The organism is Poseidonocella sedimentorum, from assembly GCF_900116005.1.
GTDB lineage: Bacteria > Pseudomonadota > Alphaproteobacteria > Rhodobacterales > Rhodobacteraceae > Poseidonocella > Poseidonocella sedimentorum.
This window is the reverse complement of record NZ_FOYI01000001.1, coordinates 53,549-166,312: the sequence shown is the minus strand read 5'-3', so window position 1 is coordinate 166,312 and position 112,764 is coordinate 53,549. Positions and strand designations below refer to the sequence as shown.

Annotated in this window: 110 protein-coding genes (2 of these 110 only partly in view); 32 read left to right on the top strand and 78 right to left on the bottom strand. The window is 66.3% G+C overall.

The features are described 5' to 3' along the window. On the top strand, positions 1 to 459 hold the 3' portion of the coding sequence (locus BM353_RS00840) for an RNA pyrophosphohydrolase (RefSeq protein ID WP_092075665.1). It extends 45 nt beyond the left edge of the window; the window shows 459 of its 504 coding nt (coding positions 46-504); the start codon falls outside the window, past its left edge; it ends in the stop codon at positions 457 to 459. Positions 460 to 536: 77 nt separating this feature from the next. On the opposite strand, the gene BM353_RS00835 is transcribed toward BM353_RS00840, so the two are convergent. Beyond that, positions 537 to 2,825 (bottom strand): FepA family TonB-dependent siderophore receptor, encoded by a 2,289-nt coding sequence (locus BM353_RS00835; protein WP_177220411.1) that lies wholly within the window; start codon positions 2,823 to 2,825, stop codon positions 537 to 539. A gap of 258 nt (positions 2,826 to 3,083) precedes the next feature. On the opposite strand from BM353_RS00835, the gene BM353_RS00830 reads away from it, so the two are divergent. After that, positions 3,084 to 4,268, top strand: a complete 1,185-nt coding sequence (locus tag BM353_RS00830; RefSeq protein WP_092075661.1) for a TIGR03862 family flavoprotein — start codon at positions 3,084 to 3,086, stop codon at positions 4,266 to 4,268. Positions 4,269 to 4,320: 52 nt separating this feature from the next. On the opposite strand, the gene BM353_RS00825 is transcribed toward BM353_RS00830, so the two are convergent. Beyond that, positions 4,321 to 5,946, bottom strand: coding sequence for a SulP family inorganic anion transporter (locus BM353_RS00825; protein ID WP_092075659.1), 1,626 nt, complete (start codon positions 5,944 to 5,946; stop codon positions 4,321 to 4,323). Between the two features lie 253 nt (positions 5,947 to 6,199). Here BM353_RS00825 and BM353_RS00820 point away from each other — a divergent pair, with 253 nt between their 5' ends. Beyond that, complete coding sequence (locus BM353_RS00820; RefSeq protein ID WP_092075657.1) at positions 6,200 to 7,078, top strand: S-methyl-5'-thioadenosine phosphorylase; 879 nt, start codon at positions 6,200 to 6,202, stop codon at positions 7,076 to 7,078. Positions 7,079 to 7,100: 22 nt separating this feature from the next. Here BM353_RS00820 and BM353_RS00815 read toward each other — a convergent pair whose 3' ends face one another. After that, entirely contained in the window at positions 7,101 to 7,856 is a 756-nt protein-coding gene (locus tag BM353_RS00815; protein ID WP_092075655.1) for a hypothetical protein, read from the bottom strand. A 292-nt stretch (positions 7,857 to 8,148) separates the two neighbouring features. Here BM353_RS00815 and BM353_RS00810 point away from each other — a divergent pair, with 292 nt between their 5' ends. Beyond that, positions 8,149 to 8,787, top strand: coding sequence for a LysE family translocator (locus BM353_RS00810; RefSeq protein ID WP_092075653.1), 639 nt, complete (start codon positions 8,149 to 8,151; stop codon positions 8,785 to 8,787). 32 nt (positions 8,788 to 8,819) lie between these two features. Continuing rightward, the gene (locus tag BM353_RS00805) at positions 8,820 to 9,359 is read left to right on the top strand and encodes an adenine phosphoribosyltransferase (RefSeq protein ID WP_092075651.1); all 540 of its coding nucleotides are present in this window, start codon (positions 8,820 to 8,822) and stop codon (positions 9,357 to 9,359) included. Between the two features lie 125 nt (positions 9,360 to 9,484). On the opposite strand, the gene BM353_RS00800 is transcribed toward BM353_RS00805, so the two are convergent. The 11 genes from BM353_RS00800 to coxB all read right to left on the bottom strand — a co-directional run bounded on the left by BM353_RS00800 (position 9,485) and on the right by coxB (position 19,418). After that, positions 9,485 to 10,903 (bottom strand): FAD-binding oxidoreductase, encoded by a 1,419-nt coding sequence (locus tag BM353_RS00800; RefSeq protein ID WP_092075650.1) that lies wholly within the window; start codon positions 10,901 to 10,903, stop codon positions 9,485 to 9,487. Between the two features lie 77 nt (positions 10,904 to 10,980). Then, complete coding sequence (locus BM353_RS00795; protein ID WP_092075648.1) at positions 10,981 to 11,802, bottom strand: MBL fold metallo-hydrolase; 822 nt, start codon at positions 11,800 to 11,802, stop codon at positions 10,981 to 10,983. A 116-nt stretch (positions 11,803 to 11,918) separates the two neighbouring features. Beyond that, positions 11,919 to 12,509: a GNAT family N-acetyltransferase gene (locus tag BM353_RS00790; RefSeq protein WP_092075646.1), complete on the bottom strand. Its 591-nt coding sequence runs from the start codon at positions 12,507 to 12,509 to the stop codon at positions 11,919 to 11,921. Continuing rightward, positions 12,509 to 13,771 carry a M16 family metallopeptidase gene (locus BM353_RS00785; RefSeq protein WP_092075644.1) on the bottom strand — a complete coding sequence of 421 codons (1,263 nt, stop codon included), beginning with the start codon at positions 13,769 to 13,771 and terminating at the stop codon, positions 12,509 to 12,511. Before BM353_RS00785 ends, BM353_RS00790 begins: the two co-directional genes overlap by 1 nt. Continuing rightward, entirely contained in the window at positions 13,768 to 15,159 is a 1,392-nt protein-coding gene (gene thrC / locus BM353_RS00780) for a threonine synthase (RefSeq protein ID WP_092075642.1), read from the bottom strand. The genes BM353_RS00785 and thrC overlap by 4 nt, the downstream gene beginning before the upstream one ends. A gap of 4 nt (positions 15,160 to 15,163) precedes the next feature. After that, positions 15,164 to 15,838: an SURF1 family protein gene (locus BM353_RS00775; RefSeq protein WP_092075640.1), complete on the bottom strand. Its 675-nt coding sequence runs from the start codon at positions 15,836 to 15,838 to the stop codon at positions 15,164 to 15,166. Between the two features lie 98 nt (positions 15,839 to 15,936). Continuing rightward, the gene (locus BM353_RS00770; protein ID WP_092075638.1) at positions 15,937 to 16,737 is read right to left on the bottom strand and encodes a cytochrome c oxidase subunit 3; all 801 of its coding nucleotides are present in this window, start codon (positions 16,735 to 16,737) and stop codon (positions 15,937 to 15,939) included. 21 nt (positions 16,738 to 16,758) lie between these two features. Further along, on the bottom strand, positions 16,759 to 17,340 hold the full coding sequence (locus BM353_RS00765; protein ID WP_092075636.1) for a cytochrome c oxidase assembly protein: 582 nt from the start codon (positions 17,338 to 17,340) through the stop codon (positions 16,759 to 16,761). After that, positions 17,337 to 17,528 (bottom strand): hypothetical protein, encoded by a 192-nt coding sequence (locus BM353_RS00760; RefSeq protein ID WP_092075634.1) that lies wholly within the window; start codon positions 17,526 to 17,528, stop codon positions 17,337 to 17,339. Before BM353_RS00760 ends, BM353_RS00765 begins: the two co-directional genes overlap by 4 nt. After that, the gene (gene cyoE / locus BM353_RS00755; RefSeq protein WP_092075632.1) at positions 17,528 to 18,466 is read right to left on the bottom strand and encodes a heme o synthase; all 939 of its coding nucleotides are present in this window, start codon (positions 18,464 to 18,466) and stop codon (positions 17,528 to 17,530) included. Before cyoE ends, BM353_RS00760 begins: the two co-directional genes overlap by 1 nt. A 61-nt stretch (positions 18,467 to 18,527) precedes the next feature. Beyond that, positions 18,528 to 19,418, bottom strand: a complete 891-nt coding sequence (coxB, locus tag BM353_RS00750; RefSeq protein ID WP_092075630.1) for a cytochrome c oxidase subunit II — start codon at positions 19,416 to 19,418, stop codon at positions 18,528 to 18,530. 210 nt (positions 19,419 to 19,628) lie between these two features. On the opposite strand from coxB, the gene tldD reads away from it, so the two are divergent. The 4 genes from tldD to BM353_RS00730 all read left to right on the top strand — a co-directional run bounded on the left by tldD (position 19,629) and on the right by BM353_RS00730 (position 26,137). Continuing rightward, complete coding sequence (gene tldD / locus BM353_RS00745) at positions 19,629 to 21,050, top strand: metalloprotease TldD (RefSeq protein WP_092075628.1); 1,422 nt, start codon at positions 19,629 to 19,631, stop codon at positions 21,048 to 21,050. Between the two features lie 98 nt (positions 21,051 to 21,148). Further along, positions 21,149 to 22,369, top strand: coding sequence for a DNA-processing protein DprA (dprA, locus tag BM353_RS00740; protein ID WP_092075626.1), 1,221 nt, complete (start codon positions 21,149 to 21,151; stop codon positions 22,367 to 22,369). Between the two features lie 110 nt (positions 22,370 to 22,479). After that, the gene (gene topA, locus BM353_RS00735) at positions 22,480 to 25,113 is read left to right on the top strand and encodes a type I DNA topoisomerase (protein WP_092075624.1); all 2,634 of its coding nucleotides are present in this window, start codon (positions 22,480 to 22,482) and stop codon (positions 25,111 to 25,113) included. Positions 25,114 to 25,522: 409 nt separating this feature from the next. After that, complete coding sequence (locus BM353_RS00730; protein ID WP_092075622.1) at positions 25,523 to 26,137, top strand: VPLPA-CTERM sorting domain-containing protein; 615 nt, start codon at positions 25,523 to 25,525, stop codon at positions 26,135 to 26,137. A gap of 173 nt (positions 26,138 to 26,310) precedes the next feature. On the opposite strand, the gene BM353_RS00725 is transcribed toward BM353_RS00730, so the two are convergent. Next, positions 26,311 to 27,210 (bottom strand): MBL fold metallo-hydrolase, encoded by a 900-nt coding sequence (locus BM353_RS00725; protein WP_092075620.1) that lies wholly within the window; start codon positions 27,208 to 27,210, stop codon positions 26,311 to 26,313. A gap of 223 nt (positions 27,211 to 27,433) precedes the next feature. On the opposite strand from BM353_RS00725, the gene BM353_RS00720 reads away from it, so the two are divergent. From BM353_RS00720 to BM353_RS00705, 4 genes are all read left to right on the top strand, one after another. After that, entirely contained in the window at positions 27,434 to 28,138 is a 705-nt protein-coding gene (locus tag BM353_RS00720; protein WP_092075618.1) for a CoA transferase subunit A, read from the top strand. Between the two features lie 2 nt (positions 28,139 to 28,140). After that, positions 28,141 to 28,338, top strand: coding sequence for a hypothetical protein (locus tag BM353_RS00715; RefSeq protein WP_092075616.1), 198 nt, complete (start codon positions 28,141 to 28,143; stop codon positions 28,336 to 28,338). After that, complete coding sequence (locus tag BM353_RS00710; RefSeq protein ID WP_092075614.1) at positions 28,339 to 28,965, top strand: 3-oxoacid CoA-transferase subunit B; 627 nt, start codon at positions 28,339 to 28,341, stop codon at positions 28,963 to 28,965. Positions 28,966 to 29,169: 204 nt separating this feature from the next. After that, positions 29,170 to 29,412 carry a hypothetical protein gene (locus BM353_RS00705; protein WP_143104068.1) on the top strand — a complete coding sequence of 81 codons (243 nt, stop codon included), beginning with the start codon at positions 29,170 to 29,172 and terminating at the stop codon, positions 29,410 to 29,412. 96 nt (positions 29,413 to 29,508) lie between these two features. Here BM353_RS00705 and pgi read toward each other — a convergent pair whose 3' ends face one another. From pgi to zwf, 3 genes are read right to left on the bottom strand one after another with little or no spacing between them, the layout of a single operon-like run. Beyond that, positions 29,509 to 31,119: a glucose-6-phosphate isomerase gene (gene pgi / locus BM353_RS00700; RefSeq protein WP_092075610.1), complete on the bottom strand. Its 1,611-nt coding sequence runs from the start codon at positions 31,117 to 31,119 to the stop codon at positions 29,509 to 29,511. 3 nt (positions 31,120 to 31,122) lie between these two features. Continuing rightward, the gene (gene pgl / locus BM353_RS00695; RefSeq protein ID WP_092075607.1) at positions 31,123 to 31,818 is read right to left on the bottom strand and encodes a 6-phosphogluconolactonase; all 696 of its coding nucleotides are present in this window, start codon (positions 31,816 to 31,818) and stop codon (positions 31,123 to 31,125) included. Beyond that, on the bottom strand, positions 31,797 to 33,248 hold the full coding sequence (gene zwf, locus BM353_RS00690) for a glucose-6-phosphate dehydrogenase (protein ID WP_092075605.1): 1,452 nt from the start codon (positions 33,246 to 33,248) through the stop codon (positions 31,797 to 31,799). The genes pgl and zwf overlap by 22 nt, the downstream gene beginning before the upstream one ends. Positions 33,249 to 33,437: 189 nt before the next feature. Here zwf and BM353_RS00685 point away from each other — a divergent pair, with 189 nt between their 5' ends. From BM353_RS00685 to recN, 4 genes are all read left to right on the top strand, one after another. Beyond that, a complete protein-coding gene (locus BM353_RS00685) occupies positions 33,438 to 34,385 on the top strand; it encodes a radical SAM protein (protein ID WP_092075603.1) in 948 nt (315 codons plus the stop codon). Then, positions 34,382 to 35,113, top strand: coding sequence for a DUF1194 domain-containing protein (locus BM353_RS00680; protein ID WP_092075601.1), 732 nt, complete (start codon positions 34,382 to 34,384; stop codon positions 35,111 to 35,113). The genes BM353_RS00685 and BM353_RS00680 overlap by 4 nt, the downstream gene beginning before the upstream one ends. 127 nt (positions 35,114 to 35,240) lie before the next feature. Next, a complete protein-coding gene (locus BM353_RS00675) occupies positions 35,241 to 36,074 on the top strand; it encodes an outer membrane protein assembly factor BamD (RefSeq protein ID WP_092075599.1) in 834 nt (277 codons plus the stop codon). Between the two features lie 56 nt (positions 36,075 to 36,130). Next, entirely contained in the window at positions 36,131 to 37,780 is a 1,650-nt protein-coding gene (gene recN / locus BM353_RS00670; RefSeq protein WP_092075597.1) for a DNA repair protein RecN, read from the top strand. Between the two features lie 114 nt (positions 37,781 to 37,894). On the opposite strand, the gene BM353_RS00665 is transcribed toward recN, so the two are convergent. The 7 genes from BM353_RS00665 to cobS form a co-directional block, all read right to left on the bottom strand. Next, positions 37,895 to 39,583 carry a chloride channel protein gene (locus BM353_RS00665; RefSeq protein ID WP_092075595.1) on the bottom strand — a complete coding sequence of 563 codons (1,689 nt, stop codon included), beginning with the start codon at positions 39,581 to 39,583 and terminating at the stop codon, positions 37,895 to 37,897. A 190-nt stretch (positions 39,584 to 39,773) separates the two neighbouring features. Next, the gene (locus BM353_RS00660) at positions 39,774 to 40,118 is read right to left on the bottom strand and encodes a DUF427 domain-containing protein (RefSeq protein WP_092075593.1); all 345 of its coding nucleotides are present in this window, start codon (positions 40,116 to 40,118) and stop codon (positions 39,774 to 39,776) included. Between the two features lie 56 nt (positions 40,119 to 40,174). Further along, entirely contained in the window at positions 40,175 to 41,968 is a 1,794-nt protein-coding gene (locus BM353_RS00655) for an aminopeptidase P family protein (protein WP_092075591.1), read from the bottom strand. Between the two features lie 18 nt (positions 41,969 to 41,986). Beyond that, positions 41,987 to 43,855 (bottom strand): cobaltochelatase subunit CobT, encoded by a 1,869-nt coding sequence (cobT, locus tag BM353_RS00650; protein WP_092075589.1) that lies wholly within the window; start codon positions 43,853 to 43,855, stop codon positions 41,987 to 41,989. A gap of 77 nt (positions 43,856 to 43,932) precedes the next feature. Beyond that, a complete protein-coding gene (locus BM353_RS17010) occupies positions 43,933 to 44,184 on the bottom strand; it encodes a hypothetical protein (RefSeq protein ID WP_143104067.1) in 252 nt (83 codons plus the stop codon). 269 nt (positions 44,185 to 44,453) lie between these two features. Next, a complete protein-coding gene (locus BM353_RS00640; protein WP_092075585.1) occupies positions 44,454 to 44,906 on the bottom strand; it encodes a hypothetical protein in 453 nt (150 codons plus the stop codon). Further along, positions 44,903 to 45,889 (bottom strand): cobaltochelatase subunit CobS, encoded by a 987-nt coding sequence (gene cobS / locus BM353_RS00635; RefSeq protein WP_092075583.1) that lies wholly within the window; start codon positions 45,887 to 45,889, stop codon positions 44,903 to 44,905. The genes BM353_RS00640 and cobS overlap by 4 nt, the downstream gene beginning before the upstream one ends. Positions 45,890 to 46,068: 179 nt before the next feature. Here cobS and msrB point away from each other — a divergent pair, with 179 nt between their 5' ends. Then, positions 46,069 to 46,554 (top strand): peptide-methionine (R)-S-oxide reductase MsrB, encoded by a 486-nt coding sequence (gene msrB, locus BM353_RS00630; RefSeq protein WP_092075581.1) that lies wholly within the window; start codon positions 46,069 to 46,071, stop codon positions 46,552 to 46,554. A gap of 19 nt (positions 46,555 to 46,573) precedes the next feature. Here the strand turns inward: msrB and BM353_RS00625 are convergent, their stop codons facing one another. From BM353_RS00625 to BM353_RS00615, 3 genes are all read right to left on the bottom strand, one after another. Then, positions 46,574 to 48,238 carry a sensor histidine kinase gene (locus BM353_RS00625; RefSeq protein WP_092075579.1) on the bottom strand — a complete coding sequence of 555 codons (1,665 nt, stop codon included), beginning with the start codon at positions 48,236 to 48,238 and terminating at the stop codon, positions 46,574 to 46,576. A 23-nt stretch (positions 48,239 to 48,261) separates the two neighbouring features. Beyond that, the gene (locus BM353_RS00620; protein WP_092075577.1) at positions 48,262 to 48,660 is read right to left on the bottom strand and encodes a response regulator; all 399 of its coding nucleotides are present in this window, start codon (positions 48,658 to 48,660) and stop codon (positions 48,262 to 48,264) included. 114 nt (positions 48,661 to 48,774) lie between these two features. Next, positions 48,775 to 49,398, bottom strand: coding sequence for a DnaJ domain-containing protein (locus BM353_RS00615; protein ID WP_092075575.1), 624 nt, complete (start codon positions 49,396 to 49,398; stop codon positions 48,775 to 48,777). Between the two features lie 74 nt (positions 49,399 to 49,472). Between BM353_RS00615 and BM353_RS00610 the strand changes: the two genes are divergently transcribed. Further along, positions 49,473 to 49,730, top strand: a complete 258-nt coding sequence (locus BM353_RS00610) for a BolA family protein (protein WP_092075573.1) — start codon at positions 49,473 to 49,475, stop codon at positions 49,728 to 49,730. A gap of 131 nt (positions 49,731 to 49,861) precedes the next feature. Further along, positions 49,862 to 50,386, top strand: a complete 525-nt coding sequence (locus BM353_RS00605) for a VPLPA-CTERM sorting domain-containing protein (protein ID WP_092075571.1) — start codon at positions 49,862 to 49,864, stop codon at positions 50,384 to 50,386. Positions 50,387 to 50,494: 108 nt separating this feature from the next. Here the strand turns inward: BM353_RS00605 and BM353_RS00600 are convergent, their stop codons facing one another. The 12 genes from BM353_RS00600 to tatA form a co-directional block, all read right to left on the bottom strand. Beyond that, a complete protein-coding gene (locus BM353_RS00600) occupies positions 50,495 to 50,893 on the bottom strand; it encodes a DUF4177 domain-containing protein (RefSeq protein ID WP_092075569.1) in 399 nt (132 codons plus the stop codon). Between the two features lie 265 nt (positions 50,894 to 51,158). Further along, entirely contained in the window at positions 51,159 to 52,670 is a 1,512-nt protein-coding gene (gene gatB / locus BM353_RS00595; protein WP_092075567.1) for an Asp-tRNA(Asn)/Glu-tRNA(Gln) amidotransferase subunit GatB, read from the bottom strand. A gap of 158 nt (positions 52,671 to 52,828) precedes the next feature. Next, on the bottom strand, positions 52,829 to 53,749 hold the full coding sequence (gene lpxC, locus BM353_RS00590) for a UDP-3-O-acyl-N-acetylglucosamine deacetylase (protein WP_092075565.1): 921 nt from the start codon (positions 53,747 to 53,749) through the stop codon (positions 52,829 to 52,831). 240 nt (positions 53,750 to 53,989) lie between these two features. Then, positions 53,990 to 55,645 carry a cell division protein FtsZ gene (ftsZ, locus tag BM353_RS00585; RefSeq protein WP_092075563.1) on the bottom strand — a complete coding sequence of 552 codons (1,656 nt, stop codon included), beginning with the start codon at positions 55,643 to 55,645 and terminating at the stop codon, positions 53,990 to 53,992. Positions 55,646 to 56,047: 402 nt separating this feature from the next. Continuing rightward, entirely contained in the window at positions 56,048 to 57,382 is a 1,335-nt protein-coding gene (gene ftsA, locus BM353_RS00580) for a cell division protein FtsA (protein WP_092075561.1), read from the bottom strand. Further along, complete coding sequence (locus BM353_RS00575) at positions 57,383 to 58,288, bottom strand: cell division protein FtsQ/DivIB (RefSeq protein ID WP_092075559.1); 906 nt, start codon at positions 58,286 to 58,288, stop codon at positions 57,383 to 57,385. Further along, complete coding sequence (locus BM353_RS00570) at positions 58,276 to 59,196, bottom strand: D-alanine--D-alanine ligase (protein ID WP_092075557.1); 921 nt, start codon at positions 59,194 to 59,196, stop codon at positions 58,276 to 58,278. The genes BM353_RS00575 and BM353_RS00570 overlap by 13 nt, the downstream gene beginning before the upstream one ends. A gap of 97 nt (positions 59,197 to 59,293) precedes the next feature. Continuing rightward, positions 59,294 to 60,226: a UDP-N-acetylmuramate dehydrogenase gene (murB, locus tag BM353_RS00565; RefSeq protein WP_425439375.1), complete on the bottom strand. Its 933-nt coding sequence runs from the start codon at positions 60,224 to 60,226 to the stop codon at positions 59,294 to 59,296. A gap of 125 nt (positions 60,227 to 60,351) precedes the next feature. Beyond that, positions 60,352 to 61,194 (bottom strand): ATP-binding protein, encoded by an 843-nt coding sequence (locus BM353_RS00560; protein WP_092075555.1) that lies wholly within the window; start codon positions 61,192 to 61,194, stop codon positions 60,352 to 60,354. Continuing rightward, positions 61,187 to 62,068: a twin-arginine translocase subunit TatC gene (gene tatC, locus BM353_RS00555; protein ID WP_092075553.1), complete on the bottom strand. Its 882-nt coding sequence runs from the start codon at positions 62,066 to 62,068 to the stop codon at positions 61,187 to 61,189. The genes BM353_RS00560 and tatC overlap by 8 nt, the downstream gene beginning before the upstream one ends. Continuing rightward, positions 62,065 to 62,541: a Sec-independent protein translocase protein TatB gene (tatB, locus tag BM353_RS00550; protein ID WP_092075551.1), complete on the bottom strand. Its 477-nt coding sequence runs from the start codon at positions 62,539 to 62,541 to the stop codon at positions 62,065 to 62,067. Before tatB ends, tatC begins: the two co-directional genes overlap by 4 nt. A gap of 6 nt (positions 62,542 to 62,547) precedes the next feature. Continuing rightward, on the bottom strand, positions 62,548 to 62,763 hold the full coding sequence (gene tatA, locus BM353_RS00545) for a twin-arginine translocase TatA/TatE family subunit (RefSeq protein WP_092075549.1): 216 nt from the start codon (positions 62,761 to 62,763) through the stop codon (positions 62,548 to 62,550). Positions 62,764 to 62,934: 171 nt separating this feature from the next. Here tatA and BM353_RS00540 point away from each other — a divergent pair, with 171 nt between their 5' ends. Continuing rightward, the gene (locus BM353_RS00540) at positions 62,935 to 63,618 is read left to right on the top strand and encodes a helix-turn-helix transcriptional regulator (protein WP_092075547.1); all 684 of its coding nucleotides are present in this window, start codon (positions 62,935 to 62,937) and stop codon (positions 63,616 to 63,618) included. Here BM353_RS00540 and BM353_RS00535 read toward each other — a convergent pair. The 5 genes from BM353_RS00535 to BM353_RS00515 all read right to left on the bottom strand — a co-directional run bounded on the left by BM353_RS00535 (position 63,601) and on the right by BM353_RS00515 (position 68,233). Continuing rightward, positions 63,601 to 64,641 (bottom strand): hypothetical protein, encoded by a 1,041-nt coding sequence (locus BM353_RS00535; RefSeq protein ID WP_177220409.1) that lies wholly within the window; start codon positions 64,639 to 64,641, stop codon positions 63,601 to 63,603. The two genes, BM353_RS00540 and BM353_RS00535, sit on opposite strands and share 18 nt — an antisense overlap. 64 nt (positions 64,642 to 64,705) lie before the next feature. After that, positions 64,706 to 65,830 (bottom strand): ABC transporter ATP-binding protein, encoded by a 1,125-nt coding sequence (locus BM353_RS00530; protein WP_092075543.1) that lies wholly within the window; start codon positions 65,828 to 65,830, stop codon positions 64,706 to 64,708. A gap of 109 nt (positions 65,831 to 65,939) precedes the next feature. Beyond that, a complete protein-coding gene (locus tag BM353_RS00525; RefSeq protein ID WP_092075541.1) occupies positions 65,940 to 67,085 on the bottom strand; it encodes a DNA alkylation repair protein in 1,146 nt (381 codons plus the stop codon). Positions 67,086 to 67,088: 3 nt separating this feature from the next. Then, the gene (locus BM353_RS00520) at positions 67,089 to 67,868 is read right to left on the bottom strand and encodes an SDR family oxidoreductase (protein ID WP_092075539.1); all 780 of its coding nucleotides are present in this window, start codon (positions 67,866 to 67,868) and stop codon (positions 67,089 to 67,091) included. 101 nt (positions 67,869 to 67,969) lie between these two features. Continuing rightward, positions 67,970 to 68,233, bottom strand: a complete 264-nt coding sequence (locus BM353_RS00515) for a DUF7218 family protein (protein WP_092075537.1) — start codon at positions 68,231 to 68,233, stop codon at positions 67,970 to 67,972. A gap of 132 nt (positions 68,234 to 68,365) precedes the next feature. Here BM353_RS00515 and BM353_RS00510 point away from each other — a divergent pair, with 132 nt between their 5' ends. Both BM353_RS00510 and BM353_RS00505 read left to right on the top strand, forming a co-directional pair. Next, on the top strand, positions 68,366 to 69,973 hold the full coding sequence (locus BM353_RS00510; protein ID WP_092076426.1) for a peptide chain release factor 3: 1,608 nt from the start codon (positions 68,366 to 68,368) through the stop codon (positions 69,971 to 69,973). Positions 69,974 to 70,104: 131 nt separating this feature from the next. Beyond that, entirely contained in the window at positions 70,105 to 71,571 is a 1,467-nt protein-coding gene (locus BM353_RS00505; RefSeq protein ID WP_092075535.1) for a DEAD/DEAH box helicase, read from the top strand. A gap of 76 nt (positions 71,572 to 71,647) precedes the next feature. Here the strand turns inward: BM353_RS00505 and BM353_RS00500 are convergent, their stop codons facing one another. The 25 genes from BM353_RS00500 to BM353_RS00385 form a co-directional block, all read right to left on the bottom strand. Further along, a complete protein-coding gene (locus BM353_RS00500; protein ID WP_092075533.1) occupies positions 71,648 to 73,315 on the bottom strand; it encodes a ribonuclease J in 1,668 nt (555 codons plus the stop codon). After that, positions 73,312 to 74,091 carry a type III pantothenate kinase gene (locus BM353_RS00495; RefSeq protein WP_092075531.1) on the bottom strand — a complete coding sequence of 260 codons (780 nt, stop codon included), beginning with the start codon at positions 74,089 to 74,091 and terminating at the stop codon, positions 73,312 to 73,314. The genes BM353_RS00500 and BM353_RS00495 overlap by 4 nt, the downstream gene beginning before the upstream one ends. A gap of 12 nt (positions 74,092 to 74,103) precedes the next feature. Beyond that, entirely contained in the window at positions 74,104 to 74,838 is a 735-nt protein-coding gene (locus tag BM353_RS00490; protein ID WP_092075529.1) for a biotin--[acetyl-CoA-carboxylase] ligase, read from the bottom strand. 69 nt (positions 74,839 to 74,907) lie between these two features. Then, entirely contained in the window at positions 74,908 to 76,347 is a 1,440-nt protein-coding gene (nuoN, locus tag BM353_RS00485; protein ID WP_092075527.1) for an NADH-quinone oxidoreductase subunit NuoN, read from the bottom strand. A 10-nt stretch (positions 76,348 to 76,357) separates the two neighbouring features. Further along, positions 76,358 to 77,917, bottom strand: coding sequence for an NADH-quinone oxidoreductase subunit M (locus BM353_RS00480; RefSeq protein WP_092075525.1), 1,560 nt, complete (start codon positions 77,915 to 77,917; stop codon positions 76,358 to 76,360). Further along, entirely contained in the window at positions 77,918 to 80,029 is a 2,112-nt protein-coding gene (gene nuoL, locus BM353_RS00475; RefSeq protein ID WP_092075523.1) for an NADH-quinone oxidoreductase subunit L, read from the bottom strand. It lies immediately after the preceding gene. 3 nt (positions 80,030 to 80,032) lie between these two features. Next, entirely contained in the window at positions 80,033 to 80,338 is a 306-nt protein-coding gene (gene nuoK, locus BM353_RS00470) for an NADH-quinone oxidoreductase subunit NuoK (protein WP_092075521.1), read from the bottom strand. An 82-nt stretch (positions 80,339 to 80,420) separates the two neighbouring features. Beyond that, the gene (locus tag BM353_RS00465; protein ID WP_092075519.1) at positions 80,421 to 81,023 is read right to left on the bottom strand and encodes an NADH-quinone oxidoreductase subunit J; all 603 of its coding nucleotides are present in this window, start codon (positions 81,021 to 81,023) and stop codon (positions 80,421 to 80,423) included. After that, positions 81,020 to 81,433, bottom strand: coding sequence for a carboxymuconolactone decarboxylase family protein (locus tag BM353_RS00460; protein WP_092075517.1), 414 nt, complete (start codon positions 81,431 to 81,433; stop codon positions 81,020 to 81,022). The genes BM353_RS00465 and BM353_RS00460 overlap by 4 nt, the downstream gene beginning before the upstream one ends. Beyond that, entirely contained in the window at positions 81,430 to 81,924 is a 495-nt protein-coding gene (gene nuoI, locus BM353_RS00455; protein WP_092075515.1) for an NADH-quinone oxidoreductase subunit NuoI, read from the bottom strand. Before nuoI ends, BM353_RS00460 begins: the two co-directional genes overlap by 4 nt. A 22-nt stretch (positions 81,925 to 81,946) precedes the next feature. Continuing rightward, on the bottom strand, positions 81,947 to 82,357 hold the full coding sequence (locus BM353_RS00450) for a hypothetical protein (protein ID WP_092075513.1): 411 nt from the start codon (positions 82,355 to 82,357) through the stop codon (positions 81,947 to 81,949). 168 nt (positions 82,358 to 82,525) lie between these two features. Then, entirely contained in the window at positions 82,526 to 83,563 is a 1,038-nt protein-coding gene (gene nuoH / locus BM353_RS00445; protein ID WP_092075511.1) for an NADH-quinone oxidoreductase subunit NuoH, read from the bottom strand. Between the two features lie 175 nt (positions 83,564 to 83,738). Next, the gene (gene nuoG / locus BM353_RS00440; RefSeq protein ID WP_092075509.1) at positions 83,739 to 85,748 is read right to left on the bottom strand and encodes an NADH-quinone oxidoreductase subunit NuoG; all 2,010 of its coding nucleotides are present in this window, start codon (positions 85,746 to 85,748) and stop codon (positions 83,739 to 83,741) included. Positions 85,749 to 85,755: 7 nt separating this feature from the next. Beyond that, complete coding sequence (locus BM353_RS00435; RefSeq protein ID WP_245759520.1) at positions 85,756 to 86,184, bottom strand: DUF5333 domain-containing protein; 429 nt, start codon at positions 86,182 to 86,184, stop codon at positions 85,756 to 85,758. A gap of 152 nt (positions 86,185 to 86,336) precedes the next feature. Then, positions 86,337 to 87,104, bottom strand: coding sequence for a class I SAM-dependent methyltransferase (locus BM353_RS00430; RefSeq protein ID WP_092075505.1), 768 nt, complete (start codon positions 87,102 to 87,104; stop codon positions 86,337 to 86,339). A gap of 3 nt (positions 87,105 to 87,107) precedes the next feature. Further along, the gene (gene nuoF, locus BM353_RS00425) at positions 87,108 to 88,409 is read right to left on the bottom strand and encodes an NADH-quinone oxidoreductase subunit NuoF (protein WP_092075503.1); all 1,302 of its coding nucleotides are present in this window, start codon (positions 88,407 to 88,409) and stop codon (positions 87,108 to 87,110) included. 9 nt (positions 88,410 to 88,418) lie between these two features. Then, positions 88,419 to 88,658, bottom strand: a complete 240-nt coding sequence (locus BM353_RS00420; RefSeq protein ID WP_092075501.1) for a DUF5337 domain-containing protein — start codon at positions 88,656 to 88,658, stop codon at positions 88,419 to 88,421. A gap of 26 nt (positions 88,659 to 88,684) precedes the next feature. Next, positions 88,685 to 89,428 (bottom strand): endonuclease, encoded by a 744-nt coding sequence (locus tag BM353_RS17210; RefSeq protein WP_425439374.1) that lies wholly within the window; start codon positions 89,426 to 89,428, stop codon positions 88,685 to 88,687. Positions 89,429 to 89,472: 44 nt separating this feature from the next. Further along, positions 89,473 to 90,627: an NADH-quinone oxidoreductase subunit E gene (locus BM353_RS00410; protein WP_092075499.1), complete on the bottom strand. Its 1,155-nt coding sequence runs from the start codon at positions 90,625 to 90,627 to the stop codon at positions 89,473 to 89,475. 137 nt (positions 90,628 to 90,764) lie between these two features. Further along, on the bottom strand, positions 90,765 to 91,985 hold the full coding sequence (locus tag BM353_RS00405) for an NADH-quinone oxidoreductase subunit D (RefSeq protein WP_092076424.1): 1,221 nt from the start codon (positions 91,983 to 91,985) through the stop codon (positions 90,765 to 90,767). A gap of 40 nt (positions 91,986 to 92,025) precedes the next feature. Then, positions 92,026 to 92,199, bottom strand: a complete 174-nt coding sequence (locus tag BM353_RS16810; protein ID WP_177220408.1) for a hypothetical protein — start codon at positions 92,197 to 92,199, stop codon at positions 92,026 to 92,028. Then, complete coding sequence (locus tag BM353_RS00400) at positions 92,199 to 92,816, bottom strand: NADH-quinone oxidoreductase subunit C (protein WP_092075497.1); 618 nt, start codon at positions 92,814 to 92,816, stop codon at positions 92,199 to 92,201. The genes BM353_RS16810 and BM353_RS00400 overlap by 1 nt, the downstream gene beginning before the upstream one ends. 14 nt (positions 92,817 to 92,830) lie before the next feature. Then, a complete protein-coding gene (locus BM353_RS00395; RefSeq protein WP_425439380.1) occupies positions 92,831 to 93,409 on the bottom strand; it encodes a NuoB/complex I 20 kDa subunit family protein in 579 nt (192 codons plus the stop codon). 29 nt (positions 93,410 to 93,438) lie between these two features. Further along, positions 93,439 to 93,804 carry an NADH-quinone oxidoreductase subunit A gene (locus BM353_RS00390; protein ID WP_092075495.1) on the bottom strand — a complete coding sequence of 122 codons (366 nt, stop codon included), beginning with the start codon at positions 93,802 to 93,804 and terminating at the stop codon, positions 93,439 to 93,441. A 312-nt stretch (positions 93,805 to 94,116) separates the two neighbouring features. Further along, positions 94,117 to 95,268, bottom strand: coding sequence for a pyridoxal phosphate-dependent aminotransferase (locus BM353_RS00385; protein WP_092075493.1), 1,152 nt, complete (start codon positions 95,266 to 95,268; stop codon positions 94,117 to 94,119). A gap of 54 nt (positions 95,269 to 95,322) precedes the next feature. Here BM353_RS00385 and BM353_RS00380 point away from each other — a divergent pair, with 54 nt between their 5' ends. Then, positions 95,323 to 96,654 carry a M48 family metalloprotease gene (locus tag BM353_RS00380; protein WP_092075491.1) on the top strand — a complete coding sequence of 444 codons (1,332 nt, stop codon included), beginning with the start codon at positions 95,323 to 95,325 and terminating at the stop codon, positions 96,652 to 96,654. Positions 96,655 to 96,737: 83 nt separating this feature from the next. Continuing rightward, on the top strand, positions 96,738 to 97,493 hold the full coding sequence (locus BM353_RS00375) for a DsbA family protein (RefSeq protein WP_092076420.1): 756 nt from the start codon (positions 96,738 to 96,740) through the stop codon (positions 97,491 to 97,493). A gap of 94 nt (positions 97,494 to 97,587) precedes the next feature. On the opposite strand, the gene BM353_RS00370 is transcribed toward BM353_RS00375, so the two are convergent. Together BM353_RS00370 and hemA are read right to left on the bottom strand one after the other, a co-directional pair. Continuing rightward, a complete protein-coding gene (locus tag BM353_RS00370; RefSeq protein ID WP_092075489.1) occupies positions 97,588 to 98,844 on the bottom strand; it encodes a helix-turn-helix domain-containing protein in 1,257 nt (418 codons plus the stop codon). A 116-nt stretch (positions 98,845 to 98,960) separates the two neighbouring features. Continuing rightward, complete coding sequence (gene hemA / locus BM353_RS00365) at positions 98,961 to 100,184, bottom strand: 5-aminolevulinate synthase (protein ID WP_092075487.1); 1,224 nt, start codon at positions 100,182 to 100,184, stop codon at positions 98,961 to 98,963. 273 nt (positions 100,185 to 100,457) lie between these two features. On the opposite strand from hemA, the gene BM353_RS00360 reads away from it, so the two are divergent. After that, on the top strand, positions 100,458 to 101,831 hold the full coding sequence (locus tag BM353_RS00360) for a M20/M25/M40 family metallo-hydrolase (RefSeq protein WP_092075485.1): 1,374 nt from the start codon (positions 100,458 to 100,460) through the stop codon (positions 101,829 to 101,831). Positions 101,832 to 101,876: 45 nt separating this feature from the next. On the opposite strand, the gene BM353_RS00355 is transcribed toward BM353_RS00360, so the two are convergent. From BM353_RS00355 to BM353_RS00345, 3 genes are all read right to left on the bottom strand, one after another. Then, entirely contained in the window at positions 101,877 to 102,932 is a 1,056-nt protein-coding gene (locus BM353_RS00355) for a permease (protein ID WP_092075483.1), read from the bottom strand. Next, positions 102,925 to 103,248, bottom strand: a complete 324-nt coding sequence (locus BM353_RS00350) for an ArsR/SmtB family transcription factor (protein WP_092075481.1) — start codon at positions 103,246 to 103,248, stop codon at positions 102,925 to 102,927. The genes BM353_RS00355 and BM353_RS00350 overlap by 8 nt, the downstream gene beginning before the upstream one ends. Positions 103,249 to 103,424: 176 nt before the next feature. Further along, the gene (locus BM353_RS00345; protein WP_092075479.1) at positions 103,425 to 104,963 is read right to left on the bottom strand and encodes a helicase HerA-like domain-containing protein; all 1,539 of its coding nucleotides are present in this window, start codon (positions 104,961 to 104,963) and stop codon (positions 103,425 to 103,427) included. 564 nt (positions 104,964 to 105,527) lie between these two features. Between BM353_RS00345 and BM353_RS00340 the strand changes: the two genes are divergently transcribed. The 6 genes from BM353_RS00340 (at position 105,528) to BM353_RS00315 (ending at position 109,160) form a co-directional block, all read left to right on the top strand. Beyond that, a complete protein-coding gene (locus tag BM353_RS00340) occupies positions 105,528 to 106,157 on the top strand; it encodes an invasion associated locus B family protein (protein ID WP_092075477.1) in 630 nt (209 codons plus the stop codon). A 4-nt stretch (positions 106,158 to 106,161) separates the two neighbouring features. Then, the gene (locus BM353_RS00335; protein ID WP_092075475.1) at positions 106,162 to 107,067 is read left to right on the top strand and encodes a carbon-nitrogen hydrolase family protein; all 906 of its coding nucleotides are present in this window, start codon (positions 106,162 to 106,164) and stop codon (positions 107,065 to 107,067) included. A 109-nt stretch (positions 107,068 to 107,176) separates the two neighbouring features. Continuing rightward, the gene (gene infA, locus BM353_RS00330) at positions 107,177 to 107,395 is read left to right on the top strand and encodes a translation initiation factor IF-1 (RefSeq protein WP_092075473.1); all 219 of its coding nucleotides are present in this window, start codon (positions 107,177 to 107,179) and stop codon (positions 107,393 to 107,395) included. A gap of 6 nt (positions 107,396 to 107,401) precedes the next feature. Continuing rightward, entirely contained in the window at positions 107,402 to 107,980 is a 579-nt protein-coding gene (locus BM353_RS00325; protein ID WP_092075471.1) for a Maf family protein, read from the top strand. Further along, positions 107,977 to 109,002 carry a ribonuclease E/G gene (locus tag BM353_RS00320; protein WP_092075469.1) on the top strand — a complete coding sequence of 342 codons (1,026 nt, stop codon included), beginning with the start codon at positions 107,977 to 107,979 and terminating at the stop codon, positions 109,000 to 109,002. The genes BM353_RS00325 and BM353_RS00320 overlap by 4 nt, the downstream gene beginning before the upstream one ends. After that, entirely contained in the window at positions 108,999 to 109,160 is a 162-nt protein-coding gene (locus BM353_RS00315; protein WP_092075467.1) for a DNA gyrase inhibitor YacG, read from the top strand. Before BM353_RS00320 ends, BM353_RS00315 begins: the two co-directional genes overlap by 4 nt. A gap of 366 nt (positions 109,161 to 109,526) precedes the next feature. On the opposite strand, the gene pnp is transcribed toward BM353_RS00315, so the two are convergent. The 3 genes from pnp to BM353_RS00300 form a co-directional block, all read right to left on the bottom strand. Beyond that, complete coding sequence (gene pnp, locus BM353_RS00310; RefSeq protein WP_092075465.1) at positions 109,527 to 111,674, bottom strand: polyribonucleotide nucleotidyltransferase; 2,148 nt, start codon at positions 111,672 to 111,674, stop codon at positions 109,527 to 109,529. A gap of 259 nt (positions 111,675 to 111,933) precedes the next feature. Further along, positions 111,934 to 112,203, bottom strand: a complete 270-nt coding sequence (rpsO, locus tag BM353_RS00305) for a 30S ribosomal protein S15 (protein WP_092075463.1) — start codon at positions 112,201 to 112,203, stop codon at positions 111,934 to 111,936. Between the two features lie 384 nt (positions 112,204 to 112,587). Continuing rightward, a protein-coding gene (locus BM353_RS00300) for a thermonuclease family protein (RefSeq protein WP_092076418.1) crosses the window boundary here: on the bottom strand, positions 112,588 to 112,764 show its end. Its footprint extends 432 nt past the window's final position; 177 of the gene's 609 nt are visible here — the last part of the coding sequence; the start codon falls outside the window, past its right edge; the stop codon is at positions 112,588 to 112,590.

The following is a 112,764-nucleotide window of genomic DNA, read 5'->3' as shown; positions in this document are numbered from 1 at the left end:
GGGGTGATGCTGATCAATTCCGACAAGAGAATCTTTGTCGGGCAGCGGCTCGATAGCGATCTTCCCGCGTGGCAGATGCCGCAGGGCGGTATTGACCCCGGTGAAACCCCAACTGACGCCGCTTTGCGCGAGCTGCACGAGGAAACCGGCGTCGGGGCCGAGCATGTCCGCATCGAGGCACAAACCGACGAGACGCTAAAATATGACCTGCCTTTGGAGCTGGTGCCTAAAGTCTGGAAGGGCCGCTACCGGGGGCAGGAACAATACTGGGTCTTGCTTCGACTGGAGGCGCCCGAGGACGTGATCGACATCGACACCGAGCACCCTGAATTCTCGGAGTGGCGCTGGTTGGACCCGCAGGAATTGCTCGCCCAGATCGTGCCGTTCAAACGCGATGTGTATCGCCAGGTTCTGGACCATTTCTCGGACCATCTGGATCCGGCGCCAAACGGAAAATGATCAATCATTTTCCGGCCCGTTTTCTGATTGATCAGAAAACGGTGGCGATCGCTTGAAAAGCGATCGCCACCCCTCGTTCAGAACGTCGCGCTCAAGCCCGCGTACCAGGCCCGGCCTGGCTCGTTGAACGTATTGGCCCCCTCACCCGACCGCATGACCTGCGTCGAGAAGAGGTTGGTCACGCCACCGGACAGGCTGACCGTGTCGTTGAGTTCATACCGGGCGGCAAGGTTTCCGACCGTATAGGGGTCGCGCTCGTCGGTATCCTCGAAATCGTAGCCCGATTGCGCGTTGTGAGCTGCGGCCTGGATCCGCCCGTAGTGGGTCAGCGAGGGGATCAGCGTCAGCCGGTCCGTCACGCGCCAATCCAGCGAGGCGTTGATCGTGTAATCCGGCACGAGGCTGAGCGGGATTTTCAGCGTCTTCGCCTTCTGATAGACGCCGTTGCCGTCAACGCCCGCGTCCGTCCGGATCTCCTGTTCGGAGAGCAGCATGTAGGTGAAGTTCGCGGACGCTTCGACCCGGTCGCCGAGCGGGGCTGCGACATTGCCTTCAATCCCGGCCACTCTGGCCTTCGGGACGTTGTCCCAGCGGTAGAGACGGCAGGAGCCGGGGTTGCCGCGCACCGTGCAGCCGACCGTGCCGACCTGCTCCGTGCCCGCTTGGATCTTGTCGCGGTAGTCGTTGTAGAAGACCGTCGCGCTTGCCCGCAGACCGCTGTCCCCGTCATAGGCCAGGCCGACTTCGGTGTTGATGCTGGTTTCGGGATCGAGATCCTCGTTGCCGAGCACATAGCAGGGCCCGTTGCGATAGTAGGGATAGGGGCAGCCGTTGCCGTTCGTTGTGTAGACGTAATCGGGATTGACCTGATAGAGGTTCGGCGCCTTGAAGGCCCGGGCCACGCCGAATTTCGCGGTCCAGTTGGTGTCGATCATGTAGGTCATGTTGAGCGCCGCGCTGAGGTTCAGCCCGAAGCTTTCCGCATGATCGACCCGGATGCTCGGTGCGATTTCCAGCGCCTCGCCCCACAGGATGTTGCTCTCGGCATAAAGTGACGTGAGCGTCTGTTCGGTGACCGATTGGCGATCACCCGCGTCGAGCGCCACCGCCGTGCCGCCGTCGATGGCAAGGGCGCTCTGGTTATTCACCGCGTCCTCCAGTCGCTCATGGCGCAGTTCACCGCCAAAGGTGTGGGTCGCGTCGCGCCCCAGGATCTGCCCCGACAGGATCCATTCGCTCTTGGCCGAGAGCGTCTCATGATGGATCGTGACCCAGTCCAGAGCGTCGGTGATGCGCCCTTCACCCCCACCGGCAAGCCCTTCGGCGTAGCGGCTGTTGTCGGTCTTCTCCCACTGGACGTAGCTGTTCGACCTGCCGAAATCATAGGTCCCGCGGTGCGTCAGCGCGAGGGTCAGCCGCTCCATCCGGTTGGTCTCGGCCCCCTCCTCGGCAAGCGCCTCGGTGGTGTCGGAGGTCGAGTTGAGCTGCCGGTCGCCGGCGTAGATGTTGCTCTGGCGCGACTTGGAGACATCGACATCGAGGCGGTGCATGTCGTCGGGCGTCCAGCTCAGGCGGAGCGAGACATCCTTGTTCTCGACCCCTTCCATGCCCGCGGGAACCGGATCGCCGTCTTCGACCGCCTCGGCGTTGATGTCGGGCGCATCGGCATCGGAGCGGTTCCAGCCGCCGGTAAGCCGGAAGCTGAACTGGTCGCCCAACGGTTTCGCCCAGAGCAGGTTCACGCGGCGATCGCCGCCCTCATCGCTGCTTTGAGGCGCGTTGTAGCGCAGGTTGATGTCAACCGTCTCGACCTCCGGCGCCTTGGTTACGATGTTGACCACGCCGCCCGCAGCGCCCGAGCCATAGCGCGCCGCCGCCGGGCCGCGGATCACTTCGATCCGCTCGATCATCTCGGCGGGGACCCAATTGCTGTCGCCCCGCGTGTCGCGCTCGCCGGACCGGCCCATCCGCACCGAATTGCGTGACATGACGGGCTTGCCGTCGATCAGGATCAGCGTGTTTTCCGGCCCCATGCCGCGAATGTCGATCTGGCGCTGGTTGCCGCGCTGCCCGGTGGCGGATGTGCCGGTGAGGTTCACCCCCGGCATCTTGCGCACCACCTCGGAGATATCGTTGGCCACCGGTGTCTTTTCGAGCTGCTCCTCAGTCACCGTCGAGACGCCGAGCGCCTGGAGGACGGCCTCTTCGTAGCTGTAGATTTCGATGTCATCGAGGGTGATCGCCTCGGCGCCGGTGAAATCCACGTCAAAATCGAAATCGGCCTCCTGCGCGCCGACGGCAAGCGCCGCCGTCCCCGCACATAAAAGCGTCGTGGCCCGCAAGACCGCTTTGGTCCTGAATGTCATGTCTTGTCCTTTCCCCAATCGTAGCAAACTGCTGGCGTGGCGAGAGGAAGACCCTTGGCTAGGCGGCATGTAAGCGGTGGTGCGGAGGCCCCGCACCGGGGCGGTGCTTAGCAGGTCGCTAATAGTTGATCAATTCAATCAGGATTATTTTTTGCCCACCCAAACGATTTTTTGCGCATCGTACGCCGCGGGGTTCTCCTTGTGCCGGGCGCCCGCCCGCGCCAAGACTGCGGCACCTGAAGCGGCAGAGGGCAGGATGTGACGCAGGCACTGGTAATCGGGGGCGGCCCGGCGGGGCTGATGGCCGCGGAGGTGATGGCGCAGGATGGGCTCTCGGTGATCGTGGCGGAGGCGATGCCGACTGTGGGGCGCAAGCTGCTGATGGCCGGGAAATCGGGCCTCAACCTCACCAAAGAAGAGCCCCGCGAGAGCTTTCTTGCAGCGTTCCACCCCCTGCCCGCGCCCCTGCATCGCGCGCTGGAGGATTTCGACAGCGCCGCGGTGCAACGCTGGGCCGAGGGGCTTGGCCAACCTGTCTTCACCGGCAGCACCGGCCGCGTCTTTCCCAAGGCAATGAAAGCATCGCCCCTGCTGCGCGCCTGGCTCGCGCGCCTGCGCGATGGCGGCGTGGAGATCCGCACGCGCTGGCGCTGGACGGGCTGGGAGGCGGGCCGGTTCAGCTTCATCACTCCAGACGGGCCGGCCGTGCTCACGCCTCAGGTCTGTGTGATGGCACTTGGCGGCGCGAGTTGGTCACGGCTCGGCTCGGACGGCGCGTGGCGCGGCCTCTTCGACGCCAACGGCCTCGCCAGCGCCCCCTTTGCGCCGGCCAACGCAGGTCTGCGCGTCGCGTGGACCGAACACATGCGCAAACACTTCGGCACACCGCTCAAAAACATCGCGCTGCGTGCGGGGCCACTCCGCTCCCGCGGCGAAATCGTGCTCTCGGAACGCGGGCTCGAGGGCGGCGGGATCTATGCCGTCTTCCGGGCGGTGCGCGAAGGGCATCCCCTGGTTGTCGACACGCTGCCGGACCTGAGCGCAGACGAGGTCCGCGCGCGGTTGGAGCGCCCGCGCGGCAAATCGAGCCTGGCCAACCACCTTCGCAAGCGCCTCACCCTCACCCCAGCCGCCATCGCACTGGCCCGCGAATTCGGCACACTCCCATCCGCCCCCGACACGCTCGCGCAGCACCTCAAAGCGCTGACCATCAGGCACGACGGCCCGCGCCCGATGGACGAAGCGATTTCCACCGCCGGCGGGCTCGCCTTCGCAGGGGTGGATGACACCCTGATGCTCAAAGGCAGACCGGGCTGTTTCGTCGCCGGGGAGATGCTCGACTGGGAAGCCCCCACGGGGGGCTACCTGCTGACCGCTTGCCTCGCCACGGGCCGCCACGCCGGCAAAAACGCCGCGCGCTTCGCCAAGGGCGGCGGAAAATGATCAATCATTTTCCGGCACGTTTTCTGATTGATCAGAAAACGGCGCCCTGTGGTCAGTGTCCGCCCAGGATGCCGGTGCGGACCGAGTAGTCGACAGCAACGCCATAGTCGGGGTCATCGTCCTGCTCCACGACAAGGTGCCCTGCCTTGGCGAGAAGTCTGTGGCAATCGCGCGAGAGGTGCCGCAGCTGGATCCGTTTGCCCGCCGCCTCGTATTTCGAGGCGACCGCTTCGATGGCCTGCAGGGCGGATTGATCGACGACCCGGCTGTCGGCGAAATCGACGATGACACGCTGCGGATCCTTGCCCGTGTCGAAGAGCTCGGTGAACCCGTCGGTCGAGCCGAAAAACAGCGGCCCCTGCACCTGATAGACCTTGGCGCCCTCCGGCGTGGTGTAGGTTTTGGCGTGGATCCGCGTGGCGTTGTTCCAGGCATAGGCGAGCGCCGAGACGATCACCCCCACGACCACCGCGATTGCGAGGTCGTATTTCACCGTCACGACGGTCACGAGGATGATCACGGCCGCGTCCGTCAGAGGCACGCGCGACAGGATCTTGAAGCTGTTCCAGGCGAAGGTCCCGATGACCACCATGAACATCACCCCGACAAGCGCCGCGAGGGGGATCTGCTCGATCACAGACGAGCCCACGAGGATGAAGGACAGCAGGAACAGCGCCGCGATGATCCCGGCAAGCCGTGTGCGCCCGCCGGATTTCACGTTGATCATCGACTGGCCGATCATCGCGCAGCCGCCCATCCCGCCAAAGAAGCCGGTGACGAGGTTGGCCAGCCCCTGGGCCACGCATTCCCGGCTCGCGCCGCCGCGCTGGCCGGTGATATCGCCCACGAGGTTCAGCGTCAGGAGGCTCTCGATCAACCCGATCGCCGCGAGGATCACCGCGTAGGGCAGGATGATCTCGAAGGTCTCCCAGTTGAGCGGCACCATCGGGATGTGGAAGCTGGGAAAGCCGCCCTCGATCGACGCCATGTCGCCCACGCGCGGCACATCGAGCCCGAAGCCGATGACCACCGCCGCGACAATCCCGATGCCGGCCAGCGGCGCGGGGATGACCTTGGTGATCCGCGGCATGACCCAGATCACCGCCATGGTCAGCGCGACCAGCCCGAGCATCGTCACGAGTGGGCCGCCCGAGAGCCACTCGCCCCCGGTCGTCCCGTGGCCGGAGACTTCGACGCTGCCGGGGACCTTGAACTGCGTGAGCTGGGCAAGGCCGATGACGATGGCGAGCCCGTTGACGAAGCCGAGCATGACCGGGTGCGGCACCAGCCGGATGAACTTGCCCCAACGCATGACCCCGGCGATGACCTGCAGGATGCCCATCAGCACCACGGTGGCGAAGAGGTATTCGACCCCGTGCTGCGCCACGAGGCTGACCATGACCACGGCGAGTGCCCCGGTCGCGCCCGAGATCATCCCCGGCCGGCCGCCGAGCACGGCCGTGACCAGCCCCACGAGGAAGGCCGCATAGAGCCCCACCAGCGGGTGGACCCCGGCGACAAAGGCGAAGGCCACCGCCTCGGGCACCAGCGCGAGCGCGACGGTCAGCCCCGACAGCAGCTCGATGCGCAGGCGGGCGGGCGTGAACTCCGTCCCGGGGGCGGCGAAATCGGACAGGATGAAACGGTTGGCAACGGAGGCCAGAAGGACTCGGGTCAAGGTAATATGTCTCTCTTGCGGATATGTCCGGGGATCGGCCGCGCGCGCGGGCGCCCCGGTTTGTCCGGCTCATAGCGCACCGCGGCGCAAAGCGCCACCTCTGAGCCGCACGGCGGGGGCGCGGGTCAACAGGTTTCGGGCCCGGCCCCGGGGCGATGCCTGCGTTTCCGGCGCCGCGTGGCGCGGAGAGAGTGGTTGAAAGAGCCGGCCGTGCGGGCGACAGTCATAGCGACAACCCAAGCGGAGACGACGGATGACAAAGACCATGATCGGGGTGATCGGCGGCTCGGGGCTCTACGAGATCGACGGGCTGGAAGGGGCGCGCTGGCAGGAGGTCGAGAGCCCCTGGGGGGCGCCATCGGATGCGATCCTCACCGGCCGCCTCGGCGGCGTCGAGATGGCCTTCCTGCCCCGCCACGGGCGCGGCCACGTCCACAGCCCGACCACCGTCCCCTACCGCGCCAACATCGATGCGCTCAAACGTCTCGGCGTGACCGACGTTATCTCCGTCTCCGCCTGCGGCAGTTTTCAGGAGCACATGGCGCCGGGCGATTTCGTCCTTGTCGATCAGTTCATCGACCGGACCATCGCGCGCGAGAAGAGCTTCTTCGGGACCGGATGCGTCGCCCATGTGCCGCTCGCGCACCCCACCTGCCCGCGCCTGACGGACGCCTGCGAGACCGCCGCGCGCGCCACCGGCATCACCGTGCACCGAGGCGGGACCTATCTCGCGATGGAGGGGCCGCAATTCTCCTCCCTCGCCGAATCGCGGCTCTACCGCGAGGTCTGGGGCTGCGACGTGATCGGGATGACCAACATGCCCGAAGCCAAGCTCGCCCGCGAGGCCGAGCTCTGCTACGCCTCCGTCGCCATGATCACCGATTACGACAGCTGGCACCCGGACCACGGCGAGGTCGACATCAACGACATCATCCGCACCCTGACCGGCAACGCCGAAAAGGCGCGCGGCCTTGTGGCGAACCTGCCCGCCCTGCTCGGGGCGGACCGCGCGCCCTGCCCCCACGGCTGCGACCGCGCGCTGGAATTCGCCGTGATGACCGCCCCCGAGAAGCGCGACCCCGCGCTGGTGGCGAAGCTCGACGCCGTGGCGGGCCGCGTCCTCGGCGGCTGAGCCCCGCCACGGGGCGCGCCGGTCAGCCGTCTTCCCAGACCAGCTCGATCTTTTCGGTGAAGGGCCGGCGGTCGATCAGGTTGAAATAGTCCCGCACACGCACATCCGTGGGCAGGCCGTTTTCATTGCAAAGCCGCTGCTGCGCGATCTTGGCCTCGCTGCTGTAGGGAATGCCGCAGCTCTCGAACACCGCCTCCGGCAGGAAGATCGGATGGCGGCGCAGGCTCACCCCGAGGTTCCGCTGCACCGGGCGCAGAGTCGCTGTCCCGTCGCTATAGGTCATGACCTCGCCGGTCTCGATGAGCGAGGCATTGACCGTGCAGACCAGCTCGCCCTTGGAGAACGAACGCGCCATGTCGCATTTGCAACGCTGCGACACCTCAAGCCCGGCCTTTTCCAACGACAGCGCCGAGCGGCTCCCGAAGAAGGCGAGCCCGCCCACATCGGCGGAAAGCTTGGTGAGATCGTCGGGGATGATCCCGACCTTCGAGCCCACTTGCGTGAACCAGCCCATGAAGAGCTTGGCGCGATTGACGTAGACGTCCTGCGCCTCCACATCGTCGAATCCGCCGGCATCGATGAAGGTATCGCAGAGTTTCGACGGCGGTCCGCTGTTGGAAATCACGACGATATCTCCCGCCGTGAGCGGCTCCGCCCCGGTGGGATAGGAGAATTTGTTGACAGCGACGATATCCTTCTCCGTCAATCCGAAGAACAGGAACGCGCAGAGACCGCTCACCGCGAAGACCGCGGCGAGGATCAGAGCTTTTTTCAACATGATGCCCCCTAGCTTCGCGGACAGCAGAGATTTCCGCTGCACGGATAGTGCGTCTCAGGGCATTGGGCGCTGGCGCTGCTGGCAATCGCAACAAGGAAAACGAGCGCAAAGTATTTCATGGCAACCTCGAATCATCTTTGTGAAATAATGGGGATCAGCATACCACAGCGCGGCCATATCTTGGTTAACGTTTACGTAACCCTGCCGCATCCGGGGGTGTTTGCTTGCCTTTCCGCGCGCTTTGGCGGAATACTCAGATCCGATTGCCAAGGCCGACTGACGGGAGTGCGCGATGCCATTCGATCTCTGGGCGGGGTTTGTCGCCGCGTCGGTCGCACTGCTCCTGATCCCGGGGCCGACGGTGCTGCTCGTGCTGTCTTATGCGCTCTCCAAGGGGCGCAGCGTGGCGCTTGCCTCGGCGGCGGGAGTGGCGCTTGGGGATTTCGTGGCAATGAGCGCCTCGCTGGCGGGGCTCGGCGCGCTGGTGCTGGCCTCGGCCACGCTGTTCACCCTGCTCAAATGGGTCGGGGCGGCCTACCTGATCTTCATGGGCTGGCGGCTGTTGCGCTCGGCGGCGCGCACCGGGTCCGGCCCCGAGGAGGCGCAGCTTGCGCCCTTGCCGGGGATCGGCGCCGGGTCCGTCTTCTGGCACGCGGCCGCCGTCACGGCGCTCAATCCCAAATCCATCGTCTTCTTCATCGCCTTCGTGCCGCAGTTCCTCCGACCCGAAGCGCCGCTCCTGCCGCAATTTTCCATCCTCATTGCGAGTTTCGTGGGGCTTGCGGCGCTCAACGCACTGGCCTATGCGCTGCTCGCCGATCGTTTGCGCCGCCGGATCGCGCGGCCCTCCGTGCTCGCCTGGCTCACCCGCGCCGGCGGCGCGGCCCTGATCGCGCTCGGATTTGCCACCGCGGCTCTGCGCCGCGCCTGACCACCACCTTTGCGCCAAGAGGCCAGCTCCCCATGCCAGTGACCAGATCCGTCCAGGATTACATCCGCACCATCGTCGATTTCCCGAAGGAAGGGATCATGTTCCGCGATGTGACCACCCTCTTTGCCGATCCGCGCGGGTTCCGCATGGCCATCGACCAGATGCTCCACCCCTACGCGGGCGAGCGGATCGACAAGGTCGTGGGGCTGGAGGCGCGCGGCTTCATCCTTGGCGGCGCGATCGCGCATCAGCTCTCCGTCGGCTTCGTGCCGGTGCGCAAGAAGGGCAAACTGCCGGGGCCCACGATCAGCGAGCATTACACGCTGGAATACGGCGAGGCGGTGGTCGAGATCCACGACGACGCGATCGCGCCGGGCGAGACGGTGCTTGTCGTCGATGACCTTCTGGCCACAGGCGGCACCGCGGAAGCGGGGATCAAGCTCGTCGAGCGGCTGGGCGGCAAAATCCTCAGCTGCGCCTTCATCATCGACCTGCCGGACCTTGGCGGGCGGGCGCGGCTGGAGGCGCTTGGCATGGATGTGCACGCGCTGTGCGAATTCGAGGGCGATTAACTTCGTCTTAACCTTAACCGGGCAAAGCTAGGCTCGCTTGCACCGATCTGAGGAACGAGATTGGTTTTGGCGCCCCGCCGGGAACGCGGCCGGGGCGCCACCCTCCCCCCAAAAACGCCACTGCCTCAGCCCTCGCGCAGCACCGCGCCGGGATTCATGATGCCATTCGGATCCAGCGCCGACTTGATCGCGCGCATCGCCGCAAGCTTGGCCGGGTTGCCGTAACGCTCCAGATCCTCGACCTTCATCCTCCCGATCCCATGTTCGGCGCTGACCGATCCGCCGAGCTCGTGCACCAGATCATGCAGCGCGGTCTTGATCTCGGCACGTTGGTGGTCATGGTCGGCGCGGGTTTTGCCGGGCATGGGAAAAACGTTGTAGTGCAGGTTGCCATCGCCCACATGGCCAAAGCAGTTGACGCGAAACGCGTCGATTGCGCCCAGCTCCTCGCGCCCCCGCGCTATCATCTCCGGCAGCGCGCCGAGCGGGACGGAAATGTCATGGTTGCTGACTGATCCGATGCGCCGGTTGGCCTCCGGCAGGTTTTCGCGCAGCGCCCAGAGGGCCTCCCGCTGGCCCCCCGATTGGGCGATGACACCGTCGCTCACCAGCCCCGCCTCGGCGGCCTCCACGAAGAGCCCTTCGAGCGCGGCGACGGGATCGAGCCCGCGCGCGAGCCCGAGCTCGATCAGCACGGACCAACCGGGCACGCTGCCAAACGGCTGGCGCAGCTCGGGCATGGTCCCGGCCAGAAACTCCAGCCCCTGCGCGCTCATCAACTCGAAGGCGCTGATCCCCTCGCCGAGCGCCGCGCGCGCCATGGAGAGCAGCCCAAGCGCCGCCTCCGGGCTCTCGACCACCAGAAGCGCCGTCCCCTCGCCCGCCGGTCTGGGGAAGAGCTTGAGCGCCGCGGCGGTGATGACGCCGAGCGTGCCCTCCGATCCGATCAGCAGGTTGCGCAGATCGTAGCCGGTGTTGTCCTTGCGTAGCCGGGTGAGCCCGTGCCAGATCTCGCCGCTGGGCAAGACCGCCTCCAGCCCAAGGCAGAGATCGCGCGCATTGCCATAGCGCAGGACGTTCACCCCGCCCGCGTTGGTCGCGAGATTGCCACCGATCCGCGCCGATCCCTTGGCCGCGAGGCTGAGCGGGAAGAGGCGGCCCACCGCCTCGGCCTCCGAATGGAGCGTTTCGAGGATCACGCCCGCCTCGGCGATGATCACGTTTTCCTCCGCAAACACGGCGCGGATCTGATCCATCCGCTCCAGAGAGAGGATGATCGGCGCCCGGCCCGGCGCCGCGATCTGACCGCCGACGAGCCCGGTCCCGCCGCCGTAGGGGACCACGGCGAGGCGCTCGGCATTGGCAAAGCGCAGGATCGTGGAGACCTCCTCGACCGTGGCGGGCGCGAGCAGCAGCCCGCCCTCGCCCCGATAACGCCCGCGCGGCTCTTCCAGATAGGCCGGGGCCAGCGGGCGAAACACCGCCTCCGGCAGACGCGCGGCCAGCGCCTCGCGATGCGCCTCGGTCACAGATGCCAATGTCATGAATACGCTCCCCGAAAACCCCTGCCCGCTTGGTGCACAGGGCAGCGCCCGAGATCAACCCCCGGCGCGCTCCGGGCTCACTCCGGGTCCCGCAACATGGCCGGGCTCAGCACCCGGACGGTCGGCCGGTCCGGCAGATCGCGCAGCGAGACCATGAGGCTGTTGCCCTCCTCGAACGCCACGTCGAACTCATCGGCCATGCCCGCGAGGAAGACATCGAGCGTGCCGCGCCCGAACCAGTGCATCGGGATGACGACCGAGCTCTTGAGGCGCTTGAGGATGCGGATCATCGTCGGCAGATCCACCGTCGTGCCACCATCCACCGCCGCCATGACCACATCGACCCGGCCGAGCGCGGCGTATTGCGCGCTGTTGGGCTCGTGGTGCAGATGACCAAGATGGCCGATGCAGAGCCCCGCCATCTCGAAGACGAAAATCGAGTTGCCGTTGGGCTCCCGGTCGCCGAACCCGGAGCGGATATCGGTGGGCACATTGCGCACCAGCACATCGCCGATCTCGACGTAGTGATCCGCCCTGGTCCCATGCGGCTCGCCCCAGCCGCGCAGGACATGCGGAATCGCCGGGTCCGGGTAGCGCGTCCAGTGGGTGGAATGGGCGTGGTTCATCGTCACAACATCGGGCAGGAAATCCGCCGTTCCGATAAACCCGTTGTAATCGGTCACGATATTCACCCCGCCCTCGGACTGGATGAGAAACATCGAATGGTCGAGATAGGTGATCCGCGCGGCATACTCCGGGATCGGATCGCGGTAGCTCGCCTGGTGCAGATACGTGATCCCCGGTGTCGCCTCGGCCAGCGCGATACAGTGGCTCGCGCGGCGCTCCTGGGCGGCGAGCGGCGCAGCGAGGCAGAGCAAGATGGCGACAATACGGATCATGGGCGGGTCCTCCTGCGCCAGATCTAGCACAGCTTGACGCCAAGTCAGTCTCGCAATCGCGTGAGCGCAGGGGTTCGCGCAGCGCGGTGTCCATCCGTGCCCAGACAGCAGGCGGATCAGGCCGTCCCGGTCCCGGTCTTGCCGCGCCGGTCGCCGCGCAGGTTGGCGTAGAGCACATGGTTGCGCCAGCGGCCGTTGATCTGCAGGTAGCTTTGCGCCACGCCCTCGTACTTGAAGCCGCATTTCTCCAGCACCCCGCGCGAGGGCTGGTTTTCCGGCAGGCAGGCGCTCTCGATCCGGCTGAGGTCGAGCGTGGTAAAGGCGTGGTGGACCATGGCGAGGATGGCCTCGCGCATGTAGCCCTGCCGCGCGTGCGGCGCGCCGATCCAGTAGCCCATCGTCCCGGCCTGGGCCGGACCCCGGCGGATGTTGTCGAGCGTGATCGCCCCGAGAAGCGTCTCGTCCTGCCGCCGGATGAGGAAGACGGGCACGGCGGTGCCCTGGGTGATCGCGCGGTTGGCCCAGTAGACCCGGTTGGTGAAGGCCTTGCGGCTGAGGTGATCCGGCGCCCAGGCGGGCTCCCACGGCGTGAGAAACTCGCGGCTGTCCTCGCGCAGGCGCGTCCAGGCGCGGAAATCCCCCTGTTGCGGCGGGCGCAGGGTCAGCCGCTCAGTCTCGATCCGGGTTTTGCGCCGGGCCAGAAGCATCAGGCGGCGAGCCTCCGGCGCAGCCCCTCGATCCCCGGCGCGCCCTCGACCGGCCCGTAGAGCGCCATCGCCACGGGCGAGGCGGTCACGAGCTGTTCGGCATAGGCGCGCACGTCGCCGGTGGTGACCGAATCGATCCGCTCGACGATCTCGCTCAGCTCCGGCACGCGGCCCCAGATCTGGATCACCCGCGCCAGCCGTTCCGCCCGGTTGGTCGGGCTCTCCAGCCCCATGAGCATCCCGCCCTTCATCTGCGCCCGGGCGCGGGCGACCTCTTCGGGCGAGATGTCGGTGGCGGCGCGGGCCAGTTCATCGGCGGTCAGCGAGGTGAGCGCGCCGAGCTGATCGGCGGAGGTGCCGGCGTAGATCGTCATCATGCCGCTGTCGGCATAGGCGCCGGCCTGGGCGAAGATGGTGTAGCACAGGCCCCGCTTCTCGCGGATCTCCTGGAACAATCGCGAGGACATGCCGCCGCCGAGCGCGTTGGCGTAGATCTGCGCGGCATAAATGCCCGGATCGCCGTAATCGGGCGCCTCGAAGCCGAGCGCCAGATGGGCCTGCTCCAGCGATTTCACCACCCGGCGCTCGCCTTCGGTAAACGTCGCCGGCTCCAGCGGGCGGGTGCTGCGGCGGGCGAGCCCACCAAAGAGCGCCTCGGCCGCGCGCACGATCGCATCGTGATCGACCGCGCCGGCGGCCGACAGGATCATCTGCTCGGGCCCGTAGTGCTCGGCGAGAAAGCCCTGCAGATCGTCGCGCGTGAAGGCGCTGACCCGTTCGCTGGGGCCGAGGATGGTCCGCCCGAGCGCCTGCCCGGGATAGGCTTCCTCCTGAAGCCAGTCAAAGATCACGTCATCGGGCGTGTCGAGCGCCTGGCCGATCTCCTGCAGGATCACGCCGCGTTCCACCTCGATCTCGCCCGGCTCAAGCACCGGGTTGAGCAGGATGTCGGCGATCACGTCGAGCGCCAGCGGCACGTCGTTTTCAAGCACCCGCGCGTAATAGGCGGTCGTCTCGCGCGAGGTATAGGCGTTGATGTAGCCGCCCACATCCTCGATCGCCTCGGCGATCTGGAGCGCCGAGCGCCGCTTGGTCCCCTTGAAGGCCATGTGTTCGAGGAAATGGGCGATGCCGTTTTGCTCGGGCCGCTCGTTGCGGCCGCCGGCCGTCACCCAGACGCCGAGCGCGGCAGATTGCAGGCCGGGCATGTGCTCGGTCACGATACGGAGCCCGTTGTCGAGCGTGTGGATCTGGACGGTCACTTGGCGAGGCGCTCCTTGATGAGGCTTTCCAGCGCGCCGAGGTCGTTGGCCACGCGGGTCACGCGCTCGTCGCGGGTAAAGAGGTCCGCCATGCGCGGCGGCAGGTCGGGGCGGATCCCGGCGGCGGCCTCGACCGCATCGGGGAATTTGGCCGGGTGGGCGGTGGCAAGCGTGATCATCGGGGTGGCCCCGATCCCCTGCTCTTCGGCGACCTTCACGCCCACGGCGGAATGCGGGCAGAGCAGCTCGCCCATGGTTTCTTGCGCGCGGGCAATGGTGGCGCGGGTTTCGTCCTCGGAGGCGCGCCCCGAGCCGAAAAGCGCGCGGAGGCCTTCGATCGCCCCCTGGCTCACGGTAAAACCGCCTTGGGTTTTCAGCTCGTCCATGAGCTGGGCCACGGCCTTGCCATCACGGCCATAGACGTCAAAGAGCACGCGCTCGAAATTCGAGCTCACCTGAATGTCCATCGACGGGCTGATCGACGGGGTGACCCCATCGGTGCGGTACTCGCCCGTGGTCAGGCAGCGGTGCAGGATGTCGTTCTGGTTGGTGGCCACCACCAGCCGCTCGATCGGCAGGCCCATCTGCCGGGCGATGTAGCCTGCGAAAATGTCGCCGAAATTGCCGGTGGGCACGGTGAAGCTCACCGGGCGGTGCGGCGCGCCGAGGCTCACCGCGGCGGTGAAGTAGTAGACGACCTGCGCCAGAACCCGCGCCCAGTTGATCGAGTTGACGCCCGCAAGGCGCACCCCGTCGCGGAAGTCGAAGTGGTTGAACATGTCCTTCAGGCGCGCCTGGCAATCGTCGAAATCACCGTCGAGCGCGAGGGCGTGGACATTGGCTTCGGGCGGGGTGGTCATCTGGCGGCGCTGGACTTCGGAGACGCGGCCATGGGGGAAGAGGATGAACACATCCACGTTGCCCAGCCCCTTGAAAGCCTCGATCGCCGCCGAGCCGGTATCGCCCGAGGTTGCCCCGACGATGGTCACCCGCTCACCAGAGCGCGACAGCGCCGTCTGGAACAGCTGGCCGATGAGCTGCATGGCGAAATCCTTGAACGCCAGCGTCGGCCCATGGAACAGCTCCAGCAGGAAGTGGTTGGGGCCAAGCTGGGTCAGCGGCGCCCGGGCGTCATGGCCGAAGCCCGCGTAGGCGCGCGCGATGCAGCCGCGGAGTTCCTCTTCGGTGAAGCTTTCGCCGACGAAGGGCCACATCACGCGGAACGCCACCTCTTCGTAGGGCAGCCCGGCCAGCGCAGCGATCTCGCCCGCGCTCAACTGCGGCACGGTCTCGGGCACATAGAGCCCGCCGTCCCGGGCAAGCCCGCTCAGCATCGCGTCCTCGAAACTGAGGGTCGGCGCACTGCCGCGGGTGGATACATATTTCATGGGCTCAGGCCCCTCTTCGCAGTTGTCGCCAGAGGAAATACAGGCTCATCCCCGCCCAGACGAGGGCGAGGCCGAACCATGTCACGGCGTATTCAAGATGATCGTTCGGTATGCCCGAAGTGTCGACCGGCAGGGGCAGGATGCCGGGATCCTCGGGCTCGGTGGCGCGGGCAACGACGAGCAGCGGCTCGGTGTCGAATTGCCGGGCAAGCTGGTCGAGATCGCGGGCGAACCACATGTTGCCCGCAACGTCGTTTTCCGGGGTGGAGGAATTGCGGTCGTCCGGCCAATGCAGATTGCCGATCACCGCGAGCGGGCCGGCGTAGCGCGCGGTATCCCGCGCGCTGACCTGGACGAAGCCGCGATCGAGCAGAACGCGGCGCCCCTCCTCGGTCTCGAAGGGCGAGACGATCCGGAAGCCCGCGCCCATGCCCTTGTGCGAGACCAGCACGCGCACCGCGCGCGGCTCGACCACGCCCGACATCGCGACAGGCAGATAGCGGGTGCTCTCCGGGTCCGGGCTGGTGGGGAGCGCTGACGGGGCGACGGTCATGCTGGCGTCGATCTCGGCCAGAACGCCCTCTTTCCACGCGAGGCGATCGACCTGCCAGAGTCCGAGGCTGACGAGGATCGCCGTGCCCACAAGCCCGAAAAGCAACGGAAGGATGAGACGTCTCAACAGGGTCCTCTCGCAAAGGAAAAGCGCGCCTGAGCGCGCTTTGCTTTAGCTGGAATGGGCGCGGGAGTTCAACCGCAAAGGCCCCGCGCGCGCCGCGCTCAGCCGCCCCAGATATAGACCGCGGCGAAGAGGAAGAGCCAGACCACGTCCACGAAGTGCCAGTACCAGGCGGCGGCCTCGAAGCCGATGTGGTTTTCCGGCGTGAAGTGCCCCTTGTAGACCCGGATCAGGCAGATCGCGAGGAAGATCGTCCCCACCAGAACGTGGAAGCCGTGGAAGCCCGTCGCCATGAAGAAATTGGCGCCGTAGATGTTGCCGGAGAAGCCGAAGGCGGCGTGGCTGTACTCATAGGCCTGGAAGAAGGTGAAGAGGATGCCGAGCCCGACCGCGAGCCAGAGCCCCTGCTTGATCTCGTTGCGGATGTTGCCGTGCACCAGCGCGTGGTGCGCCCAGGTGGCGGCACAGCCGGACAGGAGCAGGATCAGCGTGTTGATCAGCGGCAGGTGGAAGGGATCGAAGGTCTCGATGCCGACCGGCGGCCAGACGCCATCCTTGGCCGGGCTGTCGGGGCCCATCGGGTACAGCGCGTGTTTGAAGAAGCTCCAGAACCACGCGAGGAAGAACATGACCTCGGACATGATGAAGAGGATGAAGCCGTAGCGCAGGCCGATGCGTACCACCGGCGTGTGATCGCCGACCTGGTTCTCGGTCACGGTTTCGGCCCACCAGGCATACATCACGTAAAGCACGCCGACGAAGCCGATGAGCAGCATCCACGGGCCCTTGTCGTGAAAAAAGAGCACCGCGCCGAAAAGCATGACGAACCCGGCAATCGCGCCGAGCAGCGGCCAGATGGAGGGGTTCAGGATGTGGTAGTCGTGGTTTTTTTCATGCGCCATGATCGTCCCTCGATGGTGCTCTTAGTTTATGTCTGTCGGGCTGTCGGAGAGGCGCAGGGCGGCCTGGGCTTCCTCCGGCAGATCGATTTCGTAGAAGGTATAGCCAAGCGTGATGGTATGCACGTATTTCCCTTCGGCATCCTCAAGGATCGCCGGATCGACATAGAAGCTCACCGGCATCAGCACGGTTTCGCCCGGTTGCAGCACCTGTTCGGTGAAGCAGAAACAGTCGACCTTGGTGAAATAGCCGCCCGCCGCATAGGGCGCGACGTTGTAGCTGGCCTGTCCCGCGATGGGGTGATCGGTGGGGTTGTGGGCCTCGTAGAAGGCGAGGCCGGTCTCCCCGATGCGAATTTCCATTTCGCGCTCTACCGGCTTGAACTCCCACGGCATTCCGCGGGAAATCGATGCGTCGAAGCGGATCTTGATGGTCTGGTCGAGGATCTCGTCCGAGCCGGTGCCGCGCGCGGTCACGCCGCCGAAGCCGGTCACCCGGCAGAAGAGATCATAGAGCGGGACCGAGGCCCAGGCCAGCGATCCCATCAGCACCACCACACCGGCAAGTTGCGTCAAGGTGCGGTATTTCCCGGTCATCCGGCTCATTGCGCTGCCTCCGCGGGTTGCATCTCTGGGCGCGTCACGTGGTCGAACCCCTGCATCGGATCGCCATTGGTGACCTTCACCACCGTGAGGCCGAAAACGATGACGACAAAAGCTACCAGCACGAGGCCGACCCCGATGTTGCGGCCCTTCCGGCGCTTGTGCAGTTCATGCCCGACACGGATCGCCATCACCAGCCCCCCAGCCCGACGGGCTTGAGCAGGGTTTCCGCCCAGATCGCGCCGAAATGCAGGAAGAGATAGACCAGCGACAGGAAGAAGAAGCGCTTTTCAGTGGCGTAGCCATCGGCCTGGGCGGAATCCTCATCTCGGCGCAGGATGTCCCAGGCGCCCTTGATGAAGAGCAGGTTCAGCACGACCGCCACGAGCAGATAGAGCGGGCCGCCGATGCTGGTGGCGCCCATGCCCACGGCGAGCGCCGCGACCAGCAGGGTATAGACCCAGATGTGCCGGCGGGTGGATTTGCGGCCGTGGGTCACGGTCAGCATCGGCACGCCGGCGTCCTCGTAGTCGGACTTCATGAAGAGCGCGAGGGCCCAGAAATGCGGCGGTGTCCACATGAAGATGAGCGCGAACATCAGCACGGCTTCGAGGCTCACCGAGCCCGTCGCCGCGACCCAGCCGATCATCGGAGGGAAGGCCCCCGCCGCGCCGCCGATCACGATGTTCTGCGGCGTCGAGCGCTTGAGCCACATGGAATAGACCACGGCATAGAAGAAGATGGTGAAGGCCAGAAGCCCCGCCGCGGCCCAGTTGGCCGCCAGCCCCAGCATCACGACCGAGAGGCCCGAGAGCCCGAGCCCGAGCGCCAGCGCCTCGTCGGGCGCGACCCGCCCCGAGGGGATCGGCCGGCCGGCGGTGCGTTTCATCACCACGTCGATATCGGCATCCCACCACATGTTGAGCGCGCCGGAGGCCCCGGCGCCGGTGGCGATAAAGAGCACGGCGCAGAACGCCTCGAACGGGTGCAGCGCGCCGGGCGCCGCGAAGAGCCCGACCATCGCGGTAAAGACCACGAGCGACATGACGCGCGGCTTGAGCAGCGCGACATAATCGCCGAAGGATCCCTCGCCGCGTTGGCTATGGGGCATGATGGTTGCGTCGGTCATCCGTGTCTCCGAAGGCGCGAAGGTGCGCCTTGTCCGTCAACGTTTACCTGCGTTACCGCGGTCAGTTCGATGCGATCTGATAGCCAAGCGGCGTGCCGGCATATTCCTCGATCGCGCCTTCGAGCCAGGCTTCGTACTCGGCCTCGCTCACCACTTTCACGGTGATGGGCATGTAGGCGTGGGCCTGGCCGCACAGCTCGGAACACTGGCCGAAGTAGATCCCTTCGCGCTCGGGCTTGAACCAGAGCTGGGCGATACGGCCCGGGACGGCGTCCTGCTTCACACCGAAGGCCGGGATGGTCCAGCTGTGAATCACGTCGGCGCCGGTCACGTCCATCACTACGGTCTTTCCGACGGGCACAACAACGGCGGTGTCGGTGGCCAGCAGGAACTCGTCTTCCGAATAGCCGGCTTCGTTCAGCTGGGCGCGCACGTCGTCGCTGATGCGGTTGTCGCCGCCGGTTGCGGGCGCGCCGATCATGTAGCTGTCGAAGGCAAACTCGTGGTCGGTATATTCATAGCCCCAGTACCACTGGTAGCCGGTCACCTTGATATGCACCTCGCCTTCCGGAATCTCCTGCTGTTTGAACAGGACCGGCAGGGAGTTGGCGCCGATGAACATGAGAATCACGATCGGGATGATCGTCCAGGCGATTTCCAGCGGCGAGTTGTGGGTGAAGCTCGCCGGGGTGGGGTTGGACCGGCTGTTGTAGCGCAGAATCACGATCGCCAGAAGCGCGGTCACGAAAAGGCAGATCACGGCGATAATGATCAGCAGCAGGTTGTCGAGCCAGTGCAGATCGTTGGCCAGTTCGGTGACGCCGGGCTGGAACCCCATGCCGCCCTGCTCGGGTTTGCCGATGATTTCCAGATCGCTGCCAACGCCTTGCGCAAGGGCTGGGAGGGCTGACAGTCCGGCCACGAGGCCACTCATGATGGGTGCAATTCGCATGGTCTACCTTGGTCGCTTGGCGTCAACGGTTGTTGTCGTTTGTTATAGCCCGAGTCGTCCAGCCGCAAAGGGTGCCGGAATCCTAGGTTGAGCTTTGGAGGGCTTGAAACCATATTCTGAGCGACAGGACAAGAATATAGAGCCGCGGCAAACGGACGCTTTGCCGCGCCGGGTCTCGGACCCGCCCCCCAACCGGAAGGAAGCCCCCCCGTGACAGACAGCCCGTTTCGCCCATTCGAGACCTTGCTCGACCGCGAGGCCGCCCTCGGGCTGGTCCGCGAGGCCACCGCCGGCGCCGATGACGGTGAGCTCTATCTCGAACGCAGCCGTTCGGAATCGCTTCTGCTCGATGACGGGCGGTTGAAATCCTCCAACTACGATGCCTCCGAAGGGTTCGGCCTGCGGGCGGTGCGCGGCGAGGTGGCGGGCTATGCCCATTCCACCGAGATCTCCGAGGCCGCGCTCCGGCGCGCGGTCGCCACGGCCCGGCGCGCGGTGGGCGATGGCGGCGGCACGCTCGCCGAGGCCCCGCGCGGGACCAACGAAAAGCTTTATACCGATATCGACCCCCTCACCGAGACCGGTTTCGGCCTCAAGGTCGACACGCTCAAGCAGATCGACGCTTACTTGCGCGCGTTGGATCCCCGGGTGGTGCAGGTCAGCGCCTCGATCGCGGCCTCGCTCAAGGAGGTCTTCATCCTGCGCCCCGAGGGCACGCTGGTCTCCGATACCCGGCCGATGTCGCGGATCAACATCTCGGTGATCGTGGAGGAGAACGGGCGGCGCGAACAAGGTTTCGCGGGCGGCGGCGGGCGCCATGGGCTCCTGTCGATGATCGCGCCAGAGGCCTGGCAGGACACGGCGCGCGAGGCGCTGCGCATCGCGGTGGTCAATCTCGGCGCCGAGGCCGCGCCGGCGGGGGTCATGGATGTGGTGCTCGGGCCCGGCTGGCCGGGAATCCTTCTGCACGAGGCGGTGGGCCACGGGCTGGAGGGCGATTTCAACCGCAAGGGCGCCTCGGCCTTTGCCGGGCTCATGGGCAAGCGCATCGCCTCGCCCGGCGTGACCGTGCTCGACGACGGCACCCTGCCCGACCGGCGCGGCTCGATCACCGTCGATGACGAAGGCACCCCCTCGGCGCGCAACGTGCTGATCGAGGACGGGATCCTCGTGGGCTTCATGCAGGACCGCCAGAACGCGCGGCTCATGGGCGTGGACCCGACAGGCAACGGCCGGCGCCAGAGCTATGCCCACGCGCCGATGCCGCGGATGACCAATACCTACATGCTCGGCGGCGAGACCGCGCCGGAGGATATCGTGGCCGATCTCAAGGACGGGATCTACGCGGTGGGATTCGGCGGCGGGCAGGTGGACATCACCAACGGCAAGTTCGTTTTCTCCTGTACCGAGGCCTATCGCGTGAAGGACGGCAAGGTCGGAGCCCCGGTCAAAGGCGCGACGCTCATCGGCGACGGGGCCACCGCGCTCACGAAGATTCGCGCCCTCGGCAACGACATGGCGCTCGATCCGGGCATGGGCAATTGCGGCAAGGACGGGCAGTGGGTCCCCGTCGGCGTGGGCCAGCCCACGGTGATGATCGGCGGGCTCACGGTGGGCGGTTCGGCCGGATGATTGTTTTTTTTCGAAACTAAGGTAAAAAATTCCTTCCCCTTTACGTCCTGTTAACCCTCTGGGGCCTAAATCGAACCTGCAAGCAGGCGGAGCAACGGATGACTGGAGACGATTTTTCTTCCACTCACCCCCCACTCCCACCCACCACGGAAGACGACCGGTTGACGTGGCTCCGCCTTTTGCGCTCCCGACGTGTCGGGCCCACAACCTTCCATAAATTGCTGGCCGAACACGGCTCCATTCAGGACGCATTCGAGGCGCTGCCCAAACTGGCGCGCGATTCGGGTGTGACGGCCTATTCCCCCTGCCCGCTCGAAGAGGCCGAGGCCGAATATGACGCGGCGCTTGCGGCCGGAGCGCGCATGCTCTGCATTGGCGACCGCAACTATCCCGATACTCTGGCTGACCTGTCCGACGCGCCGCCCTTGCTGTGGTGCCGGGGCGATATCGCGCTTCTGCGCCGACCGAACATCGCCCTCGTGGGGGCGCGCAATGCCTCCTCGCTCGGCATCCGCATGGCGCGCAGCCTGGCGCGCGATCTGGGCCGGGTGGGATTCGTCGTGGCCTCCGGCCTTGCCCGCGGGATCGACACCGCCGCGCATGAGGCCGCGCTGGAGCTTGGCACCGTGGCGGTCATGGCGGGCGGGGTCGATGTGATCTACCCGTCCGAAAACCGTCTCCTCGCCGAAGAGATCGTCGAGCGCGGCGTGATGATTTCCGAACAACCCATGGGCCTGCGCCCCACCGCGCGCATGTTCCCCACCCGCAACCGCATCGTCTCCGGCCTCTCGATCGCCACGGTCGTGGTCGAAGCCGCCGCCCGCTCGGGCAGCCTCATCACCGCGCGCAACGCGCTCGATCAGGGCCGCGAGGTGCTCGCCGTGCCCGGTCATCCGCTCGATGCGCGCGCCGGGGGGTGCAACCTGCTGATTCGCGATGGTGCCCGTCTGGTGCGCGATGCCGAAGACGTGATCGAGGCGGTGCGCGAATTCTTCATGCCCCCGCCTGAAGAGACCGAAACGCAGGAGGCGCTCGACCTCGCCGCCGCCGCGGAGGACCCGCCGCAAACGGGCGCCGACACCGCCCCCGAGGCTGACCCGGATCGGCCCGCCCCGCCGGCCCCCACCAGCGCGCTTCAGGACACCGCAGCCCTTCATAGCCGCATCATGGAGCGTCTCGGCCCGAGTCCGATCGCCGAGGATCAGCTCATCCGCGATCTTGCCAGCGCGCCCGAAATCCTCGCCCCCGCCCTGCTCGATCTTGAGCTCGAGGGCCGCGTCCTGCGCCAGCCCGGCGGCCTGTTGTCGCGCGCATGCTGACACCCATGCGCCGCCTCGCCGCCAGCGGGGTTATTGACAATCCGCTCTTGAAGCCAGACCAATGCGGCGCCATATCCCCTCGCCATAACTAGCGCAAAAGGTGCATTTGGATGCCAGTTGTCGTCGTGGAATCTCCGGCCAAGGCCAAAACCATCAACAAGTACCTGGGCGACGACTACACCGTCCTGGCCTCCTACGGCCATGTGCGGGACCTTCCTCCGAAAGATGGCTCGGTCGATCCCGACCATGATTTCGAAATGCTCTGGGAGATCGGCGCCGACAGCCGCAAACACGTCAAGGCCATCGCCGACGCGCTCGCCGATGATCCCGAACTCATCCTCGCGACCGACCCCGACCGCGAGGGCGAGGCGATCAGCTGGCACCTGGAAGAGGCCCTGCGAAAGCGCCGGAGCCTGAAGAAGGACACGCCGGTCAGCCGGGTTGTCTTCAACGCGATCACCAAGAGCGCCGTCACCGAGGCGATGAAGAACCCCCGCCAGGTCGACACCCACCTCGTCGAGGCCTATCTGGCGCGCCGCGCGCTGGATTATCTGGTGGGCTTCAACCTCTCGCCCGTGCTCTGGCGCAAGCTGCCCGGCGCGAAATCGGCCGGCCGGGTGCAATCGGTCTGCCTGCGGCTCATCGTCGAGCGCGAAATGGAGATCGAGGTCTTCCGGCCGCAGGAATACTGGTCGGTCAAGGCCCTGCTCCAGACCCCCCGCGGGCAGGAGTTCGAGGCGCGGCTGACCGTGCTGGCCGGTAAGAAGCTCGAGCGCTACGACATCGCGAACGAAACCCAGGCCGAGCTCGCCGTGCAGGCGATCACCTCGCGCGATCTGACCGTGACCTCGGTCGAGGCCAAGCCCGGCGCGCGCAACCCCTCGGCGCCCTTCATGACCTCGACCCTCCAGCAGGAGGCGAGCCGCAAGTTCGGCATGGGCGCGCGCCAGACCATGAGCGCGGCGCAGCGTCTCTATGAGGCGGGTCACATCACCTACATGCGGACCGACGGCATCGACATGGCGCCCGAAGCGGTGATGGCCGCGCGCGATGCGATCAAGGAGCGCTATGGCGAGAGCTACGTTCCCAAGAGCCCGCGCATGTACAAGAACAAGGCCAAGAACGCGCAGGAGGCCCACGAGTGCATCCGGCCCACCGACATGCGCGCCGATGCGGCCAAGCTCCGGCTCAAGGAAGCCGACCAGCGCAAGCTCTATGACCTGATCTGGAAACGGACCCTCGCCTGCCAGATGGAGGCCGCGCGCCTTGAGCGCACCACGGTCGATATCGGCAGCGCCGACGAGCAGGTCGAGCTTCGCGCCACCGGTCAGGTCGTGCTCTTCGACGGGTTCCTCAAGATCTACGAGGAGGGCCGCGATGATGTCGTGGTCGATGATGACGACAAGCGCCTGCCCCAGATCCACGAGGGCGAGGCCGCGAAGAAACAGTCGATCACACCCGAGCAGCATTTCACCCAGCCGCCGCCGCGCTACACCGAGGCGACGCTGGTCAAGAGGATGGAAGAGCTCGGCATCGGCCGCCCCTCGACCTATGCGTCCATCGTCACCACGATTCAGGATCGCGGCTATGTCCGCAAGGACAAGAACCGCCTGATCCCCGAGGACAAGGGGCGGCTGGTGACGGCCTTCCTCAGCAACTATTTCCGCAAATATGTTGGCTACAACTACACCGCCGAGCTTGAGGACGAGCTTGACGATGTCTCCGCCGGCCAGCGCGATTACAAGGAACTGCTGGCCCGGTTCTGGCGCGATTTCCATGCCTCCGTCGAAGAGACCTCCGAGCTGCGCATCACCGATGTGCTGGAGAAGATCAACGAGGTGCTGGAGCCCCACATCTTCCCGCCCAACGAGGACGGAACGGACCCGCGCCTTTGCACCAATTGCGGCGTCGGGCGGCTCTCGATCCGGACCGCGCGCTCGGGCGGCGCCTTCATCGGCTGCTCCAACTACCCCGAATGCCGCTACACCCGCCCCTTCGGCCCGCCGGGCGCGGAAGGCGACGAGATCGGCCCCGACGGCAAGATGCTGGGCGAGGATGACGGCCAGCCGATCACCCTGCGCAAGGGCCGCTTCGGGCCTTACGTGCAGCGCGGCGAGGCGACCGAAGAAGAGCCCAAACCGCCGCGGGCTTCGATTCCCAAAGGCTGGGAGCTGTCGGACATCGACCTTGAGAAAGCGCTGAAGCTGCTGTCGCTCCCGCGCGAGATCGGGCCGCACCCCGAAGATGGCGAGATGATCGAGGCCGGCATCGGGCGCTATGGCCCCTATGTCAAACACGGCAAGATCTATGCCAACATCAAGGAGGTGGAGGACGTCTTCACAATCGGCATCAACCGCGCGGTGGACGAGATCGCCAAGAAAGCCGCCAGCCGCGGCGGGCGCACCGCTGCCAAGCCCTTGAAGGAGCTCGGCGAGCATCCCACCGAAGGCGGGCCGGTCAATGTCATGGACGGGCGCTACGGGCCGTATGTCAAATGGGGCAAGGTTAATGCGACGATCCCCAAGGGCACCGAGCCCGACGATGTGTCGATGGAGATGGCCGTCACCCTGATCGCGGAGAAATCCGCAAAGTCCGGGACGCGGAAGAAGGCGCCGGCAAAGAAACCGGCGGCGAAGAAACCCGCCGCGAAAAAGGCCCCCGCCAAGAAGTCGACCGCGAAAAAGACCCCGGCGAAAAAGACCCCCGCGAAGACAACGGCCGCCAAGAAAGACGACTCCGACTGACAGCGGCGGCCGCGACATGCCATGCGTTTGCACCAAATGTACCGGTGCGATGCCGTGAGGTGGTCTGAAAAGCGGGTTGAGAGGCAATCAGCTCCCGGTGGAAATGCTCGGGCCGCGCGGAGGCAACCCGCCCGCCGCTGCTCTGTCGATGATGGTCCGGGCCCCATTGCGACCGCACGGGGTTTTTGACGAAGCTCTGCGCTGAAGCGACGGGACGCAGCTGCCGGATCGGACGCCTGTCGCCTTCCACGTCTGCACGACACGACTGTCGAGGACGATCGCATGATCCGTTGCGATTCTCGCTAGATAAGGAAAATTTGACGTAACGTCGCCGAATTGGTCGCTTGCGGCGTTGAGTGATCTGCTATTGAAGCTCGCATTGTAAGTTAAGCGATTGGATACGTTAACGATGACCCGCTATGTTTTCTCTGTTCTCACTCTTGCCATCGCCCTGTTCGCGCAAACGGCCTCGTCCGCGACGCTGAATGAAGCGGATTTCGGCGAGTTCGGCGATACCTACTCGGCGCCGACGAATTTCACCGGCTACAGCGCGATCACCTCCGCGTCCAACGGCACGGGCGACTTCGAATACTTCCGCTTTGACTCGTTCCTCCCGGGCACCACGGCGCTGAGCTTCACGCTGGGCAATGAAGGGTCTGGATCCAACATGCTGATCCGCCTCTCGTCGACGCCCTTCTCCATGGCCGAATGGGACTGGCGCATCCGCGAACTTGACGCCGCCAACATGGCCGGGCGCGAGCTTTACGCAAACCAGTGGGCGCCCGAAGACACCTACACCTTCACCCTGCCCGCCCTGTTCGACGGCCCTCTCTTCGGCTTCGCGCGCTTTTACGGAACGAACAGCGCGTCCACCCTGACGATCACGGCCACAGGCGCCATCGACACCGCCGATCTCAGAACCGCCTCCGACCTCGCGCCCGTACCTCTGCCCGGCGCACTGCCGCTGCTGGTGCTTGGCCTCGGCGCCATGGGCGCCATGCGTGCGCGGCGCAAGGCCGCCTGAGCGGTAGAGCGCGTTTCGCAGTGGTCCGGGCCCGGTCGCAGCTATCGGAACGGAGCCACGGCGCGCAGCAGACCTAGCTAAATCGGTCCCGATTTGACCCCGCAGCACTCGTGGCTGCGGGGTTTTTGCGACCAGGGCCGTGACCGGTCATCGCGCAGGTTAACCGGGGCGGCTCAGTCTTTCGCCTCGAAGCGGTTGAGCGGGACGCTCAGAACCGCGCGGCCCTTCTCGTCGGGCTCCGGCAACCGCCCGCCACGGATGTTGATCTGCAACGCGTAGAGCATCCGGTCCGGCAGCGGCAGGGTCGCATCGCGCGCATCGCGCGTCTCGATGAACCCCTCCTTGGTCGAGCCGTCCTTGACGTGAATATTCTGCGCCTTGTGCTCCTCCACCGTCGCCATGCAGGCCACGTCCCGGCCGTCCTTGCCATAGTCATGGCCGACGAAGACGCGGGTGTCTCCCGGCATGGCAAGAATCGCCTGAAGGCTGTCCCAGAGCTCGGCGGATGAACCGCCGGGGAAATCGGCGCGCGCCGTGCCGCTGTCGGGGACCATGAAGGTGTCATGGGCAAAGACCGCGTCGCCGATCACATAGGTGATCGAGGCCAGAGTATGGCCGGTCGAGAGCATGACGCGGATTCCCAGGCCGCCTACGGCGAACTCATCGCCATCGGCAAAGAGCCGGTCCCAGTATTCGGGGTGGCCGTTCAGGCTCTCGTCGGCGTAAAGGTCCGACCAGATCCGCTGGACGTCGAGCACCTTTGACCCGATCGCCTGTTTCGCGCCGAGCGTGGCGGCAAGATAGGCGGCCGACGAGAAATGGTCCGCGTGGGGGTGGGTGTCGAGCACCCAGTCCACCGCGAGACCCTTGTCGCGCACATAGGCGAGGATGTCATCGGCGGAGGCCGTCCAGGTCGAGGCCGAGGCCGGGTCGAAATCGAGCACCGGATCGATGATCACCGCCGCGCCGCTCGCCGGATCGGAGGCGACATACTGCCATGAGCCCGAGGCCGCATCGTAAAACGCCGCCACATCCGGGCTGCCGGTCTTGCCGGAAGAGGGATAGAATTGCATCGGAGGCTCCTTGGGTTTCCCATATCATATTCGCTATGTTGAATATGATGCCTCCAGCGCAGAATGCAAGCCCCCCGTTCCCGATCGTGCCGCTCGCGCGGGTTTGGGGCTTTGCTTTACCCAAGGTCCTCGCTAAATGTGGCTCCCGATACACGTGGCGCGCCCCCTGCCCCCGGGCCAGAGCCGGCGCGCGGAATGACAGGCATTCGGAGGGGACACATCCATGAATAAAATCTACGGGTCAGCCGCTGAGGCGCTCGACGGGCTGCTCTCGGATGGCATGCTCATTGCGGCCGGGGGCTTCGGGCTCTGCGGCATTCCCGAGCTCCTGATCGCGGCCATCCGCGACGCCGGGACCAAGGATCTCACGGTCGCGTCCAACAACGCGGGCGTCGATGATTTCGGGCTCGGACTGCTCCTGCAGACGCGGCAGGTCAAGAAGATGATCTCCTCCTACGTGGGTGAAAACGCCGAGTTCATGCGCCAGTACCTCTCGGGCGAGCTCGAGCTGGAATTCACCCCGCAAGGCACGCTCGCCGAACGCATGCGCGCCGCGGGCCACGGGATCCCGGGCTTCTACACCAAGACCGGCGTCGGCACGGTGATCGCCGAGGGCAAGGACCACAAGGATTTCAACGGCGAGACCTATGTGATGGAAGAGGGCATCTTCGCCGATCTCTCCATCGTCAAGGCGTGGAAGGCCGATGAGATGGGCAACGCGATCTTCCGCAAGACCGCGCGCAACTTCAACCCGCCGGCGGCGATGTGCGGCAAGGTCTGCGTGATGGAGGTCGAGGAGATCGTCCCCGTGGGCAGCCTCGATCCCGACAACATCCACCTGCCGGGCATCTACGTCCACCGGCTCATCCAGGGCGATCACGAGAAGCGAATCGAACAGCGCACGCTGCGCCAGAAACAGGACGCCTGATCGTGACCACACAACCGGAACACATCGAACAGATCGCCAGCCTCAGCGAGGACGCAAGCGCCTATCTCGACGCGGCGCGCGGCGTGGCGATCTCCCATTTCGGCGACGCGCAGGTCCGGGACATCCCCCTGCTCGTCACCCAGACCGCCCAGCTCATGGCGGATCTTTGTCGGAACAGACTTATCGCGGAGGGCCAGTAAATGCCTTGGGATCGCAATGAAATGGCCGCGCGCGCGGCGCTCGAACTCGAAGACGGCACCTATGTGAACCTCGGGATCGGCATCCCGACGCTGGTTCCCAACTTCATCCCCGAGGGCGTTCAGGTGATGCTCCAATCGGAAAACGGGATGCTTGGCATGGGCCCGTTTCCGACCGAGGACGAGGTCGACCCCGACCTGATCAACGCGGGCAAGCAGACCATCACGGAGGTTCCCGAAACCGTCTATTTCGACAGCGCCACCAGCTTCGGGATGATCCGCGGCGGCAAGATCGCCATGGCGATCCTCGGCGCGATGGAAGTGGCCGAGAATGGTGATCTGGCCAACTGGATGATCCCCGGCAAGCTCGTCAAGGGCATGGGTGGCGCGATGGATCTGGTGGCCGGCGTGGGCCGCGTGGTGGTGGTCATGGACCACACCAACAAGCACGGCGACTCCAAGCTGCTCAAGGAATGCACCCTGCCGCTGACCGGCCAAGGCGTGGTCGATCGGATCATCACCAATCTCGGTGTGCTCGACGTGACCGAAGACGGGCTGAAAATCGTGGAATGTGCCCCCGGTGTGACCGAAGAGGCGCTCCGCGCAGCCACTGAAGCCAAGATCGTCTAGCAAAAACAAGGGCCGGACGCGGATTTCCTGCGCCCGGCCGGCACAAGGCAAACCGCGACCCCGTCTCTCGCAAGACGCGAACAAACCGCGAATTGATCTTGAAGCTGCCCCAATCCTGCCCTGATTGCAGGCGATATTATCCCCTGTAAACGAGTTCCGCCGCGGTGTTTGCGCGGCATCAGTTATCAGGTCGGAGAGCAGCCCGTGACGGTTACCGCATTTACCGAAGACAACATCGACATCGATGCCGAGAAATCCCGCACTGATTGGTGGCTCATCACCGTCGGGGCCGTGGGATTTGCCGTGGCGCTGATGGGGGCCATCTTCGCTGAGCCCGACACCGCCGCGCATGACGCAGGGTACGCTTCCGCCGCAACGGAGTTTGCCGCCGGGGACCATGCGGACGACCATGCCCCCGCCAAGGCGGCCGTCAGCGACCACCACTAGCACCACCAAGACCACCACTCACGCTACGACAAGGGGGATGCGCGTCTCAGGCGAGCGCGCATCGCCCTGTTCTCATTGCCGGGCCGGCCCGCCGCGTCAGCCGCCGCGATGACGCAGGAGGTAGGATACCAGCCCCCGCGTCGAGCCGTCCTTGCCATCGGCGGGCGCCTCGCCCGTCACCACCGGGCCAAGCGCGGTTGCCAGCTCCTTGCCAAGCTCAACGCCCCATTGATCGAAGGAGTTGATCCCGAGAATCACGCCCTCGACAAACACCCGGTGTTCATAAAGCGCGATGATCTGGCCGAGGATCTCCGGCGTGAGCTTGGGATAGATCAGCGTCGTCGAGGGGCGGTTGCCGGGGAAGACCCGATGCCGCGCCTGCCGCTCCAGTTCCGCCCCCTCAAGCCCCTTCGCCGCCATCATCTCGCGCGCGGTGTCCAGATCGCGCCCGCGCATCAGCGCTTCGGATTGCGCGAGGCAATTGGCCACGAGCAGATCATGCTGGTGGCGCAGCTCCGGCTCATGCCCCTGCGCGGCCAGCAGGAATTCGCAAGGCACGACGCCCGTGCCCTGATGGATGAGCTGGTAAAACGCGTGTTGACCATTGGTCCCGGGCTCGCCCCAGACCACCGGCCCGCTGGCATAATCCAGATCCGCTCCATCCATGCTGACCCGCTTACCGTTGCTTTCCATCTCCAGCTGCTGGAGATAGGCGGGCAGCCGCCCGAGGCGGTTGTCATAGGGCAGCACGGCCCGCGTCGGGTAGCCCAGCACCTGATGATGCCACAGCCCCACCAGCGCCAGAAGCACCGGCATGTTCTCTTCCAGCGGCGCCGCGCGGAAATGGCGGTCCATCGCCTGCCCGCCGCGGAGAAAGGCGTCAAACGCCTCCGGCCCGATCGCGATCATGAGCGAGAGGCCAATCGGCCCCCACATGGAATACCGCCCGCCGACCCAATCCTCGAAGCCAAAGACCCGCTCGGGCGCGATGCCGAAGGCGGAAGTCTTGTCGCCCGCCGAGGAAAGAGCGGCGAACTGCGCGGCCGGATCGGACACCACCTCGCTCATCCAGGCCCGCGCGGTGCGCGCGTTCGTCATGGTTTCGATGGTGGTGAAGGTCTTGGAGGCGACGATCACCAGCGTCGTCTTGGGATCGCATTGCGGCAACACCTCGGCGATATCGGCGCCATCGACGTTGGAGACGAAATGCACGCGCGGCCCGTCGTGATAGGGCGCAAGCGCGCGCACGGCCATCGCCGGCCCGAGATCGGAGCCGCCGATGCCGATGTTGATCACATCGGTGATCGCGCCCCCCTCCCCGGCAAACGCGCCTTCGCGCAAGGCCCGGGCAAAGTCGCGCATCCGCGCGAGCGTGTCGCGCACACCGGGCATGACATCGACCCCATCGACCTCGACCGGGCCGCCATCGAGATTGCGCAGCGCCGTATGCAGCACCGCGCGGCCCTCGGTGTCGTTGATCTCCGCGCCGCTGAACATCGCGTCCCGCCGCGCCTCGACCTCGCGCCCGCGCGCAAGCTCGATCAGCGCCGCACGCTGCTCCACATCGAGGTTGGTCTTGGAATAGTCGAACAGCAGATCGCCGAGCGTCGTTGAATACTGCGCCGCGCGCTCCGTGTCGTCGTCAAAGAGCGACAGGATGCTCCGCGCCCTCGTCTTTTCGGCAAGCGTTTTCAGGGATTCGAACATGGTCTACTCCGCCCAGTGAATGACCGCATCGCCCCAGATCGCCGTGACCGGGGCCTCTGCTTTCGACAGCGATTTCGCGCGAGAGAGCGCCTCGAGCTTTTCCGCGCCGGTGATCACGATGTGTTTGGACATGGCCCCGTCAAGCGCGTTGGCGCTCAGCGTGATGCGCGGCTCGGGCGCTCCGGGCGCGCGCATCGGCAACAAGAGCGGCGCATCAGGGGCGAGCGCCTCGTCCAGCAGATCCGCGCCGGGAAAGAGCGAGGCGGTGTGCATGTCCGCGCCCATGCCCAGCAGCAGGACCGAGATCGGCAGCTTCGGCGCGATCGCCTCGGCCAGTTCGGCCAGCGCCGCCTCCGGCAGCGAGACCGGCGCGTGCAGCGGCAGAAGCGTGGCCGCCGCCGCCCGCCCGGTCAGCAACCGCTCGCGCAGGAGCCGCGTGTTCGAGCGCGGGCTGTCCTCGGGGACCCAGCGTTCGTCGCTGAGCATGACACTCACCCGCGACCACTCCAGGTCGATATTCGACAGCGTATCAAAGATCGGTCCCGGCGTCGTCCCGCCGGGCACCACCAGAAGCGCCTCGGGCTGGTGATGCAGAACCGATTCCAGCTCGTCGGCCAGCCGCATCGCAAGGTCGATCATCATCGCCTCGCGGTCAGGATACTTGATCAGCTCGTAGCTCACGCCTTGATCTCCCGCCATTCACGCTTGTCGCGGCGCATCAGAAGATCCGCGTCCCCGGGCCCGGAGGACCCCGGTGGATAGGGTTTGGGCACATCGTGCCGCGCGACCCAGCTTTCGATGATCGGATCGGTCCAGGCCCAGGCGGCCTCCACCTCGTCGCCACGCATGAAAAGCGTCTGGTTGCCGCGGATCACATCCATGATGAGCCGCTCATAGGCCCCCGGCGCCTGCGCGCCCGGGCCGAGCGCCTCGGCAAAGCTCATGTCGAGCGGCACGTCCACGAGGCGCATGCCCCCCGGCCCCGGCTCCTTGATGGTGACGTCGAGCGTCATGCCTTCGTCGGGTTGCAGCCGGATCACCAGCACGTTGCGATGATTGCCCGCGTCGGGGCCGAAGATCGAATGGGGCGTCTCCTTGAAGACCACCACGATCTCGCTCTCGCGCACTGCGAGCTTCTTGCCGGTGCGCAAGTAGATCGGCGTTCCGGCCCACCGCCAGTTGGAAATGTTGAGCCTGAGCGCGACGAAGCTTTCGGTCCGCGAGCGCGGATCGCCCGCATCCTCGCGATAGCTCTGCTCCCCCTCGCCCGCCTCGTACTGGCCGCGCACCACGTGGTGATGCTGCACCGGATCGAGCGCGCGGATGACCTTGAGCTTTTCGTCGCGCACCGCGTCGGGATCGAACTTGGCGGGCGGTTCCATCGCGATGAGGCACAAGAGCTGCATCAGGTGATTCTGGATCATGTCGCGCATCGCGCCGGACTTGTCATAGTACCCGCCGCGCCCGCCGACGCCGACCGTTTCGGCCACGGTGATCTGGATGTGATCGATGAACTGGGAATTCCACAGCGGCTCGAAGAGCATATTGCCAAACCGCACGGCCATCAGGTTCTGGACCGTTTCCTTGCCGAGATAATGGTCGATCCGGTAGATCTGCGTTTCGTCGAAATGCTGGGCCAGCGTCGCGTTGAGCTTCTTGGCGGAGGCCAGATCGTGGCCGAAGGGTTTCTCGACCACGATGCGCGAATTTTCATCCGCGAGGCCGAAACTGCGCAGCCGCTCGGCGATATCGCCAAAGAGGCTCGGGCCCACCGAGAAGTAGAAGGCGCGCACGAATCCCTCGCGCAGATGGCCGCGCAGCGCCTCCCAGCCGTCTTCGCCGACCGCGTCCACCGTCTCGTAGCTCAGCGCATCGAGGAACCGGGCGACCGCTGCGCGATCCTCGGCCAGCGCGCCGCCGAATTCGCTGATCGCCTCGTCGACCAGAGTGCGGAATTCCTCGGAGGTCATGTCCGAGCGGGCGGCGCCGATGATGCGCGCCTCGGGTGGCATCTGCCCGTCGCAGAACCGGTCAAACAGGCCGGGCAGAATTTTGCGCCGGGCCAGATCGCCGGTGGCGCCGAAGATGACGAGGTCGAAAGGATCGACCGGGATGACGCGTGATACCATGCCAGTGTCTTTCAGCTGGGGCGATGCGGCCGGCGCATCGCGTTAGCGCTAACGAACTTTCCGCCGAGGTGTAGCCCGCGTGACGCGCCAAGTCTAGCATCCGAGCGCGGCATCACAACTCCGTCAAGGGGGCTTTGTTCAATCCGCCCGCTGCGGTACGTCAAATATGCACCCAGGAAAGCAGACCCTTTGAAAGATCTCGACCAAGGCACACCCGGCAAGTTTCTCGATCCGGCCCGCACCGCCAAGGGCGAGCCGCGCGCGCGCGTCGCCCTGACCAATCCCGAAACGCTGTGGTTCAATACCGGGACGCTGTGCAACATCGCCTGCGTCAATTGCTACATCGAATCGAGCCCGCAGAATGACCGTCTGGTCTATCTCAGCGCGGCCGATGTGCGCGATTATCTCGCCCAGCTGGAGGAGCGCGCCTGGCCCGCGCGCGAGATCGGCTTCACCGGCGGCGAGCCCTTCATGAACCCCCAGATCATAGAGATGTTGCGCGCCGCGCTCGACACCGGCCGCGAGGTTCTTGTCCTGACCAACGCGATGCGGCCGATGATGCGCAAACGCGTCCGGGAGGGCATCGCCGCGCTGAATGCGGATTTTCCCGGCAAGCTCACCTTTCGGATCTCGGTCGACCATTGGAGCGCGCGCCATCATGACGCCGAGCGCGGCGCGGGCGCCTTCGCCAAAACGCTCGAAGGGATGGACTGGCTGCGCGACGCGGGTGTGACGATGACCGTCGCCGGGCGCACTGTCTGGGGCGAAACCGAGGCCGAGGCGCGCGCGGGCTATGCCCGGCTCTACGCTGAGCGCGGCTATCCGATCGACGCCGCCGATCCCGGCCAGACCGTGCTCTTTCCGGAGATGGACGCGCGCGTCGATGTCCCCGAAATCACCACCGCCTGCTGGGGCATTCTGGGCAAATCCCCCGACAGCGTCATGTGCGCCTCGTCGCGGATGGTGGTGCGCCGCAAGGGCGCCGACGCGCCGGCCGTCCTCGCCTGCACGCTGCTGCCCTATGACGAGGAATTCGAGCTCGGCACGACGCTGCAAGAGGCCGAGCGCGACGTGGCTCTCAACCACCCCCATTGCGCCAAATTCTGCGTCCTTGGCGGCGCCTCTTGTTCCGCATGAAGGGCGCGCGGGGATCAGGGCGGCGCCGCGTGCACCTCGCCTTCCTCTCTGCCCTTCTGCTGGCCGCCGGCCCGCTCGCGGCGCAGGACACCGACCTCGAACTGGTGCTCCTCGCCGATGCTTCCGGCTCCATCGACGCCCGCGAAATCGCCTTCCAACGCGAGGGCTACGCGACCGCGATCACCGACCCCGAGGTGCTCGCCGCCATCGCCGGGACCGCCTATGGCTCGATCGCGGTCACCTATGTCGAATGGGCCGCCAACACCGCCATCGTCGCTGACTGGACCGTGATCGGCGGCGCCGCAGACGCGGCGCGCTTCGCCGAAGAGCTCCGATCCAAACCGCGTCAGGCCTACGGCCGCAACGCCATCGGCGCGGCCCTGCTCGACGGGCTGCGCATGATCGAGCAGAACGAGCATGACGGCTGGCGCAAGGTCATCGATTTCTCCGGCGATTCCGCGAGCAACTACGCCGGCCCGACCATCGCCGAGGCCCGCGCCCGCGTCCTCGCCGCCGGAATCACGATCAACGCCCTGCCGATTCTGCGCCCCGGAGATCCGGGCCGCGCGCAAGGCGGGCTCGAAGCCATCTACGAAGACCGCATCATCGGCGGCCCCGGCGCTTTCGTCATCACCGCCGAGACCCGCGCCAGCTTTGCCGATGCCATCCGGCGCAAGCTCATTTTGGAGATTTCCGGCACGCATGCCCCGAGACTGGCTGGAAACTGAGGCATCGGCGAGGCTCCTCCGCCCGCGACCCGCAATTGCGATAAGGCGTTTTTCCCCGGAATTTTCTATGCTAGACCAAGCCGAACGACGCGGCAGTGCCCGCGAAAAAGGACGACGCGAGTAAGTGATGGCAGGCAGAGCAGCGCGCAGAGGTTTGACGGCTCTTCTTCTGGCCGCGGGGCTTGGGGCCTGCGGCGTGACGGCGCCGCGCGTGCCGCTCGAAAACTACACCGCCTCGGAGATCTTCGAGCGCGCCGAGTTCGAGCTCAACCGCGGCAAGGAAGATCAGGCGGCCTTCTATTTCGGTGAGGTCGAGCGCCTCTACCCCTATTCCGAACTGGCCAAGCGCGCGCTCATCATGCAGGCGTTTTCCTTCCACCGGGACACCGACTACGAGAACAGCCGCGCCGCCGCGCAGCGCTACATCGACTTCTATCCCGCCGACGAGGATGCGGCCTACGCGCAATACCTCCTCGCCCTGAGCTACTACGACCAGATCGACGAGGTCGGCCGCGATCAGGGGCTGACCTTCCAGGCGCTGCAGGCGCTGCGCGTCGTGATCGAGCGCTACCCCGACAGCGAATACGCCCAGTCCGCCATTCTCAAATTCGACCTCGCCTTCGACCATCTCGCCGGCAAGGAGATGGAGGTCGGCCGCTTCTACATGCGCCGCGCGCATTACGCCGCTGCGATCAAGCGGTTCCGCGTCGTGGTCGAGGATTTCCAGACCACCAGCCACACGCCAGAGGCGCTGCACCGGCTGGTCGAGGCCTATCTCTCGCTCGGGCTCGCCGAAGAAGCGCAGGCCGCCGGCGCGATTTTGGGCCACAATTACCAGAGCTCGGAGTGGTATCAGGACAGCTACGCGCTGCTGACCGGTCAGGGGCTGGAGCCGCGCGCGCTCGGAAACAACTGGCTGTCGCAGATCTACCGCCAGGTCCTCCGCGGCGAGTGGCTGTGAGCGCGGCGCATCGCGGCGCGCCGGCCCGCCGCCCCGCGGCCTGACCGGAGCCGCCCATGCTGCGAACGCTCGACATTCGCGACATGCTCATCATCGACCGGCTGACGCTCGAGTTCGAGGCCGGGCTCAATGTGCTGACGGGCGAGACCGGGGCCGGCAAATCCATCCTGCTCGATGCGCTTGGCTTCGTGCTCGGCTGGCGCGGGCGCGCCGATCTGGTGCGCGAGGGCGCGGCGCAAGGCGAGGTCACGGCGGTCTTCGACCTCTCCCCCGATCACCCCGCGCGCGATATTCTGGCCGAGGCCGGCTTGCCGAAAGAGGACGAGCTCGTGCTGCGCCGGATCAACGGTCGCGATGGGCGCAAGACGGCCTATGTCAATGATCGCCGGACGAGCGGCGAGGTCTTGCGCCAGCTCTCTGCCCTCCTGCTGGAGCTCCACGGCCAGCATGACGAGCGCGGCCTGCTCAACCCGCGCGGGCACCGCGAGATCCTGGACCGCTACGGCGCACTCGACGCCCCACGCGGCGCCGTGGCCAAAGCCTGGTCCGCCCGCCAAAAAGCCCGCAAGGCGCGCGCTGCCGCAGAGGCCGAACTGGCCGAGCTGCGCGCCGAAGAGGACTTCCTGCGCCACGCCGTGGCCGAATTCGATACGCTCGCGCCCCGCCCCGGCGAGGAGCCAGAGCTCGACAGCCGCCGCCGCCTCATGCAATCCGCCGAGCGCATCCGCGCAGAACTCGCCCGCGCCATCGACGCGCTCGGACGCGACGGAGCTGAGGGCGCCGCCAGCGATGCGCTGCGCTGGCTCGAAGGTGCGGCCGACCACGCCGAGGGCCGGCTCGACGCGCCGATGGAAGCCGTCACCCGCGCGATGGTCGAGCTGGACGAAGCCGCCCGTGGGATCACCGATTGCCTCGACGCGCTGGCCTTCGATGCCTCGGATCTCGACGCCACCGAAGAGCGTCTCTTCGCGATCCGCGCGCTCGCCCGCAAGCATCAGGTCACGCCCGACGCGCTCGAAGAGCACGGCGAAACTCTCCGCGCCCGCATCGCCCGGATCGACGACAGCGGCCAGGATACCGCCCGGCTCGACAGCGAACTGCGCGACGCCGACGCAGCCTACGAGGCCGCCGCCGCCGCGCTGTCAGACGCCCGCCGCGCCGCCGCCCGGAGCCTCGATACCGCCGTCGCCAAAGAGCTCGCCCCGCTCAAGATGGAACGCGCGCGCTTCCTGACGGACATCTCCCCCGCCGAGCCCGGCCCCGACGGACAGGACGAGGTCTCCTTCACCGTCGCCACCAACCCCGGAGCCCCCGCCGGTCCCCTCGCTCGCATCGCCTCGGGCGGTGAACTCAGCCGTTTTCTCCTCGCGCTCAAGGTCTGCCTCGCCGGCGACAGCGAGGGCAAAACGCTGATCTTCGACGAAATCGACCGCGGCGTCGGCGGCGCCACGGCGGACGCGGTCGGCCGTCGCCTCGCCGCCCTCGGCGCCCGTGGCCAGGTGCTCGTGGTCACCCACGCGCCCCAGGTCGCCGCCCGCGCAAGCCACCATTGGCGCGTCGAGAAACGCGTGGAACAGGACACGACCCTCTCCACCGTGACCCCCCTCGACACCGCCGCCCGCGTGGATGAGCTCGCCCGCATGCTCGCCGGCGACAGCATCACCGACGAAGCCCGCGCCGCCGCCCGCTCCCTGCTCGATGGCTGAGACAGAGGCGCGCGTGGGCGCCAGCCCGCGCGCGCCCCCGCGCGACGCCGAAGGCGGCGCAACCCAAAGACGTGGCGCCGCAAGGCGCCTCCGCATGATCACGAGATCACTCGCTCAGGAATGCTCTTCAGCCGCCGTCGCCGCCAGCGCCCGGTTGTAGATCTTCAGCGCATCGATGTGAAACAAAGCGCCCATCAGCTCCGGCGGCGCCTCTTTGCCTTCGCTCAGCGGAACCACCGGCAGGAACGCAACGCCCGCCGTCTCGAACATCGGCATCGCGGTCTCCAGCGTCGCGTTTCCGTCGATATAGGTGCCGGCCCGGATCAGCCCCCAACAGGCCTCCTCGCTCACCCCGTCGCTCCCCACCGGCCGCATCACGTTGCGCACGATGAACATCCGCAGCAGATACGCCTGCGGCCCCGCCGCAAGATGCACCCGCCGACGGGCGAGCTGGGTGAGGAAAAATGACCGCGTCACAAGGTTCGCCGAAACCGCCGTCGAGATCGACACCGAGACCATGACCGCAAGCCCCGTCTGCCAGTCGCCCGTGAGTTCAAAGACGATCAGCGTCGTCGAGATCGGCGCGCCGAGCACCGACGCCGCCACCGCCCCCATCCCGGCCAGCGCATAGAGCGTGTGGCTGCCCGAAACCTCCGGGAATAGCCCTGTCGCGATCAGCCCGAAGGCAAGCCCGGTGAGCGCGCCGACCATGAGCGACGGCGAAAAGATCCCGCCGCCCATCCGGCCCCCGATGGTGATCGCCACCGCGACAACCTTGATCCCCGCGAAGACAACCGCCTCGTGCAGCAGCAGTTTTCCGGTCAGCGCATCGCTGGTGGTTTCATAGCCCACCCCGATGATATGCGGAAAGGCAATGGCGATCAGGCCGAGCAACACCCCCGCCAGCGCCGGCCGCATCCAGGGCGCCGTGCCCCACCGCGCCTGAAGACGCGTCTCGACCCGCTCGGCCAAGAGCACCGAGCGCATCATCAGCGTGGCCACGATCCCGCAGACCAGCCCGAGCAGCAAGAAGGCCGGAAGCTCGACATAGAACTCAAGCGCCGAGGTGCCCGGCAGAACGAATTCGGTGACGTCGCCATAGGCCAGCCGGTTGATCACCGTCCCGGCCGCGCTGGCCACCACGATGGGCGCGAGCGCATGCAGCGCGAAGTGCCGCAGCACCACCTCAAGCGCGAAAAGCGCGCCCGCGATCGGCGCGTTGAAACTGGCCGAGACAGCCGCCGCCACCGCGCAGCCAAGCAGATCGCGCGCCCGCACCGGATCGGCGCGCACCGCATCGGCCGCCCAGGTCGAGATCAACGCCGCCATATGCACCACCGGCCCCTCCCGGCCCGTGCTGCCCCCGGTCGAGAGCGTGATCCACGAGGCAATCACGGAGGCAATGCCCGCCCGCCGTTCAACCCGCCCCTCGCGCAGCGCCGCGCCCTCGATGACATCGGCGACGGTGCGAACGCGGTTGTCCGGCGTGAGAGTCTGCAACAGGACCCCGACAATCACCCCGCCGACAATGGGGATCGCCAGCACCCAGTACCACTCCAGCGTTTCGGCAAAGGAGTGCAGGCGGCTGACGTCTTCGGTGCCGTAGAGTGTGGCTTGCAGCCAGTCGATCGCGAGCCGGAAGATCAGCGCCGCCGTCCCCGCCGCGATCCCGACGAAAAGCGCGAGGAACCAGAACCCCACCTCGCGCGGGCCCTCCTCACGCAACAGCGCAATCGCGCGTGTCGCGTCGGCCCGCATCTGGCTGAGGGCACGCCTGATCGGCGCGCTGTCGGTCTGTGACATGATCTGCCCCGGCGACGGCCCGGGTCCGCCCGGGCCAGTGCCCCATCTCTAGATCAGAGGGGACCGGCGATGAAGGCAAAGCCCCGCCCGGGGCGGGATTTTGTGGCGCGCCTGTGCCCCGGCGCAACAGTTTGCGGCTCGGGGCGGTGGGCTTGAACCGCCTAGGTCGGACACTGCCCGCGCGCGCGGATCAGATCTGTTCGACCGCCACCTCGTCGCGCGGATAGAAGGCCACGTACCCTTCGATCGCCGCGACCTCGTCCTTCGGCGCCTCATAGGACCAGGCCGCGTCGTCGAGCGTGAAGCTCTTCAGGACGATGGAATAATGCGTGGCCTCACCCTTCTTGGGGCAGGTCGTGCGCGTGGCGGTCTCATCAAGGAAGGCCATCGCAAGATCGCCGCGCGGGAAATAGATCACCGGCACGAGATCGCCTTCGCTCAGCTCCAGCGCCCGGCTGCTCTCACCCAGTACCGCCCCCCCGGCCCGGACAACCCATGTCCCGCCCGCGTTCCGGATCCTGATATCATTCGCCATCCTGCGCTCCTCTTGTCTTACCCATCGCTTTGCACATCTCAGGTGACAGTTTCATGTCAAAGCGGTTGCGTTGCTGTCATTAACCACATCCCCGCCTCCTTGCCCAGACTGGGCAACAGGCGCTCGCGACAGGTGAGGTGGTAGGCGTCGACCCAGTCGCGCTCGGGCGCGCTCAGCCGTTCGGCATCGATCAGGCGCCGATCAAAAGGCGCGAGGGTCAGAGTCTCCAGCCCGTGAAACGCCCGGTGCGGATCGCCGCCGGGCACGGGCGCCGCCTCGGTGACCACCACGAGATTCTCGATGCGGATGCCGAACGCCCCCTCGCGGTAATAGCCCGGCTCGTTCGACAGGATCATCCCCGGCAGCAGCGGCGTCTCGGACAGCCGGCTGAACCGCTGCGGCCCCTCGTGAACCGAAAGATAGACCCCCACGCCGTGGCCCGTCCCGTGATCGTAATCCATCCCCGCCATCCACAGCGGCGCGCGCGCCAGCGCATCGAGATCTCGCCCCGCGAGCCCCTTGGGCCAGCGGATCCGGCTGAGCGCGATCATGCCCTGCAGCACGCGTGTATAGGCCGCGATCATTTCCGCGTCCGGGGTGCCTATCGCCATGGTCCGGGTGATGTCGGTCGTCCCGTCGAGATACTGCCCGCCGCTGTCGACGAGCAGCAAGTCCCCCGGGCCAACCGTCCGGTCCGTCTCTTCGGTGACGCGGTAATGCACGATCGCGCCATGGGGGCCCGCGCCGCTGATTGTATCGAAGGAAATGTCGCGCAGCGCGCCGGTCTCGCGGCGGGCGTCTTCGAGCGCGCGCACCGCGTCGATCTCGGTAAAGCCGCCCGGTGTCTGGGCGTCCAGCCAGTGCAGGAAGCGGCACATCGCCGCCCCGTCGCGCAGATGCGCCTCGCGCGTGGCGGCGATCTCCGCCTCGGTCTTGCAGGCCTTGGGCAGCACGCAGGGATCGGGCCCGAAGGTGATCTCCGCCGCGCCCTCGCCAAGAAGATCGGCCACCGCGCGCGGCGCGGATTTCGGATCGATCCGCACACGGCCAGTCACCCCGCGCAGGCGCTCGGCGAAGGCCTCCGGCGGGTGCAGCCGCACCTCGGGCCCGAGCGAGAGGCCGGCGCATTTTTCCGGCGCGATGAAGAGATCGACGCTCTGATCGGCATGGAGCAGCGCGAAACTCTGCACGATCGGGATCCGGGGAATGTCCGAGCCGCGCATGTTGAGCAGCCAGCAGATGGAATCGGGCAAGGTCAGCACCGCGACAGCCTCGCCCGTTCCGGCCAGCGCCTCGGCGCAAAGCGCCCGCTTTTCCGCGGCGCTCCGGCCCGCGAGCGCATCGGGATAGGCCTCGGCCGCCCCGCCCGGCGGCGCGGGCCGGTCCGGCCAGACGCGATCCACGGGGGTCTCGGTGGCCACCAGCGTCACCCGCTCTCCGAGCGCCTCGGTCAGCCGGGCGATCTCGTCGCAGGTATGAAGCCACGGATCGAACCCGATCTTCGCGCCCGCGCCCGCATGGTCGAGGAGCCAGTCCGCAAGCTTGACCTCGGGCCAGTCGATGGGCGTGAAGACCTCTGTCGCCACTTGCGCCCGGACCTGCACCCGGTAGCGCCCGTCGACAAAGACCCCGGCCTTGTCCGCCAGAACCGCGGCAAACCCCGCCGAGCCGGTGAACCCGGTCAGCCACTCAAGCCGCGCATCGCACGGCGCGACATATTCGCCCTGATGCGCATCGGCCCGGGGCACGACGACACCATCGAGCCCGACGCGCGCCATCTCCGCGCGGAGCGCCGCCAGACGCGGCGGCCCCTGCTCGGGGCGCGCGGTGACCTCAAAGCTCTGGAACATCGCGCTCCCCTTCCCGTCTCATCCCGCCTTGCGGATGCCGAACATGCGCGCCCGCGCCCTCGGGTCGGGATCGAACAGCGTCGCGAGCTGCTCGGTCATCGCGCCGGCGAGCTGATCCACATCCGTGATCGTCACCGCGCGGTCATAATAGCGCGTCACGTCATGGCCGATGCCGATCGCCACGAGCTCGACCATCTTGCGCCGTTCGACCATCGCGATCACGTCGCGCAGGTGTTTTTCCAGAAAGCTCGCCGGGTTGACCGAGAGCGTGCTGTCATCGACCGGCGCGCCGTCGGAGATCACCATCAGGATCTTGCGCGCCTCGGGCCGGTACTGCAGGCGCCGGTGCGCCCATTCCAGCGCCTCGCCGTCGATGTTTTCCTTCAGCAGCCCCTCTTTCATCATCAGGCCGAGATTGTCGCGCGTGCGCCGCCAGGGGGCATCGGCGGATTTGTAGATGATGTGGCGCAGATCGTTGAGCCGGCCGGGCTGTTGCGGGCGTCCATCGGCGAGCCATTTCTCCCGCGCCAGCCCGCCCTTCCAGGCCCGCGTGGTGAAGCCGAGGATCTCGACCTTGACCGAACAGCGCTCCAGCGTCCGAGCGAGCACATCGGCACAGATCGCCGCGATGGAGATCGGCCGGCCCCGCATCGAGCCGGAATTGTCGAGCAGAAGGGTCACCACCGTATCGCGGAACTCGGTGTCCTTCTCGATCTTGAAGCTGAGCGGCGTGGTCGGGTTGGCCACGACGCGCGCGAGCCGGCCCGCATCGAGGATCCCCTCCTCGCGGTCAAACTGCCACGAGCGGTTCTGCTGCGCCTGAAGCCGCCGCTGAAGCTTGTTCGCCAGCCGCGAGACCGCCCCCTTGAGCGGCTCCAACTGCTGGTCGAGATAGGCCCGGAGCCTTTCAAGCTCGGCCGGTTCTGCCAGCTCCTGCGCGGGAATTTCCTCGTCATACTGCGTGTCATAGACCACATAGGTCGGATCGGCTTCGGAGAAGGGCGGCGGCGGCGCGGGCTCATGCGGCGCCTCGCCATCGGGGAAGTCCTCGTCCTCCATCCCCTCCTGATCGGCCATGTCATCGGAGCTGACCTGTGCATCGGCGGCGTCGGCCTGCTGCTCCTGCGATTGTTCGGGCGAGGCTTCGGCCTCATCCTCGTCGCTCTCGCCTGTGCTGTCGGGGGCCTCTTCCTCGTCCTGCTCCTCCTCGGCGCCGTCGTCCTGATCGTCGTCGGGCGCGTCGGGGTCGTCGCCGAGTTGGTCGCCATAGCCCAGATCGTCGATGATCTGGCGGGCAAAACGGGCAAAAGCCGCCTGATCCGAAAGCTTTTCACCAAGCCCCGCGAGCGTGCCTTGCGCCTGTTCCTCGATATGGCCGCGCCAGAGGTTGAGCACGTTTTCGGCGCCCTGCGGCAGAACGCGCCCGGTCGCGAGCGCGCGCACCAGATAGCCCGCCGCGGCGGCGAGCGGCGCGTCGGAGGCCTTGGAAATCTGATCATACCCCTTGCGCATGGCATCGTGGCCGATCTTGGCGTCGATGTTGCCCGCGGTGCCGGGCATGTCGCGCGCGCCCATCGCCTCGCAGCGCGCCGCCTCCATCGCGTCAAACAGCTCACGCGCCATCTGGCCCTGCGGCATGTAGCGCCCGGCCACGGCCGGATCGTGATACCGGTGGCGCAGCGCCAGCGCATCGGCCGTGCCCCGCGCGAGCAGGACCTCGTCTTTCGTCATCCGCCGCGAGACCTGCGGCAGGCGCATCTGATCGCCCGAAAGCCCCGCCGGATCGACCGAATAATTGATCGTCAGATCGGAATCATCGGCCATGACCCGGGTGGCCTCGGCCAGCGCTTTCTTGAAGGGATCTGCGGGATTGTCGGATGTGCTCATGGGGGGCTCGATCGGTTCGGGGTCCGGCGGCCAACTTAGGGCGCTTTGCGGGAAATGACCAACCGAAATGCGCGGCTTCAGGAGAGCAGCATCGCCTCGCACAGCGCCAGATGCCCATCTGCGAGCCGCTTGGCCTGCCGCAGCGGCGCGGGCTCGGTCGAGAACCGCGCGCGTTGCAGGAGCGCGGCATGGGCAAATTTCGCGTTGATCCGCCAGGCGAGGACCTTGCGGCCATCGACCCCCTCGGCCAGCGGTAGCGTCGCGTCGATCAGATCGGCAAAGAGCGCGCGCCGCGCCTCGCTCCGCTCGGAGGCCGGGCCGTCAAACATCCACTGATGCTCCATCAGCGCCGAATACCGCCCCGCGCAGACGGCGAAGGTCTTGAGTCGAGCGACCGTGCCGCCCGCCTCGCCCCCAAGGCTCGCATTTGCGCCATGCCCTCCGCCAAACCCTCCGCCAAAAACTGAGGCGGGGCCGCCCAGGACCAGAAGTGCAGCGCATGTCCATGTTTTCAAAGCGCCCATAAATTGGAGTTTATGGCAATTTGACCGCCCATCAAGTGGGCAGTTTGAAAACTTTCAGGGACCCGGCGTGGGCGCTAGCTGCACCAATCGACCGGCGTGCTGCCCGGAACGGCGACGCGCGCCACCGTCATCAGCTCCGATAGCGCAGTGCCGTTGACGTGCATTCCGACCTGCGCGCGATCACGACCGTCGCGCCCGTACATGCGCGGCACGATCACATCCGCATTGGCCAGAATCGTGGTCAGGGCCGCAGCGGCGGAGCGCGCCAGCCGGCGCTCCTTGCGGCATTGCGCCTCTTCGGCCTCGGGCGCGTCAAACCCCATGAGCTGAACTGTGTCGGACAGCGCGCCGCAGGTCATGGCGATCGTGTCGCCATCGATGATCCGGGTGATGGTGCATTGCGGATCGCTCCGCGAGGGTACGAAGGCCACGGGGCCGCCACCGACCGGGCCGATCCCCGAGGGGATCCCCGCGCCCTCGCAGCCAGACAGAAGCAGCACCAGCGCCCCCGCGCGGCAGTAGCTCATCCCAGCGATACGCTCGCGGCGCTCTCGGGCAGTTCCTCGTCAAAGCAACGCTGGTAGAATTCGGCGACGGTCTGGCGCTCCAGCTCATCGCATTTGTTGAGGAAGGACACGCGGAAGGCGTAGCCGGTGTTGCGGAAAATCTCGGCGTTCTGCGCCCAGGCGATGACCGTCCGCGGCGACATCACGGTGGAGAGTTCGCCGTTCATGAAGGCCGTGCGGGTGAAATCGGCGACGGTGACCATCTGGTGGATGATCTTGCGCCCGCGCTCATTGTTGTAATGCGGGCATTTCGCCAGCACGATCGCCGCCTCGGCATTGATCGAGAGGTAGTTCAGCGTGGCCACGAGTGACCAGCGGTCCATCTGGCCCTGGTTGATCTGCTGCGTGCCGTGATAAAGGCCCGTCGTATCGCCAAGGCCCACGGTGTTGGCGGTGGCGAAAATGCGGAAATACTTGTGCGGGGTGATGACCTCGTTCTGGTCCAGCAGGGTGAGCTTGCCGTCGGTCTCCAGCACACGCTGGATCACGAACATCACATCCGCGCGGCCGGCATCGTATTCATCAAAGACGATCGCGGTCGGGTTGCGCAGCGCCCAGGGCAGGATGCCCTCCTGAAACTGGGTGGTCTGCTTGCCGTCGACGAGCTTGATCGCATCCTTGCCGATCAGGTCGATCCGGGAGATATGGCTGTCGAGGTTGACGCGCACCGCGGGCCAGTTGAGCCGCGCCGCGACCTGCTCGATATGGGTCGATTTGCCGGTCCCGTGATAGCCTTGGATCATCACCCGGCGGTTGTTGCGGAACCCGGCGAGGATGGCCAGCGTGGTGTCCGGATCGAACTTGTAGGTGCTGTCGATATCGGGCACGCGGGCGCTCGCTTCGGGAAAGCCATGGACCATCATGTCCGAGTCGATGCCGAACACTTCGCGCACAGAGATTTCCTCGGTCGGCTTTGCGTTCACATCGATCAAGTCATCGGCCATTTCAGGCACCCTTTCCATGAAGTCCACTCGTCGCCACTCGTGCCCGATATCGGCTGGAAGGGCAAGAGCACTCGGGGCGCTTTGGCGCGCGCCCGTCTGCCCCCCGCTCGCGCGCCGGTCACGCAAACTTGCAACCGCCGAGATTGCGCTCGGGCCGCGTTGACATCATTTTAGAGGCTATGAAACATGTACCCTCCACGCCCCGCCGCCGCTTTCTCGCGGGCGGATTGGCCGCCACCGCGGCGCTCGCCCTTGGCCGGCCCGCCCGCGCAGATGAATTCGAAGTCACCCGCACCAAGGCGGAATGGCAAGCGATGCTGACCCCCGAGCAATACGCTGTCATGCGCGAAGAGGCGACCGAGCGCGCCGGATCCTCGCCGCTCGACAAGCTCTATGACGCCGGGATCTATCACTGCCGGGGCTGCGATCTGGCGCTCTATTCCTCGGAAGCCAAGTACGACAGCCGGACCGGTTGGCCGAGCTTCTGGCAATCGCTGCCCGAGGCGATCGGCACCAAGCGGGATTTCTATCTGGTCTACCCCCGGACGGAATGCCATTGCCGCCGCTGCGGCAGCCACTTGGGCCACATCTTCAACGACGGGCCCCAGCCCACCGGCAAGCGCCACTGTCTCAACGGGGTCAGCCTGGTGTTCAAGGCGGCCTGACGGCTGCGCGCGCCTGCTCTCAGGCGCTGTGGCGGAGCCGGTCGTCGCGGCCGCTCGCCCCAGCCGCATCGCGCAGGATCAGGGTGAAGCGCGCGCCCCCTTCGGGCAGGTTCTCGGCCGTGAGGCTTCCTTCCATCGCCCGCGCGAGATCGCGGCTGATCGCAAGGCCGAGCCCCGAAGCGGCGGCCTTGGGGTTCGCCTCCTGATAGACGAAGGGCAAGAAGATGCTGTCGATGAAATCGGCCGGAATGCCGGGGCCGGTGTCGGTTACGGTGATCACGAGGTTCTCACCCTTCGGCCCGTCGCGCCGCATGTCGACCTGCACCTTGCCCTCCGTCGTCGCCTTCACCGCATTGTCGAGCAGGTTGACGACGATCTGCTCCACCCGCTCGCGATCGACGTAGACCCGGTCGGGCAGATCGTCCGCGACCGTGACCTCGGCCACAACATCATGCCTGGCGTGACTGATCAGCCCTTCCAAAGTATTGGCCCAGCTGCGCGACAGCAGCCCGGTTGGCATGTACATGCGCATCACCTCAAGCCGTCCGCCGCGGATCTTGGTATGTTCAAGCAGGTTGCTCATCAGCCGGTGCAGCCGTTGCGCCGCGCTGAGCCCGGTGCGCGCCTTGCGCCGCACGTTGTCGGTCTTGGCCTGGGAGACGATGAGCTCGAACATGCCCATGATCGCGTTGAGCGGGGTGCGGACCTCATGGCTCACGGTGGAAAGAAGCCTGTCCGCCTCGTCGCGCAACTGCCCCGATTCAGACTCCGACCGCTCCCCGGCAAGGTTTGCCGCCTTGAGCGCAACGCTGAGCGACGCGATCCGGTTGAGCGCGTCGAAAAGCTGCGCCTTGGCGTCCTGCGTATCCCGCCGCTGGGCCCACAGAAGCCCGCACAACGCGGTCAGTACGGATGCGACGACCGCAAACAGCAGGATGAGCGCCGGTGCGACGAGACTGAACACCTCGCGCCCCGGTTGGAGCGTGACCTCAAGCGCATGGCCCAGAAGCGCCGCCTCCCCCACCGCATGAAGCCCCTCCGGCGTCACCGCCGGGCCCGCACTCACGGGCTTGGCATTGAGGGTGGCCGAGATCCTGTAGCGCTCTTCGATGGCGCGCGGCCCCGGGCTTTCGAGATGGGCGTGGAACACATCGTCGAGCGAAATCTGGATCAACATGCTGCCGAGCACCTGTCGATCGCTGATCACCGGGAGGTGCAGGATCCAGCTGTGGCCCTGCGTCTCCCCGCCCGCCGGGGGGGCGATGCGCGGCGCGATGTCGGGCACGCCCCGGCTCTCGATCGCGCTCAGCCTGGCCTCCGAAAGGCCTGAGATCTCGCGGACGTCGGTTTGGGGGTCGAAGGTCTCCTTGGGGATCGACGCGACGATCTTGCCTGCGCTGTCGACCCGCGCGAGCCCTTCGATATCGGAGATCAGGAACCGCATCGCGCTCGCGCGCTCTTGAAAGATGATCAGGTCCAGCGCGGGATCGCGGGTCCAGCCGCGCGCCGCGACGCTCAAAACATCCAGCCGGCGGGTCAGATCATGGGCAAAACTGTCGGCAAGCACAGCCGCATCGCGGCGCATCTGCCGCATCTCTAGCCGCTCGTGCACCGCAAGCCCGCAGATCCAGGCGACAATGCCCCCCAGAAGCGCCACTGCACCGACGCGGATCAGCCGTGTCATGCCGTCCGGCCGGTCCGTCTGGGTCACAAAGCGTGTACGCGGCGTTGGCCTGTGTCTCTGCTCAGGCTCATCTCGGCGTGGTCGACGAAAGCAAGCAGATCGGCAAGGGGCACAGGTTTGCGCAGGATCCAGTCAAGCCCGGGAAAATAGCGCTGCGCCTCACCGTTGGGAAAGACGCCAGATCCGGTAATGAGCATGGTTTTCATGTGCGGGCAGCGGGTGACCGCATAATCCACCACGGCCTCCGTGGTGTCATCGCGCAGGCCGTAATCCAGCAGGAGAAGATCATATTTGAAATCGCGCAGGCCAATCAGGGCTTCCTCGACCGTCTGCGCCACCGCCGCACTGTGTCCCTGATCCACAAGGCAGGCCTCGAAGGTCAGGGCGAGATCGTTGTCATCCTCGACAATCAAACAGTCCATGAGACGTCACCAGTACCGTTAACTTTGAATAAACCTGCGCCCCAAGCCTTAACAACACCTTAACGCGGAGATCGCAAGAGCCGGTTTTCGCCCAATTTATTGCCCTAGCAGCACTCAATCACGGAAGTTGCGGCTCTCCTTGATCTGATCCCAGGCCCAGACCACCTCCTGAAGCTGTTCTTCCTGGCTCCGATCGCCGCCGTTCATGTCCGGGTGCAGCACCTTGATGAGCTTCTTGTAGGCCTTGCGGACCTCGGTCTTCGTCATGTTCTCGTTGGCTTCGAGGATGTCGATCGCGCGCCGCTCGGTGGGCGGAAGCCGTTTGCCGCCGGTGCGCCGGCCGGGGTTTTGCGTGCTGTTGTCGCCGAGCACCTGATGCGGATCCTCGATCCCGAGCCGCGCCCAGGCCCGCGCTTCGGGGTTGCCCCATTCCTTGGTCTGGCGCTCCCAGACCCGGTCCTTGGACATCTGCGCGTTGAGCTCGGCCTCGGTCGTGCCGTCAAAGAAATTCCATTTCAGATTGTACTCGCGCACGTGTTCCTGACAGAACCAGTAGAAATCATCGAGAACGTCGGGCGCCTTGGGCGCGCGATACTTTCCCGGCGCCTCGCAGCCCGGTTTTTCGCAAACGCGCGTTGATGTTTCCTGTGCTCCGGACATGCCCCGGCGGCCGCGGCTGGTTTTCTTCTTGGCCGCCTTGACCGACATATTGAAACCGAAGGGATCGTTCTCGCTCATGGGCCTCACCTTTTCGACTCAGGCGATATACTCTAGACGATGCGCGCAGAGATTGAAGAGGGAACGGTCTAAAAATGTCGTTGACAGAAGAAATCCGCGCAAGGCTGACCGATGCGTTTGCGCCGACCGTGCTCGACGTCGAAGATGACAGCGAAAGCCACCGCGGCCATGCGGGCTTCCGCGAGGGGGGCGAGAGCCACTTCAACGTCACCATCCGCGCACCTGCCTTCGCCGGCCAGTCGCGCATCGCGCGGCACCGCGCGGTCCATGCGGCGCTCGGGCAGGAGATCCTCACGCGGATCCACGCGCTCTCGCTCGATATCGGGGCCTGAGCAAAGCGCCCCCGCACCCGGTTTACTCAACGTCAGGTTAACATCTCTTAACTTTTCCGGAACCTTTGCCCTCCCGATGCACTGGGTCGGTGCGCGCATGTTGCGCGTCAATCAAGACAAGGGAAGTTACCATGCAAATTCGTTCCATCCTCGCTGCAGCCACCGTCGCCACCCTGCCCCTCGCGGCAAACGCGGCCACGATCAACGGCACCGCCGCACCCGGCGGCACCTATGACATTTCCGGCACCGCCTATGATTTCCAGTCCGGCTTCGACAACGGTGACGGCGCCGGAAGCTACGAATTCACCTTTGAAAACGCGTCGGCCCTGGCGTCCTCTGTAATGGCGACCGTGACCGTGAACCAACACGATGTGACGGCCGGTTTTCTCGGCGGGGTCACCGTGAGCTTCGGCTCCGAACAGGTCTTCGTCGCGCAAGGCGAACTGGCGAAGCTGAAGTTTGATCAGTCGCTCTCCGCCGGTGAAAGCACCAAGCTGAGCTTCGTCTTCGGCGACGCCTACGGCACCGACAGCGTTGGTCCGGATCTGGACTTCATCATCGCGCCCGCGCCCGTGCCGCTTCCGGCCGCCCTGCCCTTGCTCGGCGTGGCGCTTGGCGGTCTCGGCATCGCAGCACGGCGCCGCAAAGCGGCCTGAGCCAAGCTCTCCTGAAAACGAAGCGGCCTCCCGAGTTCTCGGGAGGCCGTCTTATTTTGGTCGATGGTCGCTAGCTCGCGGGGGGCGACGCCCGCAACGCCCGAGCGCTTACTCGGCGGCGACGGTCGGCGGGTTGGCAGTCTCGGGCCGGAACAGGCGGCGGACACGGGCCGCGGCCTCATCATCGGCAATCGGGGGCGCGACAGGTGCGGCGCCGTTCGACACGGCGGCGGCAATGTTCGCGGAATGGGAAAGCGCGGGCTCGGCGGCCGCTTCCTCGACAGCCCGTCGGAACACCAAAAGGTTCTGTTCCTCGACATGACGGCGCCCGAGCCAGCCGCGGCGTTGCGCGGGAAGTGTTTCGGTCCGGTGGTATTCCCAGCCCTCGGCGGCGCAGTCGTTCATCTGGGTTTCGAGGGACAGCGCGAAACGCTCGGCGGTTCCGCGTACACCTTTGGACTTCGTTCCGCGCACCGGCGCAACCACAACCTTGTACTCAAATTTCATAACTCACTCCCCTGACAACTGCCAAACTCTACGGTTCTCACAGCTGTAACGTTTACACACTGGTAAGGTTCCAACGCGTTCCTGTTACCGCGCGTCAAGTTTATTGCAAGACGGGAAATCCCGACCCGGCGCCAAGACCTTGATCCGGTTCAAATAATTCGAAGCGCTTTGAGGGGCCTTCGCTGCAGGCAGCCCGCGCGGAAGGAAATCCCCGCGCTCGAAAGGCCTGATCCGCGAATCGCAAGTGGGCCACGCGGCCCGGGCTTCAGAGCCCGAGCTTGGCGCTCACCAACGCGTTGACCGCCTTGGGGTTGGCCTTGCCGCCAGTCGCCTTCATGACTTGCCCCACGAACCAACCCGCGAGCTTGGGGTTGGCCTTGGCCTTCTCCACCTGGTCCGGGTTCGCCGCGATCACCTCGTCCACCGCCGCCTCGATCGCGCCGGTGTCGGTGACCTGCTTCATGCCGCGCGCCTCGACGATCTCCTCGGGGTTGCCGCCCTCGGTGTAGACGATCTCGAACAGGTCCTTGGCGATCTTGCCCGAAATGTCGCCCTTCTGGATGAGGCCGATGATCGCGCCGAGCTGCTCGGGGCTGACCGGGCTCTCGGTGATCTCGTGGCCTTCCTTCTTCAGCCGGCCGAAAAGCTCGTTGATGACCCAGTTTGCGGCCATCTTGCCATCGCGCCCCGCGGCGACCTTCTCGAAGTAATCGGCCGAGACCACATCGGCAGTCAGAACCGAAGCGTCATATTCGCTGAGGCCGAAATCGGCCACGAACCGCGCCTTCTTCTGGTCCGGCAGCTCCGGCAGCGAGGCCGCGATCTCATCGACCCAAGCCTGTTCGATCTCCAGCGGGAGCAGGTCGGGATCGGGGAAGTAACGGTAATCATGCGCCTCTTCCTTGGAGCGCATCGAGCGCGTCTCGCCCTTGTCGGGATCGTAGAGCCGCGTCTCCTGATCGATCGAGCCGCCCGCTTCGAGAATGGCGATCTGGCGCTTGGCCTCGTAGTCAATCGCGGCCTGGATGAACCGCATGGAGTTCATGTTCTTGATCTCGCAGCGCGTCCCGAGATGCGAGAAATCCTGCGTCTCCTGGTATTTCTCATACTGCCCGGGACGGCAGACCGAGACGTTCACGTCCGCCCGCAGGTTGCCGTTTTGCATGTTGCCATCGCAGGTCCCGAGATAGCGCAGGATCTGGCGCAGCTTGGTCACATAGGCCGCTGCCTCTTCCGGGCCGCGAATGTCGGGGCGCGAGACGATCTCCATCAACGCGACGCCGGTGCGGTTGAGATCGACGAAGGACATGGCCGGATCCATGTCATGGATCGATTTGCCCGCGTCCTGTTCGAGGTGGATGCGCTCGATCCGGACTCGCCGCGCGACGCCCGGCTCCATGTCGACGATCACCTCGCCCTCGCCCACGATCGGGTGGTAGAGCTGCGAAATCTGGTAGCCCTGCGGCAGATCGGGATAGAAGTAGTTCTTGCGGTCAAACGCGCTGAAGAGGTTGATCTCGGCCTTGAGCCCGAGCCCGGTGCGCACCGCTTGGGCCACGCAGAACTCGTTGATCACCGGCAGCATCCCCGGCATTGCCGCGTCAACAAAGGAGACGTTGGAGTTGGGCTCAGCGCCAAACCGGGTCGAGGCGCCGGAGAAGAGCTTGGCCTTCGAGGCGACCTGGGCATGGACTTCCATCCCGATCACCAGCTCCCAATCGTGTTTCGCGCCCGCGATCACCTTGGGTTTGGGGGACTCAAAACTCAGGTCAAGCATGTCTCTCTCCTTCGCCGGATCAGGGGCGTGTGATCAGAGGCGTCTTAGGACAGGTGCGCGCGGGCGGCAAGAGCGCGCGCGACTTCGGCGGTTGCGGCCGGATCGGGTTGTGCAGATCAGCGGCGCCCGTTCAGGAGGTGCAGGTCAGGCGGTGTGGGTCAGGCGACCTGCGGGATATCACTCAGGTGCAGCCCGGAGCCGGGCAGGCGCGAGGCGGTCTCGACATCGCAGGTCACGATCTCGAAATTCGCCGGATCCGCAAAGAGCGCGCGCAACAGGTCGTTGGTCAGCGCATGGCCCGCGCGGTAGCCGGTGTAGCGCCCGAGGATGGGCAGGCCGGCAAGCGCCAGATCGCCGAGCGCGTCGAGCATCTTGTGGCGCACCGCCTCGTCGTCATGGCGCAACCCACCGGGGCTCAGGACCTTGTCCCCATCGACCACCACGGCGTTCTCATAGGTCCCGCCAAGGGCGAGCCCCTGCTCCCGCATCGCCTCGACCTCCGCCTGACGGCAGAAGGTCCGGCTGTCGGAGAGGACGCGGGCAAAGGCGCCGTTGGCGAGCGACAGGCTGCGCTCCTGGGTGCCGATGGCGGCGTCGTCGAAGTCGATATGGAAATCGATGTGCATCCGGTCATGCGGCGCGAGCGCGGCCGTGGCCTCCCCGCGGGCAACACTGACCGGGCGGAGCACGCGGATCGCGCGCAGCTCGGCATTGAGCGGCTTGATCCCGGCCTTGAAGATCCCGCGCACGAAAGGCGCGGCGCTGCCGTCGAGGATCGGGATCTCAGGCCCGTCAAGCTCGGCACGCACGTTGTGCACCCCGCAGCCCGCCAGCGCGGCCATCAGGTGTTCGACGGTCGAAACGCTGACGCCATGGGTATTCTGAAGCCGGGTGCAGAGCGGGGACTGGTTCACCGCGTCGAACCGCGCAGGCACAGCGCCGATGCCCAACGCCACATCCCGGCGCAGGAACTGCACCCCGTGGTTGGCAGGCGCCGGGTGCAACGTCAGGATCGCAGGCCGCCCCGAATGGAGCCCCTGTCCCTTGAAAGTCACCGGTGATCTCAGCGTCGTCTGCAAGACTGGCCTCAAACTGTTACTCTTCTACGGCAACGGGCAAGCGATACGCGTTTCTGGCGCCCGTTCATGTTGTCGATAAGCAAGCCCACCAGAAGGCTCAACTCAATCTTTGCTACGGTTTGCAACATCGCGGGGCGGGCGCGCGCCGATCCACAGGTTTTTGCCGGTTTACAGACAACTGGAACGAAAAAGGCCGCCCCGGGGGAGCGGCCTTGCCTGTTTATTGTGCAATTCCCGGCGTCAGTTGGCCTGACGGCGCAGGAAGGCGGGGATTTCGATCTTTTCGTCCCCGGCTTCGAGCGCCGGGTCTTCCTGATAGCCGCGCACGGGCGGTTGCTGTCGCGGCTGGCGCAGGGCCCCATCGGTCTCGCGGGGCTCGTTGTGGCCGGTCATCCGGTTGATGAGCGAGTTGATGCCGAAACGGCTTTTCTCGGCGGCATCTGGGACGGCGCGCGGCGGCTGCTCGGCCTGCGGCTGGGCGTAGGGTTGCGGCTGATGCTGCTGGGGGGCACCGTAGCCATGCCCCTGCGCGGCCGGGGCGTGACCCTGCGCGGGCGCCCCGTCGGGCACGTGTTGCACCGCGGCGCGCAACCGGGCGAGCGTCGCCTCGGAGGGAGTCCCCGGCGCGGCATGTGCCGCCTGTTCGGGCTGCGCGGCAGCCCCGGACGGGAAGCTCGCCACCTGCGGCTGATAGGCCGGCGGGGGGAGGTCGTCTCCGGCGAATGCCGGCGTCTCGATCACTTCGGGCGAAGGATCGAACCCTTCGAAGAGCGAAGGCTCGGTGTCCATGCTGGCGGCAACCGCAGGGCCCGCCGTCGCGGCGACAGCAGCAGCCGGGGCGACCTCTTCGGGGGTCTCTTCGGCCATGACGGTCGGCTTGAGCGGCTCGCGCAGGCTGCGCCGGGCGACCGGCATTTCGCCTGCGTCCTCGCTCGCGTCGATCCCGGTCGCGACGACCGAAACGCGCATGCTGCCTTCCATGTCGGTGTCGAGCGTCGAGCCGACGATGATGTTGGCGTCCGGGTCCACCTCTTCGCGAATGCGGTTGGCCGCTTCATCGAGCTCGAAGAGCGTGAGGTCATGGCTGCCGGTGATGTTGATGAGAACACCCTTCGCGCCGCGGAGGCTGATCTCGTCGAGCAGCGGGTTGGCGATCGCCTTCTCGGCGGCCTGGATCGCGCGATCTTCGCCGGACGCCTCGCCCGTGCCCATCATCGCCTTGCCCATCTCGTCCATCACCGCGCGCACGTCGGCGAAATCGAGGTTGATGAGGCCCGGGCGGACCATCAGATCGGTCACCCCCTTGACGCCCTGGTAGAGCACGTCATCGGCCATGGAGAAGGCTTCGGTAAAGGTGGTTTTCTCGTTCGCCAACCGGAAGAGGTTCTGGTTGGGAATGATGATCAGCGTATCGACGACCTTCTGGAGCGCTTCGACGCCCTCTTCGGCCTGACGCATCCGCTTGATGCCCTCGAACTGGAACGGCTTGGTGACGACCCCGACGGTCAGAACGCCGAGCTCGCGCGCCGCCTGGGCGATGATCGGGGCCGCGCCGGTGCCCGTGCCGCCGCCCATGCCGGCGGTGATGAAGCACATGTGCGCACCCGCGAGGTAGTCAACGATCTGCTCGATGCTCTCCTCGGCGGCGGCGGCGCCAACCGAGGGCCGCGCGCCCGCGCCGAGCCCTTCGGTCACCTTGACCCCGAGCTGCACCTTGGACGGCGAGAACGACTGCTGAAGCGCCTGCGCATCGGTGTTGGCGGTTACGAAATCGACGCCGCCAAGCTCCTTCTGGATCATGTTGTTGACCGCATTGCCCCCGGCGCCACCAACGCCGAAAACGGTGATGCGTGGTTTGAGCTCTTCCTGACCCGGAACCGAGAGATTCAATGTCATGTGTTGTCCGCCTGCTGTTTTTAACCGCCGCTGCCACGACGTTTTGCCGCCTCACTGCGGCAATTAACCTGCTGCCGCTTTTGTGGGCCAAGTATTGCGCAATCTTACCGCCTCGTCACGTGAAAAACACCCGAAAACCACAAAATATGGGAGTCGCTCGCACGATTCCGCGGTATTTCGCTCATAGCGGCCGATCTTGTGTTAACCACCCACACGCACACAAAGAACCCGGTGCGCATACCCCAATGCGCAACGGATCGCCGCGCACCACGGGCGCGCGAAACAGTCTCGAAATTTCAGGCACCTGCTCGCGCCTCTCGCCGGGTTCAAACCCGATCTGTTGTCTTGCTACCCGCTCCGTTTGGGACTGTCACGCAAAAATCTGCGTGCCTGCGCCCCGGTTTACCAGTTTTCGCGCACCCACCGCATGGCCCGCTTGAGGCTCCGGGCGGGATAGCTTTCCATCGGGATCTCGAAATCCCACCATTCGTCCTGTGGATGGGCGGCAAAGAGCGTGAGCCCGACCGCGCCGGCAAAGCCCGGCCCGGTTGCGGCCTGCGGCAGACCCTGGACGCGCAGCGGCCGGCCCATGCGGACCTGCTGGCCGAGGATGCGCGCGGCGAGGCTGTCGATGCCAGGCAGCTGGCTCGCGCCGCCGGTAAGGACGATCTGCTGGCTCGGCAGGTGGTCGAACCCCGCCGCATCAAGCCGCGCCCGCGCCTCCTCCAGGATCTCCTCGACGCGGGGCCGGATGATGCCGATGAGCTCGGCCCGCGACACGGTGCGCCGGTCCAGCTCCCAATCGCCGGTCTCGCCGCCGATCTCGATCATCTCGCGGTCGTCCATGCCGGTGGCAACCACGCCGCCGTAGAAGGTCTTGATCCGCTCGGCGTTGGCCATCGGAATGCCGAGCCCGAGCGAGATATCGGAGGTCACGTGATCGCCCCCGAGCCGCACGGTATCGGCGAAAATCATGTGTTTGCGGATGAAGATCGACACGCCCGTGGTCCCGCCGCCGAGGTCGATGCAGGCCGCGCCGAGCTCCTGCTCATCCTCCACCAGCGCCGAGACGCCGGACATGTAAGAGGCTGAGGCGATCCCGGCGAGCTCCAGATCGCAGCGCTTGATGCAATGGGCGAGGTTGCGCATCGCGGTGGCGTCGACGGTCAGCATGTGCATGTCGGTCGCGAGGTCCTGCCCGATCTGGCCGCGCGGATCCGACAGGCCCGAGCGGTGATCGAGCGCGAAGTTGATCGGCTGGGCGTGGAGCACCTCGCGCCCCTCGCCGAGGTCCGGCACCTCGCAGGCCGCGAGCACCCGGGCGACATCCTGCTCGCGCACTTCGCCGCCGCCGATATCGACCCGGCCCTCAAGCCCGTAGCTGCGCGGCCGAGCCCCAGAGAGGCACGCAATCGCGTGATCGACCCGGATCCCGGCCATTTTCTGGGCGGCTTGGATCGCCGTGCGGATCGCCCGCTCGGCCTCGCCCATCGCCTCGATCTCACCAAAGCGCACCCCGCGCGAGCGCGTCGTCGCGGCGCCGATCACGCGAAACCCCGCCTGCCCCGCGAGCGAGCCCACGCCCTCGCCTTCCGGCACTTCGGGCGCGCCATCGAAGCGCAGCACAAGACAGGCGACCTTGGATGTCCCGATGTCGAGGATCGCCACCACGCCGCGCTGCATCGCCGCCTTGCGCATGGCCCGCATGGCCCGCTGGGATTGATAAAGCTCGATCATCTACTGCCCTGCCCTCGTGTTTAACGTTGTGATCCGGTGGTATTCGGCCAGTGCGTCCTGCGAGAGGCGCAGGGTCGGCCGCTGCGGATTGCGCAGATCGACCGTGGCCACATCGCGCTCCAGCATGTCCTGCGCGGCATTGAGCGCCAGCGCCCGGCGCAGCGCCTCGACAGCCCCCGTTTCGGGCAGCAGGATCCGCTGTTCACGGTCAAGCACCACATCCCAGCGGCGCGCGCCGATCCGCACCAGCCCGAGCACGCGAGCGCCCAGCGGCCGCGCGGCCGCCAGCAGCGCCATGGCCTCGCCCGCATGGTCCGCCGCCCCCTCACCCGCGATGAGCGGCAGGTCGGCCTGCCCGCCGCGCATGGCCAGCGGCGCGACAAACGCCCCGCTCGCATCGATCAGATCGACGCCCGCGGCGTGTTTCCAGATCAGCGCGGGGACACGCTCCACGACCCGCAGCTCCAGCACCCCGCCGGGGCGAATGCGCAAGGCGGCCTCGGCCACCGCATCGAGCCCGCGCACCGTCTGGCGCATGGCTTCGAGATCGAGATCGAAGGAGGAGACCGGGAAATGCAGCGGCAACACATCGCGGATCTCCGCCGCGACGGCCGGGCTCGCCCCGTCGATCGACATGAGGTTGACGGCGAATTCCGGCCGCCCCTCGAAGGCGGAGCGCATCTCGGAAATCTCGGCGATCACCGCCTCACGCCGACCCGTATCGGCAAAGTATCCGCCCAGGGCCCCACCAAGGAGCACGAGCGGCAGGCCGATCCGCACGATCCGCCGCACCGACGGCGTCAGCCAGAGCCGCTCGGCGCGATAGGCCAGCCGCGAGGGGGCGTAGTCGGGGCGGTCTGCGCCGGCGCGACGCTCCCGGCGGCGCAGGGAGATCACCGATCGCATGAGGCATCCTCCACAATCCAGCGGCAGAGCGCGCCAAAGCTCATCCCCACCGCCGCCGCCTGTTCTGGAGCGAGCGATGTCGGGGTCATGCCCGGCTGGGTGTTGACCTCAAGGATGATGAGTCCCTCCGCGCCGCGCGCCTCGTCCCAGCGGAAATCGGTCCGGGTGATGCCCCGGCAGCCGAGCACGTCATGGGCGCGCAGGGCGTAGTCGAGGCAGAGCGCGCGGATTTCATCGGGGATCTGGGCGGGGATCACATGACGCGAGCCGCCGGGGCGGTATTTCGCGTCGTAATCATACCAGCCGTCGGTTTCGATATCGGTGACCTCCAGCGCCCGATCCCCCAGCACCACGGTGGTCAGCTCGCGGCCCGGCGCGAACCGTTCGACCATGACCGTGTCAGGCATCTCGGGCGAGAGCTTCGGCGGGCCGTTGCTCGCTTCATGCACGAGATAGACCCCGACGCTGGAGCCTTCGTTGTTGGGCTTGACCACATATGGCGGCGCGAGGACATGGCCGGCTTCAACCTCGCCGCGCGGGACCAGCCGGCTCTCGACCACCGGGAGGCCCGCTTCGGCGAAGGCGGCCTTGCTGCGCTGTTTGTCCATGGCGAGAGCCGAGGCGAGAATGCCGGAATGCGTGTAGGGCAGCCGCATCCATTCGAGCAGCCCCTGCACAGCGCCATCTTCGCCCCACCGACCATGCAGCGCGTTGAAGACCACATCTGGAGACAGCGCGGAAAGACGGGACGCAAGATCGGGCCCGGCGTCGATCTCCTCGACGCGGAACCCGACTTCCCGCAGCGCGGCGGCGCATTCGCGCCCGCTCGACAGCGACACCTCCCGCTCCACGGAAGGACCACCCATCAAAACCGCAACTGTCGGAGCTGATCTGCTCGATCCGCCCAAACCTGTACCTCAATACCGGGGCTCGTGCCCTCTTGTGATTTTTCCGCCCTTGCGCCCTCTGGTGGGGTCACTGGTCGGCGCGCCTGTAGTCAATGTATCAAGGGGCCGGTTCGCCGACCCTCATGATCTCCCAGTCTAGCTCCAGCCCGAGCGCAAGGTAAACCTTTTTCCGCACCATCTCGCCGAGGTTTTCGAGATCTGCCGCCGTGGCATCCCCAGCGTTGGTCAGAAAGTTCGGGTGCTTTTGGTTCATCACCGCCCCGCCGAGCGTCGCGCCGCGCAGGCCGGCATCGTCGATGACCTTCCACGCCTTGAGCTCGTGGCTGTCGTCGGCCGCACCTGTGGACGAAAAGCCCGCGGGGTTTCGGAAGGTCGATCCGGCGGTGCGGTCCTTGACCGGCTGGCTTGCGTTGCGGCGGGCCAGTTGATCCTCCATCCGCGCGTCCAGCACGGCGGGCTCGCCGGGCGCGCCGCGCAAGGTGGCCTCGATCAGGACAGCGCCCTCGGGCAAGCTGCTCTGGCGGTAGCCGAATTTCAGGTCTTCGGGGCTAAGTTCGATGATGTCCCCCCGCCGGGTAACGGCCCGGGCCGAGACCAGCACATCGGCGATGTAGCTGCCGTAGCAGCCCGCATTCATGCGCACAGCGCCGCCGATGCTGCCGGGGATGGTGCGCAGGAAGGTCAGGTCCACGCCCTCGGCGGCGGCACGCCGGGCGACCATCGCGTCCAGCGCTGCGGCCCCGGCGCGGACGGTCTGGCCTTCGATCTCGACAGAGTTGAAGCCGCGCCCAAGGCGGATGACCACCCCGCGAATGCCGCCATCCCGAACGATCAGGTTGGAGCCCACGCCCATCGGGAAGACGGGGATTTCCGTAGGGAGCGCCCCGAGGAAATCCGCGAGATCGCCTGCGTCTTCGGGCTGGAAGAAGAGCTCCGCCGGGCCCCCGACATGGAGCCAGGTGAGCTCGGAGAGGGAGCGGTTTTCGGTCAGGCGGCCGCGCGGTTTGGGCATGGTGTCAGGCAAGGTCATGGCGCGCTCTTGCCGCGCGAGCGGCCGCAGGTCAAGGCGCGGCTGTGGGGATGGGCGGGGTTGGGGGCTCCGCCCCCGGCCGCTGGCGCGGCCTCCCCCGGAGTATTTTCAAAGAGAAGAAAGGGTCAGCTGAGGCTGATGCCGTGGCGGCCGGCGAGGTCGGTGAAGAATTGCCAGGCGACGCGGCCGGAGCGGGCGCCGCGGGTGGCTTGCCATTCGATGGCCTCGGCGCGCAGGGTCGCGGGGTCGATCTGGAGGCCGTGGGCGGCGCAGTAGCCGTCGATCATGGCGAGGTAGTCGTCCTGGGTGCAGGGGTGGAAGCCGAGCCAGAGGCCGAAGCGGTCGGAGAGCGAGACCTTTTCTTCGGTGGCTTCGCTGGGAGAAATCGCGCTGGCGCGTTCGTTTTCGATCATGTCGCGCGGCATGAGGTGGCGGCGGTTGGAGGTGGCGTAGAACAGGACGTTGTCGGGGCGTCCTTCGATGCCGCCGTCGAGCACGGCTTTGAGCGATTTGTAATGCTGGTCGTCGTGGCTGAAGGAGAGGTCATCACAGAAGAGGACGAAACGGTGCGGCGCGGTGCGGAGCTGGGTCAGCAGGCGGGTCACGCTGGGGAGGTCTTCGCGCTGGAGCTCGACGATCTTGAGCGGAAGGCCTTCGGAGTGAACCGCCGCATGGATGGCTTTCACGAGGGAGCTTTTGCCCATGCCGCGCGCGCCCCAGAGGAGGGCGTTGTTGGCGGGCAGGCCCCTGGCGAACTGGCGCGTGTTGTCGAGCAGCGTGTCGCGGGCGCGATCGATGCCGAGCAGCAGCGACAGGTCGACCCGGGAGACCAGGGGCACGGGCGCGAGGCGGTCGGGCTCTACCTGCCACACGAAGGCGTCGGCGGCGTCGAAGTCGGGCGGGACAGGCGGCGCGGGGGCGAGCCGTTCGATGGCTTGGGCGATGCGCTTCAAGGTGTCGTCAGACATCCGCCTGATCTTTCGATGTGTCCTTTTCGTCTTCGTCATCCTCGAACCAGAGCCCTTCGGCGCGCAGCGCGGCTTCGCGTTTCTTTTCGACGCGGGCGACAAGGAGGATGGAAATCTCGTAGAGCCCATAGACCACCACGAAGAGGATCACCTGCGTGATGACATCCGGTGGGGTCACGAGAGCGGCGAGGACGAGGATCGCGACCACGGCATATTTGCGCACGTTGCCAAGGCCCTCGGCGGAGACGAGCCCGGCCTTGCCCATGAGCGTGAGCAGCACGGGGAGCTGGAAGCACAGGCCGAAGGCCACGATGAACTTTACCGTGAGGTTGAGGTATTCCTGGGCCGAGCCCTGAAACACGACCGAGAGGCCGGGCTGGTTGGCTTCGGGTTGGGACGGGAGCGCCTGCCCCTCGTTGCCGAATTGCTGGAAGCCCAGGAAGAAATCATAGGCGAGCGGGGTCACCACGTAGAAGGCGAAGCCCGCGCCGAGGAAGAACATGAAGGGGGACGCGACGAGGAAGGGCAGGAACGCGCCCTTTTCGGATTTGTAGAGGCCGGGCGCGACGAAGCGCCAGAGCTGGTTCGCGATGTAGGGGAAGGCGAGGATGAACCCGCCCAGCAGCGAGACCTTGATCGCGACGAAGAAGCCCTCTTGCGGCGAGATGAAGATCAGGTCGCAATCCTGCCCGCGCTCGGCCAGCACCTGACAGAGCGGAGCGGTCAGGAAGTTGAAGATCGGCTGGGAGATGGTGAAGCAGAGCACCATGCCGATGATGAAGGCCACCACGCAGTGGATCAGGCGGGTGCGCAGCTCGGCCAGATGTTCGATCAGAGGGGCGGCGCTGTCGTCGATCTCGTCCTGGGTGGTCATGCGTCACCCTCAGGTTTGGGGGCGGGCTCGGCGGCGCTGGCTTCCGCGCGGTCGGCGATCCGGCGGGCCTCCTCGGCCTCCTGCGCCTTGCGCTCGGCGGTCTTGCGGGCGGTGGCGGCCTCGATCTTCTTGGCAACGGCGGCGCGATCCTCGGTCATCTCGGCGGGTTTCGGGCCGGGCTTGGAGTCGGGCTTACCCGGGTCGATATCGGTCATCGAGCGGGCCGCATCGCGCACCCCGTCCATCGCCTTGCCGACCGGATCCGTCGCGGTCTTGAGCGTCTTCTGGATGTCGGAGACGCCGGCGTGATCGGCGGCATCGTTCATCGCCCGGCTGAACTCGCGGGCCATCCCGCGCATCTTGCCCGTAAACTGCCCCAGCGTGCGGAACAGCACGGGCAGATCCTTTGGCCCCACCACGATCAGCGCCACGATTCCGATGACCAGGAGCTCGGTCCAGCCCATGCCGAACATATGCGTTTACGCCTTGTCTTTCTCGTTTTCGGGGGTGACGTCCTTGGCCGTGTCGGCCGCGCCGTCCTCGATTTCCTTGGTGCCCTCGTTCACGCCCTTCTTGAACGCGGTGATCCCCTTGCCGACCTCGCCCATGAGATTGGCGATCTTGCCGCGCCCGAAGAGCACCAGAACCACCACCGCAATGAGAAGCAGGCCGGGAAGGCCGATATTGTTAAGCATCCGGACAATCCTTTCTCGCCGTCATGAGGACGTCTCTAGCCCCATGCGGAGCGTTGTAAAAGTGGCAAAGAGGTGTGTCCGGCGGGGGCTGTGCGGAATTTTTGTCAATTAGTTGTCAGTTGCCGGAATTCTGTCAGTATAGGGGCCGGAATTCCCGCCACAGGAGCCCCCATGCGCCGATCCGACAGGCTTCTTGACCTTATCGCCATCCTGCGCGACGGGCGGCTGCACCGGGCGGAGGACATGGCGCGCAAGCTTGGCGTCTCGATGCGGACGATCTATCGCGACATGGAGACGCTCGCGGCCTCGGGCGTGCCGATCGAGGGCGAGCGCGGGCTGGGCTACACCGCCAAGGCCGCGGTCACCCTGCCCCCCTTGAACCTGACGGATGAGGAGCTGGCCGCGCTGCACCTCGGGCTGGCTGTCGTTGCCCAGGGGCCAGATGCGGATATGCGGGCGGCGGCGACAGCGCTGGCGGGCAAGATCGACGCGGTCCTGCCCGAAGATCGCTCCTCCGCGCCGCTTGCGCCCGGCTTTGCCACCGGCGCCTTTGCCGCCGCGGCGCGGGGGTTTCGCCACATGCCGGTCTTCCGCGCGGCGATCCGCAGCCGGCAAAAGCTCCGGGCGCGCCTCGCCGAGGGTCAGATACTGACGCTCCGCCCGCTCAAGCTCGACTACTGGGGCCGGGTCTGGACAGGGATCGCCTGGACGGAGGAGCCGGCGGAGTTCGTCGTGCTGCCGATCGACCGGATCGAGACGCTTGAGGTCCTGCCGGGGCTGTTTGTCGATGAGGCTGGCAAGCGGCTTGCGGACTACCTCGCGCATCACGACGGGCCGTCAGAAGGGCGCGAATGACCCCGCAACCCCGGCCATCAGCGGCGCCCCGGCGGCGAGAAGGTTCTGCAGCATCTGCACCTCGCTGACCGCCAGCCCCGCCTCTTCCTTCCAGCGCTGCAGATCCCGGACGCTGGGGATCGCGGCCCCGCCCTCGCGCAGCGCCTCCATCGCCAGCCGGTCCGCCTGTCGCGCCTGCACCAACAGGACCGGGCCGAAGCCGATCAGGATAAGCATGGTGTAGAACACGCCCGAATAAAGCAGCAGCGCATCGAGCACGGCGCGATAGTCGGCGCGGAGTTCCGGCCGCACCAGCGGGAGGGGCCAATGCATCCAGCTGATGGTCACGAACATGCCCGAGGTGAGCAAAAGGCCCGCGAGATAGAGGAACCGGCGGCTGACCAGTTGGGCGCGGCCGAGGTGGTAGACCCGGGCGGGGATGCCGGCGGGCGGGCGGGGACGGCCCAGGCAGAGGATCATGCCGAGGACCAGCGCGGCAACGCCCGCGCCCGAGAGCGCGTTGAGCAGATCAAGCAGCGTGCGGAAGAGCGTCAGGCCCGGCTCGGGGCCGCAGGGGAAGACGCCAAGGAGCCGCGCGCCCTCCTCGCAAACCGGCACGCGCCCCCGCGCGAGCACCGCCGCCATGACACCGTCGCCAAGTTGGTGATAAGAGCGCCAGACCGCCTCGCCCGCGCGCTGATGGGCAAGTATAGAGGTCCAGACCGGGATCTGTGTCAGGGCGAAAACACCCAGCGCGAGCGCCCGGCTGCGCCGGGTCAAGGGGCCCGCGAGCTCGACCGCAAAGGCCACCAGCGCCAGCACCACGATCATGCTCATGAAGAGACACCCGGCGAAGAACCGGCTGCGCCCCGCCGCTTCGAGGAAATCCCCGTCCGCCCGCAGGATGGAGGCATCGACCGGCAGGACCGGCACGCCGATCCGCTGGATGATCAGCGGGTTCAGCATGAACAACAGCAGCGGTCCGGCCATGATCAGAAAGTGGATCGGCCGCACGTCGCTTCGGCTGAACCCCGTCCCTCGCATGGCGCCCCCTGCCCGTCGCTCTTGCCCGCAAGCCTAGCACAGCGGCGCGCGGGCGCGAAGCGGATCAGGCGGCGGCGCTGAAGATATGGCAGCGGTTGCGCGGGATCGTGAGCCAGAGCGGCTGGCCCGGGGGCGGCAGGAACACCCCCCCCACCAGCACCTTGAACTCCGCGTCAAAGCCCTCCATCGCGAACTCCACAAGGCTCTCGGTGCCGAGAAACCGCGCGCGTTTGACGATGCCCCGGGCGGCGCAGCCGTGTTGCATCGTCGGCTCCGGCCCGCGCCCGTCACGGTCAAAATCCAGCGCCACGTGCTGGGGCCGGATCACGATCTCGACCCGCTCGCCATCGGCATGACCGGGGCAGAGGAACTCGCCAAAGGGCGTCTGGGCCAGCGCGCCGTGCACCTTGGCCTCGATCAGGTTGATGTCGCTGAAAAACGCGAGCGCGTCCTTGTCGATCGGGGCGTTGTAGATGTTGTAGGGCGCGCCCTTCTGGACGATGCGCCCCGCGCGCATGAGCGCGACCTCATCGGCCATGCGCATCGCTTCTTCCGGCTCATGGGTGACCAGAAGCACGCCCGTGTTCTCCGCCTTCAGCAGCGCGAGCGTCTCGTCGCGGATCCCGTCGCGCAGCCGGTTGTCGAGCCCGGAAAACGGCTCGTCCATCAGCATGATGCGCGGGCTCGGCGCAAGGGCGCGCGCGAGGGCGACCCGCTGTTGCTCGCCGCCCGACAGCTCGTGCGGGAAGGCATCGCGCTTGCCCGGCAGGCCCACCTTGCACAGCAGCTCATCGACGCGCCCGCCCGCAGCCCCCCCGGCCCCGCGCAGCCCGAAGGCCACGTTTTCGGCCACGCTGAGATGCGGGAAGAGCGCGAAATCCTGAAACATGAGCCCGATGCGCCGTTGCTCCGGCGGGACGGTGCGGCGCCCGTCGCAGAGCATCTGGCCGTCGGCCCAGATCTCGCCGCTGTCCTGCTGCTCGACGCCTGCGATCATCCGCAGCGTGGTGGATTTTCCGCAGCCCGAGGGCCCGAGCAGACAGGTCACCTGCCCCGGCATCACGCTGAGCGAGACGTCGTCCACCACCGTGCGCCCGTCGAACCGGCGGCAGAGGTGGCGCACCTCCAGCCGCGGCGCCTCGTCGGCCTCGCTCCGCACCGTTTCGCTCTCGATGGCCCCTTGCTGCATCACGCGCGCGTCACTCCGCTACCCGACCACATTGCTTGGTCAAACGGGGTATCAGCGGGCGCGCGGCGTCGCAAGCGGTCTGGACGGGCATGGTTTGATCAGCGCCGAACTATTCGACATCGATCAAATCGACCCGGCCCTCGCCGCGATCGACCCCGTTGACCTGCACCACCACCCGGTGCGGCCCGGGATGGAGGGTGAAGGTGGTGGCATCGGCCTTGAGCTTGTGCACCTTGCGAAGTGTCAGCGGTGCGTTGGCGGTGAGCCGCGCGGATTTGAGCTTGAAGACCTTCTCTCCGGACGCGCCCGAGGGGCGATGGAACGCGATGCGATAATCCACGACCACCGGCAGATCCCGCGCGGCCGTCAGCGTCACCTCGACCGCGAGGCTCTCCCCGATCCGGGCCTGCGCCGGCAGGGACAGCACCGCCGCGACAGGGATTTCGGGGTCAAACCCCAACAGGCGCAAAGCGCCCGGCTCGCCCCGGCGCACCGCGGTGCGCAGCGCGTGGCGGGTCATCCAGCGCATCTCGTCGGGCGCCTGCTGACCGCCCTCCGCCCAGTCCCCGAGCCGCTCCAGCACGAGATCGGGGGCGATCTTGCTCAGATCATTGAGGTGGTTGGCGACCGAGCGCGTCACGTAGCGGGTCTGATCGGCGTGCAGGATATCGAGAAGCGGCACCGCGCTTTGCGGATCGATGGTCAGCCCTCTGGCCCATGGCAGCTTGGGCCGCGTCCCTTCCGAGACGAGGCGGCGGACGTGGTAATTCTCATCCCTTGCCCAGTCGCGCAGCGTGGCGAGCACATGTTCGGGATAGTGGTTGAGGAAGGGCCGGATGTAGAACTCCATCGAGAAACGCTTCGTCGCGCGGCGAAGCAAGGCGAGCGCCCGGTCCCGGTGGCCGTCCAGCCCGTGGCGCACGGCGAGGATCCCGGGCACCGCATGGATGAAGCGGCCAAAGTCATTGTCCTGCCGTGCCGGATCGAGCGGCGGCGGCATCGCGGCCTCCAGCGCCTCGCACATGGCGGGAAAGTCGGCGGGAAGCCGGGCCTCGATGCAATCGGCGATCCAGTCCAGCCGCTCCAGCAATCCGCGCCCTTCCAGCCCGGGCAGCACCTCGGCCAGAAACCGCGCCGGATCAAAACCCGGCAGGGCGGCGTACTCGGCGGCCAGATCGCCGAGCGTCGCCGCGTTGAAGAGCTGGTCCTTCAGCGAAAACCCCTGTGGGCCGCCGCCCTCGGGCCCCCGCGCCACGGCTCAGAGCGTCGCGTTGACCGCGCCGCCATCGACGAGCACGTTCTGCCCGACGATGAACCCCGCGTGCTGCGAGCAAAGGAACGCGCAGACCTGGCCGAACTCCTCGGCCGTGCCGTAGCGCCGGGCGGGGATCGTCTCCTGCCGCTGGGCCCGCGCCTCCTCGACGCTGATCCCACCGGCCTGTGCCGCGCCCGCATCGAGCGCATCGGCGCGGGCGGTGGCGTGGATCCCGGGCAGGATGTTGTTGATCGTGACCCCATGGGGCGCCACTTGCCGCGCGGTGCCCGCGACATAGCCGGTCAGCCCCGCGCGCGCGGAGTTGGAGAGGCCAAGCTGCGGGATCGGCGCCTTCACGCTTTGCGAGGTGATGTTGACCACCCGGCCCCAGCCGCGCTCCATCATCCCCGGCAAAAGCGCCTTCATCAGCGCGATGGGCGTAAGCATGTTGGCATCGAGCGCCGCGATGAAATCATCGCGCTCCCAGTCGGACCAGAGCCCCGGCGGCGGGCCGCCCGCATTGGTCACGAGGATATCGACCGGGCCTGCGGCCTCCAGCACCGCCGCGCGCCCCTCTTCGGATGTCACATCGGCGGCAACGGTCGTCACCTCGACACCATAGTCGTTGCGGATCGCGGCGGCGGCGGCGGCAAGCGCCTCTTCGCCCCGGGCATTCATCACCAGCGACGCGCCCGCCTGCGCCAAGGCCCGGGCGCAACCCAGTCCGAGCCCTTTGGAGCTGGCGCAGACCAGCGCGCGTTTTCCCGCAAGTCCAAGGTCCATGATCGTCTCCCCTCATCTGTCGCGCGCACCCTGCCCCGAGCGGAGATCGGGCGCAAGACGCGGCCGCGGCATTGACGCGGCAAGCGAGATACAAACCCGGATCAGCGGTCGCGCAGCGCCTCGATCAAGGCGTCCTTGGTCATGTCGGAGCGCCCCTCGATGTCGAGCTCGCGCGCCCGGTCATAGAGCTCGTCCTTGGTCCACTCCTCATAGGGCGGCGCCTTGCCGCCTTTCTTTGAGGGCGACATCTCGTCATTGGCCTGGGCGTTGGCGATCCGCGCCGCTTTCTGCTTGGACATCCCGTCCTCGCGCAGCGCTTCATATGTCTCTTCGTCCTTGATCGACGGGCGGTCTGTCTCGCTCATCTCATGGTCTCCTTTCTGCCCCTTGAGCTAGATCCGCCCGCGCGCCCGGCAACCCATCGCCCCCGCGCCCGGGGCCGGCCAAAGACGCCCAACCGTCTTGCGGAGAGCCCGCGCGTTGCCTATACGCCCGCCATGCCAGACACCGCTCCCAACCGCCCTGACCTGCCCGCCGAAATCGCCCGCCGGCGCACCTTCGCGATCATCTCGCACCCCGATGCGGGCAAGACCACGCTGACGGAAAAGTTCCTGCTCTTCGGCGGGGCGATCCAGATGGCCGGTCAGGTGCGCGCCAAGGGCGAGGCGCGGCGCACCCGGTCGGACTTCATGCAGATGGAAAAGGACCGCGGGATTTCCGTCTCCGCCTCGGCCATGTCCTTCGATTATGGCACCTACCGCTTCAACCTCGTCGACACGCCCGGTCACTCGGATTTCTCCGAGGACACCTACCGGACGCTGACGGCGGTGGATGCGGCGATCATGGTGATCGACGGGGCGAAAGGGGTCGAGAGCCAGACGCGCAAGCTCTTCGAGGTCTGCCGGCTGCGTGATCTGCCGATCCTGACCTTCTGCAACAAGATGGACCGCGAGAGCCGCGACACCTTCGAGATCATCGACGAGATCCAGGAGCTGCTGGCGATTGACGTGACGCCCGCAAGCTGGCCCATCGGCGTGGGGCAGGATTTCATCGGCTGCTACGACATGCTGCGCGACCGGCTTGAGCTGATGGACCGGGCGGATCGCAACCGCGTGGCCGAGACAATTCAGATCAAGGGGCTCGATGATCCGAAGATCGCCGAGCACGTGCCTGCGCATCTGCTCGACAAGCTGCTCGAAGAGGTCGAGATGGCGCGCGCGCTGCTGCCCGCGCTCGATCCGCAATCGGTTCTCGAAGGGCACATGACGCCGATCTGGTTCGGCTCCGCGATCAACTCCTTCGGCGTCAAGGAACTTATGGACGGGATCGCCAACTACGGCCCCGAGCCACAGCCGCAACGGGCGCTGCCGCGCCAGATTTCCCCCGAAGAGACAAAGGTCTCCGGCTTTGTCTTCAAGGTTCAGGCGAACATGGACCCCAAGCACCGGGACCGCGTCGCCTTCCTGCGCATGGCCTCGGGCCATTTCAGGCGTGGCATGAAACTCACCCATGTGCGCAGTAAGAAACCCCTCACCGTCTCGGCGCCCGTCCTCTTCCTCGCCTCCGACCGCGAGCTTGCGGAAGAGGCCTGGGCCGGCGACATCATCGGCATCCCCAATCACGGCCAGCTGCGCATCGGCGATACGCTCACCGAGGGCGAGGCGCTCCGCGTGAGCGGCATCCCTTCCTTTGCGCCGGAGCTGCTCCAGACCTGCCGCGCGGGCGATCCGATGAAGGCCAAGCACCTCGAAAAGGCGCTGATGCAATTTGCCGAAGAGGGCGCGGCCAAGGTTTTCAAACCGGCGTTTGGCTCGGGCTTCATCGTGGGCGTCGTGGGCGCGCTGCAATTCGAGGTGCTGGCCAGCCGGATCGAGCTCGAATACGGGCTGCCGGTGCGGTTTGAGCCTTCGCAGTTCACCTCCGCCCGCTGGGTCAGCGGCGACAAGGAGGCCGTCGACGCCTTCACCAACGCCAACAAGCAGCACATCAGCCATGATCACGACGGCGACATCGTCTATCTCACACGGCTGCAATGGGATATCGACCGCGTCGAACGCGACTATCCCGGCATCACGCTCACGGCCACCAAGGAGATGATGGGCTGAGCCGCCACCCGGCGCGATGGGCTTTTCATTGACCGTAAACGCCCTTTGGGATACATGGCCTCATACCGAGCCCATGCGGGCGCTCGGACCAGACGCGCGGGCCGGGAAGTGTCCGTGGAAAACGGACACATATGACAAAGTTTACAGACCTGAACCTGAACCCCAAAGTCTTGAAGGCCATCGAAGAGGCCGGCTATGAAACCCCCACCCCGATCCAGGCCGGCGCCATACCGCCCGCGCTTGAGGGTCGTGATGTTCTGGGCATCGCCCAGACGGGGACCGGCAAGACCGCGAGCTTCACGCTCCCGATGATCACCCTTCTGGCCCGGGGCCGCGCCCGGGCGCGGATGCCGCGCAGCCTCGTGCTCTGCCCGACGCGCGAACTCGCCGCCCAGGTGGCCGAGAACTTCGACACCTACACCAAGCACCTCAAGCTCACCAAGGCCCTGCTCATCGGCGGCGTGTCCTTCAAGGAGCAGGAGCAGATCATCGACAAGGGCGTCGATGTGCTCATCGCAACGCCCGGCCGGCTGCTCGATCATTTCGAGCGCGGCAAGCTGATCCTGTCGGATGTGAAGGTCATGGTCGTGGACGAGGCCGACCGGATGCTCGACATGGGGTTCATCCCCGACATCGAGCGCATTTTCGGCCTGACCCCCTTCACCCGCCAGACGCTGTTCTTCTCCGCCACCATGGCGCCGGAGATCGAGCGGATCACCAACACCTTCCTCTCCGGCCCCGCCCGGATCGAGGTGGCCCGTCAGGCGACCGCGTCCGAGACGATCGAACAGCGCGTGATCATGTTCAAGGGCTCGCGCCGCGACCGGGAAGCCAGCGAGAAGCGCAAGCTTCTGCGGATGCTGATCGATGCGGAAGGCGAGAAATGCAAGAACGCGATCATCTTCTGCAACCGCAAGTCGGAAGTGGATACCCTCGCGAAATCGCTCAAGAAATACGGCTATGACGCGGCCCCGATCCACGGCGATCTGGACCAGAGCCAACGGACACGGACGCTGGAGGGCTTCCGCGAGGGGACCTTGCGCTTCCTCGTGGCCTCCGACGTGGCGGCCCGTGGGCTCGACATTCCCGACGTGAGCCACGTGATCAACTTCGACGTCCCCAGCCATGCCGAGGACTATGTCCACCGGATCGGCCGCACCGGCCGCGCCGGGCGCGATGGCACGGCGATCATGATCTGCACACCGCGCGACGATAAGAACTTCGACGCCGTCGAGGCGTTGCTCCAGAAGGAAATCCCGCGCGGCGAGAACCTGATCACTCCGGCCCAAGGCGCGGAAGAGCCCGCGCGCGAGGCAGAGCCCGCCGCCGAAGCCGACGCCCCCAGGAAATCCAGCCGCAGCCGGACACGCAGCCGCGGCAAGAAACCCGACACAGCCGCAAGCCCCGAGGCCGAGCCCGCGGAGCAGAAACCGGCGGAAGCCAAAGCTGCGGAGCAGAAACCCGCGGAAAAGGCGCCAGAGAAAAAGCCCCAATCCTCGCGCCGCCGTCAGGACCGCGACAACCGGTCCGGCGTTGTGGGCATGGGCGATCATCTGCCGAGCTTCATCGCTCTGAGCTTCGACGAACGCCGCACCTGAATTTCCCGGCGGCCCAATGCGGGCCACCGACAACTGATGCCAGAACAGGCCCCGATACGCTCGGGGCCTGTTTGCGTTACATCAGCCGGCTAATCACAACTACGACCTCGGGCTTCTTGCCGATCTCGTTCATTGCCGACTGCCGCGCGACGCGTTTGAGTTCCTGCTCGAGCTTGTCGTCATCGCGCAGGGTCTTGGCGCCCGCGCGGTTGATGAATTGCGACAGGTCTTCCTCAAGCACGTCAACCAGCGGCGCGTTCGAGCGCCCCGTCTCCGCCAGCCCCCGCAGCTCGCACCACGGCTCACCCAGCGGCGCGCCCTCTTCATCGATGATCAAGGTCACGATAAGCTGCCCGTTGAGCGCCATCCGGATCCGGTCGCGGACGATCCCGTCCAGCGCGCCGATCTGCACCGACCCGTCGAGATAACGCCGCCCGGTCTCCACGTGATCGACCACGCGCGGCGCGTTGCCCGCCAGATCGACCATGGTTCCGTTGACCGCGAGCACGCCCGCAAGCTTGTTGGACTCCGCGAGTTTCACATGCGCGCGCAAATGCCGGTGCTCGCCGTGCATCGGCACGACCATCTGCGGCTTGACCAGGGCATGCATCGCGTCGAGATCCGGCCGGTTGGCATGGCCCGAAACATGGTAAAGCCCGTCGTTGTCGTCGATCACATCGACGCCCATCTCCGAGAACTGGTTCATGATGCGGATCACGCCGCGCTCATTGCCGGGGATGGTCTTGGAGGAAAACAGGAAGCTGTCGCCCTCCTTCATCGTGATCCCGCGATACTTGCCATTGGCGAGCTGCGCCGAGGCGGCGCGGCGCTCGCCCTGGCTGCCGGTCACGATCAGCATGAGCTGCTCGCGCGGGATATCAAGCGCGTCCTCGGCGCTCACCACCTTGGGGAAATCCCCCAGAACCCCGGTCGCGACAGCCGCTTCGATCATCTTGCGCATCGCCCGGCCCAGCAGGCAGATCGAGCGCCCGGCCCGCTCCCCGGCTTGCGCCAGCGTCTTGAGGCGCGCGACGTTGGAGGCAAAGGTGGTGGCCACGACCATCCCCGTCTGCTGCGCGATCAGGCTCTCGATTTCGGCCCCGATGCTCGCTTCCGAGCGCCCCGGTGCGGGGGAAAACACGTTGGTGGAATCGCAGACCAGAGCCTTGACCCCGGGCCGCGCCACGTCTTCCCAAAGCTTGCGGTCAAACGCCTCGCCGACGATCGGTGTCTCGTCGAGCTTGAAGTCCCCGGTGTGGACAATCCGGCCCGCCGGGCTGTCAATCACCAGCGCCGAGGATTCCGGGATCGAGTGCGAGATCGGCAGGAAACCGACGCTGAACGGCCCCGCCTCGACGGTCTCGGGCCAGGCCGAAGCGGTATGAAGCGCCTTCTCCGGCGCGCCCTGATCGGCCAGCTTCTGCCGCCCCAGATGGGCGGTAAAGGCCCGCGCATAGACCGGCGCCCCGAGCTCTTCCCACAGATGCCCGAGCGCGCCGATATGGTCCTCATGCGCGTGGGTGATGAAGATCGCCTCCAACTGGTTGCGCCGCGCCTTGAGCCAGGCGATGTCGGGCAGGATCAGATCGACCCCGGGCGTGCCGTCCATGTCGGGGAAGGTCACGCCGATGTCCACGAGGATGAGGCGTTCCTTGCCCGGCGCGCCATAGCCATAGACATAGGCGTTCATGCCGATTTCGCCGGCGCCGCCGAGCGGAAGATAGATCAGCCGTTTGCTGCTCATGATGGTTTGTTTTCCTTGTTATATTTGTGGATCACGGTCAGGCCGTGGATTGTCAGATCCGCCTCGAAGGCATCGAAAAGCGCTTCACCCTGCTGAAAGAGCGGCGCAAGCCCCCCGGTGCCGATGACGCGCATGGGGCGGCCGTGCTCGGCGCGGATCCGCTCACAGATCCCGCGCACAAGGCCGACATAGCCCCAGAAAACGCCCGATTGCATACAGGCGACGGTATTGGTGCCGATCACGCGATCGGGCTTGGTCACATCCACATGCGGCAGCGCGGCGGCGGCCTCATGCAGCGCCTGAAGGCTGAGGTTGACCCCCGGGGCAATCACCCCGCCGATATAGGCCCCATCCGCATCGACTACGTCAAAGGTCGTGGCGGTGCCGAAATCGACCACGACAAGATCGCCGCCGTGCCGGTCAAAACCGGCCACCGTGTTGACCAACCGGTCCGGCCCCACTGCGGTTCCCTGATCGACGCGGACGTCAACGGGCAAGAGGCAATCGGGCCTGCCGACGACGAGCGGCCGGGTGTTGAAATAGCGATCCGCGAAGACCCGCAGGTTGAAGACCACGCGCGGCACGGTCGAGGAGACGATCACATCGCTGATATCGGCCTCGATCTTCTGAAATTTCATCAGCGTAGAAAGCCAGACGTAATATTGATCGGCCGTGCGCTGGTGCTCGGTCGAGGCGCGCCAGGTCGCGATGAACCGGTCCCCGTCCCAGATCGAAAACACCGTGTTGGTATTGCCCACGTCAATGGCCAGAAGCATGGCTCGCCCCATTCAGAAGAACACATCCGCCGCGGCAATGCGCACCCGGCCTTCCGGTGTGGATAGGACAAGTTGCCCCTGCTCGTCCACCGTGTCAAATCGCCCCCGGTATTCAGCACGCGCCGTGCGGGCCGTGATCTGCTCCCCAAGCCGCGCCGCCCGCGCGATCCAGGCCGCACGGGTCGGGCCGAACCCATACGCTGCAAAGCTCTCCTCCCGCGCCGCGTAAGCTGCGGCAAGTCGCTCCAGAAACGCCTCCGGCTCCAGGCACACACCGGTTTCTTCGGCCAGCGAGACCGGCCGAAGCGCCCCCGCCTCCACCTCCTCCAGAGACGGCGCCTGCGCAAGATTGACCCCGATCCCGATCGCCAGCCGCGTCCCCAGCCCCTCAAGCAAGATCCCGGCGACCTTCCCATCGTTGAGCATCACGTCGTTGGGCCACTTCAGCGTGATCGCCGCGGCCCGCCCGCAGGCCGCCACCAACGCGTCATGCAAAGCCAGCGATGCCACGAAGGACCGCAGCGCCATGGTCTGAGGCGCAACGCCCGAAACCAGAACAAGCGTCGCCGCGAAATTCCCCTCCGGCATGACCCAGGCACGCCCGCGCCGCCCGCGCCCGGCGCTCTGGGCGCGCGCCAGAATCCACTCCGGCCCGGCAAGCCCTGGGGCCACCCGAGCCGCTTCGGCATTGGTGCTGTCCACCTGCGCCAATACCCGGCGCCCATACCCCAAGGGCCAGCTACCCATCACCCATCTTCTTCTCTTTCCAAATACTCCCGCCGGAGGCTCCCGCCCCCGGGCCCGCGCGCCGCCGGGCTACTGGACCAAGGCCGCCGCCGCGCGCGCCGCCGCAAGATCCACCCCGAGCAACGAGACCGCACCCAGGACCGTTACAAGCGCACTTACACCGAGAAACCCCAGAAGGACAGGCGAAGCACGCGCGGAAATCGGCTCCCGCGCCTCGCCGAAATACATGTAGTAGACGACGCGCAAATAGTAGAACGCCCCGATCACCGAGGCGATCACCCCCGCCAGCGCCAGCCAGACCAGCCCCGCGTCATAGGCCGCGCGCAAGACTTCGAGCTTGGCGAAGAACCCAAGGAACGGCGGCACGCCCGCGAGGCTGAACAGCAGCGCAAGCAGCGCCATCGCCCGCCCCGGATGGGCCTTGGCATACATGTTGAGCGCGTCGATATCCGTAACCGGCTGTCCGTCGCGTTCCATCGCCAGAACGAAGGCAAATGTGCCGACGCTCATGATCACGTAGATCACCATGTAGAGCAGCATCGCCTGCACGCCGACCGCCGTGCCCGCCGCCAGCCCCATCAGCGCGTAGCCCATATGCGCGATCGAGGAATAGGCCAGCAGGCGCTTGATGTTGCTCTGCCCGATCGCGGCCACCGCCCCGAGGAACATCGACAGCACCGAGAGCAGCGCCACGACCTGCCCCCAATCGGCGCCCGCCTGCCCGAACCCGTCGTGCAGCACCCGCGCAAGCAGCGCCATCGCGGCGATCTTGGGCGCGGTGGCAAAAAGCGCGGTGATCGGCGTCGGCGCGCCTTCGTAGACATCCGGCGTCCACATGTGGAAGGGCACCGCCGAGACTTTGAAAGCCAACCCCGCGATGATGAAAACCAGCCCGAAGAGCAGCCCGAGCGACAGGGGCCCCTCGCCCGCCGCGTCGATGATGCCGGAAAACAGCGTCGTGCCCGCGTAGCCATAGGTGAGCGAGGCACCGTAGAGCAGAAGGCCCGACGAGAGCGCGCCGAGCACGAAATACTTGAGCCCCGCCTCGGTCGATTTCACACTGTCGCGCCGCAGCGCCGCGACTACGTAGAGCGCCAGAGATTGCAGCTCGAGCCCCATGTAGAGCGCGATCAGATCGCCCGCGCTGACCATGATCATCATGCCGACCACCGCGAGCATGATCAGCACCGGGTACTCGAAGCGCAGGATGTCGCGCTCCTGCATGTAGGCCTTGCTCATGGCCAGAACCGCCGCCGCCGAGAGCAGGATCGCGATCTTGGCAAAGCGCGCGAAGGCGTCGTCGGTGATCATACCGCCAAACCCGGTGCGGCTGCCGCGCCCGTCGATCCCGATCCAGAGCGCGACGATCACGAAGGCCGCAACGGTGCCCCAGAGGAGCGCCCCCGCGCGCCTGTCCTGCCCGGTGTAGACCGCGCCCAGAAGGCCCAGCATCGCCAGCAGCGACAGCGCGATTTCCGGGGCGAGGAGGGTGAGATCGGTGGAAATCATCTGCGCATCCTCACTCGGCAACCACGACGACCGCGTCCGCAGCGGCGGCCAGCGCGGTCTGATACTCCGCGATCAGCGCGCTGACCGACGCGCCGATGATATCCGTCACAAGGCTCGGGTAGACCCCGAGCAGCAACGTCATGACCACCAGCGGCGTGAAGATCGCGCGCTCGCGGTCCGAGATGTCGCGGATCGTCTTGAGGCTTTCCTTGATCAGATCGCCAAACACCACCCGGCGGTAGAGCCAGAGCGCATAGGCCGCCGAGAGGATGACGCCAGAGGTCGCCACGGCGGCGACCCAGGTGTTGACCTGAAAGATCCCCACCAATGTGAGGAATTCGCCGATGAACCCCGAGGTGCCCGGCAGGCCCACGTTGGCCATGGTGAAGAACATGAAGACCAGCGCATAGGCCGGCATGCGGTTGACCAGCCCGCCATAGGCCCGGATCTCGCGCGTGTGCATCCGGTCATAGACCACGCCGACGCAAAGAAAGAGCGCCCCGGAGATGAACCCGTGGCTCAGCATCTGAAAGATCGCGCCGTCGATCCCCTGTTGGTTCACCGCGAAGATCCCGAGCGTGACATAGCCCATGTGCGCGACGGACGAATAGGCGATGAGCTTCTTCATGTCCTCCTGCACGAGCGCGACGAGCGAGGTGTAGACGATGGCGATGGCCGAGAGCCAGAAGACCAGCGGCGCCAGAAGGTCCGCCCCCACAGGGAACATCGGCAGCGAAAAGCGCAGGAAGCCATAGCCGCCCATTTTCAGCAGGATCGCCGCGAGGACAACCGAGCCCGCCGTCGGGGCCTGCACGTGGGCATCGGGCAGCCAGGTGTGCACCGGCCACATCGGCATCTTCACCGCAAAGCTCGCGAAGAAGGCGAGGAACATGAGCGTTTGCAGCCCGCCGACGACGGTCACGCCGAGGACCTCCATCGGCGCGTGGCTGAAACTGTGGCTCATGAGCGAGACACCCTCGCCGCAGGCCGCGATGCAGGTCGTGCCGGTTTCCACGTACATGCCCACCATCGCAACGAGCATCAGCACCGAGCCGAGGAAGGTATAGAGGAAGAACTTGAACGCGGCGTAGACCCGCTCCTTGCCGCCCCAGATCCCGATGATCAGGAACATCGGAATGAGCCCGGCTTCGAAGAAGAGGTAGAAGAGCACCAGGTCCAGCGCCATGAAAACCCCGAGCATCAGCGTCTCGAGGATCAGGAAGGCGGCCATGTATTCCTTGACCCGCGTGTCGATCGACCAGCTCGCCGCGATGGTCAGCGGCATCATGAAGGTGGTCAGCATCACGAAGAGGACTGAGATCCCGTCGACGCCGAGGCGGTAGCTCAGCCCGAGGATCCACGCGCCCTCGTCGACCATCTGGAAGCCGGTGTCTTTGGGGTCGAACTGCGCGAGGATGAATAGCGAGACGAGGAACGTCGAGCCGGTGGCGATGAGCCCGAGCCACTTGGCGTTGCGCTGCGCCTCTTCGTCATCACCGCGCAGAAACACCAGCAGGATCAGCGCCGCGAGCGCGGGCATGAAGGTCACGATGGAGAGCAGGTTGTCCATCTACCGGTCCCCTCCGGCAAGGCTCATCCAGGTGATCAGCACCGCGATCCCGACCACCATCCAGAAGACATAGGTGAAGATGTAGCCCGATTGCGCGCGCCCCGCGAGGCGGGTGAAGAAGGGGATGATCCCCATCGCCAGCCCGTTGATCGCGCCGTTGATCAGCGCGCCGTCGCCCTGTTTCCAGAAGAGGCGGCCGAGCGCATAGGCGGGCCGGACGAAGAGAAACCCGTAGAGCTCGTCGAAATACCACTTGTTGAGCAGGAAATAGTAGAGCGGGCGCTGGCTCTGGGCCACGAGCTTGGGCAGCTTGGGATTGAGGATGTAGAACCAGACCGCCACGAGGAAGCCCAGAACCATGGCGATGAAGGGGCTGAGCTTGACCCATTTGGGCGCGTGGTGCGCGTCGTCCAGCACGTGGTTGTCGGGGGCCATGAAGATCGCGCCTTCGGGGGCGTAGCCCTGGGGCACGGCGTGAGGCTCGGTTTCCGCGCCAGTCTCTGCGCTTACCTCTGCGCCCGTCTCTGCGCCAGCGTGATCCTCCGCATCAGCATGGCCCGCCTCCGCCGCTTCGGCATGGGCGTCCGGGATGCCGAAGAACCGGTTCACCTGCGCGTGCTCGCCAAAAAAGCTGCCGTACCAGATCATGCCCGAGAACACCGCCCCGAGCGCGAGCACGCCGAGCGGGACGAGCATGACCATGGGGCTCTCATGGGCGTGTTTGTGGGTCTGTTTGTCGCCGCGCGGCTTGCCCCAGAAGGTCAGGAACATGAGCCGCCAGGAGTAGAACGAGGTGAAAAGCGCCGCGATCACCAGCATCCAGAAGGCATAGCCGCCGCTCGTCCCCGCCCAGGCGCTCTCGATGACCGCGTCCTTGGACAGGAAGCCGGCAAAGCCGATGTGAGTGAGCGGGATGCCGACCCCGGTGATCGCCAGCGTGCCGATCAGCATGGCCCAGAACGTATAGGGGATCTTCCGGCGCAGCCCGCCGTAGTTGCGCATGTCCTGTTCATGGTGCATCGCGTGGATCACCGAACCTGCCCCGAGAAAGAGCATCGCCTTGAAGAACGCGTGGGTAAAGAGGTGGAACATCGCCACCGAATAAACGCCCACGCCGGCGGCCACGAACATGTAGCCAAGCTGCGAGCAGGTCGAATAGGCGATGACGCGCTTGATGTCGTTCTGCACAAGGCCGACAGTGGCGGCGAAGAACGCGGTCGTGGCGCCGATCAGGGTGATGAACCCGGTGGCGGCGGGCGCGTATTCCATCAGGGGCGACATCCGGCAGACGAGGAAAACACCGGCGGTGACCATGGTCGCGGCGTGGATGAGCGCCGAGACCGGCGTCGGGCCCTCCATCGCGTCGGGGAGCCAGGTGTGCAAGAACAGCTGCGCCGATTTGCCCATCGCGCCGATGAAAAGCAGGACCGCGATCACCTCCACCGCCACCCAATCGCGCCACAGGAACCGCAAGTCGGTCTCGGCAAGAGCAGGGCCTGCGGCGAAGATGTCATCGAGATTGACGCTGTCCACGAGGAAAAAGAGCGCGAAGATCCCGAGCGCGAAGCCGAAATCACCCACCCGGTTGACGACAAAGGCCTTGATCGCCGCGCCATTGGCCGAAGGTTTGCGCCAGTAGAACCCGATCAGGAGGTAGGAGGCGACGCCCACCCCTTCCCAGCCGAAGAACATCTGCACGAGGTTGTCGGCGGTGACCAGCATCAGCATGGCAAAGGTGAAGAAGGACAGATAGGCGAAGAACCGCGGGCGGTAGACCTCGCCCTCGCGCCACTGCGGATCACCGGCCATGTAGCCGAAACTGTAGAGATGGACGAGCGCCGAGACAGTGGTGATCACGACGAGCATGATCGCGGTGAGCCGGTCGAGGCGGATGGCCCAGGAGGTGTCGAGCGTGCCCGATTGGATCCAGTCGAGCAGGTGGATCTGTTGGGTTTGGCCGTCAAACCCCAGAAAGACGATCCAGCTCAGCAAGGCCGAAAGAAACAGAAGCCCGGTGGTGACCCACATGGCCCCCGCCTCGCCGATGGTCTTCCAGCCGAACCCACCGATCAGGGCGCCGAGGAGTGGCGCGAAAAGGATGATCTGCTCCACCCGTCAGCCCTTCATCACATTGACATCATCCACCGCGATGGTGCCGCGGTTGCGGTAGAAACACACGAGGATCGCGAGGCCAATCGCCGCCTCGGCGGCGGCGACGGTCAGCACGAAAAGCGTGAAGACCTGCCCCACCAGATCGCCGGAAAAGGCGGAAAAGGCCACAAGGTTGATGTTGACCGACAGCAGCATGAGCTCGATCGACATGAGCAGGATGATCACGTTCTTGCGGTTCAGGAACAGCCCGAAGACGCCGATCACGAAGAGCAGCGCCGCGACGGTCAGATAATGCCCCAGCCCGATCATATCCTCGCCCCGCCTTTGGGTCCCGTAGCCGTTTTCCGATCTATCGGAAAACGTGCCGGAATTTGATTGATCAAATTCCGCCTCATAGCCCCTGCCCCGGTTCTACATCGCGAAGCTGAAGCGCGGAGCTCGGATCGCGGTACATTTGGGCGAGGACGTCTTGCCGTTTCACATCCTGCCGGTGGCGCAGGGTCAGCACGATGGCGCCGATCATCGCCACCAGGAGGATCAGCCCGGCCAGTTGGAAAAGCAGCAGGTACCGGTCATAGAGAAGCAATCCGAGCGCCTGGGTGTTGTGCACCCCCTCTGGCACCGGTGCGGCGCGCGCCGCCTGCTGCGTCTCCGCCGCTTCCCAGGCGCCGAAGGCAAAACCCAGCTGCATCAGAATCACCACGCCGATGAGCAAAGCCAGCGGCAGCGATTTGGCCATTTCGGCGCGCAGCTCGGCGAAATCCACATCCAGCATCATCACCACGAACAGGAACAGCACCGCGACCGCGCCCACGTAGACGATGACCAGAAGCATCGCCACGAACTCGGCCCCGAGCAGAACAAAGAGCCCCGCCGCGCTCAGAAAGGAGAGGATGAGCCAGAGCACCGAATGAACCGGGTGACGGCTGATCACCGTGAAAAGCCCGCCCGCAACCACGCCGAGCGCGAAGAGGTAGAAGGCAAAGACCGTCATTCCTCGCCCTCCTCCCCGGCGCCGTCCGGAAACACGTCGCGCGCGAGTTCCATCGCGCGGCTCATGGCCGGGATGCCCGCGAAGATGGACATCTGCGCGATGGTTTCGGCGATCTCTTCGGGCGTCGCCCCGGCCTCGATCGCGTGGCGCACTGTCAGGCGAAAGGGCGCCTCGGCCTGCGCGCCCTGCATCGTCAGCCCCGCGATGGTCAGCAGCAGCCGCGTGCGCGCGTCGAGCCCCTCCTTCCGCATCCCTTTGCCGAACCAGAATTCCATCGCGTCCTTGGGCATGGTCGGCCAGAGCTTCTCGAAGCCCTTGGGATCAAAGCTCTCCAGCGCCGGGTTGAAATTCCGGGCCAGTTCCTGTGCCTGATCCATCATGATCTCGAAGGGGGTCCGCGTGTCGCTCATCGGTAGGGTGCATCCATTTCGAGGTTTCGCGCGATCTCCGCCTCCCAGCGGTCGCCGTTGGCCAGCAGCTTGTCCTTGTCGTAATAGAGTTCCTCGCGCGTTTCGGTGGCGAATTCGAAATTCGGCCCTTCGACGATCGCATCCACCGGGCAGGCCTCCTGGCAGAAGCCGCAGTAGATGCACTTCGTCATGTCGATATCGTAGCGCGTGGTCCGGCGCGATCCGTCGTCGCGCGGCTCGGCGTCGATCGTGATCGCCTGCGCCGGACAGATCGCCTCGCAGAGCTTGCAGGCGATGCAGCGTTCCTCGCCATTGGGATAGCGGCGCAGCGCGTGTTCGCCCCGGAATCGCGGGCTGAGCGGGCCCTTCTCGTGGGGATAGTTCAACGTCGCCTTGGGCGCGAAGAAATACTTGAGCCCCAGCCGCAACCCTTGCAGGAAATCCGCCAGAAGGAAGTATTTCGCCGCCCGCGTAATATCGATCTGGGTCATGGGCCTGCCGTCCTCATCAAGGTCATCTCAGCGCCTCCGCGCGGCGCAGCAAGTCGCTGCGGACTTCAGAGGTGAAGAGGCTGTTGAACTTGTCGACCGTCGCCTGATCCGGCGCCCCCGACGACCAGCAATCGGCGAGCCTGTCGCCCACAACGACCCACTCGGCCGTCTGCGCCGTGCCCCGCCCCTGCTGCATCGCCATGGAGGCGCTTACATAGGTCGCCACAGCGAGGGACCAGCGATTGGCCTCGTCCTCGACCACGTCTCGCGGCGCGATGCCGTGGGTGGCCTCGTAGCCGTTGCGCTCCATCTCATCCACAAGCCGCAGTTTCGCCGCGTCGCAACTCAGATCCGCCGCGCCCGCGGGCGCCGCAGCGACAAAGCCCAGGCAGGCGGCACATGCCGCGCTCGCGATAAACCGTTCAAATGTCATGATCCAATTCCTTTCGCCTCCGGGAGGGGCCGCAAATGACTTGCGAGGACCTTGGTTGGAACATGCCGCCCCGGGCCCGCGCCGACAGTGATTGTCGCCGGAACCTGACCAAAATTCGGCGCGGGGAGAAACAGTTGCTTGGTAAACAAATCGTTTACGTCTCATCGCTCACCCTCCCCCGGCGACGCGCACATAGGCGCCCCAGAACCAATCGAACCGCGCGGCAAAGGCCACGAAGACGACCCAGGCGAGGCTCAGCGGCAGGAAGACCTTCCAGCCGATGCGCATGAGCTGGTCATAGCGATAGCGCGGGGTGATCGCCTTGACCATCGCGAAGAGGAAGAAGAAGCAGCCCATCTTGAGCAGCATCCACAACGCGCCATCGGGCAGGCCGGGGATCGGCGAAAGCCAGCCGCCGAAGAACAGCAGCGTGATCAGCGCGCACATCAGGAAAATCGCGATGTATTCGCCAGCCATGAAGAGCAGGAAGGGCGTGGCGCTGTATTCCACCTGATAGCCCGCGACGAGCTCGGATTCGGCCTCCGGCAGATCGAACGGCGGGCGGTTGGTCTCGGCCAGCGCCGAGATGAAGAAGAGCACGACCATCGGCAGATGCGGCAGCCAGTACCAGTTGAAGAACCCGTAGGCCCCATCCTGCGCGCGCACGATATCGCCGAAATTCATCGAGCCCGACGACAGGATGACGCCGACGATGATGAGCCCGATCGAGACCTCGTAGGAGATCATCTGCGCCGCCGAGCGCAACGAGCCGAGGAAGGGGTATTTCGAGTTCGACGCCCAGCCGCCCATGATTACACCATAGACCTCCAGCGAGGAAACGGCGAAGACATAGAGGATGGCGACGTTGAGGTTGGAGATGACCCAGGTTTCGTTGAACGGGATCACCGCCCAGGCGATCACGGCGAGCACGAAGCTGGTCAGCGGCGCGAGGATGAAGACCGTCTTGTCCGCGCCGGCCGGGATCACCACCTCCTTGACCACGTATTTCAGCGCATCGGCCACCGATTGCAAAAGCCCGAAGACCCCCACCACATTGGGCCCCCGCCGCATCTGGACCGCGGCCCAGATCTTGCGGTCGCCATAGACCAGAAAGAGCAGGCTGATCATCACGAACCCGAGCATCGCGAGGCACTGTGCAACGATGATCAGGCCGATCCCCAAAGGCGTGGCAAAGAATTCTGTCATCCGTCTCTCACACTGCGGGCGTCGCTGGGTCCGACCCTGGATCGGGCAACCGGGCTACCGCGCCCCGCGTGGGCGTCCGTTTGCACCATGGTAAACCGCATTGAGCCTTCGGGTTCCAGCCTTTTTAAGCCCCGCGCCCAAAGCGGCCCGATGGCCGGGGCACGGGGGCGATGTTTCATTCGGCGGCGATCGGCGCCTCGGCGCGCGCTTTTGCCGTGGCGCTGAGCTCGGCCATGAGCGCGCTTGCGCGAGCGATCGGGTTGGACAAGTAGTGATCGGCAAGGGCGGGGGCAAAGGGCCCCGCGCCAAGCTCGCCGGCCTCGGTGCCCGCCCGGCGGGGATTTTCGGGCACGACGTCGAGCTTGCCCAGATGCGGCACCGCGCGGATCAGCGACCGGCGCAGCGCGGCCAGCGAATCGTAGGGCAGCGCGCTGCCCAGCTCACCGCTCAGAGCGCGCAGAATGGCCCAGTTCTCCTTGGCCTCGCCCGGCGCGAAGCCGGCGCGCAGCGCCAGTTGCGGGCGGCCCTCGGTGTTGACGAAGAGCCCCTGCTCCTCGGTATAGGCCGCGCCGGGCAGGATCACATCGGCCCGATGCGCGCCGCGGTCGCCGTGGCTGCCCTGATAGATGACGAAGGGGCCCGGGGCGATCTCGATCTCATCGGCCCCGAGGTTATAGACCACCTCGGCGCGGTGCAGCGCCTCCATGCCATCGGGGTTGGTCGCGCCGACGTCCATCGCGCCCACGCGGCTCGCGGCGCTGTGCAGGATCAACAGCCCCGCCTGCGCGGCCTCGGCGGCGCGCTCGGCCGCGGCAAGGACGGCCACGCCATCCGCGCCCCGAAGCGCCCCCTGCCCGAGGATGATCAGAGCGGGCGCGCCTTCGCCGAACCCGTCAAGCGCGCTCGAAAGCGCCGCGCGGTCATCGCCCGCGTGATGGTATGCGTAGGTCAGATCCGCAGCGGGCCCGACCAGCGTGATCTCCGCCCCGGCGGCCCAGGCCTTGCGGAGGCGCGCATTGAGCACCGGCGCTTCGTCGCGCGGGTTGGTCCCGATCAGAAGGATGCGCTGCGCGGTGTCGATATCCTCGATCCGCGCGGTCCCGGCATAGCCTGCCCGCGCACCGGCCGGCAGCTTCGCCCCATCCGTCCGGCATTCCACCACGCCGCCGAGCCCCTCGACCAGCGCCTTGAGCGCAAACGCCGCCTCGACCGGCGCGAGATCGCCCACCAGCCCCATGACCGATTTGCCGCGCATCGCCCCCGCCGCCGCGGCCAGCGCCTCGCCCCAGCTTGCGGGCCGCAGCTTGCCGCCCTCACGGATGTAGGGCCGGTCGAGCCGCTGGCGCCGCAGCCCATCCCAGACGAAGCGCGTCTTGTCGGAGATCCACTCCTCGTTCACGCCGTCATGGTTGCGCGGCAGGATGCGCATGACCTCGCGCCCCTTTGTGTCCACGCGGATATTGCTGCCGAGCGCGTCCATCACGTCGATGCTCTCGGTCTTGGTAAGCTCCCATGGCCGCGCGGTGAAGGCATAGGGCTTGGAGACCAGCGCGCCCACCGGGCACAGATCAATGATGTTGCCCTGCAGATTGCTGTCGAGCGTCTCGCCGAGGTAGCTGGTGATTTCCGCATCCTCGCCCCGCCCGGTCTGGCCCATCTGGGCGATCCCGGCGACCTCGGTGGTGAAGCGCACGCAGCGGGTGCAGGAAATGCAGCGCGTCATGTGCGTCTCGACCAGCGGGCCGAGATCGAGATCCTCCACCGCCCGCTTCGGCTCGCGGTAGCGCGAGAAATCAACGCCATAGGCCACGGCCTGATCCTGCAGATCGCACTCGCCGCCCTGATCGCAGATCGGGCAATCGAGCGGGTGGTTGATGAGCAGAAACTCCATCACCCCCTCGCGCGCCTTCTTGACCATCGGCGAGTTGGTCCGCACCTCTGGCGGCTGCCCCTCCGGCCCGGGCCGCAAATCCTTGACCTGCATCGCACAGGAGGCCGCGGGCTTGGGCGGGCCGCCCACCACCTCCACGAGGCACATCCGGCAATTGCCCGCGATCGAGAGCCGCTCGTGATAGCAAAAGCGCGGGATCTCCACCCCGATCTCCTCGCAAGCCTGGATCAGCGTCATGGCTGGATCCACTTCGGCCTCGCGGCCGTCGATGATGATCTTGCGAAGCTCGGTCATGGCACTCCTATCTCGCTTTCAGCAGGGATCCGATGGCCGATCCCCTGGCAATTTCCGCGCGGCCAAGGGCGCAAAGCGTCTCCGGCTGCGCCGGGTTGGCGCCGTTGGCCTGAAGATAGGCCTCGCCCTGGGCCCGCAGCCGCCGCTGCTCGGCGCGTGAATTGCGGAAGTCTTCGATCTCCTGCGACGAATAGCCAAGCGCCTTGGCCTCGCTCACCAGCGAATGCAGATAGCTCACGGCGCGCAGGAGCCGCGCATCGATATCATCGCAGGAATTGCGGATTTCGTCGGCGATCCCGACGGCCAGCAGCCCCTGGTTGATGGAGCTCACTTCGGACAGCGGCGTCTTCGCCGCCCCCGCCACCGGCCCGAGCAGCGCCCCGCCAGAGACACCCGCCGCCACAATCATCGCCCGTCCGAACTCTTTACCACGCATCGCTTCCCGTCCTTTACCTTGCTCGCCCCGGCCGGGCAGAGGCCCGCCGCCGGTCTCACCAGAGAGGTACGCTCTTGCCCACGGTATACAATATCGCGCGGCGGGCTCTGGGCAAATTTCCGCCAGCGGGCGGGCTGGGATCGCGGCGCGGCTCATGCCCCGCCCACCTTGGAGAAGACGGGAGGTTTCTGCTCGGCGCGATCCAGCACGGCGACGGAATCGTGAATATGCACGCCACCGACCAGCCCCTTGAGCTCGGGCACCCGCGGCGCGCTTACGTGATAGGGAAAGTGCAGATCATCGACCACGCCGCGCAGGCGGGCGAAGAGGTTCTCTTCCGCCTCGATCCCGCCGCCGAAACGCGGCCAATAGGCGGTATGGAGGTCCTCGATCATGTAGCTGCCCGATGGGCTGAGCCTGGGAAAGAGATGGCGCAGGGTGGTCCAGACATGCGCCATGTGATGGCTGCCGTCGTCGAGCACCAGATCGATGCCGCCCATCTCCTCGACCACCGCGTCGAGAAAGGCCAGATCGTCCTGCGAGCCGATGCGGACCTGCCCCGAGATCCCGTCGAACCGCGCGCATTTGGGGTCGATGTCGATACCGTAGATCACCGCCTCGGGGCCCAGATAGTCGCGCCACAGATCGAGACTCCCGCCCTTGAAGACGCCGATCTCCAGCATCCGCACCGGGCGGCCGCGAAACCGCGCGAAGTAGCGGTCATAGAGGGGCAGGTAATGGTGCCACTTGGTGATCACCCGGCCCGCGTGTTCGCAGTAGAGATCCAGCAGAGGCCCGGTATATCCCAGCGTGTCGCGGATATGCGCGCGGACCTCGCCCGGCGTGCCGCCAAAGGCGAACTGGCGCACCCGGCCGAGCTTTCGACTGTCCTGCCGCTCTGTGGCCCCGCCCTGTGCCATTGCCTACTCCGCCGCGACCGAGGCCGAGTTCCGCCCCGCCTGCTGCGCCTTGATCCGGTCCTCGATCTCCTCGCGGAAATTGCGGATAAGCCCCTGGATCGGCCAGGCCGCCGCGTCGCCGAGCGCGCAGATCGTGTGGCCCTCCACCTGTTTGGTGACGTCGAAGAGCATGTCGATCTCCTCGATCTGCGCCTCGCCGCGCACCAGCCGGTCCATGACCCGCATCATCCAGCCCGTGCCCTCGCGGCAGGGCGTGCATTGGCCGCAACTCTCGTGCTTGTAGAATTTCGAAAGCCGCCAGATCGCCTTGATGATATCCGTCTGCTTGTCCATCACGATCACCGCCGCCGTCCCGAGCCCGGAGCCGAGCTCGCCGCGCAGATAGTCGAAATCCATGAGCGCATCGCGCATGTTCTCGCCGCGCACGCAAGGCACAGACGAGCCGCCGGGGATCACCGCGAGCAGGTTGTCCCACCCGCCCCGGATCCCGCCGCAATGGCGCTCGATCAGTTCCTCGAACCCGATCGACATCGCCTCCTCTACCACGCAGGGGCGCTCCACATGGCCCGAGATCGCGAAGAGCTTTGTCCCAGTGTTGTTGGGCCGCCCGAACCCCGCGAACCATTCCGGCCCGCGCCGCAGGATCGTCGGCACGACCGCGATGCTCTCGACGTTGTTGACCGTGGTCGGGCAGCCATAAAGCCCCGCGCCCGCCGGAAAGGGCGGCTTCATCCGCGGCATACCCTTCTTGCCTTCGAGGCTTTCGATCAGCGCCGTCTCTTCGCCGCAGATATAGGCCCCCGCGCCGTGATGCAGGTAAAGGTCGAAATCCCAACCCGATTTCGCGGCATCGCGCCCCAGCAGCCCGGCATCATAAGCCTCGTCGATCGCCGCCTGCAGCGCCTCGCGCTCGCGGATGTATTCGCCCCGGATGTAAATATAGCAGGCATGCGCGCCCATCGCGAACGCGGCGATGAGACAGCCCTCGATCAAGGTGTGCGGATCATGGCGCATGATCTCCCGGTCTTTGCAGGTCCCGGGCTCGGATTCATCGGCGTTCACAACCAGATAGCTCGGCCGCCCGTCGCTCTCCTTGGGCATGAAGGACCACTTCAGCCCGGTGGGAAACCCCGCTCCGCCCCGGCCACGCAGCCCGGAGGCCTTCATCTGATCGACGATCCAGTCGCGCCCCTTGGCGAGAATGCCGGCCGTCCCGTCCCAGTGCCCGCGCGCGCGCGCACCGGCGAGGCTGCGGTCGCGCATGCCGTAGATGTTGGTGAAAATCCGGTCGTCGTCCGACAGCATCGCCGCCCCCTAGTCTGAAATATCCCGGCGTTTGCGCCAGATCTGGAAGGTCACCACCAGCGCCCAGAACAGCGCGGCGAGCACGGCGAGATCAATAAGCACGGCAAAACGCCCCGGCAGGCCAAGACGCGGGCCGAGCCACTGCGCGATGATCCAGAAAAGCATGCCCCCCGCGATCACCAGCGCGGCGATGCGCCCCTGGCGCGCCAGGGCGGCCTCCTGGGCGGCTGTGTCAGTCTGTCGGTCCATCCCGCTATGCCTCTTGCCTCACTGCCTCAGTTCTGCGCCTCGGCGAAGGCCCGTGCCTGCCCGACCCAATCGTCGCGGCTCACGCGCCCCTTGAAGCCTTCAAGGTTCTGATCGACCCAAGCCACCTCGTCCGGCGTCCAGGCCGCGACCTGATCGAAATGGTAAAACCCAAGGCTGTGCAACAGGGTTTCCAGCTTCGGCCCGACGCCCTTGATCCGCTTGAGATCATCCGCCCCGCCCTCGCGCGGCGCGCTCAGTGCGGCGGGCCGCTGGCCGATCTCCTCACTCCCGGCGGGCTCGGACTCGGCGGGCTCGGGCGCCGTGTCGCTCTCGCCGTCAACCGGGCGTCCCGGTTGTTCCTCGCGCCAATCGCCCACAGCGTCATCGCCCGCCTCTGCGGGAGCTCCCCCCTGCGGCCGGCCTTCGACCGTGGCGACCGTGGCGACCGTGGGTGCGCTCATCGTCGCCTCGTCCTCCATGTCCTGCACCGCGGAGACATCCTTGTGGGGCATGCCCCCGGCGCTCGGTTCCGTGGCTACGGGAAGGTCCGGATCAACCGGATCCGCCGCGCGCAAGGTGGCCACCGAGGAGCAGTATTTCGACGTCAGATAGAGCCCGAAGCCGATGCAGACCAGAAGGCCCACGAAAACGCCCAGCGTCCATGTGGAGCCGAACACCGCCGCCTGCAGGATCGCCCAGAGGATCCCGGCGAGCGCGGCCAGCACCCAGCATTTGAATTGACATTTCATGGCATCGTTGGACCCGAACATTTCTCACTCCCTCGGTCTGAGCACCGTGGCCGGCGCGTCTTGCGTCAGTCGACGTCCCCTCTCTTAGCACGGACCGAGAAGTCCGTCTCGCCTCCGGCCACGAGCACCCTGGCCTGCCCGACCCAGTCATCGCGGCTCACACGACTGCGAAAGCCAGTCAGGTTGGCGTCCATCCAGGCGACTTCCGCGGCGCCCCAGCTGGCGATCTGATCGAAGTGATAGACCCCGAGCTGATGGCAAAGCGCTTCCAGTTTCGGCCCGATGCCCTTGATAAGCTTGAGATCATCCGCGCGGCCCTCCCTGGGTCCGTCGCGCATCTGCGGCTTTGTGCCGCCCTCGCCGGGATCCACATCCGCATCCGGACGGGCGGCGCTGTCGGCCGTCGCTTCCTGTTCGGTCACCCCGGTCTCATCGGCTGCGCGATCCTCCCCCGGGCGGGGTTCGGGTTCATGCCAGCCGGGATCCTCTGCGGCGGCGGCGGGCTCTTGCGGCCTGCGCTGCCATGGAGTCGAGAGCGGTACTTCGCCCCCGTCGATCCGCTTGATCGTGTCGCCAAGATCCTCGGCGAGGCTTACGGAGGCGTTTGCCTGATGCGCCACGCCGCCGCCTTCATCGAGCGATGTCAATGCGTTGATCGGCTCGGACGCGAAGCGGCCGGTCTGCGAGCCGGGACGCGGCACCTCGCCACGTGCCAGAGCGTCGATGATCTCGCCGAAACTCTCGGCGCTCAGGTCTTCGAAGTAGTCCTTGCCGATTTGCGCCACCGGGGCGTTGGCACACGCGCCGAGACATTCGACCTCTTCCCAGGAGAACCGGCCGTCCTCAGAGAGCATATGCGGAGCGGGTGCGATTTTCTCTCGGCAAACGGAGATCAGATCCTCGGCGCCACAGATCATGCAGGAGGTTGTCCCGCAAATCTGAAAATGAGAAACAGAACCAACAGGTTGAAGCTGAAACATGAAGTAGAACGTCGCCACTTCCAGCACCCGGATATAGGCCATGCCCAGCATCTCGGCGACAGTTTCCATGGCCGCGCGCGTGAGCCAGCCTTCCTGTTCCTGCGCCCGCCATAACAGCGGGATCACGGCCGAGGCTTGCCGGCCTTCGGGGTACTTGGTGATCTGGGCTTCGGCCCAGGCCAGGTTGTCAGGGGTGAAAGCGAAGCTTTCGGGCTGATCGGGGTGCAAACGGCGCAGCATGAGTCAGCGTCCTGCGGTCTTGTGAGCGCTGTGCGCTGTTGCGGGCCGGGGCGCGAGGCGGGGCATTCGGGAGCCTCCGGCGGGAGTATTTGAAAAGAGAAGAAGGTGGGGGGCAGTTTGCCAGGCGGTGCGCTGTGTCATCGGTCGATTTCTCCGAAGACCACGTCCATTGTGCCGATGATGGCGGCGACATCGGCGAGTTGGTGGCCGCGGGCGATGTGGTCCATGGCTTGAAGATGGAGGAAGCCGGGCGCGCGGATCTTGGCGCGGTAGGGCTTGTTCGTGCCGTCGGCGACGAGGTAGACGCCGAATTCGCCCTTGGGGGCTTCGACCGCGCAGTAGACCTCGCCTTCGGGCACGTGGAACCCTTCGGTGTAGAGTTTGAAATGGTGGATGAGCGCTTCCATCGATTGCTTCATCTCGGCGCGTTTGGGGGGCGAAAGCTTGCCGCGGGCGAGGATGTCGCCCTGCCCTTCGGGCGCGCGGAGTTTGTCGATGGCCTGTTCGATGATCTTCACGCTTTCGCGCATTTCCGCCATGCGGCAGAGGTAGCGGTCGTAGCAGTCGCCGTTGGTGCCGACGGGGATCTGGAAGGTGAATTCGTCATAGCACTCGTAGGGCTGGGCGCGGCGCAGGTCCCAGGCGAGGCCGGAACCGCGGACCATTACACCGGAAAACCCCCAGTCGAGAATCTCCTCTTCGGAGACCACGCCGATATCGACGTTACGCTGTTTGAACACGCGATTTTCGGTGAGGAGGCCATCGATATCATCGAGCACCGCGGGGAAGGCCTTGGCCCAGCTTTCGATGTCGTGGAGCAGCGCTGGCGGCAGGTCCTGATGAACGCCGCCGGGACGAAAATAAGCCGCGTGGAGCCGCGCGCCGCAGGCCCGCTCGTAGAAGATCATGAGCTTCTCGCGCTCTTCGAACCCCCAGAGCGGCGGGGTCAGGGCGCCCACGTCCATGGCCTGGGTCGTTACGTTGAGCAGGTGGTTGAGCACGCGGCCGATTTCGGAGAAGAGCACCCGGATGAGCGAGGCGCGGCGGGGGACTTTTGTCCCGGTGAGCTTCTCGATCGCGAGGCACCAGGCGTGTTCCTGATTCATCGGGGCGACGTAGTCGAGCCGGTCGAAATAGGGCAGGTTCTGCAGGTAGGTGCGGCTCTCCATCAGCTTTTCCGTACCGCGGTGCAGCAGGCCGATATGGGGATCGCAGCGCTCTACAATCTCGCCGTCCAGCTCCAGAACAAGCCGCAAAACACCATGTGCTGCAGGGTGTTGCGGGCCGAAGTTGATGTTGAAGTTGCGGATCTTCTGCTCGCCGGTGAGCACGTCTTCGAAGCCTTTGGCGCCGTCCATCATGGGCGCGCCCTCCGCATCCGCGCTGTCCCCCGGGCGCTCATCTTTGCTCCATTTCCTGGAGTTTGATCGCCATCCACCAGATCAAGGCCAGGGTGCCCACCGGGATGATACAGGCCAACGCCCAGTATTTGTGAATCCCGAAATGGGGCAGGAGCCTGAACATCGGGATGATGGTCAGGGCGAGAACGATCAGCCACCATAAGCCAGACATCAGCTTGCCTCCTCTGTTTCATCATCGGTCTTTTCATCGCCGGGCAGGATGTAGTCCGCGCCCTCCCATGGCGACATGAAATCGAACTGACGGTATTCCTGCACCAGGCTCACCGGCTCGTAGACCACGCGTTTTTCGACCTCGTCATAGCGCACTTCTGTGTAGCCTGTCGTGGGGAAATCCTTGCGCAGTGGGTGGCCGCGGAAGCCATAATCGGTCAGCAGACGGCGCAGGTCCGGGTGGCCTGAGACGCGGATGCCGAACATGTCGAAGAGCTCGCGCTCGAACCAGTTGGCCGAGGGGTGAATCTCGGTGATCGAGGGCAGCATCTCATCCTCGCGCAGGGCCGCGCGCAGGCGGATGCGGTGGTTCTGGTACATCGAGAGCAGGTGGTAGACCACGTCGAAGCGCTGCGGGCGTTCGGGGTGATCCACGGCGGTGATATCGATCAGGGAGGAGAAGCGGCAGGTGCTGTCGGAGCGGAGGAAATCGATGAGATCGGGCAGCCGCGCGGGCGGCGCCGTGACGGTCAGCTCATCGTGGCTCACGCTGGTCGAGAGCACGCAATCGGGCCGGCGGTGCTCGATATGGACGCCGAGTTCGGTGAGCATTTGCATCGTCTCTCCCTCGCCTAGCGGACGATCGTGCCGGTGCGGCGGATCTTGCGTTGAAGCTGGAGGATGCCATAGAGCAGCGCCTCCGCCGTGGGCGGGCAGCCGGGGACATAGATATCCACGGGCACGATCCGGTCACAGCCGCGCACCACGGAATAGGAATAGTGGTAGTAGCCCCCGCCATTGGCGCAGGAGCCCATGGAGATGACGTAGCGCGGCTCGGGCATCTGGTCGTAGACCTTGCGCAGGGCGGGGGCCATCTTGTTGGTCAGCGTGCCGGCGACGATCATCAGGTCCGACTGTCGGGGGCTGGCGCGCGGGGCGGTGCCGAAGCGTTCCAGATCGTAGCGCGGCATGGAACTGTGCATCATCTCGACCGCGCAACAGGCGAGCCCGAAGGTCATCCAGTGCAGGCTCCCGGTGCGGGCCCAGTTGATGATGTCCTCGGTCGAGGTGACGAGAAAACCTTTGTCCTGCAGGTCACGATTGAGCGCCTGCGTTGTGACCTCCGCGTCCGGCCCGGCGGTGGTCTGGCCATAGGCCTGGGGCACGGAGGGCGCGGATTTCACCCGCGGTGTCTGGGCCCCCTCGCCCATCACCGGCGTGACCAGCGGGCCGCGATCCTCTACTGCCATTCCAGCGCCCCTTTCCGCCATTCATAAGCAAAGCCCACGGTCAGCACCGCGAGGAAAACCATCATTGACCAGAAGGCGATATCCGTCAGCCCGTGGAACGCCACGGCCCAGGGAAACAGGAAGGCGATTTCCAGATCGAAGATGATGAAGAGGATCGATACGAGGTAAAAGCGGACGTCGAATTTCATCCGCGCGTCGTCAAAGGCGTTGAAGCCACATTCATAGGCCGAGACCTTTTCGGGATCCGGATGGCGCACGGCGAGCACAACGGCCGCGAGGATCAGGATCAGCCCAAATCCGATCGCCACGGCCAGGAACACGAGGATCGGGAGATACTCCCGCAACATGTCGTCCACGTCTGGCTCCTTCTCCGCGCGAGCGCGCGGCTACACTTGACGGCTCTTTCAGGTGTAGTGCGCCGCGGCGGGGTGGTCAACTCCGGGGCGGGCATGCGGAAAACCGCTCCAATTCTGGATTATAGCAGTTCAATCAGATACTTGGGCGACTGGCGAGCTCCCGTTTTGCCGCCTCACGCTTTCGGCATAGCGCTTCGTCGCCCAGAATCTCCGCGTCCCGGAAACTGCGCAGCCGCCACCACGCGCCAATCGCACGGCTGCGCAAGCAGACGTGCTAGAAGGCGTGCGCGGGCCTGCCCGCGCTCCTTTTGACTAGACCAATCCGCGCGCCACCATGAAGCGCTTGAGCCGAACCAGTCCTTCGCGAATGTCCTGTGTCGCCCGCGCATAGGAAAAGCGCAGTGAGCCGCGCCCCCGGCCCGGGTCGAAATCGACGCCCGGGGTGACGGCAACGCCTGCCTCGTCGAGGATTTCAGCCGCGAAGGCCCGGCTGTCCTCGGTGAGCTCGGAGACGTCGGCGTAGATGTAGAAGGCCCCGTCCGGCGGCGCGACGCGGGTGAACCCGGCCTCGGGCAGCCCCTCCAGCAGCAGCCGCCGGTTTTCCGCATAGACCGCGAGGTTTGCCTGCAACTCCGCCTCGCAGTCCATCGCCGCCAGCGCGGCGACCTGGCTTGCGTGTGGCGCGCAGATGAACATGTTCTGGGCCAGCCGTTCCACCTGCCGCACATGCGCCTCCGGCACCACCATCCAGCCCACGCGCCAGCCCGTCATCGAGAAGTACTTCGAAAACGAGTTGATCACATACACCTCGTCCGAGAACTCCAGCGCCGTCACCGGCCGCGCCTCGTAGTCGATGCCGTGGTAGATCTCGTCGCTGATGAAGGCCGCGCCCGCTGCGTCTGCCGCGGCGATGAGCGCCCCGAGCGCGCCCGCGTCAAGCATCGTTCCCGTGGGGTTGCCCGGAGAGGCGACCAGCAGCCCGTCGAGCCCGGCCCCGGCGATATCCTCCGCCACCGGCTGGAACCGGTTCTCGGCCCGGGTCTCGAACTCCACCGGCGTGAGCGAGAGCGCCTTGAGGATCTGGCGGTAGGACGGGTACCCCGGCGCCCCGATGCCCACCCGATCGCCCGCGTCAAAGAGCGCGGTGAAGGCCAGCAGGAACCCGCCGGAACTGCCCGATGTGACCACGACGCGCCCCGGATCGAGGTCGACCCCGTACTGCTCGCCATAGTGCCGCGCGATCCGCGCCCTGAGCTCCGGCAGCCCGAGCGCCACCGTGTAGCCAAGCGCGCCTTCCTCCAGCGCCGCGGCAAGCGCCCGGCGCGCCCCTTCCGGCGCGGGCGTGCCCGGCTGGCCCACCTCCATGTGGATGATGTGCCGCCCCGCGGCCTCGGCGGCCCGCGCCGCCTCCATCACGTCCATCACAATGAAGGGATCGACCATCCCCCGACTTGAGTTCCGCATGCCTGCCTCAGTATGGTTTGCGCGATGTTGTCTCGAATGATGCCCGCCGGGTCAATGCCCGCTCTGCCCGCCCCTCGCGCCGCGCTCCTCGCGCTGGCGCTGCTGCTGTTGACGCTCACGGCCCTGCCCGCCCGCGCCGGGCTCATCCGCGATCCCGATATCGAGCACAGCCTCGCGCGCCTCGCGGCCCCGATCCTCACGGCAGCGGGGCTCAGCCCGGCCCGCGTGCGCATCCTCGTGATCAACGACAGCAAGCTCAATGCCTTCGTCGCAGACAGCGCGCATATCTTCATCCACTCGGGCCTCATCCTCAAGGCCGAGAGCGCGGACCAGCTTCAGGCCGTCATCGCCCATGAGGCGGCCCATATCGCAAATAGCCATATCGCGCGGCGCATGGCCAACGCCCGCAACGCGCGCAACGTGTCCCTTCTGGGGCTGATGCTCTCCGCCGCCGCCGCCGTGGCCGGCGAAGGGCAGCTCGCGGGCGGGCTCGCCGCCGGGACAGCGAGCAGCGCGCAGCGCGTCTTCTTCGCCCACACCCGCGCCGAGGAGGCCGCCGCCGACCAGTCCGGCGCGCGCTACCTCGCCGCCGCCGGAGTCGATCCTCACGCCGCCGTGGAGATCCTCGACATCTTCCGCGGGCAGGAGGCGCTCTCGGTCTCGCGTCAGGATCCCTACAACCGAACCCACCCGCTGACCAACGACCGCTACCGCGCGATGCAGGCCTATGCCGCCGGCTACAAGCCCAAGACCGGGGGCGATCCCACCGCAGCCTACTGGTTCGCCCGGGCGCAAGGGAAGCTCTCGGCCTTCATCCGCGCGCCGGACTGGACGCTGCGCCGCCTGGATGCCAGCGCCACGCCCGACATCAAGCTCATGCGCGAGGCCATCGCCTATCACCGAAAACCCGATGCAGCCCGCGCGACCAAGACCATCGCGGCCGCGGTCGCCCAGCGGCCCGATGACGCGTTCCTGCGCGAGCTGCAGGGGCAGATCCTGCTCGAAAGCCGCCGCCCCGCCGAGGCCGTTGCCGCCTATGCCCGCGCGGTCGATATGCGGCCGAGCGATCCGCTCATCCTCGGCGCCTATGGCCGCGCCCTGCTCGCGCTCGACAACGCCGATGGCAACGTCCGGGCGCTGCGCGTTCTGGAAAAGGCGCGCGCGCGGGATGCGGCCTCGCCCTCCATCCTGCGCGATCTCGGCCAGGCCTATGCCCGCGCCGGCCGGCCCGCCATGGCCTCGCTCGCCGTCGCCGAGCGCTATGCCCTTCTGGGCCGGTTCGACGATGCCGCCATTCACGCCCGCCGCGCAGCGGGGCAGTTGCCAAACGGCTCCCCGGCCCGTATCCGCGCAGATGACATCCTGCGCGCGGCGGGCAAATCATGACCCCGCTCGCGCCTGACCACCGCACGAACCCCGAGCCCACGACCTGCCGCTCAAAGACCGGCCACCCCAAGAGAGGACACGCCATGACCCGCCCGCTCGCCCTCCTCGCCCTGCTTGCCAGCAGCGCGCTCGCCGCGCCCGCCGGGGCCTTCGACATCGCCGCCATGTCCGAGGCCGAGCGCGGTGCCTTCCGCGCGGAAATCCGCGCCTACCTGCTCGACAACCCCGAAGTGCTGATGGAGGCGATCGGCGTGCTCGAAGAGCGTCAGGCCGCCGAAACGGCCCGCGCTGATGAGAGCCTTGTGGCAGACAACGCCGCCGCACTCTTCGAGACGCCGGGCCAGTGGGTCGGCGGCAACCCCGACGGCGATATCACCATGGTGGAATTCGTCGACTACCGCTGCGGCTACTGCCGGCGGGCCCATGACGACGTCAAGGAGCTGGTCTCGTCGGACGGCAACATCCGCTTCCTGCTGAAGGAATTCCCGATCCTCGGCGATGCTTCCACCGTCTCGTCGCGCTTCGCGCTGGCCACCCGGATGGTCGAGGGCGACGCGGCGTACGGCGCGGTGCAGGACGCGCTCATCGGGCTCAAACCCGCGCCGGGCGAGAAGGTCCTGCTCCAGCTCGCCAAATCGCTCGACCTGGATGGAAAGGCGATCTTGTCCGCGATGGAGAACCCGGAGATCGATCGGATCATCTCCGAAAACCGCGCGCTGGCGGGCGCGATGCAGATCAACGGAACGCCCACCTTCGTGATCGGCGACGAGCTGCTGCGCGGCTATGTCCCGCTTGATGCGATGCGCGGGATCGTCGCGGACCTGCGCGAGGACGGCTGAGGAACAACGGGTCGCGGCGGACAAAACCGCGCCGCGATCCGGCTTCGGTCAAGATGATGAAGAGTGATACAGCGGCGCCTCGGCGCCCGGAGCACTAGTCCGTCCCGGCCTCGGCCACGGTGGTGAATTGCTCCAGCGCCGGATCGGCGCTCAGATCGGCGACCTGGTAGCTCTCGCGCAGCGCCTCAACCGAGAGCGCCACGTTCTTGGCCACCGACGTGCCCGCCCCGGCCGGACCATAAACCTCGCCCGCGACCTTGAAGAAGAGCGATCCGGAATTGCCCGCGCGCAGCGTCGGCGCTTCTTCGGTCTGGGGCAGGATGAATTCCTCACCCGCGTCGAGGATCTTCTCGAAAATCACGCTGCCATCCACCGCGCGCACCCGGACCCAGACCGGGCGAACGGCCAGCAGGACAACATCGGGCGGCGTTTCGGCGAGAACCTGCGGCCCCGGCGATTGACCGGCGACCTGAGCGCCGATGCCATCGAGCATCGCGGCCAGTTCCAGCGTCTCGGCCTCAGCCGCTTCGGCGGCGCGTTCGGCCGCATCCGCCGCGATGGCCATGTCCGCGAAGGCCCCGTGTTCATTGGGGTTGAGCGTCGAGATTGGCGCGTCGCGCTTTACCAGAACGGGCACATCCAGCGCCTGCGGGCGGTAGAGCCGGTCGAGCGCATCGAGCGTCGGCGCCTCGGCCCGGGCCACGCCATCGGCGGCGCTCTGGGCAGAGGGGGCGCGGGCGGGCGTGAGCGGATCGAGATCGGAGACCACGACCGGCGCCTGATCGACCGGCGCGATGCGCACGCGCTGCACTTCTTTCAACACGGTCCAGCCGCCGAAACCCAGAAGGCCAATCACCGCCACCAGCGCCAGCGAGGAGCCGACCGCACCGGGGGCGATCCCTGACAGGAAGCGATCTTCCTGAGGGGTGAAGGGGGTGCTCGGGGCGGTAAAGACATCGCGCTGTGCGACTTGCCGGCGCGGGGCGCGCGTGCCGTCGGGCCCGGCGCGACGCGAGGAGGCCTCGGGCGCCATGCCATGGGCCACCGAGAAGCCGCTTTCTTCGCAGAATTGTTGAAACACCTTTTCCGCGTCCATGCCGAGATAGCGCGCATAGGAGCGGACGTAGCCGGCGATGAACCCGGGCGTGTCGAACGCGGATGGATCGGAGTTTTCGATGGCCGCGATATAGGCGGCCTTGATCTTGAGCTCTCTCTGGACGTCGAGCAGCGATTTTCCGAGCGTGGCGCGTTCGCCGCGCATCGAATCGCCCAGTCGCAAGTCGAAATCGTCAAACCCCTTGGGTGTCGACGGCTCCTCCAGAGGTGTCTCCGTGCCTCGGCGCAGGATCATGCGCACTGCCCTCTCGTTGGATGGCGTCCCCCGGGCTGTCTTTCCACGACTCGCCCGACCATCTTTATTACGGCAGTGTTAGCATATCGCCCGACTATTAACAGTCGCTCAATGAATTACGCCGAAAGTTCGGCACGATTCAGCGCACAATGCGACCAAAGCGCGTCCATCGCGCGCACAAGCCGGTCCATCTCGCCCGGACCGTGCACCGGCGAGGGCGTGAACCGCAGCCGCTCGGTCCCGCGGGGAACCGTGGGGAAGTTGATCGGCTGGGCGTAGATCCCGTGGTCTTCGAGCAGCATGTCCGAGAGCATCTTGGTGTGCACCGGGTTGCCGACGATCACCGGGACGATGTGGCTGCCATGATCGATGATCGGCAGGCCCATGCCCTTCAGGCGCATCTTGAGCACGCGCGCGCGCTCCTGATGCAGATCGCGCAGGGTCTGATCGGCCTTGAGATGGGCCACCGACGCCGCCGCGCCCGCCGCAACGGCAGGGGGCAGCGAGGTGGTGAAGATGAAGCCCGGCGCATAGGAGCGAATCGCGTCGCAGATCCGCTCGGACGCCGCGATGTAGCCGCCCATGACGCCATAGGCCTTGGCCAGCGTGCCGTTGATGATGTCGATACGCCCCATCAACCCGTCGCGCTCGGCCACGCCGCCGCCGCGCGGGCCGTACATGCCCACCGCGTGGACCTCGTCGATGTAGCTCATCGCGTTGAACTCATCCGCCAGATCGAGGATCGCCGCGATCGGCGCGAAATCCCCGTCCATCGAATAGATCGATTCGAAGGCGATGAGCTTGGGCGCGTCCGGGTCGTCGGCTTCCAGAAGCGCGCGCAGGTGATCGAGATCGTTGTGCCGGAAGATCCTCTTTTCCCCGCCGTTGCGGCGGATGCCCTCGATCATCGATGCATGGTTGAGCGCGTCGGAATAGATGATCAGCCCGGGCAGGAGTCTGGCGAGCGTCGAGAGCGTCGCGTCATTGGCGATATAGGCGGAGGTGAACAGCAGCGCCGCCTCCTTGCCGTGCAGATCGGCAAGCTCGGCCTCGAGCCGCTTGTGATAGACCGTGGTGCCGGAGATGTTGCGCGTCCCGCCAGAGCCCGCGCCGGTGGCGTCAAGCGCCTCGTGCATGGCCTTCAGGACAACCGGGTGCTGCCCCATCCCGAGGTAATCGTTGCCGCACCAGACTGCGATCTCGCGCTCTTCCCCATCGGGGCGGACCCAAGTCGCGTGGGGGAACTGGCCCTTGCGCCGCTCGATGTCGAAAAACGTGCGGTAGCGACCTTCGTCGTGCAACTTGGCGAGAGCGTCATCGAACGCGCGGCTGTAGTCCAACGGTATCTTCCTTCCTCTGGCGAGATCCGGCCATAGCCCCGGATCCCCGCCGCCTCCGGCAAGGCCGGCTTGGTCCGGCTCTTTTTTCAGCGTTTTGAATGATTGTAAAGTAAAACGCGCCCCGCCGGACGGCTACAGAATGTCGCGCAGGCGCGCGGCCTCGGCGCGCCTTTATGTCTGCTTTGAGCGCTGGACAACTGCTGGACAGTGGCCCTGCGCCTGATAGGCTTGGCCCCGAAAATGCCCTCAAATGCCCCCAAAAGAACGGAGACGATGATGCTGGATGCGGTTTTGGCCCGGATCGACGACACCCTGCCCGAAAGCCTTGAGCGGTTGATGGCGCTTTTGCGGATCCCTTCGATCTCGACCGATCCGGCCTATGCCGAGGCCTGCCAGAGCGCGGCGGACTGGCTCGTGGCCGACCTTGCCTCATTCGGGATCGCGGCGGAAAAGCGCGCGACGCCGGGCCATCCGATGGTCGTGGGCCATGTGTCGGGCGAGGGCCCGCACCTGCTGTTTTATGGCCACTATGATGTGCAGCCGGTCGATCCGCTGGAGTTGTGGGATCGCGATCCCTTCGATCCGGCGCTGGAGGAGACGCCAGCGGGCAAGGTGATCCGCGGGCGCGGCGCCTCCGATGACAAGGGCCAGCTCATGACCTTCGTCGAAGCGTGCCGCGCCTGGGCGGCGAAGCATGGGTCCCTGCCCTGCCGGATCACCTTCCTGTTCGAGGGCGAAGAGGAATCCGGCTCGCCGTCGCTGGTGCCCTTCCTTGAGGAAAACGCCGAGGAGCTTCGGGCCGATCTCGCGCTGATCTGCGACACCGGGCTCTTCGAGAGCCGCGCGCCCGCGATCATCACCATGCTGCGCGGGCTTCTGGGCGAGGAGATCGTCATCCGCGGCCCCGACAAGGACCTGCACTCGGGCATGTATGGCGGCCCGTCGATCAACCCGATCCGCGTGCTCACCCGCGCGCTCGCCGGCCTGCACGACGATGAGGGCCGTGTGACCGTGCCCGGGTTTTACGACGGGGTTCCCGAATTGTCGCCCGAGCTTGCGGCCCAGTGGGACGCGCTGAATTTCGATGCGGCGGGTTTCCTCGGCGGCGTGGGGCTTTCGGAGCCCGCGGGCGAGGCCGGGCGCAGCGCGCTGGAGATGATCTGGTCGCGCCCCACCTGCGAGATCAACGGCATCGTCGGCGGCTACACCGGCGAAGGGTTCAAGACCGTCCTGCCCGCCGAGGCGCGCGCCAAGGTCTCGTTCCGTTTGGTGGGCACACAGGATCCGGCCGCAATCCGCGAGGCCTTCCGCGCCCAGATCCGCGCCGCCCTGCCGGCCGATTGCACCGTGGAGTTCCACGATCACGGCGCCTCGCAGGCCTCGCACATGGCGACCGATCACCCGGCGTTCGAGGCCGCGCGCGGCGCTCTGGCCGAAGAGTGGCAGACCCCGGCGGCCTTCGCCGGCTGCGGCGGGTCGATCCCGATCGCGGGGCATTTCAAAAAGCTGTTGGGCATGGATTCGATGCTGATCGGGTTCGGCAAGGATGACGACCAGATCCACTCGCCCAACGAGAAATACGATCTGGAGAGCTTCCACAAGGGCATCCGCAGCTGGGCCCGCATCCTCGACGCCGTCTCGAAGTAACCCGCCGAGGCAAGCGCCGGGGCCCAAGCGGCCCCGGTCCGCAGGTCACACGATTGGCAATGCCCCGGCGATCAGCCCCAGCAGGATCGCCCCCGCGAGCCCGAGCCCGAGGTAGGCCGCAAAGACCGGCGGGCGCACCAGCGACCAGATCGCCGTCATCGCCGGGATGCAGCTCACCGCGCCCGCGATCATGAAGGCCATCGCCGCGCCCGCGCTCATCCCCTGTTCGACAAACCCCGCCACCAGCGGCGGCGCGACGTAGGAGTTGAGATAGGCGGGCATGCCCACCAGCGCGGCCATGATCACCGGCACGATGCCATCGCCGCCAACCAGCCCGCCGATCGTATCGGACGGCACATAGGTGATCAGCAGCGCCTGAAGAACATAGGCGAAGGCCAACCATTTGAGCAGGAAGAGCCCGTTGGTGATCGCCTCGTGGCGGAAGGTTTCGCGCCGGGCGGGTTCGGTCCAGAAGCGCCACTGTGCGCGCGCGGTGGCCGGGTCCTCCGGCCCGCAGCTGCTGGCCCCGCAACAGCTCGCTTTCGGTACGCTTGCGCGCAGCGCATCCGGGAAGGCGCCGCTCCGGACAAGCCCCCGCATCGCAAACCCGCCACCCAGCCCGAGCAGCACCGCCGCCGCCGCCTTGGCCAGCGCGAAGGGCCAGCCGAGGGCGGCGGCCGTGATGAGCAAGGTCGGCGGATCGATGAGCGGCGAAGAGAGCCAGAAGGCCATGACCGCCGACAGCGGCGCGCCGAGGGCGAGGAGCCCGGCGATGAAGGGGATGACTTCGCAGGAACAAAACGGCGCCAGGCCGCCGAGCAGCGCGGCAAAAACGATCATCCGCGTCTCGCGCCCTTTGAATGCCGCGGCAACCATGACCTCCGCGCCGCTGGCCCGCAGATACGCCAGAAGGAGCACCGCACCCACGATATAAGGCAAGGTTCCCCAGAGCGCCTCCAGCGCGGCGCCGGTCACCTCGCCCAACCGCCCGGCATCCAGCAGCGCCACGAGGGCCAGCGCGATGAGGATCAGCGCCCAGGGCGAGAGCAGCGCGGCGCGTAACGCGCCGAAGCGGGGGGCGGGGATCGTTGCATCAGACATGGGTATGCTCCCGCGCCGGGGCCCCGCACTCCACATCGGCGCAACAGTTGTGAAGGATGTAGCCGGCCAACGCCTCGAGCCGCCCGTAATCGGCGCGGCTGACCACCGCTCTGCCCTGTTTCTCCTGAACGATCAGCCCCGCGCCTGCGAGCACCTTGAGATGATGCGCAAGCGTGGAGGGCGCGATACCGGAGCGCGCGCCAAGCGCCCCGACGCTCAGCCCTTCGGGCCCGGCCCGAACGAGCAGCCGCAGCACATCGAGCCGCGCCTCCGAGCCCATGGCCGCGAACCCGGCCGGAAAATCCACCTCTGCCATGCGATCCCCTTCTTGCGAAATGCTGCGCGGTCAATGATTCTATGTAACTAGTTATATGGTTTTATAAGCCGCAACGCAACCCCCGCGTCATGCCGGGCGCTGCGCCAGGGCCGGGCCCGCGCGGAGGTCACTCCGCGCGCGACTGTATAGACTTGCGCCGCAGGCGCGCCGCGTGATTACCGCCCGCGGAAGAGCGAGCCGAGGATGCCGCGCACGATCCGCTTCCCGGTCGTGCCCTTGAGCTCCTTCAGCACCACCTGCCCGATCGCGGCGCCAAAGCTTTCGGTCGCCGATTTCCCCCGCGAGCTGGAGCGCGACACCTTGGTGCCGGTATACCGCCGCCCGGCGCTGTATTCGCGCATCGCAGCCCCCAGCTCCTCTTCCTGCTCCTCGGCCTTGGCCGCCTCCGCCGCGGCCTCTTCGGCGCGCGCGGCGAGGATCTCATAGGCCGAATGGCTGTCGAGCGCCGTCTCGTATTTCCCCGCGACCGGCGAGGCCGCGATGAGCGCCGCGCGTTCGGCCTTGATCAGAGGTCCGAGCTTCGATGAGGGCGGTCGGATCAGCGTCCGTTCCACCACCCCGGGCACGCCCTTCTTCTGAAGCATCGAGGTCACGGCCTCGCCCACGCCCACCTCGCGGATGGCCTGCTCGGTCTCGAAGCGCGGGTTGTCGCGGTAGGTCTCGGCCGCCATCTTCAGCTCCTTGCGGTCCTTTGCCGTGAAGGCGCGCAGCGCGTGCTGGACCCGGTTTCCGAGCTGGCCGAGGATGTCCTCGGGCACGTCCGCCGGGTTCTGGGTGATGAAATAGACGCCGACGCCCTTGGAGCGGATGAGCCGCGCGACCTGCTCGACCTTGTCGACCAGCGCCTTGGGCGCGTCCTCGAAGAGCAGATGCGCCTCGTCAAAGAAGAAGACGAGCTTGGGCTTGTCCGGATCGCCCACCTCGGGCAGCTCCTCGAACAGCTCCGACAGCAGCCAGAGCAGGAACGTCGCATAGAGCCGCGGCGCGCCCATGAGCTTGTCGGCGGCCAGGATGTTGATCCGCCCCCGTCCTTGCGCGTCCGTGGTCATGATGTCGGCAAGTTGCAGCGCCGGCTCGCCGAAGAAGGCCGCCCCGCCCTGGTTTTCGATCACCAGCAGCCGCCGCTGGATCGCGCCGATCGACTGGGTGGAGACGTTGCCATAGCGCAGCGAGAGCTCCGCCCGGTTCTCCCCCACCCAGACCAGCAGCGATTGCAGGTCCTGCAGGTTCAGCAGCGGCAGCCCCTGTTCGTCGGCCAGCCGGAAGGCAATGTTCAGGATCCCCTCCTGCGCCTCACTGAGCTCCAGCAGCCGCGCGAGAAGGAGCGGCCCCATCTCGGCCACAGTCGTCCGCACCGGGTGGCCCTGTTCGCCGAAGAGATCCCAGAAGATGACGGGGAAGGCCTCGTAGCTGAGGTCGAGCCCGATGGTCTGCGCGCGCTCCATGAAGGCGTCGTGAAGCTTGAACCCCGCGCTGCCCGCGGCCCCGAGGCCCGAGAGGTCCCCCTTTACATCCGACAGAAAGACTGGAACGCCGGCGGCCGAAAACCCTTCGGCGAGGATCTGGAGCGTGACGGTCTTGCCGGTCCCGGTCGCGCCCGCGACAAGCCCGTGGCGGTTGCCGTATTTCAGCGTCAGATGCTGCGGCGTGCCATAGCCCTCGCCGCCGCCCCCGATGAACACCCCGTCACTCATGTATCGCACTCCGTCCCTGTGATTTCGGCGAAGAATACATTTTTAACGAATGCTCGCTAGTCTCAACCTGCGCCTGTTGCACATGTCCTCCCGCAACAGGCGGACTTCTCCCTGTCAGACTGGCCGTACCTTCGGGTACGGCTTTTTTCATCTCCGCGAGGCGCGCCGCCCGTGCGCGAGAAGACCGTCGACGCGGAAGGAGAATGTCTCGCTTTGTCCGAATTTCCCTGTTGACCGATTTCGGCAGAGACCTTAGCGTTTCACTCAATCACTAAGTCGGCCAGTCCGGCAGGGAAAAGACAGATCAAAGACACGCAAGGTGTCGCCAAAAGGGGCTCGGGATTTCGGGTCCCTTTTTATGTGGCATTCCAGCGCGCTAGCCCCAGAGAGCAGAAGCCGCAAGGGCGCGCGCGCCCGGTCCTTACGAGGCTGCGCAACTCTTTGCCGATGGCCTTGGGGAAAACGCGGGGGCCGCCCCTGACATCGCGCGCGCGCCGTGCTAAGCCCCGCCCAAATCGAGCCGCGATACACGCGCCGACAGACCAGAACGGAAGGTTGAACCCGATGTTGAACGCCCGCCCCCTCTTCGCCTCGCTCGCCCTGATTGCCGCCGCCGGACTGGCCAGCGCCCAGGACAGCACCCCCGAATCATCTGCACCCGCCGAGGTCGAGACCCCGGCGCAAACCGAAGGCGCGGGCGATCCCGGGCTCTCGATGGGCGCCCCCGCCGGGCCGCAACTGGGCCAGGCCTACACCGCCGAGACCCATGGCGACTGGGAACTGCGCTGCATTCGGAGCGAGCAGGAAACCGACCCCTGCCAGCTCTATCAACTCCTGCGCGACAGCGCTGGCAACTCCGTCGCCGAGATCAGCCTCTTCCGGCTGGAGGGCAACGCGCGCGCCGAGGCCGGCGCGAACATCGTTGTCCCGCTGGAAACCGCGCTGCAGGCGGGCGCGTCGGTCTCCGTTGATGGCGGCCAGGCGCGTCAATACCCGTTCTCCTTCTGCAACCAGGTGGGCTGCTACGCGCGGATCGGCCTGACCCCGACGGATATTGCAAGCTTCAAACGCGGCGCCGCGGCGCAGCTGTCGATCGTGCCTTTTGCCGCGCCGGACCAGACCGTGGACCTGTCGATCTCGCTCTCGGGGTTCACCGCGGGCTACGACAACGTCTCCGCCCTGCAGACGCAGTAACCCGATGACCGGCGGCCCCGAGACCCTCCGCATCGCGGCCGCCGCCTACCCGCTGGACGTGTTGGACAGCTGGGAGGGCTACGTGCGCAAGCTGGAAACCTGGGTCGCGGGCGCGGCCGAGGCCGGCGCGCAACTTCTCGTCTTCCCCGAATACGGATCGCTGGAGCTTGCCACACTGGCTGGCCCCGAGGTTGCCGCCGATCTGGAGCGCTCGCTGCGCGCCGTGGCCGGCCTGTTGGACAAGGTCGACGCGCTCCACAGCGCCCTCGCCGCCCGCTTCGGCGTCCACATCCTCGGCGCCTCCGCTCCGGTCTTCGATCCCGCCTTCGGCCCCCGCCCCGCCAACCGCGCGCGGCTCTACGCGCCCTCGGGCCCCTCGGGCGCGCAGGACAAGCAGATCATGACCTGTTTCGAACGCAGCCCCTGGGAGGTGATCGGCGGCGGGCCGCTCCGGCTCTTTGACACCGCGCTCGGCCGGATCGGCGTTCTCATCTGCTACGACAGCGAGTTCCCGCTGCTCGGCCGCGCACTCGCCGAGGCCGATATCCTGCTCGTCCCCTCCTGCACCGACACCGAACACGGCTACTGGCGCGTCCGGCTCGGCACCCAAGCCCGCGCGCTGGAAAACCAGTGCATCGCCGTCATGAGCTCGACCGTGGGCGCGGCCCCCTGGTCCCCGGCGGTGGACGTCAACGTGGGCGCAGGCGGCATCTTCGCCCCTCCCGACACGGGCTTTCCGGCGAACGGTGTTCTGGGTGTGGGTGCGCTCAACGCCCCCGGCTGGACCTTCGCCGACATCGACCTCGCCGCGATCCGCAAGGTCCGGGCGACGGGCGATGTGCGCAACCGCGCGCACTGGCCCGAACAAGCGGGCCGCGAGGGCGCTCCCGAAGCGGTTTGCCTGCGGTGATATCTGCGCCAGGGGGCCGCCTTACACGCATATTTGGCCTTGAAAATCGCCCGCGCCGGGCGCATCTATAGCGCGCCCGGATTCCCCCGGGTGCTACAAAGGAGAAACCATGGCCAAGGAAGATACGCTCGAATTTCCCGGTGTTGTGAAGGAACTCGTGCCTAATGCGACGTTTCGGGTCGAGCTGGAAAACGGCCATGAGATCATCGCACACACGGCAGGCAAGATGCGCAAGAACCGCATCCGCGTTCTGGCCGGCGACAAGGTGCAGGTCGAGATGACCCCTTACGATCTGACCAAGGGTCGGATCAACTACCGCTTCAAGTAAGCCGGTTTGCCCCGGCTCATCCTCGGATCGGGCAGCCCGCGCCGGCGTGACTTGCTGGCGCAAATCGGCATCGTGCCCGATACCGTCCGCGCGCCCGACATCGACGAGACCCCGCTCAAGGGTGAATTGCCCCGGCCCTATTGCGCCCGCATGGCGCGCGAGAAGGCGCAGGCGCTGGAGGTCGGCGAGGGCGAGGTTCTGCTCTCCGCCGATACCACCGTCGCGGTCGGCCGCCGCATCCTCGGCAAGCCGGATGACGCCGCCGAGGCGCGCGCCTTTCTCGAGCTGCTCTCGGGGCGCCGGCACCGTGTCATCACCGCCGTCGCCGTGCGGCGCGGCGCCCAGCTTTGGGAGAAAGACGTCGTGACCCAGGTACGCCTCAAACGCCTCTCCCGCGATGAGATCGACGCCTATATTGCCACCGGCGACTGGCAGGGCAAGGCGGGTGCCTACGGCATTCAGGGGCCCGCGGGCGCCTTCGTGCCCTGGATCAGCGGATCGTTTACTGCCGTTGTCGGCCTGCCGCTCACCGAAACCGCCGGATTGCTCCAGGCCGCGGGCTACCCGCCGAGGGCTGCCGCATGAAGGGCCGCGTGATCGCATTGGACCATCTCGACGGCGTCGAGGCCGCGGCGCTCATGGTCGACGGGCGGCTCGAAGACCTGCTCGTCGCGGGCGATCGCCCGGCCCCGGGCACGATCTACCGCGCCATCGCCGACCGCCCGGTCAAGGGCCAGGGCGGGATGTTCTTCAAGACACCCGACGGCTCGGCCTTCCTGCGCCAGGTGCGCGGGCTCTCCCCGGGCCAGTCGATGCTGGTCCAGGTGACCGGCTACGCCGAAGCGGGCAAAGCCATCCCCGTCACCTCGAAACTGCTCTTCAAGAGTCGCTACGCGATCGTCACCCCCGACGCCCCCGGCCTCAACATCTCCCGCCGCATCCGCGACGAGGAGCGCCGTGTTGCGCTTCTGGAAATCGCGCATGAAGAGATGGACGGGCGCGACTACGGGCTCATCCTGCGCTCCTCCTGCGCCGAGGCAAGCGAAGACGAAATCGCCAGCGATATCCGCGACATGGCCGGGCTCGCACAGCAAGTGCTCGCCGATGCGGGCGGCGACGGCGCCGTCAAGCTGATCGAGGGCGATGCGCCTCACCTGCTCGCCTGGCGCGAATGGACCGAACCCGCCACGATCGACGCAGACGCCGGCAGCTTCGAGCGCAGCGGCGCGCTGGACGAGATCGAGCTGCTGGGGCTCGCCTCCGCCCCCCTCCCCGGCGGCGGACAACTCTTCATCGAGCCGACCCGCGCCCTCGTCGCCGTGGACGTCAACACCGGCGCAGACGCCTCCCCGGCCGCCGGGCTCAAGGCCAACCTCGCCACCGCGAAAGAACTGCCCCGCCAACTCCGCCTGCGCGGTCTCGGCGGCCAGATCGTGCTGGACCTCGCCCCGATGGGCAAAAAGGATCGCCGCCAGATGGAAAGCGCGCTGCGCGGCGCGCTGAAATCGGACTCGGTCGAGACCATCGTCGTCGGCTGGACCCCGCTGGGCCACCTCGAATTGCAGCGCAAACGTGAACGCCTCCCGCTGTCGGAAACCCGCAGATGAGCTGCCCGATCTGCGACAAGCCGACGGTGAAGGCATTCCGCCCCTTCTGCTCACAGCGCTGCGCCGATATCGACCTCGGCAAATGGATGACCGGCCGCTACACGATCCCCACCCACGAGGTGGAGGACGAGGACACCCCAACCCCCAAACCGAACTGACCGCCGGGCCCGCGCGCGGCAGGCGCCAGTGGCACCAGCGGCGGCAACGCCGCCCACAAAAGACGTGCGCCGAAGGCGCTCCTTTTGATCACTTGGAAAAAGATCAGGGTTGTGCCGCAACGTACATCGTCCGCTTTGCGGACTTGGCGCCAAGCCGGGCAAGCGCCTGCCCGTGGGGTGGCGCTCCCGACGATTGAGCGGGTGTGATTTATGGGGCCAAGTACATCACCCCATGAATCATCGCTAGCCCAGCCACAGCGCCAGCCCGCCGGAACGGGCAGGCGCTTGCCCGGCGGCCCTGCGGCCATCCCCAAAAGAAAAAGGCGCCCGAAGGCGCCTTTTCCGATCTGCCGGATGCGGGGAGGATCAGTCCTCCGCGCCGTCCTTGGATTTCTTCTCGGGGGCGATCTCCTCGCCGGTTTCCTGATCGACGACTTTCATCGACAGGCGCACCTTGCCGCGATCGTCAAAGCCCAGAAGCTTGACCTTCACGTCCTGCCCTTCCTTGAGCACGTCGGACGGGTGGTTCAGCCGGCGGTTCTCGATCTGGGAGACGTGGACCAGCCCGTCGCGCTTGCCGAAGAAGTTCACGAAGGCGCCGAAATCGACGATCTTCACGACCTTGCCATTGTAGACTTGGCCTTCTTCGGGCTCCGCCACGATCGAATGGATCATGTCATAGGCCTTCTGGATTGCCTCGCCGTTGGGGCTCGCGATCTTGATCACGCCGTCGTCGTTGATGTCGACCTTGGCGCCCGAGACTTCCACGATCTCGCGGATGACCTTGCCGCCCGAGCCGATCACTTCACGGATCTTGTCGGTGGGGATGTTCATCGTCTCAATCCGCGGTGCGTGGACCGAGAAGTCGCCCGCGCCCGAGAGCGCCTTGTTCATCTCACTGAGGATATGCATGCGGCCGTCCTTGGCTTGCGCCAGGGCTTTTTGCATGATTTCCGGCGTGATGCCCGCGACCTTGATGTCCATCTGCAGTGAGGTGATGCCGTTCTCGGTCCCTGCGACCTTGAAGTCCATGTCGCCGAGGTGATCCTCGTCGCCAAGGATGTCGGTCAGGATCGCGTAATCGCCATCGTCTTCGAGGATGAGACCCATGGCCACACCGGCCACGGCGGATTTGAGCGGAACGCCCGCGTCCATCATCGAGAGCGAGCCGCCGCAGACGGAGGCCATCGACGACGAGCCGTTGGATTCGGTGATCTCGGAAACGAGACGGATCGTGTAGGGGAAATCCGTCGCCGCCGGCAGCACCGCCTGCAATGCGCGCCATGCGAGCTTGCCGTGGCCGATTTCGCGGCGGCCCGGGCCACCCACGCGGCCAACTTCTCCAACCGAGTAGGGCGGGAAGTTGTAGTGCAGCAGGAAGTTGGAGCGGAAGTTGCCGTGCAGCGCGTCGATGATCTGCTCATCGTCGCCGGTCCCGAGCGTGGTCACCACGAGGCCTTGCGTCTCACCACGGGTGAAGAGCGCCGAGCCGTGGGTCCGGGGCAGCAGGCTGGTTTCGCAGACGATCGGACGCACGTCGGTCGTGGCCCGGCCATCGATCCGCTTGCCACCCTTGACCACGTCACCGCGCAGGATCGAGGCTTCGAGCTTCTTGAGCGCCGCGCCGAGGTTGGCATCGGCCAGCTGCTCATCGCTGAGCGCGGACTTGATGGTGTCGCGGGCAGCGGCAACCGCGGTAGTGCGCTCCTGCTTGTCGGTGATCGCGAAGGCCGCGCGCATCTGCTCTTCACCGGCGGCTTTCACCGCGGCGTAAAGGTCGGCGTAATCCGGCGCCTGGAAGTCGAAGGGCTCCTTGGCGGAGGTTTCGGCCAGCGCGATGATCAGGTCGATCACGGGCTGAATCTGCTCATGGGCGAAGGTAACCGCGCCGAGCATCTCCTCCTCGGAAAGCTCATAGGCTTCCGATTCCACCATCATCACCGCGTCTTTGGTCCCGGCAACCACCAGGTCAAGCCGCTGGTCGGGGTTGTTGCGCAGCTGATCCATGTCATCAACCGTCGGGTTGAGCACATAGTCGCCGTCGGAGAAGCCAACGCGGCAGCACGCGATCGGGCCCATGAACGGCACGCCGGAGATCGTCAGCGCCGCCGAGGCCGCGATCATCGCGACGATGTCGGGATCGTTGACCAGATCGTGGCTGAGCACGGTGCACATGACGAGCACTTCATGCTTGAAGCCGTCGACGAAGAGCGGGCGGATCGGGCGGTCGATGAGCCGCGCGGTCAGGGTTTCCTTCTCCGTCGGGCGCGCTTCGCGCTTGAAGAAGCCGCCGGGGATCTTGCCCGCGGCGTAGTATTTCTCTTGGTAATGCACGGTCAGCGGGAAGAAATCCGCGCCTTCCCGGGGGGATTTGGCGAAGGTCACGTTGGCCATGACCGAGGTTTCGCCAAGGGTGGCGATGACAGAGCCATCTGCCTGGCGGGCCACTTTGCCCGTTTCCAGAGTGAGGGTCTCTTCGCCCCACTGCATCGATTTCGAAGTTACGTCGAACATATCGTATCCTATCAAGGCCTTACGGGGCGTATCCTCGCCAGGCCGTTTAAATGGAGGGCGTATTCCCTCCGGCCAGTTCATCCAGCTGTTGCGTGGCAGGTTGGCCAGCCCGCCGCGCACGGATACGGCCCCTCTATCGTCTCAGACGGTCAAAGGGAACCGGTTTCGCGGCCCGCGCCCGCCGCTCTGGGGCGGGGCCTGATACGCAAAACGCCCGCTCTTGAGGGAACGGGCGTTTGCAACTCTTGTCAGATCCGGCTCAGCGGCGGATGCCGAGGCGTTTGATGAGGTCCTGATAGCGGGCCTCTTCCTTGCCTTTGAGATAGTCGAGCAGCTTGCGGCGTTGAGCCACGAGCTTGAGAAGGCCACGGCGGCCGTGGTTGTCCTTCTTGTGGATCTTGAAGTGCTCGGTGAGCGTGGTGATCCGCGAGGTCAGGATCGCGACCTGAACTTCGGGGGAACCGGTGTCGCCTTCTTTGGTGGCGAATTCCTTCATCACGCGGGCTTTTTCTTCAACAGTGATCGACATCGGGGTCTCCTTGATCAGAGGTTTCGGTTCGGGCGCCAGCCGGGATGTCGTCCAGCAGGGTCCATGGAGAAGTCCGCACGCAAACGCGCGCGGATGGGAGCGTTTAGACGAAACCGTGATAAAAGGGAAGCGCTAAATCCCCGGCACTCGCACCGTGCCGGGACGTCGCCGACCTGGGCGGCTACGACCACACCGACCCGGCCAAACCCGCGGCGGTCATGCGCCCCTCGGCCACGCTGTACGCGATCAGCGGCTGATCCAACACCGGCCTGACATCAGGGGTGTCGTTCACGCGCAACCCAATTCAGTCCGCGTTTCTCACGTCTTTGCGCAGCGCGACCGCATCGACGACGTGCGGATTGTACAGCAGCCGCCCCCAGATCCTCAACTTGACGCCGCCCTTTCCTCGAATTTTCTCCAGACGTTCATATGCCCCTTCTGCCGGGCGCTCGCGAGGAACAGCTTTTTGCGCGCATCGGGCGTTTCCAAAGACCGATAGATGCCGCCGGAGTATTTCTTCCAATCCAATGCCATTCCCAATTTGACCATTTCAGCGGAAAG

Coding starts and splice junctions, on each gene's coding strand:
- BM353_RS00665 (WP_092075595.1), bottom strand. CDS start 39,583: ATGTCACAGACCGACAGCGCGCCGATCAGGCGTGCCCTCAGCCAGATG.
- BM353_RS00510 (WP_092076426.1), top strand. CDS start 68,366: ATGCCAGACACCGCTCCCAACCGCCCTGACCTGCCCGCCGAAATCGCC.
- BM353_RS00420 (WP_092075501.1), bottom strand. CDS start 88,658: ATGGACCGACAGACTGACACAGCCGCCCAGGAGGCCGCCCTGGCGCGC.
- BM353_RS00385 (WP_092075493.1), bottom strand. CDS start 95,268: ATGCGGAACTCAAGTCGGGGGATGGTCGATCCCTTCATTGTGATGGAC.
- ftsZ (WP_092075563.1), bottom strand. CDS start 55,645: ATGACATTGAATCTCTCGGTTCCGGGTCAGGAAGAGCTCAAACCACGC.
- BM353_RS00605 (WP_092075571.1), top strand. CDS start 49,862: ATGCAAATTCGTTCCATCCTCGCTGCAGCCACCGTCGCCACCCTGCCC.
- BM353_RS00615 (WP_092075575.1), bottom strand. CDS start 49,398: ATGAGCGAGAACGATCCCTTCGGTTTCAATATGTCGGTCAAGGCGGCC.
- BM353_RS00620 (WP_092075577.1), bottom strand. CDS start 48,660: ATGGACTGTTTGATTGTCGAGGATGACAACGATCTCGCCCTGACCTTC.
- BM353_RS00490 (WP_092075529.1), bottom strand. CDS start 74,838: ATGGGTAGCTGGCCCTTGGGGTATGGGCGCCGGGTATTGGCGCAGGTG.
- BM353_RS00530 (WP_092075543.1), bottom strand. CDS start 65,830: ATGCAGCAAGGGGCCATCGAGAGCGAAACGGTGCGGAGCGAGGCCGAC.
- BM353_RS00405 (WP_092076424.1), bottom strand. CDS start 91,985: ATGGACGGCGCCAAAGGCTTCGAAGACGTGCTCACCGGCGAGCAGAAG.
- BM353_RS00655 (WP_092075591.1), bottom strand. CDS start 41,968: ATGTTCCAGAGCTTTGAGGTCACCGCGCGCCCCGAGCAGGGGCCGCCG.
- BM353_RS00535 (WP_177220409.1), bottom strand. CDS start 64,641: ATGCGAGGGACGGGGTTCAGCCGAAGCGACGTGCGGCCGATCCACTTT.
- BM353_RS00370 (WP_092075489.1), bottom strand. CDS start 98,844: ATGATCCTGCGCCGAGGCACGGAGACACCTCTGGAGGAGCCGTCGACA.
- BM353_RS16810 (WP_177220408.1), bottom strand. CDS start 92,199: ATGTCTGGCTTATGGTGGCTGATCGTTCTCGCCCTGACCATCATCCCG.
- BM353_RS00335 (WP_092075475.1), top strand. CDS start 106,162: ATGACCGGCGGCCCCGAGACCCTCCGCATCGCGGCCGCCGCCTACCCG.
- BM353_RS00395 (WP_425439380.1), bottom strand. CDS start 93,409: ATGGGCGAGGGGGCCCAGACACCGCGGGTGAAATCCGCGCCCTCCGTG.
- BM353_RS00345 (WP_092075479.1), bottom strand. CDS start 104,963: ATGAGTGACGGGGTGTTCATCGGGGGCGGCGGCGAGGGCTATGGCACG.
- BM353_RS00820 (WP_092075657.1), top strand. CDS start 6,200: ATGACAAAGACCATGATCGGGGTGATCGGCGGCTCGGGGCTCTACGAG.
- BM353_RS00435 (WP_245759520.1), bottom strand. CDS start 86,184: ATGCGTGGTAAAGAGTTCGGACGGGCGATGATTGTGGCGGCGGGTGTC.
- BM353_RS00315 (WP_092075467.1), top strand. CDS start 108,999: ATGAGCTGCCCGATCTGCGACAAGCCGACGGTGAAGGCATTCCGCCCC.
- BM353_RS00720 (WP_092075618.1), top strand. CDS start 27,434: ATGAATAAAATCTACGGGTCAGCCGCTGAGGCGCTCGACGGGCTGCTC.
- nuoI (WP_092075515.1), bottom strand. CDS start 81,924: ATGACCCAGATCGATATTACGCGGGCGGCGAAATACTTCCTTCTGGCG.
- BM353_RS00640 (WP_092075585.1), bottom strand. CDS start 44,906: ATGAGCTACTGCCGCGCGGGGGCGCTGGTGCTGCTTCTGTCTGGCTGC.
- BM353_RS00515 (WP_092075537.1), bottom strand. CDS start 68,233: ATGAGCGAGACAGACCGCCCGTCGATCAAGGACGAAGAGACATATGAA.
- BM353_RS00480 (WP_092075525.1), bottom strand. CDS start 77,917: ATGGACAACCTGCTCTCCATCGTGACCTTCATGCCCGCGCTCGCGGCG.
- infA (WP_092075473.1), top strand. CDS start 107,177: ATGGCCAAGGAAGATACGCTCGAATTTCCCGGTGTTGTGAAGGAACTC.
- BM353_RS00770 (WP_092075638.1), bottom strand. CDS start 16,737: ATGGCGCATGAAAAAAACCACGACTACCACATCCTGAACCCCTCCATC.
- BM353_RS00675 (WP_092075599.1), top strand. CDS start 35,241: ATGGCAGGCAGAGCAGCGCGCAGAGGTTTGACGGCTCTTCTTCTGGCC.
- BM353_RS00815 (WP_092075655.1), bottom strand. CDS start 7,856: ATGTTGAAAAAAGCTCTGATCCTCGCCGCGGTCTTCGCGGTGAGCGGT.
- BM353_RS00505 (WP_092075535.1), top strand. CDS start 70,105: ATGACAAAGTTTACAGACCTGAACCTGAACCCCAAAGTCTTGAAGGCC.
- BM353_RS00320 (WP_092075469.1), top strand. CDS start 107,977: ATGAAGGGCCGCGTGATCGCATTGGACCATCTCGACGGCGTCGAGGCC.
- ftsA (WP_092075561.1), bottom strand. CDS start 57,382: ATGATCGAGCTTTATCAATCCCAGCGGGCCATGCGGGCCATGCGCAAG.
- BM353_RS00835 (WP_177220411.1), bottom strand. CDS start 2,825: ATGACATTCAGGACCAAAGCGGTCTTGCGGGCCACGACGCTTTTATGT.
- pgl (WP_092075607.1), bottom strand. CDS start 31,818: ATGGCGGGAGATCAAGGCGTGAGCTACGAGCTGATCAAGTATCCTGAC.
- murB (WP_425439375.1), bottom strand. CDS start 60,226: ATGACCTTGCCTGACACCATGCCCAAACCGCGCGGCCGCCTGACCGAA.
- BM353_RS00400 (WP_092075497.1), bottom strand. CDS start 92,816: ATGCAAATGCTCACCGAACTCGGCGTCCATATCGAGCACCGCCGGCCC.
- BM353_RS00800 (WP_092075650.1), bottom strand. CDS start 10,903: ATGACATTGGCATCTGTGACCGAGGCGCATCGCGAGGCGCTGGCCGCG.
- tatB (WP_092075551.1), bottom strand. CDS start 62,541: ATGTTCGGCATGGGCTGGACCGAGCTCCTGGTCATCGGAATCGTGGCG.
- gatB (WP_092075567.1), bottom strand. CDS start 52,670: ATGCTTGACCTGAGTTTTGAGTCCCCCAAACCCAAGGTGATCGCGGGC.
- BM353_RS00375 (WP_092076420.1), top strand. CDS start 96,738: ATGACCCGCCCGCTCGCCCTCCTCGCCCTGCTTGCCAGCAGCGCGCTC.
- pgi (WP_092075610.1), bottom strand. CDS start 31,119: ATGTTCGAATCCCTGAAAACGCTTGCCGAAAAGACGAGGGCGCGGAGC.
- BM353_RS00575 (WP_092075559.1), bottom strand. CDS start 58,288: ATGCGATCGGTGATCTCCCTGCGCCGCCGGGAGCGTCGCGCCGGCGCA.
- BM353_RS00540 (WP_092075547.1), top strand. CDS start 62,935: ATGCGCCGATCCGACAGGCTTCTTGACCTTATCGCCATCCTGCGCGAC.
- BM353_RS00380 (WP_092075491.1), top strand. CDS start 95,323: ATGCCCGCTCTGCCCGCCCCTCGCGCCGCGCTCCTCGCGCTGGCGCTG.
- BM353_RS00410 (WP_092075499.1), bottom strand. CDS start 90,627: ATGCTGCGCCGTTTGCACCCCGATCAGCCCGAAAGCTTCGCTTTCACC.
- BM353_RS00725 (WP_092075620.1), bottom strand. CDS start 27,210: ATGCAATTCTATCCCTCTTCCGGCAAGACCGGCAGCCCGGATGTGGCG.
- BM353_RS00730 (WP_092075622.1), top strand. CDS start 25,523: ATGACCCGCTATGTTTTCTCTGTTCTCACTCTTGCCATCGCCCTGTTC.
- thrC (WP_092075642.1), bottom strand. CDS start 15,159: ATGAAATATGTATCCACCCGCGGCAGTGCGCCGACCCTCAGTTTCGAG.
- nuoH (WP_092075511.1), bottom strand. CDS start 83,563: ATGACAGAATTCTTTGCCACGCCTTTGGGGATCGGCCTGATCATCGTT.
- BM353_RS00710 (WP_092075614.1), top strand. CDS start 28,339: ATGCCTTGGGATCGCAATGAAATGGCCGCGCGCGCGGCGCTCGAACTC.
- tatC (WP_092075553.1), bottom strand. CDS start 62,068: ATGACCACCCAGGACGAGATCGACGACAGCGCCGCCCCTCTGATCGAA.
- BM353_RS00520 (WP_092075539.1), bottom strand. CDS start 67,868: ATGGACCTTGGACTTGCGGGAAAACGCGCGCTGGTCTGCGCCAGCTCC.
- BM353_RS00340 (WP_092075477.1), top strand. CDS start 105,528: ATGTTGAACGCCCGCCCCCTCTTCGCCTCGCTCGCCCTGATTGCCGCC.
- rpsO (WP_092075463.1), bottom strand. CDS start 112,203: ATGTCGATCACTGTTGAAGAAAAAGCCCGCGTGATGAAGGAATTCGCC.
- BM353_RS00465 (WP_092075519.1), bottom strand. CDS start 81,023: ATGACGGTCTTTGCCTTCTACCTCTTCGCGCTCGGCGTGGTTGCGGGC.
- BM353_RS00350 (WP_092075481.1), bottom strand. CDS start 103,248: ATGGCAGAGGTGGATTTTCCGGCCGGGTTCGCGGCCATGGGCTCGGAG.
- BM353_RS00500 (WP_092075533.1), bottom strand. CDS start 73,315: ATGAGCAGCAAACGGCTGATCTATCTTCCGCTCGGCGGCGCCGGCGAA.
- dprA (WP_092075626.1), top strand. CDS start 21,149: ATGACTGGAGACGATTTTTCTTCCACTCACCCCCCACTCCCACCCACC.
- BM353_RS00610 (WP_092075573.1), top strand. CDS start 49,473: ATGTCGTTGACAGAAGAAATCCGCGCAAGGCTGACCGATGCGTTTGCG.
- BM353_RS00660 (WP_092075593.1), bottom strand. CDS start 40,118: ATGGCGAATGATATCAGGATCCGGAACGCGGGCGGGACATGGGTTGTC.
- BM353_RS00600 (WP_092075569.1), bottom strand. CDS start 50,893: ATGAAATTTGAGTACAAGGTTGTGGTTGCGCCGGTGCGCGGAACGAAG.
- BM353_RS00460 (WP_092075517.1), bottom strand. CDS start 81,433: ATGAGCGACACGCGGACCCCCTTCGAGATCATGATGGATCAGGCACAG.
- BM353_RS00625 (WP_092075579.1), bottom strand. CDS start 48,238: ATGACACGGCTGATCCGCGTCGGTGCAGTGGCGCTTCTGGGGGGCATT.
- nuoG (WP_092075509.1), bottom strand. CDS start 85,748: ATGACCGAGCTTCGCAAGATCATCATCGACGGCCGCGAGGCCGAAGTG.
- tatA (WP_092075549.1), bottom strand. CDS start 62,763: ATGCTTAACAATATCGGCCTTCCCGGCCTGCTTCTCATTGCGGTGGTG.
- cyoE (WP_092075632.1), bottom strand. CDS start 18,466: ATGACCGACGCAACCATCATGCCCCATAGCCAACGCGGCGAGGGATCC.
- msrB (WP_092075581.1), top strand. CDS start 46,069: ATGAAACATGTACCCTCCACGCCCCGCCGCCGCTTTCTCGCGGGCGGA.
- BM353_RS00495 (WP_092075531.1), bottom strand. CDS start 74,091: ATGCTTCTGGCCATTGACGTGGGCAATACCAACACGGTGTTTTCGATC.
- coxB (WP_092075630.1), bottom strand. CDS start 19,418: ATGCGAATTGCACCCATCATGAGTGGCCTCGTGGCCGGACTGTCAGCC.
- recN (WP_092075597.1), top strand. CDS start 36,131: ATGCTGCGAACGCTCGACATTCGCGACATGCTCATCATCGACCGGCTG.
- BM353_RS00355 (WP_092075483.1), bottom strand. CDS start 102,932: ATGTCTGATGCAACGATCCCCGCCCCCCGCTTCGGCGCGTTACGCGCC.
- cobS (WP_092075583.1), bottom strand. CDS start 45,889: ATGGCCGATGACTTGATCGATGTGAACGCAAAGCCGACCGAGGAAATC.
- cobT (WP_092075589.1), bottom strand. CDS start 43,855: ATGAGCACATCCGACAATCCCGCAGATCCCTTCAAGAAAGCGCTGGCC.
- topA (WP_092075624.1), top strand. CDS start 22,480: ATGCCAGTTGTCGTCGTGGAATCTCCGGCCAAGGCCAAAACCATCAAC.
- nuoN (WP_092075527.1), bottom strand. CDS start 76,347: ATGATTTCCACCGATCTCACCCTCCTCGCCCCGGAAATCGCGCTGTCG.
- zwf (WP_092075605.1), bottom strand. CDS start 33,248: ATGGTATCACGCGTCATCCCGGTCGATCCTTTCGACCTCGTCATCTTC.
- BM353_RS17210 (WP_425439374.1), bottom strand. CDS start 89,428: ATGTTCGGGTCCAACGATGCCATGAAATGTCAATTCAAATGCTGGGTG.
- BM353_RS00810 (WP_092075653.1), top strand. CDS start 8,149: ATGCCATTCGATCTCTGGGCGGGGTTTGTCGCCGCGTCGGTCGCACTG.
- nuoK (WP_092075521.1), bottom strand. CDS start 80,338: ATGATCGGGCTGGGGCATTATCTGACCGTCGCGGCGCTGCTCTTCGTG.
- BM353_RS00760 (WP_092075634.1), bottom strand. CDS start 17,528: ATGGCGATCCGTGTCGGGCATGAACTGCACAAGCGCCGGAAGGGCCGC.
- pnp (WP_092075465.1), bottom strand. CDS start 111,674: ATGTTCGACGTAACTTCGAAATCGATGCAGTGGGGCGAAGAGACCCTC.
- nuoF (WP_092075503.1), bottom strand. CDS start 88,409: ATGCTGTCGGACGACGACCGGATTTTCACCAACATCTACGGCATGCGC.
- BM353_RS00560 (WP_092075555.1), bottom strand. CDS start 61,194: ATGTCTGACGACACCTTGAAGCGCATCGCCCAAGCCATCGAACGGCTC.
- BM353_RS00795 (WP_092075648.1), bottom strand. CDS start 11,802: ATGATCCGTATTGTCGCCATCTTGCTCTGCCTCGCTGCGCCGCTCGCC.
- BM353_RS00805 (WP_092075651.1), top strand. CDS start 8,820: ATGCCAGTGACCAGATCCGTCCAGGATTACATCCGCACCATCGTCGAT.
- BM353_RS00680 (WP_092075601.1), top strand. CDS start 34,382: ATGAAGGGCGCGCGGGGATCAGGGCGGCGCCGCGTGCACCTCGCCTTC.
- BM353_RS00765 (WP_092075636.1), bottom strand. CDS start 17,340: ATGAGCCGGATGACCGGGAAATACCGCACCTTGACGCAACTTGCCGGT.
- BM353_RS00430 (WP_092075505.1), bottom strand. CDS start 87,104: ATGGCACAGGGCGGGGCCACAGAGCGGCAGGACAGTCGAAAGCTCGGC.
- BM353_RS00790 (WP_092075646.1), bottom strand. CDS start 12,509: ATGCTTCTGGCCCGGCGCAAAACCCGGATCGAGACTGAGCGGCTGACC.
- BM353_RS17010 (WP_143104067.1), bottom strand. CDS start 44,184: ATGTTTGACGGCCCGGCCTCCGAGCGGAGCGAGGCGCGGCGCGCGCTC.
- BM353_RS00450 (WP_092075513.1), bottom strand. CDS start 82,357: ATGACATTTGAACGGTTTATCGCGAGCGCGGCATGTGCCGCCTGCCTG.
- BM353_RS00360 (WP_092075485.1), top strand. CDS start 100,458: ATGATGCTGGATGCGGTTTTGGCCCGGATCGACGACACCCTGCCCGAA.